This window comes from Serratia sp. C2(1), assembly GCF_036352655.1.
Classification (GTDB): domain Bacteria; phylum Pseudomonadota; class Gammaproteobacteria; order Enterobacterales; family Enterobacteriaceae; genus Serratia; species Serratia inhibens.
The window spans coordinates 3,154,039-3,269,381 of the sequence record NZ_JAZFBA010000001.1; the positions used below are offsets into that span (position 1 = coordinate 3,154,039).

General features: G+C 56.2%; 97 protein-coding genes and 1 pseudogene (2 of these 98 only partly in view). 34 read left to right on the forward strand and 64 right to left on the reverse strand.

Annotated elements, in window-relative coordinates:
- Positions 1-444, reverse strand: the 5' portion of a protein-coding gene (locus V2S86_RS14870) for a hypothetical protein (RefSeq protein ID WP_330763020.1). Its footprint begins 1,407 nt before the window's first position; 444 of the gene's 1,851 nt are visible here — the first part of the coding sequence; its start codon is at positions 442-444; its stop codon lies off the left edge, out of view.
- Positions 445-619: 175 nt separating this feature from the next.
- Positions 620-1,258 (reverse strand): DsbA family protein, encoded by a 639-nt coding sequence (locus tag V2S86_RS14875; protein ID WP_330763021.1) that lies wholly within the window; start codon positions 1,256-1,258, stop codon positions 620-622.
- Between the two features lie 574 nt (positions 1,259-1,832).
- On the opposite strand from V2S86_RS14875, the gene V2S86_RS14880 reads away from it, so the two are divergent.
- Positions 1,833-2,081: a hypothetical protein gene (locus V2S86_RS14880; RefSeq protein ID WP_330763022.1), complete on the forward strand. Its 249-nt coding sequence runs from the start codon at positions 1,833-1,835 to the stop codon at positions 2,079-2,081.
- A gap of 36 nt (positions 2,082-2,117) precedes the next feature.
- Here the strand turns inward: V2S86_RS14880 and V2S86_RS14885 are convergent, their stop codons facing one another.
- The 3 genes from V2S86_RS14885 to V2S86_RS14895 all read right to left on the reverse strand — a co-directional run bounded on the left by V2S86_RS14885 (position 2,118) and on the right by V2S86_RS14895 (position 8,544).
- On the reverse strand, positions 2,118-3,350 hold the full coding sequence (locus V2S86_RS14885) for a YncE family protein (protein WP_330763023.1): 1,233 nt from the start codon (positions 3,348-3,350) through the stop codon (positions 2,118-2,120).
- Between the two features lie 45 nt (positions 3,351-3,395).
- The gene (locus tag V2S86_RS14890) at positions 3,396-6,320 is read right to left on the reverse strand and encodes a condensation domain-containing protein (RefSeq protein WP_330763024.1); all 2,925 of its coding nucleotides are present in this window, start codon (positions 6,318-6,320) and stop codon (positions 3,396-3,398) included.
- A 100-nt stretch (positions 6,321-6,420) separates the two neighbouring features.
- A complete protein-coding gene (locus V2S86_RS14895) occupies positions 6,421-8,544 on the reverse strand; it encodes a TonB-dependent receptor (RefSeq protein WP_330763025.1) in 2,124 nt (707 codons plus the stop codon).
- Positions 8,545-9,047: 503 nt separating this feature from the next.
- On the opposite strand from V2S86_RS14895, the gene V2S86_RS14900 reads away from it, so the two are divergent.
- Both V2S86_RS14900 and V2S86_RS14905 read left to right on the forward strand, forming a co-directional pair.
- A complete protein-coding gene (locus tag V2S86_RS14900; protein ID WP_330763026.1) occupies positions 9,048-10,640 on the forward strand; it encodes a condensation domain-containing protein in 1,593 nt (530 codons plus the stop codon).
- Positions 10,641-10,712: 72 nt separating this feature from the next.
- Complete coding sequence (locus tag V2S86_RS14905; RefSeq protein WP_330763027.1) at positions 10,713-13,805, forward strand: amino acid adenylation domain-containing protein; 3,093 nt, start codon at positions 10,713-10,715, stop codon at positions 13,803-13,805.
- A gap of 43 nt (positions 13,806-13,848) precedes the next feature.
- Here the strand turns inward: V2S86_RS14905 and V2S86_RS14910 are convergent, their stop codons facing one another.
- The gene (locus V2S86_RS14910) at positions 13,849-15,192 is read right to left on the reverse strand and encodes a condensation domain-containing protein (protein ID WP_330763028.1); all 1,344 of its coding nucleotides are present in this window, start codon (positions 15,190-15,192) and stop codon (positions 13,849-13,851) included.
- Positions 15,193-15,532: 340 nt separating this feature from the next.
- Here V2S86_RS14910 and V2S86_RS14915 point away from each other — a divergent pair, with 340 nt between their 5' ends.
- The 3 genes from V2S86_RS14915 to V2S86_RS14925 all read left to right on the forward strand — a co-directional run bounded on the left by V2S86_RS14915 (position 15,533) and on the right by V2S86_RS14925 (position 18,684).
- Positions 15,533-17,131 carry an ABC transporter substrate-binding protein gene (locus V2S86_RS14915; protein ID WP_330763029.1) on the forward strand — a complete coding sequence of 533 codons (1,599 nt, stop codon included), beginning with the start codon at positions 15,533-15,535 and terminating at the stop codon, positions 17,129-17,131.
- A 115-nt stretch (positions 17,132-17,246) separates the two neighbouring features.
- Complete coding sequence (cybB, locus tag V2S86_RS14920) at positions 17,247-17,771, forward strand: cytochrome b561 (protein WP_081304059.1); 525 nt, start codon at positions 17,247-17,249, stop codon at positions 17,769-17,771.
- 373 nt (positions 17,772-18,144) lie between these two features.
- Entirely contained in the window at positions 18,145-18,684 is a 540-nt protein-coding gene (locus V2S86_RS14925) for a hypothetical protein (RefSeq protein ID WP_330763030.1), read from the forward strand.
- 113 nt (positions 18,685-18,797) lie between these two features.
- Here V2S86_RS14925 and V2S86_RS25475 read toward each other — a convergent pair whose 3' ends face one another.
- Entirely contained in the window at positions 18,798-18,902 is a 105-nt protein-coding gene (locus V2S86_RS25475; protein WP_442995981.1) for a helix-turn-helix domain-containing protein, read from the reverse strand.
- A gap of 57 nt (positions 18,903-18,959) precedes the next feature.
- Here V2S86_RS25475 and V2S86_RS14930 point away from each other — a divergent pair, with 57 nt between their 5' ends.
- Positions 18,960-19,205: a helix-turn-helix domain-containing protein gene (locus V2S86_RS14930; RefSeq protein ID WP_330763031.1), complete on the forward strand. Its 246-nt coding sequence runs from the start codon at positions 18,960-18,962 to the stop codon at positions 19,203-19,205.
- A gap of 266 nt (positions 19,206-19,471) precedes the next feature.
- Here V2S86_RS14930 and V2S86_RS14935 read toward each other — a convergent pair whose 3' ends face one another.
- The 6 genes from V2S86_RS14935 to gpt all read right to left on the reverse strand — a co-directional run bounded on the left by V2S86_RS14935 (position 19,472) and on the right by gpt (position 25,354).
- Positions 19,472-20,284 (reverse strand): oxidoreductase, encoded by an 813-nt coding sequence (locus V2S86_RS14935; protein ID WP_330763032.1) that lies wholly within the window; start codon positions 20,282-20,284, stop codon positions 19,472-19,474.
- 279 nt (positions 20,285-20,563) lie between these two features.
- A complete protein-coding gene (gene proA / locus V2S86_RS14940; protein WP_330763033.1) occupies positions 20,564-21,817 on the reverse strand; it encodes a glutamate-5-semialdehyde dehydrogenase in 1,254 nt (417 codons plus the stop codon).
- 9 nt (positions 21,818-21,826) lie between these two features.
- A complete protein-coding gene (gene proB, locus V2S86_RS14945) occupies positions 21,827-22,930 on the reverse strand; it encodes a glutamate 5-kinase (protein WP_330763034.1) in 1,104 nt (367 codons plus the stop codon).
- Between the two features lie 114 nt (positions 22,931-23,044).
- The gene (gene crl, locus V2S86_RS14950; protein WP_330763035.1) at positions 23,045-23,446 is read right to left on the reverse strand and encodes a sigma factor-binding protein Crl; all 402 of its coding nucleotides are present in this window, start codon (positions 23,444-23,446) and stop codon (positions 23,045-23,047) included.
- A 60-nt stretch (positions 23,447-23,506) separates the two neighbouring features.
- Complete coding sequence (frsA, locus tag V2S86_RS14955; RefSeq protein ID WP_330763036.1) at positions 23,507-24,754, reverse strand: esterase FrsA; 1,248 nt, start codon at positions 24,752-24,754, stop codon at positions 23,507-23,509.
- A 141-nt stretch (positions 24,755-24,895) separates the two neighbouring features.
- A complete protein-coding gene (gpt, locus tag V2S86_RS14960; protein WP_004949082.1) occupies positions 24,896-25,354 on the reverse strand; it encodes a xanthine phosphoribosyltransferase in 459 nt (152 codons plus the stop codon).
- Between the two features lie 324 nt (positions 25,355-25,678).
- Here gpt and pepD point away from each other — a divergent pair, with 324 nt between their 5' ends.
- The gene (gene pepD, locus V2S86_RS14965; protein ID WP_330763037.1) at positions 25,679-27,139 is read left to right on the forward strand and encodes a beta-Ala-His dipeptidase; all 1,461 of its coding nucleotides are present in this window, start codon (positions 25,679-25,681) and stop codon (positions 27,137-27,139) included.
- A gap of 702 nt (positions 27,140-27,841) precedes the next feature.
- On the opposite strand, the gene V2S86_RS14970 is transcribed toward pepD, so the two are convergent.
- From V2S86_RS14970 to tssH, 21 genes are all read right to left on the reverse strand, one after another.
- A complete protein-coding gene (locus tag V2S86_RS14970; protein ID WP_330763038.1) occupies positions 27,842-28,624 on the reverse strand; it encodes a hypothetical protein in 783 nt (260 codons plus the stop codon).
- A gap of 613 nt (positions 28,625-29,237) precedes the next feature.
- On the reverse strand, positions 29,238-32,165 hold the full coding sequence (locus tag V2S86_RS14975) for an autotransporter outer membrane beta-barrel domain-containing protein (RefSeq protein WP_330763039.1): 2,928 nt from the start codon (positions 32,163-32,165) through the stop codon (positions 29,238-29,240).
- A gap of 27 nt (positions 32,166-32,192) precedes the next feature.
- Entirely contained in the window at positions 32,193-32,798 is a 606-nt protein-coding gene (locus tag V2S86_RS14980) for a helix-turn-helix transcriptional regulator (protein ID WP_330763040.1), read from the reverse strand.
- 878 nt (positions 32,799-33,676) lie between these two features.
- Entirely contained in the window at positions 33,677-34,180 is a 504-nt protein-coding gene (locus V2S86_RS14985; RefSeq protein ID WP_330763041.1) for a type VI secretion system baseplate subunit TssE, read from the reverse strand.
- Positions 34,167-34,964 (reverse strand): type VI secretion system accessory protein TagJ, encoded by a 798-nt coding sequence (locus V2S86_RS14990; RefSeq protein WP_330763042.1) that lies wholly within the window; start codon positions 34,962-34,964, stop codon positions 34,167-34,169. Before V2S86_RS14990 ends, V2S86_RS14985 begins: the two co-directional genes overlap by 14 nt.
- A gap of 17 nt (positions 34,965-34,981) precedes the next feature.
- Positions 34,982-35,821 (reverse strand): TagK domain-containing protein, encoded by an 840-nt coding sequence (locus tag V2S86_RS14995; protein ID WP_330763043.1) that lies wholly within the window; start codon positions 35,819-35,821, stop codon positions 34,982-34,984.
- 4 nt (positions 35,822-35,825) lie between these two features.
- Positions 35,826-36,089 (reverse strand): PAAR domain-containing protein, encoded by a 264-nt coding sequence (locus V2S86_RS15000; RefSeq protein ID WP_330763044.1) that lies wholly within the window; start codon positions 36,087-36,089, stop codon positions 35,826-35,828.
- 69 nt (positions 36,090-36,158) lie between these two features.
- Complete coding sequence (locus V2S86_RS15005) at positions 36,159-38,525, reverse strand: type VI secretion system Vgr family protein (protein ID WP_330763209.1); 2,367 nt, start codon at positions 38,523-38,525, stop codon at positions 36,159-36,161.
- Positions 38,526-38,585: 60 nt separating this feature from the next.
- Entirely contained in the window at positions 38,586-39,278 is a 693-nt protein-coding gene (locus tag V2S86_RS15010) for a T6SS protein Cts1T (RefSeq protein WP_330763045.1), read from the reverse strand.
- Positions 39,279-39,307: 29 nt separating this feature from the next.
- On the reverse strand, positions 39,308-43,135 hold the full coding sequence (tssM, locus tag V2S86_RS15015) for a type VI secretion system membrane subunit TssM (protein WP_330763046.1): 3,828 nt from the start codon (positions 43,133-43,135) through the stop codon (positions 39,308-39,310).
- A gap of 11 nt (positions 43,136-43,146) precedes the next feature.
- Positions 43,147-44,514, reverse strand: a complete 1,368-nt coding sequence (tssL, locus tag V2S86_RS15020; protein ID WP_330763047.1) for a type VI secretion system protein TssL, long form — start codon at positions 44,512-44,514, stop codon at positions 43,147-43,149.
- Positions 44,514-45,860 (reverse strand): type VI secretion system baseplate subunit TssK, encoded by a 1,347-nt coding sequence (gene tssK / locus V2S86_RS15025; RefSeq protein WP_330763048.1) that lies wholly within the window; start codon positions 45,858-45,860, stop codon positions 44,514-44,516. The genes tssL and tssK overlap by 1 nt, the downstream gene beginning before the upstream one ends.
- A gap of 3 nt (positions 45,861-45,863) precedes the next feature.
- Positions 45,864-46,397, reverse strand: a complete 534-nt coding sequence (tssJ, locus tag V2S86_RS15030) for a type VI secretion system lipoprotein TssJ (protein ID WP_330763049.1) — start codon at positions 46,395-46,397, stop codon at positions 45,864-45,866.
- A 154-nt stretch (positions 46,398-46,551) separates the two neighbouring features.
- Entirely contained in the window at positions 46,552-47,037 is a 486-nt protein-coding gene (locus tag V2S86_RS15035) for an Hcp family type VI secretion system effector (protein WP_330763050.1), read from the reverse strand.
- 182 nt (positions 47,038-47,219) lie between these two features.
- Complete coding sequence (tssC, locus tag V2S86_RS15040; RefSeq protein WP_330763051.1) at positions 47,220-48,719, reverse strand: type VI secretion system contractile sheath large subunit; 1,500 nt, start codon at positions 48,717-48,719, stop codon at positions 47,220-47,222.
- A gap of 15 nt (positions 48,720-48,734) precedes the next feature.
- The gene (tssB, locus tag V2S86_RS15045) at positions 48,735-49,259 is read right to left on the reverse strand and encodes a type VI secretion system contractile sheath small subunit (protein WP_330763052.1); all 525 of its coding nucleotides are present in this window, start codon (positions 49,257-49,259) and stop codon (positions 48,735-48,737) included.
- 91 nt (positions 49,260-49,350) lie between these two features.
- Complete coding sequence (locus tag V2S86_RS15050; protein WP_442996147.1) at positions 49,351-49,908, reverse strand: fimbrial protein; 558 nt, start codon at positions 49,906-49,908, stop codon at positions 49,351-49,353.
- Between the two features lie 20 nt (positions 49,909-49,928).
- The gene (locus tag V2S86_RS15055) at positions 49,929-52,571 is read right to left on the reverse strand and encodes a fimbria/pilus outer membrane usher protein (RefSeq protein ID WP_330763054.1); all 2,643 of its coding nucleotides are present in this window, start codon (positions 52,569-52,571) and stop codon (positions 49,929-49,931) included.
- 84 nt (positions 52,572-52,655) lie between these two features.
- Positions 52,656-53,402: a fimbria/pilus periplasmic chaperone gene (locus tag V2S86_RS15060; protein ID WP_442996148.1), complete on the reverse strand. Its 747-nt coding sequence runs from the start codon at positions 53,400-53,402 to the stop codon at positions 52,656-52,658.
- A 124-nt stretch (positions 53,403-53,526) separates the two neighbouring features.
- Positions 53,527-54,069, reverse strand: coding sequence for a fimbrial protein (locus tag V2S86_RS15065; protein ID WP_330763056.1), 543 nt, complete (start codon positions 54,067-54,069; stop codon positions 53,527-53,529).
- Positions 54,070-54,174: 105 nt separating this feature from the next.
- Positions 54,175-56,847 (reverse strand): type VI secretion system ATPase TssH, encoded by a 2,673-nt coding sequence (tssH, locus tag V2S86_RS15070; protein ID WP_330763057.1) that lies wholly within the window; start codon positions 56,845-56,847, stop codon positions 54,175-54,177.
- Positions 56,848-57,274: 427 nt separating this feature from the next.
- On the opposite strand from tssH, the gene tssF reads away from it, so the two are divergent.
- The 7 genes from tssF (at position 57,275) to V2S86_RS15105 (ending at position 66,008) form a co-directional block, all read left to right on the forward strand.
- Entirely contained in the window at positions 57,275-59,155 is a 1,881-nt protein-coding gene (gene tssF / locus V2S86_RS15075) for a type VI secretion system baseplate subunit TssF (protein WP_330763058.1), read from the forward strand.
- Positions 59,152-60,171 carry a type VI secretion system baseplate subunit TssG gene (gene tssG, locus V2S86_RS15080; RefSeq protein WP_330763059.1) on the forward strand — a complete coding sequence of 340 codons (1,020 nt, stop codon included), beginning with the start codon at positions 59,152-59,154 and terminating at the stop codon, positions 60,169-60,171. Before tssF ends, tssG begins: the two co-directional genes overlap by 4 nt.
- A 101-nt stretch (positions 60,172-60,272) precedes the next feature.
- Positions 60,273-61,310, forward strand: a complete 1,038-nt coding sequence (locus V2S86_RS15085; RefSeq protein WP_442996149.1) for an ImpA family type VI secretion system protein — start codon at positions 60,273-60,275, stop codon at positions 61,308-61,310.
- Positions 61,311-61,313: 3 nt separating this feature from the next.
- The gene (locus V2S86_RS15090) at positions 61,314-62,303 is read left to right on the forward strand and encodes a fimbrial protein (protein WP_330763060.1); all 990 of its coding nucleotides are present in this window, start codon (positions 61,314-61,316) and stop codon (positions 62,301-62,303) included.
- 12 nt (positions 62,304-62,315) lie between these two features.
- Positions 62,316-63,677, forward strand: a complete 1,362-nt coding sequence (locus tag V2S86_RS15095; protein ID WP_330763061.1) for a GlcNAc-transferase family protein — start codon at positions 62,316-62,318, stop codon at positions 63,675-63,677.
- Positions 63,671-65,503, forward strand: coding sequence for an OmpA family protein (locus V2S86_RS15100; RefSeq protein WP_330763062.1), 1,833 nt, complete (start codon positions 63,671-63,673; stop codon positions 65,501-65,503). Before V2S86_RS15095 ends, V2S86_RS15100 begins: the two co-directional genes overlap by 7 nt.
- Positions 65,504-65,516: 13 nt before the next feature.
- Complete coding sequence (locus tag V2S86_RS15105) at positions 65,517-66,008, forward strand: DcrB-related protein (protein WP_330763063.1); 492 nt, start codon at positions 65,517-65,519, stop codon at positions 66,006-66,008.
- A 129-nt stretch (positions 66,009-66,137) separates the two neighbouring features.
- Here V2S86_RS15105 and dinB read toward each other — a convergent pair whose 3' ends face one another.
- Entirely contained in the window at positions 66,138-67,199 is a 1,062-nt protein-coding gene (gene dinB, locus V2S86_RS15110) for a DNA polymerase IV (protein WP_330763064.1), read from the reverse strand.
- A 239-nt stretch (positions 67,200-67,438) separates the two neighbouring features.
- Between dinB and V2S86_RS15115 the strand changes: the two genes are divergently transcribed.
- Complete coding sequence (locus tag V2S86_RS15115; protein ID WP_330763065.1) at positions 67,439-68,335, forward strand: glycerophosphodiester phosphodiesterase family protein; 897 nt, start codon at positions 67,439-67,441, stop codon at positions 68,333-68,335.
- A gap of 37 nt (positions 68,336-68,372) precedes the next feature.
- Here V2S86_RS15115 and nqrM read toward each other — a convergent pair whose 3' ends face one another.
- Genes nqrM through V2S86_RS15155 form a run of 8 tightly spaced genes read right to left on the reverse strand, consistent with a single transcriptional unit; the run spans position 68,373 to position 75,482 of the window.
- Positions 68,373-68,600: a (Na+)-NQR maturation NqrM gene (nqrM, locus tag V2S86_RS15120; protein ID WP_330763066.1), complete on the reverse strand. Its 228-nt coding sequence runs from the start codon at positions 68,598-68,600 to the stop codon at positions 68,373-68,375.
- Positions 68,601-68,607: 7 nt separating this feature from the next.
- On the reverse strand, positions 68,608-69,639 hold the full coding sequence (locus V2S86_RS15125) for an FAD:protein FMN transferase (protein WP_330763067.1): 1,032 nt from the start codon (positions 69,637-69,639) through the stop codon (positions 68,608-68,610).
- The gene (gene nqrF, locus V2S86_RS15130; RefSeq protein WP_330763068.1) at positions 69,640-70,863 is read right to left on the reverse strand and encodes an NADH:ubiquinone reductase (Na(+)-transporting) subunit F; all 1,224 of its coding nucleotides are present in this window, start codon (positions 70,861-70,863) and stop codon (positions 69,640-69,642) included.
- Positions 70,864-70,878: 15 nt separating this feature from the next.
- Positions 70,879-71,475 (reverse strand): NADH:ubiquinone reductase (Na(+)-transporting) subunit E, encoded by a 597-nt coding sequence (gene nqrE, locus V2S86_RS15135; RefSeq protein ID WP_004949072.1) that lies wholly within the window; start codon positions 71,473-71,475, stop codon positions 70,879-70,881.
- A gap of 6 nt (positions 71,476-71,481) precedes the next feature.
- Positions 71,482-72,111, reverse strand: a complete 630-nt coding sequence (locus tag V2S86_RS15140; RefSeq protein ID WP_004949071.1) for an NADH:ubiquinone reductase (Na(+)-transporting) subunit D — start codon at positions 72,109-72,111, stop codon at positions 71,482-71,484.
- Positions 72,104-72,898, reverse strand: coding sequence for a Na(+)-translocating NADH-quinone reductase subunit C (locus tag V2S86_RS15145; protein ID WP_330763069.1), 795 nt, complete (start codon positions 72,896-72,898; stop codon positions 72,104-72,106). Before V2S86_RS15145 ends, V2S86_RS15140 begins: the two co-directional genes overlap by 8 nt.
- The gene (locus V2S86_RS15150; RefSeq protein ID WP_330763070.1) at positions 72,888-74,129 is read right to left on the reverse strand and encodes an NADH:ubiquinone reductase (Na(+)-transporting) subunit B; all 1,242 of its coding nucleotides are present in this window, start codon (positions 74,127-74,129) and stop codon (positions 72,888-72,890) included. The genes V2S86_RS15145 and V2S86_RS15150 overlap by 11 nt, the downstream gene beginning before the upstream one ends.
- A 3-nt stretch (positions 74,130-74,132) precedes the next feature.
- Positions 74,133-75,482 carry a Na(+)-translocating NADH-quinone reductase subunit A gene (locus tag V2S86_RS15155; protein WP_330763071.1) on the reverse strand — a complete coding sequence of 450 codons (1,350 nt, stop codon included), beginning with the start codon at positions 75,480-75,482 and terminating at the stop codon, positions 74,133-74,135.
- Between the two features lie 585 nt (positions 75,483-76,067).
- Between V2S86_RS15155 and dpaA the strand changes: the two genes are divergently transcribed.
- Positions 76,068-76,835, forward strand: coding sequence for a peptidoglycan meso-diaminopimelic acid protein amidase (gene dpaA / locus V2S86_RS15160; protein ID WP_330763072.1), 768 nt, complete (start codon positions 76,068-76,070; stop codon positions 76,833-76,835).
- On the opposite strand, the gene V2S86_RS15165 is transcribed toward dpaA, so the two are convergent.
- Both V2S86_RS15165 and lpcA read right to left on the reverse strand, forming a co-directional pair.
- Positions 76,770-77,573 carry a class II glutamine amidotransferase gene (locus tag V2S86_RS15165; RefSeq protein ID WP_330763073.1) on the reverse strand — a complete coding sequence of 268 codons (804 nt, stop codon included), beginning with the start codon at positions 77,571-77,573 and terminating at the stop codon, positions 76,770-76,772. The two genes, dpaA and V2S86_RS15165, sit on opposite strands and share 66 nt — an antisense overlap.
- Before the next feature lie 97 nt (positions 77,574-77,670).
- Positions 77,671-78,252, reverse strand: a complete 582-nt coding sequence (gene lpcA / locus V2S86_RS15170; RefSeq protein ID WP_004949058.1) for a D-sedoheptulose 7-phosphate isomerase — start codon at positions 78,250-78,252, stop codon at positions 77,671-77,673.
- Between the two features lie 245 nt (positions 78,253-78,497).
- On the opposite strand from lpcA, the gene fadE reads away from it, so the two are divergent.
- The gene (fadE, locus tag V2S86_RS15175; protein WP_330763074.1) at positions 78,498-80,954 is read left to right on the forward strand and encodes an acyl-CoA dehydrogenase FadE; all 2,457 of its coding nucleotides are present in this window, start codon (positions 78,498-78,500) and stop codon (positions 80,952-80,954) included.
- Between the two features lie 289 nt (positions 80,955-81,243).
- A pseudogene (locus V2S86_RS15180) lies at positions 81,244-81,378 on the forward strand (Hok/Gef family protein); the annotation flags it as partial.
- 232 nt (positions 81,379-81,610) lie between these two features.
- Here the strand turns inward: V2S86_RS15180 and mtnK are convergent.
- Positions 81,611-82,810, reverse strand: coding sequence for an S-methyl-5-thioribose kinase (mtnK, locus tag V2S86_RS15185; RefSeq protein WP_330763075.1), 1,200 nt, complete (start codon positions 82,808-82,810; stop codon positions 81,611-81,613).
- A gap of 143 nt (positions 82,811-82,953) precedes the next feature.
- Here mtnK and mtnA point away from each other — a divergent pair, with 143 nt between their 5' ends.
- Positions 82,954-83,982 carry an S-methyl-5-thioribose-1-phosphate isomerase gene (gene mtnA, locus V2S86_RS15190; RefSeq protein WP_330763076.1) on the forward strand — a complete coding sequence of 343 codons (1,029 nt, stop codon included), beginning with the start codon at positions 82,954-82,956 and terminating at the stop codon, positions 83,980-83,982.
- Positions 83,983-84,017: 35 nt separating this feature from the next.
- On the opposite strand, the gene V2S86_RS15195 is transcribed toward mtnA, so the two are convergent.
- The 3 genes from V2S86_RS15195 to V2S86_RS15205 are packed head-to-tail and all read right to left on the reverse strand — an operon-like array spanning position 84,018 to position 85,857.
- Positions 84,018-84,560 (reverse strand): 1,2-dihydroxy-3-keto-5-methylthiopentene dioxygenase, encoded by a 543-nt coding sequence (locus V2S86_RS15195; protein ID WP_330763077.1) that lies wholly within the window; start codon positions 84,558-84,560, stop codon positions 84,018-84,020.
- The gene (gene mtnC / locus V2S86_RS15200; protein WP_330763078.1) at positions 84,557-85,246 is read right to left on the reverse strand and encodes an acireductone synthase; all 690 of its coding nucleotides are present in this window, start codon (positions 85,244-85,246) and stop codon (positions 84,557-84,559) included. The genes V2S86_RS15195 and mtnC overlap by 4 nt, the downstream gene beginning before the upstream one ends.
- Positions 85,243-85,857 (reverse strand): methylthioribulose 1-phosphate dehydratase, encoded by a 615-nt coding sequence (locus V2S86_RS15205; RefSeq protein ID WP_330763079.1) that lies wholly within the window; start codon positions 85,855-85,857, stop codon positions 85,243-85,245. Before V2S86_RS15205 ends, mtnC begins: the two co-directional genes overlap by 4 nt.
- 162 nt (positions 85,858-86,019) lie before the next feature.
- Between V2S86_RS15205 and V2S86_RS15210 the strand changes: the two genes are divergently transcribed.
- Together V2S86_RS15210 and V2S86_RS15215 are read left to right on the forward strand one after the other, a co-directional pair.
- The gene (locus tag V2S86_RS15210) at positions 86,020-87,180 is read left to right on the forward strand and encodes a pyridoxal phosphate-dependent aminotransferase (RefSeq protein WP_330763080.1); all 1,161 of its coding nucleotides are present in this window, start codon (positions 86,020-86,022) and stop codon (positions 87,178-87,180) included.
- A complete protein-coding gene (locus V2S86_RS15215; RefSeq protein WP_330763081.1) occupies positions 87,168-87,941 on the forward strand; it encodes an amidohydrolase in 774 nt (257 codons plus the stop codon). Before V2S86_RS15210 ends, V2S86_RS15215 begins: the two co-directional genes overlap by 13 nt.
- A 34-nt stretch (positions 87,942-87,975) precedes the next feature.
- On the opposite strand, the gene V2S86_RS15220 is transcribed toward V2S86_RS15215, so the two are convergent.
- The 10 genes from V2S86_RS15220 to V2S86_RS15265 all read right to left on the reverse strand — a co-directional run bounded on the left by V2S86_RS15220 (position 87,976) and on the right by V2S86_RS15265 (position 96,683).
- Positions 87,976-89,328, reverse strand: a complete 1,353-nt coding sequence (locus V2S86_RS15220) for a nucleobase:cation symporter-2 family protein (protein ID WP_330763082.1) — start codon at positions 89,326-89,328, stop codon at positions 87,976-87,978.
- Positions 89,329-89,402: 74 nt separating this feature from the next.
- Positions 89,403-89,738: a hydroxyisourate hydrolase gene (gene uraH / locus V2S86_RS15225; RefSeq protein ID WP_330763083.1), complete on the reverse strand. Its 336-nt coding sequence runs from the start codon at positions 89,736-89,738 to the stop codon at positions 89,403-89,405.
- A complete protein-coding gene (uraD, locus tag V2S86_RS15230; protein WP_330763084.1) occupies positions 89,731-90,231 on the reverse strand; it encodes a 2-oxo-4-hydroxy-4-carboxy-5-ureidoimidazoline decarboxylase in 501 nt (166 codons plus the stop codon). The genes uraH and uraD overlap by 8 nt, the downstream gene beginning before the upstream one ends.
- The gene (hpxK, locus tag V2S86_RS15235) at positions 90,231-91,487 is read right to left on the reverse strand and encodes an allantoate amidohydrolase (protein ID WP_330763085.1); all 1,257 of its coding nucleotides are present in this window, start codon (positions 91,485-91,487) and stop codon (positions 90,231-90,233) included. The genes uraD and hpxK overlap by 1 nt, the downstream gene beginning before the upstream one ends.
- Positions 91,487-92,728: a pyridoxal-phosphate-dependent aminotransferase family protein gene (locus V2S86_RS15240; RefSeq protein WP_330763086.1), complete on the reverse strand. Its 1,242-nt coding sequence runs from the start codon at positions 92,726-92,728 to the stop codon at positions 91,487-91,489. Before V2S86_RS15240 ends, hpxK begins: the two co-directional genes overlap by 1 nt.
- Before the next feature lie 46 nt (positions 92,729-92,774).
- Positions 92,775-93,518, reverse strand: a complete 744-nt coding sequence (locus V2S86_RS15245; RefSeq protein ID WP_330763087.1) for an amino acid ABC transporter ATP-binding protein — start codon at positions 93,516-93,518, stop codon at positions 92,775-92,777.
- Entirely contained in the window at positions 93,499-94,155 is a 657-nt protein-coding gene (locus tag V2S86_RS15250; protein WP_330763088.1) for an amino acid ABC transporter permease, read from the reverse strand. Before V2S86_RS15250 ends, V2S86_RS15245 begins: the two co-directional genes overlap by 20 nt.
- Positions 94,155-94,820: an amino acid ABC transporter permease gene (locus V2S86_RS15255; protein WP_330763089.1), complete on the reverse strand. Its 666-nt coding sequence runs from the start codon at positions 94,818-94,820 to the stop codon at positions 94,155-94,157. Before V2S86_RS15255 ends, V2S86_RS15250 begins: the two co-directional genes overlap by 1 nt.
- 12 nt (positions 94,821-94,832) lie before the next feature.
- Positions 94,833-95,624, reverse strand: a complete 792-nt coding sequence (locus V2S86_RS15260) for a transporter substrate-binding domain-containing protein (protein WP_212558625.1) — start codon at positions 95,622-95,624, stop codon at positions 94,833-94,835.
- Positions 95,625-95,843: 219 nt separating this feature from the next.
- A complete protein-coding gene (locus tag V2S86_RS15265) occupies positions 95,844-96,683 on the reverse strand; it encodes a MurR/RpiR family transcriptional regulator (RefSeq protein WP_330763090.1) in 840 nt (279 codons plus the stop codon).
- 144 nt (positions 96,684-96,827) lie between these two features.
- Between V2S86_RS15265 and V2S86_RS15270 the strand changes: the two genes are divergently transcribed.
- The 6 genes from V2S86_RS15270 (at position 96,828) to V2S86_RS15295 (ending at position 101,059) form a co-directional block, all read left to right on the forward strand.
- Positions 96,828-98,414 (forward strand): gamma-glutamyltransferase family protein, encoded by a 1,587-nt coding sequence (locus V2S86_RS15270; protein ID WP_330763091.1) that lies wholly within the window; start codon positions 96,828-96,830, stop codon positions 98,412-98,414.
- 24 nt (positions 98,415-98,438) lie between these two features.
- A complete protein-coding gene (hpxX, locus tag V2S86_RS15275; protein WP_330763092.1) occupies positions 98,439-98,630 on the forward strand; it encodes an oxalurate catabolism protein HpxX in 192 nt (63 codons plus the stop codon).
- Positions 98,627-100,027, forward strand: a complete 1,401-nt coding sequence (locus tag V2S86_RS15280) for an AtzE family amidohydrolase (protein WP_330763093.1) — start codon at positions 98,627-98,629, stop codon at positions 100,025-100,027. Before hpxX ends, V2S86_RS15280 begins: the two co-directional genes overlap by 4 nt.
- Positions 100,028-100,030: 3 nt before the next feature.
- The gene (hpxZ, locus tag V2S86_RS15285; RefSeq protein ID WP_004949013.1) at positions 100,031-100,417 is read left to right on the forward strand and encodes an oxalurate catabolism protein HpxZ; all 387 of its coding nucleotides are present in this window, start codon (positions 100,031-100,033) and stop codon (positions 100,415-100,417) included.
- An 85-nt stretch (positions 100,418-100,502) separates the two neighbouring features.
- Positions 100,503-100,781, forward strand: a complete 279-nt coding sequence (locus V2S86_RS15290) for a CopG family ribbon-helix-helix protein (protein ID WP_166728990.1) — start codon at positions 100,503-100,505, stop codon at positions 100,779-100,781.
- Positions 100,769-101,059, forward strand: a complete 291-nt coding sequence (locus tag V2S86_RS15295; protein ID WP_330763094.1) for a type II toxin-antitoxin system RelE/ParE family toxin — start codon at positions 100,769-100,771, stop codon at positions 101,057-101,059. Before V2S86_RS15290 ends, V2S86_RS15295 begins: the two co-directional genes overlap by 13 nt.
- A 9-nt stretch (positions 101,060-101,068) precedes the next feature.
- Here V2S86_RS15295 and V2S86_RS15300 read toward each other — a convergent pair whose 3' ends face one another.
- Positions 101,069-101,953, reverse strand: a complete 885-nt coding sequence (locus tag V2S86_RS15300) for a siderophore-interacting protein (RefSeq protein ID WP_330763095.1) — start codon at positions 101,951-101,953, stop codon at positions 101,069-101,071.
- Positions 101,954-101,958: 5 nt separating this feature from the next.
- A complete protein-coding gene (locus tag V2S86_RS15305; RefSeq protein ID WP_330763096.1) occupies positions 101,959-103,182 on the reverse strand; it encodes an MFS transporter in 1,224 nt (407 codons plus the stop codon).
- Positions 103,183-103,319: 137 nt separating this feature from the next.
- Here V2S86_RS15305 and V2S86_RS15310 point away from each other — a divergent pair, with 137 nt between their 5' ends.
- The 5 genes from V2S86_RS15310 to V2S86_RS15330 are packed head-to-tail and all read left to right on the forward strand — an operon-like array spanning position 103,320 to position 111,313.
- Positions 103,320-105,065: an IucA/IucC family protein gene (locus tag V2S86_RS15310; protein WP_330763097.1), complete on the forward strand. Its 1,746-nt coding sequence runs from the start codon at positions 103,320-103,322 to the stop codon at positions 105,063-105,065.
- Positions 105,062-106,012, forward strand: a complete 951-nt coding sequence (locus tag V2S86_RS15315; protein WP_330763098.1) for a GNAT family N-acetyltransferase — start codon at positions 105,062-105,064, stop codon at positions 106,010-106,012. The genes V2S86_RS15310 and V2S86_RS15315 overlap by 4 nt, the downstream gene beginning before the upstream one ends.
- A complete protein-coding gene (gene iucC, locus V2S86_RS15320; protein ID WP_330763099.1) occupies positions 106,009-107,757 on the forward strand; it encodes an aerobactin synthase IucC in 1,749 nt (582 codons plus the stop codon). The genes V2S86_RS15315 and iucC overlap by 4 nt, the downstream gene beginning before the upstream one ends.
- A complete protein-coding gene (locus V2S86_RS15325) occupies positions 107,754-109,082 on the forward strand; it encodes a lysine N(6)-hydroxylase/L-ornithine N(5)-oxygenase family protein (protein WP_330763100.1) in 1,329 nt (442 codons plus the stop codon). Before iucC ends, V2S86_RS15325 begins: the two co-directional genes overlap by 4 nt.
- Before the next feature lie 35 nt (positions 109,083-109,117).
- The gene (locus V2S86_RS15330) at positions 109,118-111,313 is read left to right on the forward strand and encodes a TonB-dependent siderophore receptor (RefSeq protein ID WP_330763101.1); all 2,196 of its coding nucleotides are present in this window, start codon (positions 109,118-109,120) and stop codon (positions 111,311-111,313) included.
- Between the two features lie 55 nt (positions 111,314-111,368).
- Here the strand turns inward: V2S86_RS15330 and puuE are convergent, their stop codons facing one another.
- From puuE to V2S86_RS15345, 3 genes are read right to left on the reverse strand one after another with little or no spacing between them, the layout of a single operon-like run.
- Positions 111,369-112,307, reverse strand: a complete 939-nt coding sequence (gene puuE / locus V2S86_RS15335) for an allantoinase PuuE (protein WP_330763102.1) — start codon at positions 112,305-112,307, stop codon at positions 111,369-111,371.
- Between the two features lie 19 nt (positions 112,308-112,326).
- Positions 112,327-113,070: an allantoin racemase gene (gene hpxA / locus V2S86_RS15340; RefSeq protein WP_330763103.1), complete on the reverse strand. Its 744-nt coding sequence runs from the start codon at positions 113,068-113,070 to the stop codon at positions 112,327-112,329.
- Positions 113,067-113,816, reverse strand: a complete 750-nt coding sequence (locus tag V2S86_RS15345; RefSeq protein WP_330763104.1) for a GntR family transcriptional regulator — start codon at positions 113,814-113,816, stop codon at positions 113,067-113,069. The genes hpxA and V2S86_RS15345 overlap by 4 nt, the downstream gene beginning before the upstream one ends.
- Before the next feature lie 166 nt (positions 113,817-113,982).
- Here V2S86_RS15345 and V2S86_RS15350 point away from each other — a divergent pair, with 166 nt between their 5' ends.
- Positions 113,983-115,343: the 5' portion of an NCS1 family nucleobase:cation symporter-1 gene (locus V2S86_RS15350; RefSeq protein WP_330763105.1), read on the forward strand. It continues 100 nt past the right edge of the window; only the first 1,361 of its 1,461 coding nucleotides appear in the window; it begins with the start codon at positions 113,983-113,985; its stop codon lies beyond the right edge, outside the window.

The window sequence follows — 115,343 nt, forward strand, 5'->3', positions numbered from 1 at the left end:
AACGGTGGAGCTAAAACCATACTGCCGATTCCCTTTAAAACGCACCCCCGCCGGCTTGGGCGTCCAGTTAATATAGGTACCGCCCGTATTCGAAACAATCACCGTACCCACCAGCCAGGCCAGCATGCGGTTAAATGCCGGGGCGCTGTCATAACCATCGTTAACGAAATTACCCGATTTATTCCGGTAGAACGGGCGGGCTCCCCACCACTCCGGATCGACGCAGTCTTCAACAACCCGTTCCCAGATAACGTTATTGGCGTCTTTAATCAACATCACACCATCGATATCCCAGCGATCTACCGTCGGGCTGGTGGTTTGTTTGATAAACCGGCCCCCGGTGTAGCTGTCGGTCACGACAATTTCCTCCGTATTACTGCTGTTTAACGCAACGTCATTCAGCGTTGCGACATAGTAAATGGTACTCGATGAAGGTAATGACATAGATGACTCCTTGGCAAATAGGGCAAGAGTCAGCGGACTCCTGCCGGGAGTCACAACTATATCGATCGGGGAAAACAGAGGTTATCACTGTACGTCTGCTGACGGCTGGCAGAACAAGTGGGAAAACTAACTTCAGGTGCAGCGTGAATCCCCTGCACCAGAAGGTCGCTGAATGTCAGGGCTGCGTATCCAGCAAATACCGGACCACGGCCGCGTACTCCTGCGCATAGCCATCGATGCTGGTGCTCGCCATACCGGCGTTATCGATCTTGTATTTGCCGGAAACATAAAACGACGGCGTCGCACGCACGTCCAACGCCTTCACCGCCTCATTTTGCTTGGCGATCAAGCCTTTCACCAACAGACTGTGGCGCGCATTTTCATAAGCGGCCGCATCCACGCCGGCGGCGCTGAATACCCGCTGGATATCCTCAACGCTGTTGATGGCGCGCTTCTTTTGCAACTCGTCAAACAGCGGCCCTTCAATTTTATCCTCAATCCCCAGTGCCATCGCCACCGACCAGGCCTCGGTCAGTTCGTTGCCCAGTTTGCCCATCAGGCCAACGTGATATTTAGTCAGTTTACTGCCGGCAGGCAGCGCCTGGCTGACGGTGCTGCCCACGTGGTAGGTATCGGCAAACTGATAACAAGGGCCACAGTAGAAGGAGAAGAATTCCACCACCGCAGGGGCGGAGGCCACCGGCTTATCCAGGCGGGTATATTGTTCGCCTTCGCGATAATCCGCCGCAGTGGCGGCAGGAAGCAATAACATCAGTAGTACAGCGGCGATTAACCGATTCATTTTAGCCAACATAAACACTCCCGTTTCAGATTCGACTATTGTCCCTAACGGCGGTGTTTATAATAAAATTATCGGTTCAAGGCCAGTTTTTATTACCTTCTGTTTATAGAGGATTGACCTGCATCAAAAACGGAGGCCCGGCCTGTTTTCCGTATTTCCCGATTCAGACAAGGTACCTGAAAAAGTCGACGCTTATCGATGCCTTGCTGGAAGACATGTTTTGGCCGACGTATTAACCGGAGTTATCCCAGCCGAATGCCTTTTTCTCTGATTAGAATAATCTTACTTACGGAATCTTTTCGGTTTGCCTACTCTTTCCCTATTGCTAACCCCCGCAGCGGAAGATAATACTAGCCACCTCGATTTAGTTATAAAGGTTATATTATGCGTCGTATTCTGATGTTCATCAGCGCGGTGACTATTAGCGCAATGCTGTCCGGCTGTTTATTCCCACCTCCTGGTGGCGGTGGTGGCGGGCGCGGTGGCCCAGGCGGCCCCGGTTATCATTTTAACGCACCACGTTAAATAACGGCCCCTTTAATAGGGGGCTTAATAAAATATATTTATCAGAACTCAGGATGTAATAATGAAAAGACTGATGATTATCATCACCGCCGTGATGGCGTTAAATAGCGCACAGGTCTTCGCGGCGCAGCAGGTAAATGAACCTAATGAAAAACCGGTAATTCACCAAAATAATAAAAAACTGCATAGCGATAAAATACCGCAAAAGGCGCATCACAATAAAAAACCGATCAAGAAGACGCACGCCCCAGCGCCGGAAAAACGCGCACCAGAGGCACGCTTCGACCGCAACAAGCATTCCGATGATTAAATCTGCGTCAGCGGTCGCTGACGCAGTACGGGAGAGTTAGTTTTTATGCAGCTGAATGCGCACTACGCTTTCCGGTTTGCCGGCTTTGGTGCTTGCGCCATCATTTTTCACCGTTACGAACAGCACATTGTTGCGCGTATCCAGCGCCAGACTGTTAGGGTGCGGCGGCAGTGCCAGGGTTTGCAGGCGCTTGAGGGTGTTCGAATCAAACACCGTCAAGGTGCCGGCACCCTGCTCGACGCGGATCCCATTACGGTTGGCAACGTACACACGTTGGTTGCCGTCGTCCAACAACAGGCCGATCGGCACTTCATCCGTCAGTTCGCTGGCCAGCACCTTGCCGCTGTCCGCATCCAGAGCAAACACCCGGTGCCCGCTGCTGCGCTTGGCGTATTCGTGCTCCAGATGCGTGTTGCGGTAGTCGTCGCGATCGATCCCCTGATCCACCCCTAACAAACGGTTATTCTTGCCGTCATACACCAAATTCAGCAATTGATCCGCCTGGATCTCTTTCGTCGAGGTGATCGCCAGCGTATCGGCATTCAGGGTGATCAGCTGCCCCTGCATGTTGGAGACAAATACCCGTCGCCCTTTCTCATCGAGCGTGATGCCCACCGCGTTATAGCCAAAACCGGGAATGATTTTTTCCAGCTTGTTATTGCGGGTGTCGACCACAAACAGCACGCTATCCACGCCGAACCCCAGCCCCGGCAGGAACAGACGACCGGTCTGCGCGTCATATTTCACCTCGCGGATCCGGTACTGGTAATCCTCGGTGATCTTGAAGCGCTTAAGCTCCTTGAGCAGGAACTCGAGCCGTTTGCCGCTGATGCCCGCTTGTTTGTAGGTCTGCTCAAGCATCGTCTTTTCGGTCACCGGGATACTGCTCAGCGCACGGTTGGTCTGAGTATCCACCACCCCGACCGAGCCGTTGAAACCCTGCGTCAGATACAGCCGTTTACCGGTATCATCCAGCGCCACGCCAAACCCCTTAACCTGCAGTGGGATCTCCGCCTGCACCGCCAGCGTTGCCGGATCCAGGCGCAACACGCGGGAATGCGCCTCTTCCTTCCAGTCCGGCGCGCTGACGAACAGCGACTGCTGGCTCGGGCTGTAGGCCATCTCCACCAACGCAGACGACAGCGGTTGACGCTGGATATCCTCTGGTTTGATCCCGGCATCGCGGGCCTGGGCCGCACCGGCCACCACCAACGAGGTGGCGATCAACAGCGACAGTAAGGCGCGGGGTGTTCCTATTGTTCCAGACATCCGTTTATCTCCTTGAAATAATAAAGCCCGTTAGGGTGAACAACGTCATTCCTGCGGCGCCGGCGACAGGGCCGACAGCGGGATGTCCCCGCCGGCGTGCTGCGCAAAATGTGAGAACACGTGCCGAATGGTACCGGCGATCAGTTCCGCCTGTTGAGCGGTGTAGTGATCGGTGCGGTAGGTCATCATCACGCGCAGGGATTTCACGCCGTCGAGGTTTTCCTCCATCACCTCAAACTGCAGGCCAAGCAGCGATTCGGTTTTTTCCGGCTCTACCTGGCGGTACGCCACCGTACTGCCGTCTTGCAGAGTGAATTCCCCGTTCAGCTTGATGCGGCTGTGGATCTGAATGAACACTTCGAACATGTGATTCTTGCGATCGGCGTGCGCGCCAAACAGCCCCTCCTCCACCAGATCGATCGGGATATCGGTGTAGGGCATCGAGCCGTTGATGGTGTTTTTGACCTGGTCGATCAGCCCCGCCAGCGTCAGCGAGTCAGCGAAACGCACCCGGTGCACGACCACGGTGGTGAAGTAGCCGACGGTGTCGAAGAATTCGGCGTCGTTACGGCCGGAGGTAGAGGTGCCTACCAGCAGGTCCGCCGGGCCGCCAAGCAGGCGCAGGGCGGTAGTAATGCCGGCGTAGACCACGTTGAACAGCGAAGCGTTGTTCTTTCTGGCCTGCGCGAACAGCCCATCCGCCACCGCCGGATCGACGTCGAACTCCAGCCACCCGCCGTTGACATCGGCCTCTGCCGGTACCGCAGGATGGTGTGAAGGCTCCTGCTGGAACACAGGTTGGCCGACCGGTGCATCGCGCAGGTTATCGAGCCAGTAATCCAGGTGCTTTTGCCTGACGCCGCTCGCCTGTTGCTGCCGGGCGAAGGCATAAAACTGCGGCACCTCGGTTTTCCACATCGGCGACTGCCCCGCCACGCGATAGCGGTAGGCAATGCCCAGTTCTTCCATCATCAGGTTCAGCGACCACTCGTCCAGCACCACATGGTGGAACAGCAGCGAGAGCAACTGCCGGCCCGTTGCCGCGTCGCGCAGGAAGGTGGCGCGCAGCGGCAGCTCGGCGGCCAGATTAAAGCGGTGTTCACCGGCTTTGGCCAGCATTTCGCTCGCGTCGCCGGGCGGGGTTTCATGGGAGAAGCGGAACCAGGCATAGTCCGGCAGCTCAAGGACCGGCACCACCTGCTGGCGCACCTCGCCTTGTTGCTCGATAAACAGCGAGCGCAATACGCTGTGACGAACCATCACGTCAATAAACGCCTGGCGCAATGCCTCTTCATCCACAGGGTCGAGGAAGCTGATGGCGAACGGCAGGTTGAAGATTTCGTCGTGACCAAAGGCTTCGTAAACTTTCCACAAAGAGTGCTGCGCCAGTGACAGCGGCGCCTGTATCGCTTCGCCCCGATCCGGCGTGACCCGCTCCGCCACCGGGGCCGCAGCCGCCTGCCGTTTCGCGTAAACCGACAGCCCGCGGGCGGTGGCGTGGCTGAACAGATCGTTAATGTTAAGCTCGATGCGGTGCAGGCTAAGCAACCGACCGATAACGCGGGTCGCCACCAGCGAGTGCCCGCCACGATCGAAGAAATCTTCATCGAGGGTCATCTCCGGCGCAGCCAGCGCGTCGCGGAACTCCGCCAAAATCAGCTGCGCGATCTCTTCATCGACCCCGTCGTCCACCGCCGTACCGCCATCGTCCGACGCCATAGGCCATTCACTGGCGGGAAGCGGCGCTGCCGTTATCCTCTGCCCGGCAAGGGAAGCGACAAACTGTTCCAGCAGGAAAGGCGCGGCATGCGGGGTTAATCTTGGGTCTGCGACCAGCTCCAGCAGCACGGAGTCGGGATCCGGCAGGCTGAGTGCCAGCACCAGTTCAAAGGGGGTATGCAGCGGCGGCAACAACAGGCGCACGGCGCTCACGCCATCGAGCTGCAAAGCCACCGACGGATCCGCCAGCCAGGTCACCCGCAGTTGGGCCAGGGCGGGGTTCGGCTCTTCCGCCGTTTGTTGCGCCAACAGCCTGTTCAATGGCTCAGGGTCATGGTGTTGTAAAGTCAGGCGCTTCAAGCGGGCGGTGTCCGTCCAGCTTTCCAGGCCGATAGCCTCTTGCGCATCCCCCTGCGGCACGCACAGTTGCAGCGGCTGCCCGCCGGCCTGAGCGGAGATAAAGCCGGCGAAACGAACGGCGACCGCCGCCAGCAACTGCGCCGGGTTTTCGGCGGCGGGTAATATCCTGCGCGCAACGCGGGCCGCAATGCGAACACCGGCCTGCGCCAGAATGCCCTCCTGCTGCACGGCCGGACGATAATCCCGCAGCGCCGCCGCATGGCGCGGCCACGGCAGCACCAGATCGGTACTTTCCGGTAATCGCGCATTTACCCCCACCGGCGGCAGATCGGCATATATCGATGCCGGCTCCTGCCGATTATACAGCGCCGACAGGCGGGTCAATAAGTGCCGGCATGACAGCGTTTCAGCCAAAATATCGTGCGCAACCACGCCCAGCACGGCGTTTGCGCCCGTGAACACCAAAAAGCGCAGCGGCGCTTCCCGCGCCAGCTCAAGCGGTGTGGCCTGCGCCTGCAACAAACGGCTGACCGCCTGTTCTTCACTTGTCACCGGTTGAATGCTCACCGGGTTCAGCGGCGCATTGCCGCGCAGCTTGCGCAAACCCAGTTCGTCATCGAAATCATAGCGGACGTCCAGCTCCGGCATCTGCCGCGTAAGGGCCTCCAGCGCACTGACCAACCTGCCGATATCCGGCTCACCGCCCAACCGCCACGCCATCGCCTGTTGGCAGCTGCCGTCTCCCCGCTGCTGGTGGGTGAACCACGCCAGCTCTTCCGCCTCACTCAAAGGCTGCGAGGCATCCACCGCCCGCTCGCCCAGCGTCTTGAACGCCAGATCCAGACGCTGGGCCTCGTCGTCGCTCAGAATATTGTCAAAATAACCGCTCACTGCTCTATCTCCTTGTGTCCGGTCGTACCGGAACGTCGGGGAACGCTTGTCACGAAAAGGGGCGTTTGCACGCCCCACAGGCAACTGACAAAGCCCGTTATCAGAATGTCAGTTCCAATGCGGCGCCGATCATGCGCGGACGCTGCTGGGTCGCGGTATAAACGTCGTTGCCGCTGACCATGACGCGACGTTCCGAGTCAAACAGGTTCTGCGCATACAAGGTGGCGCGGCCATAGGCGAAGGTGTACGCCAGTTGGGTATTCGCCGACCAGTAAGAGCCGATGCGCCCGCGTGAGTCGTTGTCGTACTGCGAGTAGTAGGAGTCCGAGAACGCCACGTTGCCGCTCAGTTCCAAACCGGCCATCAACTGATACTTAGCACCCATGTTGGCGGTATACGCCGGCGCACGCGCCAGCTCGTGCCCATCGACGCCGCTGCCCGAGAACTTCTTGATCTTGGTCTTCAGCAGGCCGACATTACCGAACAGCTCGAAGTCCCAACGCGGCTGCCAGGTCGCCCCCATTTCCGCACCGTAGGTTTCCACCTTGTCGGCATTGCGGATCACGCTGGAGTTCTCACTCAACGAGTAAGGCAGCTGCATGTCCTTGTAGTCGTTGTAGAAAATATTGCTGGTCAGGATGACGTTGGCGTCTTTCAGGTGATGGCGGGAATACAGCTCATAGTTCCAGACATATTCGGAGCCGTAGGTGTAGCTGACCACCGGCGTGCCGATAGTGATGCCGGCGCCGCCGGCGTTATAACCGCGCGCCACTTTGGCACCGTAGGTCTGGGTGTCCGTCGGTTTCCAGGCCAGATCCAGCTTCGGCAGGAACACGTCGTAGGTTTCGTCGAAATCGATACGCACGGCATTGCTGCCACCGTTGCGCCGGCGATGTTCACGTTCCACGCGGCTGGCGGCGGTGATATCCACCTGCGGCGTGATGGCGTAAGTCAGCTCGGCAAAGGCCGAGTTGGTGTCGGTTTTATCCTTGAAGCTGGAACCGCCGAAAATATTAACGAACTCATCCTGCTTGGCGTGGAAATACCGCAACCCCGCCAACCCGCGCAGGCGGCTGTCTGGCCCGCCAAAGCGCGCCACCGGCTCCACATGCACCTCTTTACCGTCGATTTCTGCATACTGAATGTTGTAGGCCGTAGGACGGTTAATGTTGAAGTCGGTGTAAATAACGCGGTTTTCCAGCGTCAGGCTGTCGGATTGCTCCCAGGCCAGATCCCAGACACTGCTGTTGGTGTTGCTTTTAAACACCGCACGACGCGGATCGTGCCGCGGGTTGGTCGGGTGAACCAGCGGGTTAAGGCTCTCGTTTTGCGGTGAGGTGCTGCCAAAATGGTTAAAGGTCAGCTTGGTGGTCAACTCGCGCATACCTGCCGGGTTAAACAACAGTTTGGCGCGAGCGGTAGTGGCTTCAACCTCACGAGGATCGCCGACCGGTTCATAGGCGGGAAGGTCGACATCGCTGCGACGACGCTGGCGATCGACGCTGACGCGGAACGCCAGTTGGTCTTCCACCAGCGGGCCGGAGGCCATGGCGGACAGCTGTGAAGAATGCTGGTTGCCGGCTCCGCCCTTGAAGGCACTTTCCCAGTCGAAAGTCGGATCCTTACTGGTCATCACGATGGCACCGGCAATGGCGTTGCGCCCCTGAATGTAGCTCTGCGGGCCGAGGAACACTTCAACGCGATCCAGATCCCACAGCGACTGCGGACCAAATGCCTGCTCGTTATAGGTCAGAGAGCGGCCGTCCATTGACAGATTGAGGCGCGGGCGGGTGCCGCTGAGGAAAGCATTGGCGCCGACGTTCGGGCCGGAGCCGTCGATGCCGCGCACGGTCGGCAAATTGTTGCCAATACCCAAATCGACCACGTTGGGGGTCATACGCAGCAAATCGGTGACCTGCAACGCATTCGGCATGGCAGAAATCCGTTCGCTGTCGAACACTTGCACGCTGGAGCCGGTATCGAAAATGGTGCGTTTAATTTTTTCGCCGGTAACCAGCAGACTTTCAGAGTCCTGCCAATTATCTTTACGTTTGCCGTCGGCGGCTTCCTGCACCTTATCGTCCGACACTGCTGCGTTAACGTTACCCACAGACACAGAACAAAGCCCTAAAAAGAGTGAGGAAAATGCCCCCATGGCCCGTAAGCCTGCTTTTCCCTTGTTTCCTACGATTTTATGCCTTTGAGCCGCTGAATGCTTGCTCATAGATGTATTCTCCTTTCATCCCAGATGCACAAAAATTTGATTGTTTTCACATAGGTAACGACGTTGACACTCACACTAACACTGGCATTGCAGCCTTCCTGGCCTTGCTATTGCCTATCCCTGTAGCAGACGGCCTCCCCCCAGGCGCACAGCGGGCGGATGCAGTATTTTTGTCTGGAAACGTAAAGAAATGTTAATAATGATAATATTTTACATATTTTAATGCAAATCATTATCAATAAGGAGGGTGGGCATGCTCAAACAGAAACTGGAGGGATGAACAAAAAAACGTTTTTTCTGTCATTTAAAATCGCAATAATTTCTTTAAAAATTAATACAAAACATAATTATATCAAAATACCCCATTTGCCTTTCAGGGACGGTATTTGCCCTGACCTTAATGACGAGTTCGTTTTACAATAACAAATAAAAATAGTAATAATTTTCATTCCCATTAACATTGACATATATTCTTCCCGTCTCTAAATACTGATGGAAACCCAATGAAAGCGTTGACCACGATGCAGGCTGCCTACTGGGTGGGCCGGCAATCCGAAGCGCCGCTGGGGGGCGTCTCCGCCCACCTGTATGCGGAATTTAACGGCTGCGACCTGGATGTCGAACGACTGAGACAGGCCGTGACCGCCCTTTATTTGCACCACCCGATGCTGCGCCTGCGCATCACGCCGGACGGTCAACAGACCATTGATGCCTGTGGTCCGCACCATTGCCTGCATATCGACGACTTCCGCCACACTGGCGCCCCCGAGGCAGCCAACGCGCTGAGCGCCAAACGCCGGCAAAAAAGCAGTCAAAAGCTACCGTTGGAACAGGGCATTCCCTGTGATATCAGCCTCAGCCTGCTGCCGGAAGGCCACAGCCGACTGCATGTGGATTTGGACATGATCGCCGGCGATGCCATGGGGTTTCGCGTATTGATGGAAGATCTGGCGCGTTTTTATCACCACTGCCCGGCCGCCCCAGACAACGACGGCGTGCCCTATTTTGACTATCTGGATCGGCACCAAGCCGACGCGGAGTTGCAGCAGCGGCGGGCCCGCGCTCAGGCCTGGTGGCGCGAACGCCTGGCGCAGCTGCCACCTGCGCCCCACCTGCTGCGCGCACCGGAACGCTGCCAGAGCGATCGACTGGCGCTTCAACTGAGCGCAACAGAGGCTCAAGCGCTGGCCGATGCCGCCAAAGCGCACCGCGTCACGCTTTCCTCCCTGTTTCTGGCGCTGTTTGCCGTTACCGTCGGCCACGGTTGGAACCTGCGACGCTTCCGGCTCAACGTGCCGCTATTCCATCGGGACGCGGAAGGCGTAGAGGGCATCATTGGCGACTTCTCCAATTTGGTGCTGCTCGGCGTGGAACTTAATCCGGCGGAAAATTTGCCTGCCTTCTGCCGCCGCCTGATGGATCACCTGGCGGAATTGCTCGCCCATGCCGACTACCCGGGCGTGAGCGTGATGCGTGACCTGTCGCGCCTGCACGGCAGCATGCAACCTTCGCCGGTGGTGTTCACCGCCGGTTTCGGCATCCGTGGCAAAGCGCTGTTTTCCGACCAGGTCACCCGTACCTTCGGCCCGCTGGACTGGGTGATTTCCCAGGGCCCGCAGGTCGCGCTGGACGCCCAGGTGGCGCACGCCAACGGCGGTATTTTGATCAACTGGGATCTGCGGCTGGATGCCTTCCCGGACCGGTTGCCGCAGCAGCTGTTTGCCACCTACAGCGCTCTGTTGCAGCAGGCGGCGCGCCACCCCGACAGTTTCAGGCGGCCATTGGCGCAGTTGCTGTCACAGTGCTTACCGGAAACCCAGGCCCCGGTACGCCAGCTGCTGCACCGGTTGTTGGCGCGCGTAGCGCCGGGTGTCAGGCTGCGCGACGGTGACGACATCACCGCCCTGCCAGTGCCGGAAGCCGCGTTGTTCGCCCTGCTCGGGGTGCTCAATAAATACCTGCCGGTCGCCTTGACCCCGCAAGATCTCGCGGCCCACCCCACTCCGGCCACGCTGGCCGCGTTGATCTGCGAGCGTGACCTCAACGCCGCCGAAGGTGCGCAGATGCTGCTGAAGGTGCTGGCGCCTCAGGCCTGATATCGGTTTCGGGCGCGTAGCCTTACGCACCCTGCATTCTTTTTCATCGGTTAGCGACAATAGGGAAATACCATGGAGACACCATTAACCGCGCTGCAGCGGGCTTACCTCCTCGGCCGCAGCGAACAGTGGCCGCTCGGCGGCGTGGCGATGCACGATTTCCGCGAATACCGCGGCCAGCGGCTGGATCTGGTACGGCTGGAAAACCGGCTGGCCGAACTGGTGCAACACTATCCCGCGCTGCGTACCTGCCTCGATCCCCAACGCTTCACCCAGCGCGTACGGCCGGAAACCACGCTGAACCTGGATCGGCATGACCTGCGTTCGCTGGGCCAGGATGCAGCGCAGCAACGGCTGGCCACCCTGCGCGATCAATATTCGCACCAGCGCCACGATCCCGCGCAGCCGCTGTGGCGCATTGCCGCCATTCAACTGCCGGAGATGCAGGACGCCAGCGGGCGCTACGACACCCTGATTTTCACCAGCTTCGACGCGCTGATCCTCGATGGCCAGGGCATCGCCACCCTGATTGCCCGGCTGTTCGATGACGCGCCGTTGCCGCCAATCGTACCGGTCAACCCGCCGGCTGCCGCCCCAGCAGAACAACGCCAGGCCGACGCCGCCTATTGGCAGACCAAACTGCAGGACGTCACCACGCCGTCGGCGTTGCCGTGGCGCGCCCCGCTGGCCAACATCAAAAGCTCTCGCTACCGGCGCGCCAGCCTGGCCCTGCCGCGCGACGTGCTAAAAGCCTTCTCACGCCTGGGCTCTGCCCATTCGCTGCTGCGCAACAGCGCCCTTTCGGCGGTGATCCTCGATACGCTGGCGCAGTGGACCACCGACGGCGAGTTGTGCGTGGGCGTGCCGGTGGCGTTTCCTGCGGCAGGCGGCTCGCTCGGCAACGCCTCTAGCTTTGTGGCCGTGCGTTATTCGCGCGAGGGCGGTACCTTTGTCAGCCGTGCGCAGGCACTGCAAGACGACATACTGGGCGCGCTCGACCACCTGACGTTTTCCGGCGTCGATCTGGCGCGGCAGCTGCTGAACCGCAGCCAGGGCGCCCCGGCGCTGCCGGTCATTCTCACCAACTGCCTGAGCTGGGAGACGCTGCCGGCCGGCGCACCGGTACGCTACCACGACGGCCTGACCCAGACGCCGCAGGTCGCGATCGACATCCGTTTGACGCAGGACGCCGACAAAAATCTGCACCTGTGCGTCGATTACGCCGAACAGGCACTGGACGGCGAACAGGTGCAGGCAATGCTGGACGCCCTGCAACGCCGCGTGGTGCAAATGTGCCAGGACGGCGATCTGGAGATCCCCCCGGCGCGTTTTATCGATTATCGACACTATCGCCATAACCACGGCGAAACGGCATTCACCGCTTATCCCTACCTGGCGCAGTTGGCCGAACGGTTGTTCACCGATCCACAGCCGCGACCGGCGCTGATCTGCGATGAGCAGACCCTGTCTTACCCTGAGTTGGGTCGCCAGGTCGGGGCCGTGATCGCCAACCTGCAACGGCGCAATCTGGGGCGCGGCAGCGTGCTGGCGCTGTATCTGGCGCGCAGCCCGGAACAGGTGACGGTCTCCCTGGCCTGTGCGCTGCTGGGGATTATCTGGGTACCGATCGACATCAACTCACCGCCGGAACGCACCGCCTATCTGCTGAGCAACTGCCGGCCGGATCTGGTGGTGCATCAGGGCGAGCTGGATACCCCGCACGGGGTGACGCCGACAGCGTTGCTCGATCCGGCCGCGGGCACGCCTGAACTGCCGGGTGACCAGACGCTGACGGAACGCAGCGCAAGCACCGAAGCAAGCTATTACCTGTATACCTCCGGCACCACCGGCAAACCCAAATGCGTGGTGCTCAACAACCGCGCCACCGCCAACGTGGTTGGTCAGACGCTGCAACGCTGGGCGGTCACCGCCGATGATGTGTTTATCTCCGTGACGCCGCCGCACCACGATATGTCGATGTTTGACCTGTTCGGCTCGCTCAGCGCCGGCGCGACGCTGGTTTTGCCCGCGCCGCATCAGGAAAAAGACGCCATCAGTTGGAACCAGCTGGTGGAGCGCCACCGCGTCAGCCTGTGGTGTTCCGTGCCTGCCATCCTGGAAATGCTGCTCACCTGCAAAACGGCCGACAGCCTGCGCTCGCTGCGGCTGGTGGCTCAGGGTGGCGATTACATCAAACCGGCGACGGTACAGACGTTGCGTAGCCTGCGCCCGGACATTTGCCTGTTCTCACTCGGCGGCCCGACGGAAACCACCATCTGGAGCATCTGGCACCCGATTGCAGCGCAGGACACCGGCACCGTGCCCTACGGCCGGCCATTGCCGGGCAACCAATACTTTATTTGCCACGACGACGGCACGCACTGCCCGGCCGGCGTGGTGGGCCGCATTCATACGGCGGGGGTGAATCTGGCGTTAGGTTATCTGGAAGACGGCGAAGTGAAGCAACATGACTTCGTCCAACTGGATGGCCCCGACGGGCAACCGCTGCGGGCCTTCCGCACCGGCGATCAGGGCTACTATCGCCCGGACGGCAATATCCTGTTCGCCAGCCGGGTGAACGGCTATGTGAAAATCCGCGGCGTGCGCGTGTCACTGCCGGAGATTGAAGACGTGCTGCGTGGGCATGAAGCCATTCTGGACATCGTGGTAGTGGATTATCCGAGCGGGGAAAATGCCGAATCGACGCTGGGCGCGATGTACCTTACCCACGACGGCAAGCCGCTGTCGCTGGCCGAGATTCGCGCCTTTTCGACCGGCTATCTGCCTTGTACTCATATCCCGACGCGCTTTATCCACGCCGAAGCGCTGCCGCTCTCCGGCAATGGCAAAACCGACCGTCACGCGATCCGCACCGCGCTCGGTGCCGGGCGGGCGGCTCCCGGGTTGAACGCCTGTGCGGCACCGTTGCCGAGCGCACCGCCGGCGCAGAGCGGCAAAATTCTGGCCATCTATCTGCAGGCCATCGGCGCGGCGCCGCGTCCTGAGTGGGGGGAAGAAACGGCCTTTATCGCCATGGGGCTGAAACTGCCGCACATTCGCCAGGTGGCCGCACAGCTTAACGACGCCTTTGGTACCCAGCTGCCGCCAACGGTGCTGATCCCCTGCAAAAATGCGCGCGAGGTCGCAGCGCTGCTGGCGCGCTAAGCGCCATTCCCCTATGGGCAGGGTCATACCCTGCCCGCTTTCTTCAGGCGGGCACCACCAGCTCGCCGATCGCCCTCTCCAACGCCTCTTCCCGTAAAGCGCGCTGCAAAAAGCCCTGCAGGGCGCTACCGTAGCCGGCCGCGCCAGCTGCGGGGAACTGCTGCACAAAGACATCAATATCCAAATGCAGATCGCCGGCGTCAGTGCCGCCGCGGAAGATCAGATTAATCCCGTCGCCGGCACCGCCTGCCAGCACCCGGCGCGTACTGGCGCAGCCGCTGAAACCGGCCGGATCAAACGGCTGAACGTTGATAAACGGGGAAATAAACAAACGAGAGACGGGCGTCACGCCGCGATCGGTAGCCATCTGCCGCAGGCGATAACCGGCGTGGCTGCGCAATTCACGCAACGTCTGCGTCACGCCGGACAGGAAATGCCCCAGCGTCTCTTCCGCATGCAGTGAAACCAAAAACGGCAGCGTATTGACCGCCAAAGCCGGCGTATTGGTCGCTTTGCTGCTGCGACGATTCATCGCCGGCATCCACAGAGTGCGCGTATTCCCCTTATCATGCGGTAAAGGCGGCAACGTAAAAAACAGCCAGGCCGCGGACAGAGCCAGCAGCAGATCGGGCCAGCCGATGCCGCAGCGTTCGGACAACAGACGCAGCCGCCGTGAAATATCCTCCGGCAGCGGAGTACTGGTGCTCAGGCATTTCACGCCATATTCCCGGCCGCCTTTACGCACCGTCGGCAGCACCTGCGACAGCGGTAAATAACGCTGCCAGAACCGGCGATCCTTGTCGCAGCGTTCGGAAGACCCGTAGGCCAACTCATGCTGCTGGAAGGCGCTGAACGCGCCCAATGCTTGTCCCGCCGTGCCCTTGCCGAGAAAATGTGCGTACAACGTAGCGCAGCGATGCTCGACCAGCGCCATGCCGTAACCATCGATAATGATATGGTGAGCACGCAGGTACCAGATATAGCGCGCCGGCCCCAAAGTGAGCAGCCACACGGCCGCCATCGGTTGAGTATGCAGATCCATCGGCTGCGCGGCATCGGCCTGCATCAACCGCATCGCGGCCTGATAAGGGTCTGGATATTCCTGCAAATCAATACGCTTCAGGCGCGGGACCCGTTCGGGATCGTAGCGCTGCATCGGCCACCGATCTCCTCTGCGGGTATCAAACCGTAGCGCAAACGCCTGCGTTTCCGCGACAGTGAAGGTTATCGCCCGACACAACGCCGCCTCATCCACCGCTCCGCGCAATTCCGTAACGTGAGCGACGGTGGAAAAAGGCTGCCCGGGGTGCAAGATAAACTCCTCCCAGAAGTCTAACTGTGCCGGCGACAGCGGCAGCCATTCCGTAGCCAAAAGGGTTTCCGACATGTTACCTACCTTTGATATGCGACGTGGATACCAGAAAGACGGCAGCCGCAACGCGCTGAAAGTGTTTCAATACAGTTACAAATGAAAATGATAATAACACTTATTATCATTTTCATAAATATAGGGCAACAGGTTAATGCGCGTCGGGTAAGGAGGCTATCGAGGTAAAAAACGTTTGCCGACGACGGTGGGAATGTGGGCGATCAGCGTAATAACCGGAAAGGAATCCGCTACCACCCGTTCCCAGATCCGCAAAGCCTCATTATAGTTAAGCCGGGGGCTGCCTAAATGCCACTGCGGCGGCAGTGTCCCCCATCAACCTGAGGGAGCTACCACTTTTATGCTTTTAAAACAAACAACTGCAGGCCTGCTATTGGCGGGAACCAGCCTGTTGGCGGCGGGCAGCGCGCTGGCGGCTTCCGATACGCTGGTCTATTGCACGGTCGCCTCGCCGGAGTCTTTCAATCCGCAGCTCGCCAGCTCCGGGCCGACTTTTATCGCCACCTCGCAGGTGCTGTATAACCGCCTGCTGACGCTGCGCGAAAGTGATAAAACCCCTGCCCCCTCGCTGGCCACCGAGTGGACCATCAGCCCGGATGGCAAAACCTACACCTTTACGCTGCGCAAGGGCGTGAAATTCAACAGCAACAAATACTTCACGCCGACGCGCGACTTCAACGCCGAGGACGTGGTGTTCACCGTCATGCGCCAAAAAGACGCCAATCATCCGTACCACAAGGTGTCCGGTGGTAACTACGAGTACTTTACCGACACCGGGCTGGATAAGCTGATTACCAACGTCGAAGCGGTGGATAACGACCACGTGCGCTTTACGTTGAGCCAGCCCAACGCCGCGTTTTTGGCTGACTGGACGATGGATTTCGCCTCGATGCTTTCCGCAGAATACGCCGACGCCATGCTGAAGAAAGGCACGCCGGAGTACGTGGATAACTGGCCTATCGGCACCGGTCCGTTCGCGCTGCAGCAGTACAAGCAAGACTCGCTGATCCGTTACGTGGCCAATCCTCACTATTGGCAAGGCGAGGTAGCCAGCAAACACCTGATCTTCTCCATCACGCCGGATGCGCAGACCCGGGTGGCCAAGCTGAAAACCAATGAGTGCCAGATCATTCCCGCCCCGCTGCCGGAGCAGTTCGACGCCATCAAGAGCGACAAAAACCTGCAACTGCACAATATCAACGGCCTGAACGTCGGCTACCTGGCGTTCAACACCCAGAAGAAACCTTTTGATAATGTGCTGGTTCGCCAGGCGCTGAGCTATGCGGTGGACAAGAAGGCGATTGTCGCGGCGGTGTTCAAAGACAGCGGTACAACGGCCAATTCGGTGCTGCCACCGGCGATGCTCGGCTACAATCCGAAACTGCAAGACTATGCCTACGATCCGCAGAAGGCCCGTGATCTGCTGAAACAGGCCGGGCTGGAAAAAGGCTTTGAAACCGACATCTGGTCGATGCCGGTGGCGCGGCCATACAACCCTAATTCGCGGCGCATTGCCGAGATGATCCAGAGCGACTGGGCGAAAGTGGGCGTGAAGGCCAAAATCGTCACCTGGGAATGGGGCCAGTACCTGGCCGGGCTGCGCAAAGGGGAACAGCAGAGCGCGCTGTATGGCTGGATGTCGGATAACGGCGACCCGGACAATTTCGCCACGTTGCTCGGCTGCGCCGGCGTACAAACCGGTGCCAACATCGCCCGCTGGTGCGACAAGGGCTACGATCGGTTGATCCAAAAGGCGATTCAGGTGAGCGCCCCGGCAGAACGCGCCAAGCTTTATCAGCAGGCGCAGGTGATTTTTGCCGAACAGGCCCCGCTGCTGCCGCTGGCTAACGGCAAGGTGTTCTACGCCACCCGCAGCAACGTCAGCGGTTATGTGGTTGACGTGAACGGCAGTGATTTCGCCAAGGCGAAAGTGAATTAAAACGAAGCGCCGGGATAAATTCAAACCCGGCGCTTTCCTCTCCTGTGACATTTCGTTACCCTCAACGCCTATCGGATCTCAGGTAAACAAGGCAAATCCAGTGCAGAAAACATTTATGCCGATGCAGATCCGTCTGCACTGGCTGGTCGCTATCCTGTTGGTCATCACCTGCACCACGATTGAGCTGAGAGGCTTTGCCGAACCGGGCACGCCGCTGTGGTATCTGCTGGTGGTCACCCACTTCAGCTGCGGGGTGACGGTTTTCGTCTTGATGATCGCCCGCCTGATCCTGCGCTGGCGTCACGCCTCCCCCGCCATCAGCCCGATGCCGCCAAAATGGCAAACCGGCGCGGCGCATCTGGTGCATACCCTGATTTACCTGCTGCTGCTGACGCTGCCGGTTCTGGGCGTCTATTCCCGCTATCTGGGCGGCAAGGAGTGGTTTTTGTTTGGCCTGCCGATGCCGTTTGCCGAGATTGCCGACCGGCCGCAGGCGCGGACGATTATCGGCTGGCACAAGACGCTGGCCGCTTTCGGCTATTGGCTGATTGGCTTGCACGCCGCTGCAGCGCTGATTCATCATTATGCCTTTAAGGACAATACTTTGGTGAGAATGCTGCCGCTATTTAAAAAGCGTTAACCCAGGGGTAACAAGATAATAATAAGCATGTATATATAAGCCAATGGAAATAATCTACTGGCTTATTAATTCCACTATAACTTCGATAAAATAAAAATTTCACCCATCGAGTTGTATCTATCCCGGATATTGACTAAGGTTATCCATACAGTTCATATTCCCGAAAGTTAATAACAACAATCATAATCCAGTTTATTTAAAATTTATGCCCCCATCTTAAAAACGCCAGTTATTTTTCTGGGCAGCGATGTTATGCCATGTGTTCATACAAGGCGATTCAGTGCTGTCCATGATTTCAGTAATTAAATTTAATCGACTACACACACGGGAAATTCAATATGGATTTCCCATTCATAAAGGCTGGAGAAAAGTAATGAAAATAATGACTGGCATTATTCTACCCACGGTTGCGGCCCTCGTTTTTTCCGGTATGGCGCAAGCGGAAGACAGCGTAAAACCTATGACCGGCAAAGCGCAGGTGACGTTGGAACATGTGCACGCCGTGCAAGAAAATGGCAGCCCCGCGCCCCAGCACGATGCCGCCTGTATGAAACAGCTTTCGACACCCGAATCCAAATATGTCGGGATGAAAGTGAGCAGCGAATACACCATCGACACCGCTTCGTTAATGATGTCCGCAAAGTCCATGTTGCCCTCACCGAATACCTTGCAGCCGCTAGAACTTACGGTTGATTTATCCCCGTTAGGCATGGCGGGTGTTTATGCGTTTGGTGCATTCAAACCGAGCTCTTTGCCACAGGATTATGTTTACTTCACTGTCGACAAAGACTATAAAAACCCGGTCAGCACCTTTATGATCATTAATAAAGATGAGAAATATAACTGCGTAATTTCCAGTTCCAATCAGGCAATGAGCGAAGAGCAACGCAGCCATCTTGTGGTTAAGCAATAGCGTAATAATAATGGGGGCTGTGGATAGTTAACTGCCCTACCCCCATATTTTCATCTGCTGTTTTCGTCCGCGTTAAGTTAAATAGTACCGAATTCTCATGCAGAATGACCGCCCTACTCATCCTTATACACAGGTTCAGAGTATCTTGAAGGCCATATCTCCGCAGGAGGCAGATCCAAAGCTTCGGCTATCTGCTTGTTATCTGATGCGCCTACCATCCCATTTTGGAATAATGGCAGATATTCGATTTTGGGATATCACTCGCGGAAAACGCCATGACTTCAGTTTATTCAACCGAGTATCAATTAGTTATAAAAATACTTCGGGATGCTCGTATAGAAAAAGGCATAACTCAGGCCAAGCTGGCCGAAGCGCTGGGCCGCCCGCAGTCGTTTATCGCCAAGGTTGAGAACGGCGAGCGCAAGCTGGATGTGGTTGAATTTGCTGTGATGGCACGGCTGCTTGGGGTGGATGCTGGAGCTGTGCTGGGAATGATTGGTGGGCGGGTTCATTCATTGTAATAACGAAATCGAACCTACGACCTTCGCATTACGAATGTGTAAATAGATCCAATATTAATGCGTATCAAACGCCACGAGTAAATTAGGTACTTCCGAGTCGTTGGAGTGTTCCTGTATCGGTAGACGATCCTGCCCTATAGTTAAATCATCCGCAAGACTTCGGCGGCTACGAGCGGATAAGCGGACCGTCCCCCTGGCGTGCGGATACTAAATTCGTACACCGGCCCTTAGTAGGTTACGGATCCACAATTTAATAATTTACAGTTTCAAACCGTGAACTCATTAAATTTACGCATTATCTTGTCAAACACGGAGCCCGGCAGATAGCGGCGCAACGCGCGTACCTGACTGGACTGCTTACCCGCTGAATAGCGTAAGCTGGGCTTGGAAGCTGTCGCGGCCTTGATCACCGTGTCGGCGACGACCTGCGGGTCATCTCCTGTTTCCACCCATTTGCGCATGAGACCCTCACTCCGTGCACGATCTTCTGCATACACCGACATTGGCTGATCGGCACGTGTCAGGTTTTCTTCGAATGCGGTTCGTGTCACGCCAGGTTGCACCAACACTGCCCGGATGCCGAATCGACGCACTTCATGGTCTAACGATTCCGTATAGCCCTCAATTGCATGTTTGGTGGAGGCATAGTAGGCATTGAAAGGTGAAGGTATCAGGCCAAGGATGGAACTCATGTTTATGATCCTTCCGCTTTTCTGTTCACGCATGATCGGCAGCACCGCGTTGATAACGCGCACAACACCCAAAACATTCACGTCAAAAAGTCGTTCTACCTGTGCGATTGAAGATTCTTCTGCCCCGCCAAGCAGCCCCACGCCTGCATTGTTGACAACAAGGTCGATACGACCCGCTTGCCCGATGACTTCCTCTATCATGCTCTTCACGGACTCATCGTCTGTCACGTCGCACACCAACATCGTTATTCCGGCCGTGTTGGCAGTCGTCTTGCGACTGGTGCCAAAGACGCGATAACCACTTTGTGCCAATGACTTTGCGGTGACTAACCCGATACCTGATGACGCCCCCGTAACAAGAGCTATGCCTTGATTACTCGTATTCATTTGGTTTCCCTAGAGTGAGGCTGGATAGCCGATGAATGCAATGTTACTATCAAAATGATACCAAGTAACTACTAAAAAGATAGTTACAAATGAAAAAAATGAGCGAACATAAAAAATACGGTGAATGTTTCGCAGCCGGCGGCCTTGAATCTGTGGGTGATGCCTGGAATTTCCTGATGTTACGGAATGCGCATGTTGGGCTGACGCGGTCCGACCCCGTATGCAAAAAGGGCGCAGTTCAATGAACTGCGCCCTTAAATTTAAAACGCGAAATCTGACTCAGCTGCGAACCAAATCGTCGCCGTAGCCGATCCACTTGTAGGTAGTCAGTGCGTCCAGCCCCATCGGGCCGCGTGCATGCAGCTTCTGGGTGCTGACCGCCACTTCTGCGCCCAGGCCGAACTGGCCGCCGTCGGTGAAACGGGTGCTGGCGTTAACGTACACCGCCGAGGAATCCACCGCGCGCACGAAGTGCTCGGCGCTGCTCAGCGAACGGGTGAGGATCGCATCGGAGTGGTTGGTGCCGTGGGTGCGGATATGGTCGATGGCTTGATCGATGTCGTCCACCAGCGCCACGTTCAGATCCAGCGAAAGCCATTCGTCGTCGTAATCCCCTTCGGCCACGTCCACCACCGTCGCCGGGCCGTTTTTCAGCAGCGGCATGGCGTTCTCGGCCGCGTGCAGCGTCACGCCCGCCGCCGCCATCTTGGCGCTCAGCGCCGGCAGGAACTGTTCGGCGATGTTGCGGTTCACCAGCAGCGTCTCGAGCGAGTTACAGGCGCTTGGGCGCTGGATTTTGGCACTCTCGATGACCGTCAGCGCCTTGTCGAAATCAACGCTGTCGTCAACGTAGGTATGGCAAACGCCGATGCCGCCGGTGATCACCGGAATCGTCGACTGTTCGCGGCACAGTTTGTGCAAACCGGCACCGCCGCGTGGGATCAGCATATCTACGTAGCGATCCAGACGCAGCAGCTCATTCACCAGCGCGCGATCGGGGCTGGCAATCGCCTGTACCGCTGCGGCCGGCAAGCCGCATTGTTCCAGCGCCTGCTGGATCACCTTCACCGTCGCCAGGTTGGTGTGGTGGGTTTCTTTACCACCGCGCAGGATCACCGCGTTGCCGGTTTTCAGGCACAGGCTGGCGACGTCGATGGTGACGTTCGGCCGCGCTTCATAAATCACGCCGATCACACCGAGCGGGACGCGGCGGCGTTCCAGCTTCAGCCCGCTGTCCAGCAGGCTGCCGTCCAAGACGTGGCCGACCGGATCGTTCAGACGGCACACCTGGCGCACATCGTTGGCGATGGCCGCCAGCCGCGCCGGGGTCAACAACAGGCGATCGAGCAACGCTTCGGTCATCCCGGTAGCGCGCGCCTGCGCCATGTCCTGCTCGTTGGCCTGCAAAATCACTTCGCTGTTGGCTTCCAGCATGTCGGCAATCACCGACAACACCTGGTTTTTCTTCGCCGTGCTCAGCACCGCCAGTTGCCAGGAGGCCTGTTTGGCGGCCTTCCCCATTTGCTCCAGCATGCTCACTCCTTAGCTCACAATCATGTCGTCGCGGTGCACTGCCACCGGGCCGTATTCGTAACCGAGAATTTCGTTGATTTCCTGCGAGTGGTGGCCGGCAATCATGCGCATCGCATCGCTGTTATAGCGGCTGACGCCGTGCGCCAAGTCGCGCCCCGCCAGATTGCGGATGCGGATCACTTCGCCACGGGAGAAATCGCCCTTCACTTCGCGCACGCCCTTCGGCAGCAACGAGCTGCCGCGCGCCATAATGGCGTCGACCGCGCCGTCGTCCACGGTGATTTCACCGGCCGGCGGTGCGCCGAAGATCCAGCGTTTGCGGTTTTCCAGCGGGGTTTCCAGCGCGTGGAAACGGGTGCCCACCGGTTTGCCTTCAATCACGTCGCCCACCACGCCCGGCTTGCTGCCTGCGGCGATGATCACGTCGATACCGGCGCGGCAGGCTACGTCGGCCGCCTGCAATTTGGTGCCCATGCCGCCGGTGCCCAGCCCGGAAACGCTGTCGCCGGCGATGGCGCGCAGCGCGTCGTCAATGCCATGCACTTCACGGATCAGCTCCGCCTGCGGATTGTTGCGCGGGTCGGCGGTATACAAGCCCTGTTGATCGGTCAGCAGCAGCAGTTTGTCGGCCCCGGCCAGGATCGCCGCCAACGCCGACAGGTTGTCGTTGTCGCCCACCTTGATCTCTGCGGTCGCGACCGCGTCATTCTCATTGATTACCGGCACGATACGGTTGTCCAGCAGCGCAGTCATGGTGTCACGCGCGTTGAGGAAGCGTTCGCGATCTTCCAGATCGGCGCGCGTCAGCAGCATCTGCCCGACGTGGATGCCGTAAATGGAAAACAGCTGTTCCCACAATTGGATCAACCGGCTCTGGCCGACCGCCGCAAGCAGCTGCTTGGAGGCGATGGTGGCGGGGAGTTCGGGGTAGCCCAAATGTTCGCGCCCGGCGGCAATCGCGCCGGAAGTGACGATAACGATGCGGTGACCCGCTGCATGCTGTTGTGCGCACTGGCGTACCAGTTCGACAATATGGGCACGGTTAAGACGCAGCGATCCGCCGGTCAACACGCTGGTGCCCAATTTCACAACCAATGTCTGGCTGCCGTTCATAGTGTTTCTGCCGTGTAAGATGAGAAGGATAATGCAAAGGACTTTGTAACAGGAGAGACGCGTTATGCCAACAGGCACAACGCGAAATCAGCACAATACTGTGGTCAAACGGGGTCAGGCGGAGAGTTTGATCGGTTTTTCTTTGAAATCATCGGCCGGTTCAAGCGCCAGCTCCATCGTCGCCAGCAACTCGCCCAAGCGGCGATGGAAATCACGCAGGGTGGTTTCCAGCTTGGTTTTTACTTCAGTATCTTTAATATTTTCCGGCTTCCAGTTCCCGTCCTTATCAAACAGACCGAACTGATAGGCATAGGTGAAACGCGCCTCTTCAGCGTGCAGCTCGATCCACCATCCCCAAAACTCACGCTTCTCTGGGGCCGGTTTGACATTGACGCAAACGGCTAAACAATCAAAGAAAAAACGGTCGTTCTCGCACTGCCCTTCACGCAGGTACGGCCCCAAGCTGGCGAAACGTTTCATTAGTCGGCTTTTAGGGTGACCACTCGGTAACGTCATTCTTTAACCTCCTCAATGTAGACCACTCTTTTTAACAAATTGTTAAAATTTAGCAACAAATTAACGCATTTTATCTTTCATCCAGTGGGCCATTTGCAGCAAGGCCTTGTGGAAACTGCTATACACCGGCGCACGTGGAATAGCAATCAACTTGCCGTCCATTGAGGAGGATGCGATCAGGTGCGCCTCCTCTTTCGGGCTGAGCGGATCCTGATCCCAGTAGCCCGCCAGCATCGGCGTCGGGCAGCGGCGGCCCAGCAACCCCTGAGTTTTCAGCGAATAGCTGTTCAGTTCCACCCTCAGTACATTATCCGAGGCGTTGGCCATCCCCATCCGGCTGGCGAGCACGTCCATATACATGTCCGGCACGTCTCGCTGGCGGCCCGCGTCGCATAACAGGCTGTGGACCACCGGCCCCAGGCAGGCTACGCCACGCAGCCTCTGCGGCGCCAGATAAGCCAGGCGCACCGCCACATTGGCACCGAAGCGGAAGCCAAATGCGGTAACGCGCTGATGGTCGATCCAGGGCACCGAAGGCAGTTGGGTCAGCACTTGCTGATGCAGGAAACTGGAATCCTGCGTCAACTTCCACTTATAAGAAGAACCGATGGAAGGCATATCGATGGTCAGCATCGCGATGCCGTGCGGTTCCAGATATTCGCGGAACAGGCGATGATAATCGGTTTGCAAAGTGTCCAGGCTGCCGCACATCAGCACCATCGGGAATGGCGCCTCCCCCTTCTCCGGCAGGTGCAGGAAGCCGTTAATGCTGCTTCCCCCCTCAATGCGGAACTCCAGCACTTTGAGCTGATACGGCAGCAGCCGCGCGGCCTCTTCGTAGGCACGCGTGGCCAGCGTCTCGGCCTGTTCGGCCAGTTCGTCGCCTTTCAGGTGCGGGTAGCCGGCGATGCTGTAAAAGTTGACGGCGTTGAGCCAGTATTGGCCGCCGATCAGCGGATCTTGCTGTTCCAATGCCCGTTGCTGCCAGAGCATCCCCTGATGCACCCACTCGTAGATCCAGTTGCCGTTGCGGTAACCGATCACGGTATCGAGCAGCTTTTCGTTGGTATGTTCCACATCGGCGACCGCGATGCGCGCCAGCACTTCGTTGATTTCGATCGGATCAACGCCGCGCCAGGCCCACAGAAGCGGGTTGAGCATCCGGTACCAGTTGCTGACGGTGTTGCCTTCCAGCGTGGAGTGCAGATCGGCGCCGGTTTTGTTGCGCGCACGCAGCACCAACGTCGAGGTCTCGGGGTGTTTAAATGAGGGTTTGAACAGGATTTCAGAAAGGTTGGCTTGTGCCATGGTAACAACAGCCTCCGTAAATCTGGCCGTAGGCCGCAAACAGCCTACTTAACTGGAGGTAGTGTACCTAACTCTGGGACGATAAACCAAAATAACGAAAACGCCCGGCATAACCGGGCGTTTTACTGGCGTGAGCGGGGATTAACGGCCGCCGATCGGTGGCACGAAGGTCACCGCCATGTCCCACGGCTGCTCGATCCAGGTATCCTGCGGGATATCGACCACATAGTCGTCCACCAGCGGGCGGCCTGCTGGTTTGGCGAAAATAGTGACGAAATGCGCTTTCGGGTACATGTCGCGGATCGCTTTCGCGGTGCCGCCGGTATCCACCAGATCGTCGACCACGATAAAGCCTTCACCGTCGCCCTCGGCGCGCTTGAGTACCTTCATTTCGCGTTGGTTGTCATGGTCATAGCTGGAAATGCAGACGGTATCCACGTGGCGGATGCCCAATTCGCGCGCCAGTAAGGCCGCCGGCACCAGGCCGCCGCGGCTTACGGCAATAATGCCCGTCCATTGGTCAGCAGGCAGCAGGCGGTGAGCCAGTTTGCGCGCTTGCATTTGCAGCATGTCCCAGGTAACAACGTATTTTTCGCTCATAAAATGGTATCCCAGCCAGCAATGGTGTGGCTTACTCGTGATCAGGGGAAAAAAGGTTGCGCGAGATTATAGAGACTGGTTGAGCCGAATACCAGTTGTACTGTGGAAATCATAAGTATTTCGTCTGGTGATTGATCCTGCATAAACCAACAATCACACGTCAAATATGTGCATTCCCTCCCTTAAACAGTGCAATAGGGTACGCGCGCGCCCCTGAATAAAGTGATATTCTCTGGAGATCGTGCCAAAAACGCACCGATGCCAACCAACCCTAACCGAGCGGCATTCACGCCATGCTGAGAATGCTGTCACAGGAGACCTATAGTGTCTGAATTGTCTCAACTTTCACCACAGCCGCTGTGGGATATTTTTGCCAAAATCTGCTCTATTCCGCATCCTTCTTATCATGAAGAAGCGCTGGCACAGCACATCCTCGCATGGGCCAAAGAGAAGAATCTGCATGCCGAACGCGATCAGGTGGGCAATATCCTGCTGCGCAAGCCGGCCACCAAAGGCATGGAAAACCGTAAACCGGTTGCCCTGCAAGCGCACCTGGATATGGTGCCGCAGAAAAATAACGACACCGTGCACGACTTCGCCAAGGATCCGATTCAGCCGTACATCGACGGCGAGTGGATCAAGGCGCGCGGCACCACGCTGGGCGCCGACAACGGCATCGGCATGGCTTCCGCGCTGGCGGTGCTGGCTGACGACAGCGTCGAACACGGCCCGCTGGAAGTGCTGCTGACCATGACCGAAGAAGCCGGCATGGATGGCGCATTCGGGCTACAGCCTAACTGGCTGCAGGCGGATATCCTGATCAACACCGACTCCGAAGAAGAAGGCGAGATCTACATGGGTTGCGCCGGCGGTATTGATTTCATCACTACCCTGCCGTTGCAGCGCGAAGCGGTACCGGCCGGCTATCAGACGCTGAAGCTGACCCTCAAGGGCCTGAAAGGCGGCCACTCCGGCGCCGAGATCCACGTGGGCCTGGGCAATGCCAACAAGCTGCTGACGCGCTTCCTGTTCGCTCATGCCGCAGAGCTGAACCTGCGCGTGCTGGATCTGAACGGCGGCACCCTGCGCAACGCTATCCCGCGTGAAGCCTCTGCGGTGGTTGCCGTACCTGCGGCAAAAGCCGACGCGTTGAAAGCGCTGAGCCAAGCGTTCCTGGCGACGCTGCAAAACGAGCTGTCCGCCAAAGAGAAGAACATCACCGTGCTGCTGGAACCGGTGACCAGCACCTCTCAGGCGTTGACCGCCGACAGCCAACAGCGTTTCCTGGCCCTGCTGAACGGCACGCCAAACGGCGTGATCCGCATGAGCGACGCGGTAAAAGGCGTGGTGGAAACCTCATTGAACGTTGGCGTGGTCACCACCAGCGAGAACGAAGCGGAAATCATCTGCCTGATCCGCTCGCTGATCGACAGCGGCAAAGATTACGTGGTCGAGATGCTGACGGCGCTGGGCCAACTGGCCAACGCCAAAGTGGCGCCGAAGGGCGGCTACCCAGGCTGGCAGCCGGACGCGGACTCTCCGGTCATGCATCTGGTGCGCGAGATTTATCAGGATCTGTTCAACAAAACGCCGAACATCATGGTGATCCACGCCGGCCTGGAATGCGGCCTGTTCAAAAAGCCGTACCCGAACATGGATATGGTGTCGATCGGGCCAACCATCACCGGGCCACACTCGCCGGATGAGCAGGTACATATCGAAAGCGTCGGCCTGTACTGGAAGCTGCTGACCGCGCTGTTGAAAGCGATTCCTGAACGAGCGTAACGCTAAAAGACCGGTAAGATCGCCCATGGCGATAGGCTAAGAAACCCACGACCGGCTTTTGTACTGTATAAAAATCCGGAAATATCTTTATTTCCGGATTTTTTATGGAACATGACTGGGCAATTCGATAGTGAAGCGGTTCATTGTCCTCCCCCCATCGATCGCACGCAGGCCTCCGCCGCGAGTCGCTTTGGCCAGCACACTCTACCCTAGGATGACAGCATCCACATAGCCAGCCCCAGAGCCGCCCCCCAAAACATCGCGCAAAACAACAGGGTGCCGATCCAGATGCTCTTGCGACTGAGCCACCAATCCTGGTGCAACCATCGGGCATTCAATGTACTCCAGCATCTACTCACACGAACCCATATCATTCTTCTCCTCCTGAGATATGTCATCTTGCATAATTGGCTTACACCGAATGCTCCGTAAATCCGGCAATAGGCTAATCTTTACGCCAACAAATTAAACAAACCATGCCCCGAAACCGACAACCATTTACCCACTTCTCTTGCGGGCCAAAACACGAGGGCGCCAAATACGCCTGCACTTAAGCAGCAGACCCACGCTATCCGTGCCTTCATCTGTGCGCTCTTGAAGAAAATGGTCGGAAAAAATACGGCGTGGCGCCGGTTTCGTCAGGGTATGTCTGATTCAGGGAGTTGCACTTTACGTCTCTCTCCCTGGGCGCTGAAAAAGGCGCTATGGTTTTTCATCGTCCCTCCTCACCGTCTCGGTAATAAAAGAGCGGGGCATCGGCGCAAACCACCGTAACAACGCCAACACGTTCTTGGCCTCTAGCTTAAATAGAGCGCCGGACCTATGGGTATAAATCGTTTTCGTACTGACGCGGTGAGCGTGCGCCTGCGTGTGAACGGATATTTCACGCAACGTTTGCGCCAACGCCCGTCGCTCGCCTCGGGTAAATACCCGTGCGGGCTTATAAGGCGATATCTCGTTAAACCATTCTTCCGTCGAAGACATAATGAGCCGACATAATTTCGATGGCGCCAGCCGGGCATCCACGACGCGTACAGCGCTGCTCGGCCCCACACTGCGCAGAATGCGGCGAACAACCTCCGGTTCAATATGCGATAACACCAGGATGCGAGGGTAACTCGCCACGGAAACCTCCCCCAATTGCAGCAACAAAACCAACGCGGCCTGAGGCACTATCGGTAAGCGCACGACCAGAAGATCCTGTGCAGATTCCCCCCTTTCGCGAGGGCTTGTCATCATGTATGGGGAAATGCTCGACAGCAGTCTCGACAACGAATCGACGGCCATGACGTTCCAGTTGCCTGAGCTTGAAAAATACTGCTGTAGTGCTGCCTTCAACCCTATTCGCCCGTAACAACAGCCATCGACAAGGGTCACCTGCCAGCGCATTTCTGTGAGATGCGCACCCGCCGGCGTATCAAGGTGCTCCGCCGCATCCGTCGGCAGACCGGCTCCCTTGCCCGTCTGTGGATAAAACGTATTCATGCAACCTCCTGTCCATTACAATGACCGGCGCCCCCTGAGACAATGACGTTCGCCCCCCTACACACGACAAGAAGGAAAACCGACGGTATCCTGCCTACTCTCTGCTACCCCAAATAACACACACGCCCCTATCTCCCGCACCAATCAGCCATGCCGCACTCTTGTTCGTTGGCCGTGCATGGGCAGCATTTTTTAACCGCTTTTGGGAAATAAATATGAGCAACGCCATTAACAACGCCTGCCGTTGTCGCCCATTATTTTCAATAGCGATTCTAAAATAAAAAAAACATGTACGGCTGATATTATTAAATCAATCTTGAATTTTAAGAATACATTCCGAGCTTAATTCTTAAATATTGCACCATCTATAAATTAATGCGCCATCACACATGACTTACATTGTAAAACGACATTATGATTAAAAATAATAACACCAGAAAATTCTGAATATAATTCCAAAATCCATTATCTCACCCCCCAGATAATTTAAGCTTTACCTTGTTTTCTTACCATATCGAATTGACCAGTGAGCACGCAGGAAATTTGCCATTTTGTCATGCCATAGGGTGCTATAAATATCAGGCAGGGTGCAGCCTGCCTGATAAAAGTTCGTTTAAAAGTTGTACTTCATCCCAAGCATCGCGGCGCTATCGTTATAGCCTGCATCGCCCATCTGCACGCCAACGTTACCCCAAAGATTAAGGCGCGGGTTAATTTGCCCTTCAAGCCCAACTTTAGCTTCAGCGAGATTGCTTGCCCCGTTTTGGCTAACGGTACTGTCATCCATTTTGGTCGCAAAATCGCGCGTATTGTGCAACCAGTTCAGTTCGAAATAAGGCTGGAAGTGGCGCTCCTTGCCGTTATCACGTGCATGATGACCTTTAAGGTAAGTTTTAATGCCGAGCCGAGTCATGATGTTCCCATCCCCCTCGCCGCTAACCTGAGTTCCATTGGCTTCCCGATGGCCATCCGCCCTTACGCCCATCCATACTACCTGGGCCTGCGGCTGAACGAACCACTGATTAAGCGTGCCCTGACTCCCCAGGAATTGCCCAAGTTTCCATGTGTAACCTCCTTCCAGCGAAGCGGTAATCCCGTGAGACTTATATCTTTCAGTCGTCAACTTATCGCCGCTCACCTCGTTATTGAACCAACTGTACTGCAGCCAGCTATCCAAATAGGCACCGATACGATTTTCATTATTGGCATACCAGGTGGCATAACTCCCTATGCTGTAACCCTCCACCGAGCCTTTCGAGCTATAACTGCTTACCTGATTCCGGGAAGTGCTGTGGTTGTTGCCATAACCCGCCATAAAACCGACGTGACCGCGATTCAGCCCATCCGTGCTCCAGCGCGCAACATCGCCGCCAATCTGAGCCACATACCGATTACTTTGGGTTTTCAGTTGCCCACTGCCATCACGCCAGGCATTATGCCCGCCGATCTGACGCAGCCACAGGCTGGTCACCTCCTGTTGCCCAGTCAGCGCATCGATATACCGGGTTTCCCCCAGGCGATCGTGCAAAGTCATCATAAACAGGTTGTTGGCCGCCGCCAGGTTAGCCGTGTAGCTTCCTCCTTCCGGGCGAATGACTGAAACTGTTTCCGGTTGCGGATCTGGCGTTGGTTGCGGATCTGGGGTTGGTTGTGGATCTGGCGTTGGCTCAGGGTCTGGGTCTGGCGTTGGCTCAGGACTGACCGAGTTGCTGCTCAGATACCAGCTTTCCCCTTTTTTGACGAGATCGTAATCGTAAGCGCCGGCAACGATACGATCCATTTTGACAAAACGCCCCCAAGAGGTACCGCCGACATCAACGATTTTTATTCCCTCAACAGTCTGTGCGCCATGACCGCCAAGATTATTGATGGAAACGTTAGTGGTTCCCTGCTGAACATCTCCGCCGACAATAAGTTTATTCGTCGATGAATCGTCGCTTCCCAGCACGCTGTTCATTACCAGCATCCCACCGTTGCCGGTGTAATTTCCCGTCACCGTCAGGGTGTCGAATGGGTTCGGCGCGGAAAAGGCAATAGTGCCGTTATTGCTGAGTTGCCCAACGATAGAATTGCTTGCCATATTCCAGTGACTGCTACTATCCAAAGTCAATGAGGTGGCGTTATTTACCGCACCATTCAGTACGGAACCTGAGGCAAGATTAATGACTGCGGTATTTCCCAGATCCGCCACCACAATATCGCCATTTAACCTACTGTTTGTCGCATTGAAAATGACGTTACTGTAAATGTTATTGGCCGGATTAAGAGCATCTTCATCGTTGCTGACGATCATAAGCTGACCCTTTCCGCCGCTAAGAACGGAATCTTTCACCTCCAGCGCCAAATCGGTCGTATCGACAGCTATTGCCTGCGCCAGCTCGCTTTTGAGCGTCACCTTATCGAGCGAGACTTTATTGCTGAGCGGAGAAGTTGAGGAGTAGCCATTGACATACAGCCCATATGCCCCCTCACCTGAAGTGGTAATGAGGCTGTCGCTGATGTTCAGCGATCCCGCGCGGCTCCACAGCCCAAATCCATCCTTGCCGGTGGTTTCGAGCTGCACGTTGCCTGCGGTTATTTGCGATCCAGGGTAGGCCAATAAACCCGGTGCAAGCTCGCCATGCGTAACAATGATGCTGTCAGCCAATGTTCCCACACCGCCACGTGCCGTGAAAAAGCCCGCGCTTCTTGCTCCCGAGGTAGTAATAGACAGGCCATCACCCCGTACCCGGTTTTCGGTATATATGCCGTAAGCATTGTCCCCCTGCGTTTGGAGGGTGCTGTTTGTGAGCTCGGCAGTTCCTATTTGCGCATTTACTGCGATAGCACGCTCACCCTCAGTAGTGATATTTGCGTTATTCATCATTACCGAAGAGTCTTCTGAGGCAATCCACACCGCATCGCTGTATGCACCTTGAGTGGTGAAGTACCCTCCCTCAACATTAACAACTGCGGCCATATTGGCATTCAACGCATAACTATGATTACCCGTAGTACTGGCGGCTACATTATCCAGCGCCAGCCTCCCCGCCATCACCCTGATGGCATCTCTTCCAGCGGCTGCAATAATACTGTCGGTAACCTGAGCTATTGCCATGCCCTGGGACGTGGACCAACCACCATCCAAAGCCAGCCCCAGCGCATTATTTTGAGCCTGAATATTCATATTGCTCAACATAGCTTCAGCGTTGTTCGCCAGATAAACCCCGGTGCCGGAACTCCCGCTAACGTTAATTTGTAAATCTCGGCCAATAAATTTACTGTCATCGATCCAGGCCCCACCGCCGCGAATCCCTGAGCTATTCAACTGTAGCCGGGTGCCGGTAAAATTAGCGCCATTTTTCGCCTGAATAATGAAGGTACCATTAGTCGCGTTTTCAAGTGTCAGATCATCCAGGGAGCGTACTGTACCATCAGCAATAATAGTGTCGTTGTTGGCCGCCCACACATAAGAACAGGGGGCAATGAATACGGGTAAAATATACAGCGGGTTGAATAATAACAAGCCAATATTCCATTTGTTATTGACATTACAATTCATCGTCAACTCCTTTTTCCAATTTAGTATTTATAAGCACAAGGTATTTCGTTCGCCACATCCACACTTCGCAATAAACGAAGCATATCTATAAAATTCAGCTTGATTTTCCGCTCCCATTTTTCGAAAGGCGTTTCTATAATGGGTACGTATCGTTTTGCGCGAACGATTAAGTATTCTTGATATTTCAGCACTATTGTACCCCTGCCCTATAAATATCATGACATCATTTTCAGTGTCAGAAAGTTGAGCGTATTTTTTCAGCCCAAACTTCCAGTAGACCTCTTCTTTATTGCTAAATTCGTTATAATCAGCATGGGCTATCTCCAGTATCTTGCATATTCTCATGGAAATATCATTTAGGGTTTTACTTTTTGGCAAGAAAGGTATGTGAACGGTTATTTTCTCTGCCCTTTTACGCCCAATCTCATTGTGGCTAACACGCATTTCGTTGAAAATATTGATCGTTACCAGATCGTCATGGAAGATAATGTTAGCGATATCCTTATTTTTTTCCTGCGATGGCAATAAGAAAAAGACCTCATCTAAACAATCATCTGGGAGATGTTTTAAGATTAAAAGACTCAATCCCGACATTTGGTAAAAATTAGAATCCATTAATAATATATTTAACATGCTTCACACCCATGTGTTATGTTCTCCATTCGATATGTAACGATCAGCTACATCCGCCTCCCTGTGGCATCCGGTTACACGCGGGTATGGCAGACCGCAACATAAGGCCGGATACGTTCCGATAACACTTTTCGGGCATAAAACACACTCAGGGTAAGCCCGATACAGCGGCAGCTTTGTTTCATTGGTGCGCCCTGTCTTCTCCGCATTACCATTATTTTCTGACGTTGTTCATTTCCAGAACGAATAAAGCAGACGATTTTTCAACAATTCATTGCCGCTTTTCAGTTGCCTGGTATTCTGTTCCCGCACCTGAATACGGCCTTGCTCAGATGTGATGGCGCTGTCTGATTCGCTCACGCTGGAGTGAGGGTAAGATAAGCCAATTCCCCATGCTGTCTACCGCGCCTTAAAGGCATATCCTCATTGATACGGGAGATCAACACATTTCTACTTAGATTTCCTTATTATCATAACTCTTTGTAAGCATGTCTCCCTTATTTGAGAGGATAAATGTATCTTCGTATCAAAAAATCCAATATTTTCACTCACTATAATAATGGGATCAGCATATTTATGACCATCCTTCCCCTCTTGTGATTTGCCTCATTCTATAGCCAACACCCAAAACGATCAAATATATCTAAAAATGCACTAACAATAGAATAATCAACCGTCACAGAATAAAATTCAGAATAAAAAACCAATATCAATGATTCACATGGTTAATAAGAAAATAATCACTGGGATTTTTCTGGAGTTTAAGCGGATGAGTTTTAGATTATGCTTATTTTAGGAAAAACGGCTAGGAAAAAAGCCCAGCCAAATATCCCAATTTGAAGAAAAAATCAAAAGGAAGAATGTCGATTTTTAAGGGCCTATAGCAGCTTTAAGTCTACTTTTTCCGACTCAAAGTCATAACGGCCACTCATGCATAAATCAACCGGATTGGGTTTCCAGTAAATCAAACCCCTAATTTCAAATAGAATGACAGCATGTCGAGGTACAGTATCCTTTTCCTGCAATGAGCGGACGAGTAGCGTTTCCGGGATGATCCGCGGTTCAAAACGTAAGATTGTGTTACGAATAATTTTTTCTATAACATTCCAGTTTGAGTGATTTTCCTGAGTACCAATCAGCGCAGGAACACCGTAATTAAGTACCGACTCTATTATGTTTTTATGTCGAACTTTATCCAGGGTATCTTCGATATTGGTATGATTGATAAGATCGACAATATCCTTCTGAACCAAACTGCGAATCCTTTTTATATCAATAGGCTTTTCACGGTCATTAGGAATTTTAGGGTCATCGTCCTGTAAACGTTCCAATAAGGTCGGAAGATATTGCCGGTTCTTTTCAAAAAAATTATCCGAATGCAATGTCGCCCACTTCCATAATTGATTGTTCACTGAGGTTAGTGGTCAGAACCTTGCGCCCACTGCCGGCGAAGAGAATATCGGACAACGTCGCCCATTCCGTTTTTAACCCCAGCTTACAATCTTGTGAATCACCTTGATTAACGGGATAACGCGCCGGAATAAACCCATAATAAACGTCCCCCGCGACTTTAATGGTTGAAGGTACCCACAGGAGATCGAGCAAATCTCCAGGTTTTGTGACGCTCAACTGCTGTAGGGAAGCAAAAGGCAACCAGCGATATCCCCCGGCACAAATAAACTCGCAAACCGGCCCAAGGCGACTGTCGCTGTCCGCGATCCAGGAAAATTCTCCCAATGTATCGCTTTTCCCGGCGCTTTCCGGCGCAAGTTCAAATGCGTCCTGGCGAGATATCCGCGCCTCTTCCGCTTTCCCCGCATAGTGTTCCGCATTTGCTTGCTGTAATTTCTCCATCCATTGCGGAGTATCCCCTTGCAAAGTGGCCGCCTGACGCTCTCCGGTTAGGACCTGCATGCGCTGCATTTCACTGAACACCAAGTTCTTATACAGCTCGATCCGCTTTTGTGCGCCTTCATCCAGCAGCGCCAGCGTCTGAAGCTGCAACAATGCCTTATCCCACTGTCCTTGAATGCCATATAATTTAAACAATACTTCCCTCGCTTTCAGATCCTGTGGACGCTCTTTTACCTGAGCCAGTACCTGTGCAAAAATGTCATCCAGCGAGGAGGTTTTTAATGCCTGGGTGAGAAAAGTTAAATCCTGCATAGTAATTTGTCCTTAGATTAGTAATGAGAATCCAAACCAACTTTGTAAAAGTCCTGAAATACCAGTTCAGGGACTTTATATTTTCCTTTGGCGACGATATGTTCAGGGGAAAGGGCTTTGAGTAGTTCCACTTTATCCTCTTCATTGAAGATATCATTCGAATGATCCCCCACCTCAAGTTCAGGCCATACTTTTTCCATCAGAAAATCCTTTGCGACAATACATTCGGTTAAGGTTTTTTCTTTAATTTTCTCCCTGATACTGTCAAAACGGTGATCCGTTTTGATTATATTCTCAGAATGACCGCTTACCCCATCGTAATGCCCGCCATCCAACTCCCTCCAGATAAGGAAACGTTTATATTCCACCTCCAATGTCTTCAGAACATCATTTCCTTTGTCCTGAGCCAGCACCACGTCGTTGAAATAACGCAGATCATTAATATAATTTCCCCCGTTGGGGAGAATTTCCTCAACGTCAGGGATCTTGTTTGCCGCCAGCCATGCGCCATTCGGATAAATAAGCTCATAGAATCCCGCTTCATCCACTTCGTCAGAGCCAGTGGTCATGACCAACTTAAAATGACCAACCTGTATTTTACTTTTCTCTCTTAGCGGGTGAACGCTTCCATACTGAAGTTCAAGGTCGTCCAGCCGACAAACGTGGTTAGCGCATAAATTCAGCATCACAGGCCGGGTCATATCCCAGTAAAAAGCGACGGCATCCTGCTCGTTGCCAGAGACGTGGGGACCGAAGCCCCCACTGGCGACATCTAAAACCGCGGCATTATTTACCGTCAGGTTTCCCGGCAACGCAACAGGGTGGCGCGATGGCGGCCACTCGAATTGAATGTTCACTGAATCAACCTATGTAAACATCGCCGGAGCCTGTTACCACGACAGCCCCACACCCCGTCACATCGCCAAGCCGTGCTGCGGGAAGATTGTTAATGAAAACCGAGCCAGAACCTGTCGCAACAGGCGCAGCACCGTGACCCAGAGCGCAAGGTGCAATGCTTGCACCGGCCATTGCAGCGGGAAGACCATTAATGTAGACATCCCCGGAACCCGTGCATAATGCGCCGCCGTGGGCAGTCGCATCGCCGACTCGTCCTGCGTTTTGCATAATTAACTCTCCTTGATGAAACACTAAGAACGACAACGGATATACGCCGTTGTCGGGTTAAATAAACCGTTAAGGTTCTGGTGTTGCACTACCGGTTGGCGTCTCTGTCGGCGTCGGCGTCTCCGTCTGAGTCGGCGTTGGCGTCTCCGTCTGAGTCGGCGTTGGCGTCTCCGTCTGGGTCGGCGTTGGCGTCTCCGTCTGGGTCGGCGTTGGCGTCTCCGTCTGGGTCGGCGTTGGCGTCTCCGTTTGGGTCGGCGTTGGCGTCTCCGTTTGGGTCGGCGTTGGCGTCTCCGTTTGGGTCACGGTTGGTGTTACCGTTGGTGGCGGTGTCGGTGTCGGCAATGGCGGCAGAGGAATAATCACGCCGAACAGAGCGCTAATCGACGGTAATCCCGGCAAGCCGATCATTCCGCCGCCGCCGCCACCACCACCGCCGCCCCCGCAATTGTTGCCGCAATCACCTGGGTTGATATCCACCTCCCCCCCCTGAATGACGACCTTACTGGAGCCAATGATTTTGATTTTACTCGCTGATATGATCAACTCACCGCCTGCGGTGAGGGTCATCGCGCCGCCCGCGACCATGGTGCTCGCCCCCCCGACGGCAAGAGAGTGGTAGCCCCCAACGTTGACCTGATGCGCACCGCCAACGGAAAGAGAGTGATATCCCCCGACTGCAGTCATAAACGCGCCGCCCACATTGATCCCTTTGGCACCTGCAACGTTGTCGCTCTGGCTTCCACCGACCTGGATAGCCAGTGCCGCCCCAATCATGGCGCTGCTGTTCCCAATCACCTCAGACATATAGTTCGCGCCGACAAACAGGTTTCGCGACACGCCCACATTAACGTCAGAGTTCAGACCAATGGTCTGAACTTCATTATGTTTGGTCAAACGGCTCATATTGCGCTCGGCCTGTTCCCAGTACTGCTCGAGGCCCGGCTTATCTTCAAAACGAATGCCGTTAAAATTACTGCGGCCGCCGCCGACAGTGCGGCTGATAAGCCCGCTCTGCGTCGCATTGACGGGCAGATCCCATGGCGGCATAGTGACGTTGTTGTAAAGGCTACCGGTAATCAACGGCCTGTCCGGATCGCCATTGATAAAATCAACGATAACTTCATGCCCGATACGCGGAATGTAAATCCCGCCAAAATTATTGCCCGCCCAGGCCTGACTAACGCGTAGCCAGCAGGAGTCAAACTCGCGATTTTGGCCATAGCGATCCCAGAGAAAACGCACTTTTACCCGACCATATTCATCCGTCCATATCTCCTCCCCCGGAGGCCCTACGACAATGGCCGTCTGCGGCCCGCTGGTTTTAGGCCTGCCCACGGTCATCGGATGACGGTAAATTTTGGTGGTTGGCTGAACGGTAAAATCGCAGCTGTAGCGGAATTCGTCCTTCGAGGCTAACTGGTCTATTTCCTCTATCAACAGGTGGCTGCGCAGGACCATGTATTCACGATTCGCTTTCTCGACGGGATAATTCGTCAGTTCGAAATCGCAACCACAGGCAATGCCGCGCAATTCACCGGAACCTTCACAACGCGAACCTAAAGCTCCCCGTTCTTCCATACGAACGCGCGCCAACTGCTCGCCGATATTCGGCTGTTCATAATCGCCGGGCCAGTGGAAGATCTCCATCTGGTTAAAGCTGGTCTTACGCGGCTTGCTATCCAGTGCCATAATATCCGCGCGTGACTTGGTAAAATCATAGTCATTGGTAACCCATTTCCCGGAGGTAATAGTTTCCTGGAAATGAAACTGCTTGATATATTCCTGATCCATCTTAGGACGATCGGGGGCATACTGAATAACGTGATAGGCTTCGCTGGGGAAGCGCTTATGTGCGCCGACGTTATCAACTAAAATCAGTTGATGATTTCTTCCGCTGTGCTCGAAAAACCAGTAAATACCCCACTCTTCCATCAGGCGTTCAATGAAGTCGAAATCTGTTTCTCCATATTGAACCTGGAAATCGAGCAGGGGGTAGCTCCCCGCCAAACGCTTTTCAACGGGAAAATTATAATCGCCCAGCACCTCGTCAATAATATTCACTACCGTTTTCTGTTGGAATATTTTGAAATCTTCGGTTAATTCCGCGAGGTGAAGCCAGGGCCGAATTATCAGCTCATAAAGCGCCTGATTACCGTCACGCCCCACATAGCGGGCTTTCTGTACTATGCCAGAAATTTCGCGTACGTCTTTGCCAATGCCGATAATCTCACCCAACCCGTTGCCGTCGAGTTCAATTTCAACGGTCATTTCTTTGCCGATCAACGATTTCAGATCGACATTCGATGCCGCCTGCCATGGAATAAGCGGATTAGCGGGCGTTTTAGCGGTAATCGCATAGGAATAGAGTGAAGAAAGCGACTCTTCACCATCCAGCTTTGAGATTACCAACGCCGGTTCTCCAAGCAAAAGCGGCATCGCCGAGCTGCTTAATTTAATAGTACGTGGCATATGATCACCTACTGCGTTGTGAATATCTTAGAATGATGCGTCAGGCGATTTAGCCTCAGCGCTTCGTAACGAAATTCTCTGCGAATCTAATATGTTGCCGTGCCGGCTTTGCCGCCAAATCCAGATGCTCGCCTCCTGCTGAATACAGTCGGGCCAGTTTTTCCACGGCATAACCTCAACACCATCAATACTTCGAATGTGATAGTCTTCCTGAGCCCCCTCCCTGAGTAACACCTGTGAATGATTTTTAAAGCGCCAGGCAGGCGTCAAAACAAAGGATTCCCAGAACGGGGAATAAGATCGTTTTAATGCTTTGACCCATTGCCATAGCGGCCGCCAGTTCTTTTCGGCAAAATCACTTTTCTGCACGTTATTTAAAATCCTTGCCGCCCAGAACGTCAGCGGAAATTCAGTGCACATATTTTTCTGCAACCACCGATAAGACACCACGCTATATACGACAACCAGTGAGGCGTCTCCCTGCTCACCACGAAGCACCATAAATGCGCCGGCGTAGTTATATTTCCCCTGCCGTGCGGTGGAAGAAATAACAAAACACCACGGATAGCTCTCCGATAAATACCCTTCCAGCATTGAGGAACCTATGTTTGGCAGAATCTGTTGGGTAATCAGGGAACGCACTTCCCGCTGTCGCTTACCCAACCTGCGAAATGGGCTCACACGCGATTCATCAACAAGTAAATACAGACGTAGCGACATAGATCCCTCTAGCGTATGGTTGCCACTTTTTAATAACCGCCGGGACAACGAAAGTCCTTCAGTAAATCCACGACAAGCCTGTCTTTATAAGTCAACCCGGAAACTTCAATATTCGCTCGTCGTGAATCCAGATCGTAAACCAGGACAGTTTCACCCGAATCGTTTTTGACAATATCGCTGGCCCCCTCCATCCAGCGGAATAATGACCATGGGCCACTAAACGTCAGTGATGAGGCCCCTAAAGCGACACGCGGGGCAGCATTAAGCATAATTCTCGATGCCATGCGCGATGCCGGCCAGGTGATCGGTACCGGCGACACCGGCCAGTGGGCATAATTCACCTGTTTCCCGTCGAAATTCATATTCAGTTGAGTGATCGCCGGATCGAGATAAGGCACCGAAATCTCGAAAGCGAGCGACATTTTCCGCCCCCCGTCTTCCTGGAAAAAAGCCTCGCGAATGTCTACCACGCGCTCGAAAACATCCAGTATGTCCGTAGAATCTCCATCCGCATCGCCCTTGTAGCGCCACGGATGAGAGGAGGTATCCACTTTGTCCGCCAGATTTTTCTTGAAGTATTCGTCTGCCAGTCCGCCCGCAGCAAAGAAACGTTCAAAGTCCGCCAGCTTCACCTCTCGCCGGCTATCTGCGAACGGATAACGTCCCGCAAGCGCAGAGCGGCACATCCGGCCAAGATTGTCTTCGATGCCTTCATTGCTGATGGCGATAGCTTCACGGCTGGCGCGCCGGTAGGCATCATGCAACAGTGGGCCAATCAGGTTGCGCAGCGGATCGGGCCAGGTTTGCGATTCCGCACTCATGTTCAGCGCCGTGTTGGAGAGCGCCATCGAGTTGCCGTTTTTCAGCGCATCATCATAGATGACGAACAACGTATACTGCTCGCTGAGCGCCCCCATCAGCTTACTCAGCTCCGAGCCCCCCGAAACGGGGCGCTCGTCCCCTGCCGCCTCATGGCTGCCGGTGACGAACTCGCGCAACGGAGCAAAATGATTATCTACCCGCTCTCTCAGCAACTTGTTTTCCACTGCGGCCCAGGCGAGATTCACTTTAGCTGCCGCATTTAAAATCTGTCCCTTATTACTGACGTTATCGAGCAGCGATTTGCCCTCCTTTCTCACCAGCGTGGTTTCCGTCACGGCGCGACGTACCAGATTAGCAAGCGGAGAGTCCGCCGAGCTCAGCGTCCGCAATATGTAAATATCCGCCGCCACGCCGGCCGTGCCGTAGTTCAGTTGCAGAACGTCCGTTTTAATGCGGATATTGCTCAGAAAATCCTGCCAATGCCGGGCGTATTCATCCAGATAGAGCGCCAGAATCTGCTGCTGTATCGGGTTAACCAACACGCCATTGTCCGCGACTTTCATGTGGGGCCGTGGGGCGCTGTTGCTCCCCTTTCCCATGACCCAGGCGTCCTCATGCTCCAGCCACATCAGGCCCGGATCCATTTTTTTTTTAAACAGGTCGTAATAGCCCGCACGGGTAAATAAGCCGGGAATGGCCGTCTCGCCGCTTTCGTCCGCCAATGAAAAAAACTCGCCGCCTCGCGATTTTGCCATTGCGCCAAGCGTTAAGTCGGCGGGTACATCCTGCGACAGCGAGTCTTTGATGCGTTCGTAAAGGCGGCTGGCCAGATCTTCACGCTCCAGCATCGCACGCGCATATTTGACCAGACCATCATCCATCCCCTGGCCATAGCGCCGCCATTCGGGCGAAGCGAAGAGATTGGTCAGATGAGAGACAAAAATACGCCGCTCTTCGTAAGGCTGGAGCTTGCCGCTCGTCTCCCACAGGCGGGTGATATCGTCAGTCATCGACTGCCGTTCGAATTTTCCCTGACCAAACACTTGCAGATAAAGCTTCAGCCGATCATAAATCTGTTCTGAATGACCTTTATCAATCGCCTCTTGCAGTGCCTGGGTAACCTGCTGCTCAATCTGCGGCAGCAGCAGTCGCTGAAGGAAGAATTGGTACAGCGAGTCCGAAGCGTTCGTCACGTCCGTACCGGTATACAGGCCGTAACGCCATTCCAGCCCCGGGTTGAAAATATCCAGCGCGCCATACTCCGGCAAATATTGTGAAAGCGTCAGCAGGCGGGGAAGCAGTTTGTCATTTGAGGTTTTGACAAAACGGTTAACTTCTGTGCGCAATCCGTCGACCTTTGTCTCAACGGTGTCCAGATACTCAGTATTGTGACGGTAGCTGTTATAAAAACCATTCAGCAGGATAAAGGCCATCAAGATACACAGCGAGTGCCCCAAAAAACGTTGCAGGCGATACTTCGATTCGTTAGCCAGATTATGACGCGCCAAATCGACATCTTTTACGATGACGTCACTGAACAGTTGCTTAAGAAAATACTGCCGCCCATAGGACACATCGTTGATGAGAAAATCACGTTCGCCAGGCTGCTCGGTCAGAGAGGCCGTTACCGTCGGGGCTTTATTCTCGACGTAATTGGACCATTTGCGCATGATGCTTTGATTATTCAACAGGCTAAAATCAACCGGCTGATGGCTACTGGAGAAATAGATGCCGCGCAACAGGGTAAAGCTCAGCGTTTCATCATAGCGAGAAGCAAAAAAGATGTTGTGCACCACTTCAGCCACCATGCCGGAAAGCAGATGGAAATCCTGAGGCAGCGCGTACATCTTCTTGCGATCGCGATTGTCATACTCTTCCTGCTGACGCACGATCATATCCCGTTCGATACGCTCCTCAAGCAGAGAGAACTCTTCTTTTATCTGATCGTGCAATTCCGATACGGAAGCGGTTCTGGCATCACCATACGGGAAAGTCACCCCCCAAACCTGTTCCCGCTCCTGCTCGGTCAGGATCCTGAAATACTCCGCAAACCCGGGCAGTTGGTCCAGCTTGGTGACCAATACATAAACCGGGAAACGCACGCCCAACGTCTGACGCAAATCGTCTACTCTGGCTCTCAAACCGGCCGCCAACTCAAATAACTCCGCTTTGCTCCGCCCCATGACATCGGCGGCGGAGAACGTGAGTACCGCGCCGTTCAGCGCTTTGACCGGGCGATACTTTTTAAGCGCTTTGAGCATTGCGCGCCATTCGCCGAGATACTTTTCCGGCTGGCTGACATATTTCCCGGCGGTATCGATATAAATGGCGTCATTGGCAAACCAGCATTCGCAATTACGCGTCAGCGGCGCAGGCTTGCCCACCTGGTTAAGCTGTTCCGGCAACGGAAAGTTCTGCCCGGAGGCCAGAATAGCGGAGGTCTTCCCTGCACCTTCGGTGCCGAGCATCATGTACCAGGGCAAAATATCCAGCGGTTTACGTGCCAGAATCACGCGCTGGAAAAAGGAGAGGTTGCTGCGATTCTTATTAACGTAATCGACTGCATTCCCGATCACGGAGACAACTTCGGAGGTATCATTTTCCTCCGCAGACACTTTATTACGGACAAATTTATCGAGCAGCGTCGGATTATCTTTCAATGCCAACAGCAGCAACCACAGACCATACAACAGTGTAATCAGCAAGATAGCCGCAATCATCGCCAATCTGACGCTGATCGGCGCTACCGGGTGTTTTTCCCCCACCAGCAGGAAGGGGCCCAGAACCCAGACCAGCACGCAAAGTACGGCGGCGACGACAATGAAGATAGGCCAGCGCAGCCAGAAACTCACCAGACAAAACGCCGCCAGCAGAATGAAAATAACGCGCGACTCGACACTAAGCAGTGGACGCGATTCGCCAAATCCGAAAAACGGCCCAAGAAACCAGATAGCGGCAACCAGCAGCGCGATGCAGCACACAATCAGCAGCGTCCTCAGAAACCGCGCCGCGAAGACTCTATTAAAATAAGACATTGTCGTTCTCGTTAATACGTGACAAAAAACTCTACGCGGCGATTCTTCGCGCGCCCCTGAGGAGTCGCATCGGAGGCCAACGGCTTGTTATTCCCAACCCCTTCCACTTTCACCTTGCTCTCAGGCAATCCTGCAGCAATGAAATAGCGAGCCACTTCCGCCGCGCGTTTTTCCGACAGCACTATGTTATTAGGCAATCCCGGCCGGTTAATGGGCATTGAGTCTGTGTGACCAACAATGACGATATCCCCGTTGACGCGGCGCACTTCGCGCGCCACGCGCTCGATGACCTTCACCATTTCAGGCTGAACCTGGGTCGATCCGGATAAAAACAGCGAATCGCCCTTCAGCACCACTTTGCTCTGCCTCTGCGTTTCATCAACGCTAAGCAACTGCTGCTGAATTTCGTTACGGAGTAAAACGGCCAATCTCAGGCGCATTTTCACTGGCATCGTGGCCACCTTAATATTTTGCATCGCGTAAATATCATGGGTAATGCGATCGCCGCGTACCGACAGCCAGTACTTGCACCAGATAAAGGCCGAAGCCACCAAGACACCTGCACACAGCGCGGTCAGCCTGACAGGAATGATCGTTTTCTCTCGCCGCGCCGCTCCCTGCGGCTGGAGTCCATGCGGCGACAGCGCTGGCTGGGTGGTATTGCGGGTACTTTGGATCAGGGTCAACAGACGTTGGCGGATTTTTGTCAGTTGGCGGTCGCCGTCTTCAATGATGCTGTAGCGCCCTTCAAAGCCCAGCCCAAGGATGAGCAGCAGCACTTCGAGCACATCGGCAAATTCATTGGGATTCATGGAGAGGCGGCCTATAAGCAGGAAGAATTTGTTCCCGCCATCGTTGTCCCCCTCAAAGTGGTTCAACAAATTGCTCTGCGACCAGCCGGACTCGAGCCCCCACGGCGCGGTATGCGCCGCCTCGTCAAGCGCGGTGCAGAGGCAATAACGAACTATCGCCATCTTTTTCCACGGAATGTTCACTTCGTCGCAAACAATGCTGAACAGATTGACCTCGCTTTTGAGCGTATTTTTCAGGATCTCGACATGGGCAATGTCGGCAATCCGCTCCGGCATATCGCTAAGCGCACGTAGCAAAGGTTGAGCCGCCTCCAGTAGCGGATTCTCGGCCTTGCTCACTTTCAGCATGCGCTGCTGCACGCTTTCGCTTTTCACCGCCCTTTCATTTCTGAACCCTTTATCGTCAGCGCCGGAAACGGCATGCTGGCCAGGCTGCGCAGTACCTGGCTCCTGAATCCAGTCGCCCTGCTCATCAAGAAGGAATTTCCCCTGTGCTTGCGCAGAGCTTTCCCCATCGAGAACAGGCTCGGAAGAAGCCGCTGTGTGCTGGCTAATATCGTCTTTCATCAGCCCCTGATTCCCCAGAGATCCATTTTCAAGCCGGGAAACTCGCCGGCAACGTGCAGCGCCAATGCGCCGGTGGCCGAGATCCTCTCCCAGAAGGGTCCATTTTTAAGCAATTCGAAATAGACGTAGCCTGTACTGTAAGGAATTTGACGCGGCGGAACCGGCAACCCTTGTAGTACCAACCCCGGCAAGTGCGAACGAACCAGCTCATGCAGCTGCTGCGGGGCGCTGATTTTGGCTTGCGCCTGGAATTGCTGCTGCAGAACATCCATTGGCAGTTGCGCGTGCACCGCCAGCACCAGGTTTGAGAACGAACGCAGCTCATTAGGCAGCATCGATGCCGACCAGACGCCGTTACCCTTAGCGTGCAATTCGATGAGTTGCCCTGCCCGCACCAGAATCTGATTAAGCAAGTCATGCACATCGTCCACCAGCGGACGAATTGAAGGGTAAAGCCTGGCATGGTCATACCCTGGCGCACTTTTCGGACGACGAGTTTTGGTGCGAACAAAGGTCGACAGCTCGCCCGCCAGTTTTGACAGCTCTTCATACAGCACAATCGGCGGCAGCTCGGGGATATGGCGCAGGTGATCGAGGATCGGCTCATATTTGTTGAAAATTTGCAGCAGCAGATAATCGACAATCTCCGCGCTGGCGCTGGCTTTGCCGTCCGAAGAAGACAGGCGGTTCGCCAACATTTCGGCACGCATCTTCACCAGGCCATTCAGGTGCGTCAGCCACTCGCTCAGCAGAGGGTTGGCCGCATAGCCGGTTACTGGCGGAATATAATCGTCCAGATGCAACAAAACGCTGCCGTCCGGCTGAATGGCCTTCACCTTGGTCAATTCCAGGCCGATCCACGATTCGGTCATCTCCGCCTGCGAAACCAGCTTCAGCCTGAGTTTGGCAAGTTGTACCGGCTTTGGCCCCTGGCGGATAGAATTGGTATCGCAAAGTTCGGCTTCCTGCGCGCGAAAACGCGCCAGCGAGCTGGCATCATGCGGGCTGAAAATGGTTTCATCGCTGTTATCAAGGCGCAGCGGCACAGCCAGATAGATGCTCTTGCCCAGATGCTCGGGCAAAATCGTTAGCGGTTCCGGCAGGTCCGCGTGATCGGGAATATCGAAAGGCGTGCCATCCGGCAATACGCCGCGCGCGGAGCGCAGGACCAGTTTCCCATAGCTCAACGCCTCACGGTCGATTTCGTATTGCGAGAACCCCCAGTAGAAGGGGCTCAGCGTCGATGCGCGTTTATGAGCGTAATATTCAAAATAACGCTCTTGCTGTTGAAAAAGTTGCGGGCGCAGAAACAACCCTTCACTCCAGACGACTTTATTCGTTCTCACGATTTAATCCATTTTTTTAATTGTAATTGCTGCTTTTTGGAAATGCGCATTCAATTCAAGCGAATCATTGCCAAAAAATCCCCGCCACCACGATTTTTTCTTTTTGGGTAAATCCCAGCTCACCAGCCAGATCGAATCGTTAAGATCGCGATATGCACCAATAAAACCCAGCGTTCGGGTATCGCTGTCCGGCTTGATGAACACAGCGCGCGACTCTCCAGGTTGGAGTATCGCTTCATAAATCTTTGACGCTGCGGCTTGCATAGGCTTACTGCCACCATCAACAATTTCAAAAAAATCGGCATTCACGAAAACGTCCGCTTCCTTTACGTTGAAGATAAAAATATTTAACGGCGCCGGCTCGCCCTTTCCATTGGGATTAATATCTTTATCCGCAATCAGATTGATTTTAATTTCACCGCTAACGGGTTCAGGCCGATTGCTGCTACAGGACGTCAAAACGACTGCCAGCAATATCGCCATCAGCCTCTTCAGCGGATCCAGCCGGTATTTTTTTATTTCTGTGCTGAAAAACATATCCCTAACCACGCAATCTATTTTTTCTGAACTGTACATTCTGTATTGACGGCTTGAGCAGAGGATGCGAAAACCTGCGACTTCCCTTCACTGACGGCCTGATGGAAGTTTTGCCGCCGAAGCGGCAAAACTCGTTTAGCTTGCCTGGCAATATTTAGCTGCGCAGGTTAGCTTTAACATCGTAGCTGGTAGAAATAACGCCAGATTTAGCGCCTTCAGCATTTTGCATCACATAATCTTGAGTCAGTTTAGTGAAGGCAAAGGTCACTCTTTCACGCGGACGGGTTTCATCCTCTCTGGAGCCGGCCGTTTCAACGCAAGTAATAATTACATCGGTGAATTTAATGGTCAGATATTCAAGAGGATCACCGCCCGCTTTACGTACCACAAACTGAATGTCCTTAATGTGTTTACCAGACAGACAGTAGCTCAGCAGGTTGGTACTGGCTTTATCGACATAGTGCTCGAAGCAAAAATCGTCTACCGTCGCTTTGCCGGAACCGCCACCGGAACCACTGTGCATATTTGAATGCTGGGCGCTCGCCCAACGCCATGAAAGCACCTCGATTTCATTTTTATGGGAAGCATCCAGAGATTCACCTTCGATACCATCGATTTTAATAAACATATCTTGAGACATAATATTTCCTTATTTACTTTCATTAAAAATGTCACACAGGGTGTAACACACTAAATTAAGACAGAGAAACTTTCCCATCATGGGAAATAACCTCTGGCCATTTTCGGCGCGCAGGAATCCCCGGCGCAGCCGTATCTATTAAGAAGAATAAAATGAATATTCTTCCGGTTTATTTATCGTAATCAGGCAACATCTTTGAGCGAAGGCAATTTGGCAACCATACGCAGAGAAACGGTCAACCCTTCCAGTTGGAAATGCGGGCGCAGGAAGAACTTCGCCTGGTAATACCCCGGGTTGCCCTCAACGTCTTCCACCACCACTTCTGCCGCCGCCAATGGACGACGAGCCTTGGTTTCCTGGGAAGAGTTCGCCGGGTCCCCGTCTACGTAATTCATCACCCAGTTATTCAACCAGCGCTGCATATCTTCACGCTCTTTGAAAGAACCGATCTTGTCACGCACAATGCACTTCAGATAATGCGCGAAGCGCGAGCAGGCAAACAGGTACGGTAAACGCGCGGAAAGATTGGCGTTTGCCGTCGCGTCCGGGTCGTAATACTCGGCAGGCTTTTGCAACGACTGGGCACCAATAAATGCCGCATAGTCTGTATTTTTACGATGGACCAGAGGAATAAAGCCATTCTTGGCCAGTTCCGCTTCACGACGGTCGGAAATCGCGATTTCAGTCGGGCACTTCATATCCACGCCGCCATCGTCGGTCGGGAAAGTATGGCAGGGAAGGTCTTCCACCACGCCGCCGCTCTCAACGCCGCGGATCATGGTGCACCAGCCGTAATTTTTGAATGAACGGTTGATGTTTACCGCCATCGCATAGGCGGCGTTAGACCAGACATATTTGCTGTGATCCGCACCGTCAGTCGTTTCTTCAAAGTTGAAGTTATCAACGGGATTGGTGTCGATCCCATAGGGCAGGCGAGCGAGGAAACGCGGCATCGCCAAACCGATATAACGCGAATCTTCAGACTGGCGCAGCGAATTCCATGCCGCGTACTCCAGGTTTTGAGTAAAGATTTTCGTCAAGTCACGCGGGTTGGCCAGCTCTTGCCAGGAATCCATCTGCATTACGGACGGCGCGGCACCGGTGATAAAGGGCATATGGGCAGAAGCCGCAACCTTACCCATCGAAGACAGCAGATCCACATCCTGCGCACTGTGATCGAAGTGATAATCCGCCACCAGGCAGCCATAAGGTTCTCCACCGAGCTGACCATACTCCTCTTCGTAGATTTGCTTGAAGAGCGGGCTTTGATCCCAGGCGATGCCTTTGTAACGCTTCATGTTGCGTCGCAGGTCATTTTTTGAGATGTCCATAAAACGCAGCTTCAGCTTTTCATCGGTTTCGGTGTTATAGACCAGATAGTGCAAACCACGCCACGCGCTTTCCAGACGCTGAAATTCTTCGTGATGAAGGATCAGGTTTATTTGTTCGGAAAGCTTGAGATCAATTTCCGCAATGATCGCCGCGATGTTTTTATAGGCGTCGTCGGCCATGGTGATCGAGGTGTTCAATGCCTGTTCGGCAAGGGTTTTCACCGCGATTTCAACCGCCGTTTTCGCCTGATCGGATTTAGGCTTAAACTCGCGGGTCAGCAAAGCATTAAAATCATTTTGCGTTCCGGCCTGAGTCATAGCCTGTTTATTTGATTCTGCTTGAGTTGCCATAGTTCTCTCTCTACATCACTTTTGGGACGCGGCTTCATCAGCCTGTTTTGGCTTGGGAGCCGAAGCCAGAGTATTCAGCAGCGACTTGTCGTTAAGCACTTTCATGACCAGACTTTCCGCACCTGCTTTGCCATCCATATAGGTTTGCAGGTTGGCAAGCTGGGTCCGTGCCTCAAGCAACTGCGATAATGAATCGACTTTGCGGGCAATGGCATCGGGAGCAAAATCATCCATGCTCTCGAAGGTCATATCGACCATCAGTTGCCCTTCCCCCGTCAAGGTGTTAGGCACTGCAAACGCCACGCGCGGCCGCATTGCTTTCATGCGTTCGTCGAAGTTATCGATATCGATGCTCAGGAACTTCCTGTCGGTAACCGGAGGCAATGGCTCCAACGGTTTACCGGACAAGTCGGCCAGAACGCCCATAACAAACGGCAGTTCTATTTTCTTTTCACTGCCATAAATCTCCACGTCATACTCAATCTGTACGCGTGGCGCACGGTTACGCGCGATAAATTTTTGCGAATTGCTTTTGCTCATAGTAGTCAACACTCTTTAATAACCGTTTATGGATAAACCGTCGTTCGCCTGATGGTTAACGTTCAGATAATTAGACAGCCTTGCCTCCCTGTTATTTATAAACAAGCTCAACCCCTGCCACTGCATGAACTTTCCCGGCAGTAACGGCTGAGTCCCCCTTTGCGTAATAGCTCGCTGTAAATCTGTGACTTAATGGTTCAGCAGCAGAAGAAATAATATAATCCTGCCCTGTCGCAGCATTATCGATAATAACCTGCGAACTATTTTCTTTTCGTAACCGGATTTGCACGTTGCGACTGAGCAGAGTACCTGCATCATTAATTAAATTTCCCGTTTCCGTATCTGAACCAGAAACGCTGCTGTTAAAAAATACCGTCACGGTTCGGCTGGCAGGACAATCTTTCAACGTAATATCAAAAGGCACGCTTCCCGCTTCACTGCCATTTTTTTTGAGAGACTCTACCGCCACACGGGGTAAGGTAACGACCTCGTTATTGCTGGCATTATTAATTACCACGTTACAAGTCTCGTCAGTATATTTACCGGTAAAGTAAACATCTATTGAGCAATCCGTCGAACAGGCCTTCGCCGTCAACATCGATTGACTCGCAATAAACACCGCATATAAAGCAATGCGGATAGACCTCATGCCCGGAGTGGTAATAACAGTTAATGACATAAAACCTCTACCTGGGTAATAGCGCCCGCAGCGCTCGTGATTTTATGGGAAATAGCGTTATCCGAATAAATGGTACAAAGGCGGACGCCGGATGAATTTTTCACGTACAGGTTATTTTTCTGTGCTTGCCAACCGCGAACAAATGCCATCCCCCCTTGCCCGATAATGCCGAGATTGTTGTTGCCTTCATCGACCATATTCGCGCCAATCGGCAATGGCTTGCCTTGCTTGTCACGTACAATCAGCACGACAGGATCGCCCACCATCGTTTTAACGTTGACTTTGACTGCCGCCCCCATGCGAGGAATAACGGTACTTTCGCTTTCCAATACATCAACCGTATCCGGCAATCCCTGCGTGTTCACCGCCACGGTATTCTCGCGATAAGGCGTCAGAGATGGCACTATGGCATAACCGTTGGCATCAATTCTTGAACCGTATCCGTTGAGCATTCTGGCACCTTCGGCACCCGGCGCATTTACCAGCGCAAACGGATAGTCGCCCAAACGCGGCCCCGCAGTTATGCCACCGCCATGTGCCACCAGGCTACCGTTTGCCGAGAACGAAAGCTGACGCGATTTATTCCCTACCGAAGCGGTAGAACCGAATTGCCCCAGCGGGGAGTTGTAGTTCACATTGCCGTTAAAGGCGGTTTGAGAAGAAGCATTCTTCGCACTGGAAACCGATGTTCCGATACCATAGTTCAGCTCGTTTTGATCGCCCTGACTGCCAATGGCGTTTGCCTGGAGCGAACTGGCGCCACTGTTGTCGTGAGAGACGGAAGAATATAGCGAGCTAAATACGGGTTTCTCCGTAATGCTGCTTTGCCCCAAAGGCACGCTAAAGGAAAGCATAACGCTATTCACATCTCGCCCTTCGCTGCTATAGGATCGCGAAGCCGAAACTCCCCAGGAAAAATAGCGCTCGGATTTGTTATACGAAATCATGTACTGGCTGGTAGATGAACGACCATCCCAGTAATTGTAAAAATTGCCGGATAAATTTAGCCTTCCACCATTCCACAGCGGCTGGCCGACGTTAATGGTGAAGCGCTGCCGGGTGCGATAATCCACCCTATAGCGATCGTTCTTTTCGCCATACCGGTCCAACGCCGCATCTCGCAGACTGTAAAATCCACTCGATGAATAACGGTAAGCCGCCAGAGTGACGTCCGTTGACGTTGAATCCACATATTTGCTAAACCCGACATTGAAACTGTTGCCGGCGGAGACTTTGCCATTTCCCAGTTCACTGCGCGCCCGGGTAACATCCATCGATACACCCCCCAGCGGCGTATTAAACGCATGCCCCAATCCCAACGCGACGTAATTGTCAGAAAGCTGGCCGCCGCCATACAGCGTATACATATTGCCGATGCCGTACTGATAAAAGCCCTGCGCCAGCCCCGGTTTTTCCAATAACGAATCATCCTGCAACTTGCCGACCGTAACGCCAAAACGGGCAACGCCGTCATGCAGTAGCATGGGTGGGGCCGAGAAAGGCACTACCTGAGTTTTCTGACGGCCATCAGCTTCCGTCACCGTTACCTGCAGATCGCCACCGTAACCCATCGCGCCAATATCGCTGATTTCAAAGGGACCTGGCGGCACCGTGGTTTCATACAAGGTTTGGCCGCGCTGAGTCACCTGCACTTTAGCGTTGCTTTCAGCCACGCCACGCACTAAAGGCGTGTAGTACCGCAATCCTTCCGGCAGCATTCGATCGTCAGACTGCAATTGAATGCCCCGTACGGTCAGGCTGTCGAACAGATCGCCGCTGGTCGTACTGTCGCCAAGCGTCAACTGGCTTTTCAATACCGGTACTTCTCGTTGAAGATAGGTGAACAAGGATTGAGTATGGGCCGAAGAATCGCTGCTCCAATTGGTGTTTATGCGCTTGCGCAGGCGCCAATCGGAAAAATTCAGCCCCGCCAACAGCCCTAAATTGCCGCTAACGGACTGCCCGTCATTACCGTTAAAGCGATCGGATGTCTGCTGAACGTAAAGGTTGGAGTTATAATCCAGCAGCCCTGCGGTAACGCCTGAATCCCAGGAATTCGGATCGGTATAACCGCGCGGATACTGCACCAGATAAGCTTGAGGGACCACCAGATCGAGATGAAAATCTCCGGATGCGTAATTGGCTTCAGCGCCGGCAATCCACTTCTCAATCATGGCGCACTGCGCTTTTTCCTCGGAGCCGCTTTTATCCGTTATCCTTGTCATCGGACCGGCCATAACCTTGATGCCCAGACTGGTCAGCTCCTGCCGATTAAAGCAGGGCTGTGCGCCAATTCGGCCCTCAACCGGCATGAATACCACTTTACGCTGCCCCCGGCTTTCGCCATTCACGGCAACGGATACCGCATACTCACCTGCGGGGCTTGGATTTCCCTGATAATATTGAGAAACGTCTACACTAAGACCGTGGATGAAAGCACCGTTAAACTTCACATCTTCAGAACGAGCGTCATGTTCGATTCTGCCCGGTACATTGCCGGAATTGCTCTGAGCAAACACAGAAAAACTGATCCCTAAAGAAGTAATAAGGATATGTCGGATCGCATACGTTATCTTAGATACGCATATTGCTTGTCGCGCATATTTCTTTATTTCTTTCGGTTGCACGTCCATGTCTCCTGAACACAATGTGTGAATTCCAGATCGGCAATAAATAACCGTTCCGAACTGAACGGATAATCATCACTACTTAGCACACTATTCCTTTATGATTAATCCCTTTCCGGATGCAGGAATCAATTTGTACTCAACCACACTGCCATAATCGCTAATCAGATTAATACTCGCGCCATTTGCAGCCACTGGTGCATTATTTTTATTTTCCAGTAAGAACTCTTTACTGCCAAAAGGCGGAATCATATCAACATTCAGGGGGTATTTAATATCACCGGAGGTCATTGAGGCCGAATCGAACGAGTAATAATACGGCGTAGGATTGGTGACTTTAATGCCTTTCGCCGGGCTGATAATTTCCCATTTTAATTTGTCAACCTCATTCGTACTGCTGCTTTTCAGCACGGTAGGTCGATAGAAAATTTTAATACGCGTTCTGAATGCCAATTCAAGGTGATCGGTTTCTTTTGCCGCATCCTTCATCGGCGGGATTTCCAGCAAATTAAACCAAAATACGGACTCCCGATCTTGTGGCAGGTTCATGCCGTTATAAATAAGGCGTATGCTTTGCCCCTTTCCCGGTTCAACACGATAAACGGGCGGCGTAACGGTAAAAGGCACTTTGACGCTATTAATATCATCATTAGCGCTGCCATCGTCAACCCAAACCTGCGCCAGCAAAGGCATATTTCCCTTATTGGTGGTTCTCACGGTTTTTTCGCGCTCAGCCCCCGGGAAAATAATGCGGGTTCCGGAAATGGTCATGCCGGCAAAAGCCATCTGCGTTGTTAATGCCAGAAAGATAAAAGCATTGGTTAATTTTGAAAATATTGCACGTTGATATTTCATAGCACTACCCTGCGCGTGTTACATCCCACCTTATAAAAGGTAAAACAGGAACGTTTCTTAATAAGGGGCGATAATTCGCCCCAGTTTCAACCTTGAGGCTGATTTATTACGGGTAAACCAGGGTATAACGCGCCTGTGCATAAACCAGACCGGCAGTAGTCTTCTCAGTCGCGTAGTAGCCGCCATAGTAACGCATGGTGGCTTTACCACCGGTAACAGTCGCCGCGGCGCCGGTATCACCCAGTTTCAGTTGTTGCTCGTCAGAGTTGTACAGACGAACCTGAACGTTGGTCGCTTTGGTACCTGCACCCTGATACTGGTTAGTCAGGTTACCCGTTGCGCTATCCACGCCAGAGCTGCCAATGGCTTCAAAATGCGCAGCAACCTTGGTAATGCCGGCCGGACATTTTTCAACATTCAGATCGAAACCTTTCGAACCTGCGCTGGTACCGGCAGCACTAAGGGTCTGAATGGCGACTTTTGGCAGTTGAACCTGACGGTCAACAGAGTCGCTGACAATAGAACAAGTACTAGCGGTCAGTTCGCCGTTAAAGGTTACCGTCCCTTGAGTGACTTCATCCGCAGCCAGGGCGGAAGTCGATGCTGCAGCCAGCGCCATTGCGCACAGCGTTAACGTTAATTTATGCATTAATAATTCCCTATATTTATGTAGTTAAATTAAATTCAACGATTAAAATATCGTTTCCATGTTTTCCTGGGTTCCTTTTAATCACTCTATCGGCAGTCCCTCCATTTACATAACAACCTCAATTCCTCTCTCTTGTGAGTAAATGACACGCATAGTTATTGTTTTATTCTTTTCTGCATCAGCGCCTGTCAGGTTTAAAACGGTAACGCCAATTTTTGGCAGAATATTTTTCTCGATAAAACGGATTAACATCCTGGCCCCGGTTTCAGCTACCGGACATTGCTCAACCACGTGCTGAACCAACTCTTCACCGAAGGTCAGCGCAATGCCATAATTCGCTTTTGCCCGCTCAGCGATACGGTTCAGGTGAATGTTGACAATCTGCCGCAACGAGGCGGTTTCCAACGGGAAATACGGTATGACAGTGACGCGCCCCAAGAAAGCGGCGGGGAATACTTTCAGCAATGCCGGCTGCAATAACGTTAATAAGCTGTCTTCATCCGGCATCGTTTCCGGGTCTGCGCACGCGCTGCTGATTATTTCGCTGCCTGTATTACTGGTAAGTAAAATAACGGTATTGCGAAAATCGATCTGACGGCCTTCACCGTCCTCCATAGAGCCTTTATCGAAGACCTGGAAGAACAGCTCGTGCACATCCGAATGCGCCTTTTCCACTTCATCGAGCAGAATAACGCTATAAGGTTTACGACGAACCGCTTCGGTTAATACGCCGCCTTCCCCGTAGCCCACATAGCCTGGCGGAGACCCCTTCAGCGAAGAAACGGTATGCGCTTCCTGATATTCGCTCATATTGATGGTGATAAGATTCTGCTCGCCGCCATAAAGCTGGCTGGCGATCGCCAACGCGGTTTCTGTTTTGCCGACGCCAGAAGGCCCCACCAGCATAAACACGCCAAAGGGTTTTTGCGGGTCGGCGAGGCCGGCGCGCGCAGTCTGAATGCTCTGGCTTAGGCAAGTCAGCGCATATTGCTGACCAATCACTCGTTCAGAGAGGCGCTGCGGTAACTCCATGACTGCGCTAACATCATCCTTCAGTACCTGCCCCACCGGGATTCCGGTCCAGTTCGCTACGATAGAGGCAACCACTCCGGCATTCACTTCAGCCTGAACCAGCGGTTGCTCGCCGCGAATTGTTCTCAGCGTTTCCTCAAGTTCATTCAAACGCGCCTGTAAATACTCGCATTTTCCCTCTTCGGGAACCCGGGGCTCTTCAACCGCAACGGCCAAAAGTTGCTGACGCGTATCGATGATACTGGCAACCAGCTCGCATTCCTGCGCCCAGCGGCGATCGAGAAGCTTCGCCCCTTCAGCATGTTCATCGATGGAATTCTGAATGGACGCGACACGTTCACCGTCTTCTTTGCCGAAACCGATCGCTTTTTCGAGCAAAGACAGTTCCGTCTGCGCCGACTGGCTGCGGAATTTCAGTATTTGCAATTCTTCCGGCGGCGCATGCTGCGCAACGGCAACCCTGGCGCAAGCGGTATCCAGCAGGCTAATAGCCTTATCAGGCAATTGGCGGGCAGGAATATAACGATGGGAAAGACGCACCGCCGCCCGTATCGCCTCGTCCATGATCCAGACGCCATGATGCTTCTCCAGCACCGGCAGCAGCCCGCGCAGCATGGCGATAGCCAGCTCTTCGGAAGGCTCTTCAACTTGAAGCACCTGGAAGCGACGCGTCAGAGCCGGATCTTTTTCAATGTGACGCTTGAATTCGCTCCACGTAGTGGCACCAATCGTACGCAACTGACCGCGCGCCAGCATGGGTTTCATCAGGTTGGCAGCATCGCCCGTACCGGCATTACCGCCCGCACCGACCAACGTATGTACTTCATCAATAAACAAAATCACCGGCTCGGCAGAATTGACTGCTTCTTCCAGTACCGCTTTTAGACGCGCTTCGAATTCGCCTTTCATGCTGGCACCCGCAGACAGCGCCACCACATCAAGCGCCAGTAAGCGGACGTTCTCAAGCGAAGGCGGCACTTCACCGGCGACGATAGCCAACGCCAGGCCTTCCACCACGGCAGTCTTACCTACGCCGGCCTCACCGGTCAGCAATGGATTGTTCTGCCGGCGGCGCAGCAAGATATCTACCATGGTATTTATCTCTTTATCGCGCCCCAAAACCGGATCAATTTTCCCCTCACGCGCCAGCGCCGTCAGATCCGTCGAATACTGCGACAGGCCGCCCCCCTGCGTTGATCCCAATGCATTGCTGGCTTCGCCAGGAACGCCAGCTTCGCCTGGAATAACCGCGCCGCCGGCCAAATCGCTTTCTTCGGCCGAATCGCGAGTGATATAACCGAGATCTTTGCTTAAATGTTCCAGCGGAATCTTTTCGAACGCCGGGGAAATGGCAAACAGCGCGCGGCGTAATTCCATGGTGGTGAGCAGCGCAATAAGCAAATGGCCGCTGCGAATGCAATTATTGTGGCATTCCAGACTGGCGAATACCCACGAGCGCTCGATGGCCAGCTCGATATGGTATGAGAAATCGGAGATAGAGCTTGCACCTGCAGGCAGACGCGTTAATGCCTGTGCGAAATCACGCTCCAGTATTTCGGCGTCAACTTCAAAGTGCCGAATGATATGCTTGATATCGCTATCTTGCTGTTGATATATCTGATTTAACCAGTGCACCAGCTCAACGTAAGGATTACCACGCAGTTTGCACAACGTAGTCGCACTCTCTACGCTTTTAAACAAACTAGTATTTAGCTTACCGAATAGGTTTTTTCTGGTTATCGCCACGATAAAACTCACCCTGTTTTAATTCGATTGTTGTCATCATTCAATCCACTTTTCCATAGTGGATCTGAGAACCGTTTTGCTATAGACATCTGGCGTAACGGTACGCTGCTTTACGATCATTCTAATTAACAAAAATTGAAATAAAACCCTTTAACACGGCAGGTAACGCTTTTGAGAATTAAGCCCGAAACACATTCTTAAGCCTGCTGTGTTAATCGATACCTTTTAAGAATAAAGCCCGAAACACATTCTTAAAATTGCAAATAGAATTAATAATGCCATCGTAAAAAAATTTTAACTTTATAGAATCGCTACCGTTAAAGAGAAAAGTTCGGCAGAAAGCCAGCGGGACACTCTTGATGCCGGGTATTGATCTCCTGACCGACAAGAAAAGTTCTTTTCGCCGTTATAATTGACAGGGTGCCAAGTGGAACACAACTTCCTAGACTACTACAATCGAGAGCTGACATTCGTCAGGGAAATGGCACAAGAATTTGCCGAACGACATCCTAAAATTGCCGGTCGTTTGGGGATGCACGGTATCGAGGTTGCCGACCCTTATGTGGAGCGTTTGATTGAGGCATTTTGCTTTTTATCTGCCAGAACGCAGATAAAGCTTGATGCTGAATTCCCTAAGTTCACCCAGCGGTTACTGGATCTTATCTATCCCAACTATAATTCACCCACGCCCTCTATGGGCGTCGTCCAGCTGAAACCTAATTTGAGCGAGGGGGATTTAACGCATGGTTATAAAATCCCCAAACAAAGCGCTTTTTATAGCAGGATCCTGCCTGGTGAAATGACCCGCTGTGAATTCAGGAATAACCAGGACGTTACCCTATGGCCGCTGGAGATAGCAGAAGTAAGACTGACGTCCGTACCGCCAGATATTCCTAATCTGGAAAGTTATCGTCTCAATCATCATCAATTGAAAGGCGCACTGCGGATAAAGTTAAAACTGCAGGGCGACCTGGTTTTTTCCGCGCTAAAAGGGTTGGATAACCTTCCTTTTTATATTCAGGGCGATGAGCGCGTTGTGTCCCATACCTTTGAACTCCTGCACGGCAGCCATGTAGCGACGGTGATCCGCAGCGGAAACAGAGAAAAACCCCAGCACCATGTCATCAACAATCAACCTCTTAAATTCGAAGGCATGGATCCGGACCAAAGCCTTTTACCCCTGCAATGGAATATGTTCCATGGTCACACTCTGATTCAGGAATATATTGCCTGCCGCGAAAGATTTTACTTCTTCTCCCTCACGCAGTTGGGCGCGGCATTGGAAGAGAATAATACGAATGAGGTGGAGATTATTATTCTCCTGAATAGATTGCCGCAGGATTTAATCGCTCATCTGGACAGCTCACGCTTTTTGCTGTTTTGCACGCCAGTGATCAATCTGTTCCCGAAACGGGTAGACCGAATCGAAGTCAATCGAGCGCTGAACAACTTCCATATTGTCCCGGACCGCAGCCGCCCGCTCGATTACGAGATTTTTTCCGTTAATAAGGTCCTTGGCTTACAGGCGGAAACCAGTGAGGAGCTGACATTTAATCCGCTTTATCAGACCCGGCACAGCGACACCGGCAATTTCGGACGCTACTTCTCGGTAAAGCGCGAAGTCAGAACAAAAGAAAGCATCAGTCGTAAGTACGATACCCGCACGCCTTACAGCGGCACCGAAATTTTTATCTCGCTGGTCGATCAACAAGAAGCGCCCTACGGGGAGCATATCCGCTATCTGCTGGTCGACGCGGTGGTCACCAATCGTGATTTACCCCGTTTGCTAACCAGCACGGGCAGCTTTGATCTCACCATGTCAGATTCCGTTCCCATTCATGGCGCCCGATTCGTAAGCTCGCCAAGCGCCCCACGTGCGCCGTTCGCCGTAGGCGAGTCGGCATGGCGGTTAATTCGCCAGCTTAGCTTTAACTACCTGCCATTATCTGACATGGACCATGCTCAGGGTGGCGAGTCGCTGCGCAATATGCTGCGGCTTTTCACTACCGCAGCCGATCTGGATTCCGTGGCGCAGATTAACAGCCTGGTAGGGTGCAAAACCGAGCCGGTGGTTCGCCGTCTGTCGGATGAAGGGCTGCTGGTTTACGGACGCGGAGTGTGCTGCAGCTTGACCGTCGACGAAGAGGGTTTTTCCGGGGTCAGTCCCTATCTCTTTGGCCTGATAATGGAAAACTATCTGGCGCGCCACGCCGCCATCAACATTTTTACCGAGACTGAACTGCATTCAATGCAGCGTGGTTTAATCGCGCGCTGGAAAGCGCGGCCAGGCAGGCGAGGTGCGCTATGAATCATCGCGACGCCTCCCGGCAGCCTGCTAATCTGGACAGCTGGTACGACACAGATAAACCCTGGGAAGCCGGTTTTATCAGCATAATGCGGGCTATTGCCGCCCGCACGCCAGACTCTCCTCCACCGGGCAAGGCAACGCTGCCGTCGCAAGAATGCTTCCGGCTTGGGCAGGTTGCCAGTATGGCGTTCTCGCCACGTGAGATCTCCGCTATTAGCCGGCAGGACGAAAAAATCAAGCTCCAACTGTTTGGTTTAGGGATCTGGGGCGCGCAAGGCGCCATGCCGCTTCATCTTTCCGAACTGGCCTACTCCCGCTACGAGCAGCACGATCGCACGCTGACCGATTTTGCGGATATTTTTCACCACCGGGCACTCAGCCTGTTTTATCGTGCGTGGTTTTTATCGCAGGACACCGCCTCGCTGGACCGCAAAGACGATGAACGTTTTTCGTTTTATGTCGGTAGCCTGATAGGGCTGGATCCTGCCGAACTGCCCCCAGCGCCACTGCCGATCCACACCCGGCTGGCCTCTTCTGCACACCTGATTCGCGAAGCCCGCAACCCGGACGGCTTACTGGGCGCTATGCAGTATTACTTCGAAGTGCCGGTTCGTATGGAAGAATTTGAGCTGCAATGGATTTTTCTGGAAGGCAAAGATCAAACCGCGCTGGGCGACGATCGCTACGCCACGCTGTTAGGCGACGGCGCCATTCTCGGTAACACCGTGCTGGACAGGCAATACAAATTCAAATTGCTGATGGGGCCGCTGACGCTGGCCCAGTACACCCGGTTTAGCCCGTGGGGCCGCGATTTGTCGGTGCTGCGCGAACTGGTGCGCAGTTTTATCGGTTTTGAATACGCATGGGATGTAGAGCTGGTGCTGGCCGCCGATCAGGTACCGCAGGCCACGCTGGATGGCAGTCATCAACTGGGCTACGCCAGTTGGCTGGAGCGAAATACCTGCGATTCCCCCGTCTCCGGCATGAGCTTCGAACCGGAAATGTATCACCGCTAGCGGCTCCCTACGGGCCGATTACGCAGCCACTCATGGATGAAAGTGAAGTCGCTATGAATCAGACGCACAACCTGAACTGCTCAGATTATTACCAGCCCCTTATGCACCCTATCGAGGGCGATGCACCTTGTGGTGAGAACCTCGATTACGATCCTGCCTTTATCATGCTGCAGTCCAGACTGCAGCCCAAACTTGGCGTTGAGTACGGCAATTTTTTTGAGGCGGCGGAGCCGATTAACTGGACGGAAACCGAGCGTGAATGCCAGGCCTTGCTGCAAAAAAGCAAGGACATCAGGCTGATTATCATCCTGATGCGCTGTCGATTGCGCAAGATTGGCCTCCCCGCTCTGGCGGAAGGGACCGAGGCTCTGCATGCCTTGCTTCACGCCTGGCCGGACGATCTCCATCCGCAGCTTTTGGACGAGGGCGAATTTACCCCCGCTCTGCGCGCCAATGCCTTGGCCGAGCTGGATGACGCCAATGGCTTACTGGCGGACTTGCGTAACCAGCTGCTGCCAAAAGCTGCCGGTCTGCAAATCACCGTCAAAGAATTCGAGAAAGCGCATCAGATTCCGCGTGAAGAAGGAGCGCTTTCGGATACTGCCGTCGCCGCACTGATCCATGAATGGCACATCAGCGCCCGCGAGGGGATTCGTCCTTTGAGCCAGGCATATCATTTCATACGGGAGATGAAAAAAGCGCTCTCGGAGACGCTGGCGCAGGAAGCGCCGGAGTTTGACGCTTTGGTCAGTATTCTGAAGTTGTTCTCCGGCGAGTTCGGCAGCGAACCGCCTGCGGCGGCGGCTCCCTGCCCGGACCCCATTCCCGCCGCGGTTGGCGGACAAGACGACTTGCCGGCACTCGCCGTTGAAACGCCCGCCGCTGCTGTAACGACCGAGCCTCCCCAGGCTGAGGCAGCGATACGCGCCGCGCCAGAAGTACAACGCGGCATTGGCAGCCGCATCGATGCGCTGCATCGCCTACAGGAAGTTCGCAGCTGGTTTGCCATGACCGAACCCAGCAGCCCGCTGATTCAGGTGTTGAAGTACGCCGAGGATAGCATCGGTAAAAACTTTGCCGACCTCTTAAAAATGTACCCTCCTGAAATCGTTGCCATGCTGAATCAAGAAAAGGAATAAATGATGTTAAAGATCTCTATCATTATGCTCTCTGCCCTTATTCTGTCGCCCGGTGCCGAGGCCGTCTGTACGCTTGCCCGCGGCGCGCCAACCCCGCTCGCCATTCCCTCGCAAATCATTCGCATTGCCGCCGATGCGCCAGTAGATACCTCAGTGCCTATTGCTCAGTTCGATAGCCCGACACCGGGACAGAGCATTGGCTACGATGATTGCCTGGCCGGTACAGAATACGGTAAACGTGCGCTCAACCTCATCGGCCAGAACGCCGCAACAAAAATCTTCCAAACCAATATTCCCGGCATCGGCATTAAAGTGCTCGCAAGCAACGGTTCAGCTTTCGGTAACTTTCCCTCTACCGCTAACCTTGTATTTCCGGGTGGCCAATCGACGGGTACGTTCGATTACTCTGGACAATCTTTTTATCGTATCCAATTTTTTAAAACCGGCGATAACCTTCGTCTGAGCAACCCGCTGGGGGACACCGTCCTGCCACCCGGCCAAATTGCTTACAGCTACCTTATGACGGCGGATCCGGCTTCTTTCGTCATGAATCTGACCATCGGTGAAATGAAAATTATCAGCACGCCGGCCTGCACTGCGGATAGCGCGAAAACCGTCGATTTTAACGATGTCACCCCGTCGCTGTTAAAAAACGGCGTTACGCGCAATCTGAATTTCGCCATTGTCTGTAAAAGCGACTATGGCTCCTATTCGGCCAAAGCATCGATTATTACAGCGACCCCCTCCTCTGATGCCTCGTATATCCGTGCCAAAGATGCGGCAGGCAATCAGGACCGACTGGGAATAAAAATCACCGATAGTGCCGGCAAGGCAATGAAAGTCGACGGTAGCACGTCGGAACAAAAAACCAGCATCACCAGCCGAGGCCCCGCCGAGTTTGCCTGGAACGCCACACTGGTCGCCAGCAGTCAATCCGCCCCAACAGGGGGAACTCTCTCCGCCAAAGCGGAAATCGTTTTTGATATTCAGTAACAGGGACTTTTTATGGTTCGGGAAAACAGGGATACCCCAGCAACAATTTTTATCAGCATAGCCAGCTACCGTGACCCGGAATTGCTGCCCACGCTGCAGGATATGCTGCGGCACGCCGCGCATCCTGAAAATCTGCATATCGCCATTTGCTGGCAGGATAACGAAGAGCGGAAGGTTTTCGAACAGGCCGGGCTCGAACCGGCCGGCAGTCGAACCGTCGCAGGCAATGAGGTCTTTGCTTATCGCTATCGCCAGGCTCGAATCGACGTCGTAAGCGTCCATTATTACGCCAGTCGGGGTGCCTGTTGGGCGCGCAGCCTGGCGGAAACGCTGTTTGATAACGAAAGCTATTTTCTGCAGGTAGACTCCCACTGCCGCTTCGTTCCACACTGGGACGAAGAAATGATCGCTATGCTGCATCAGCTACGCGCAACCTCGTCTCTTCCCATTATTTCGTCTTATCCCCCGGCTTATACCCCGGGAGAAAACGAAGAGGCGAGCAAGAATACTTACGTCAGCCGCTTAATTTTCCGTGAATACAACACGGAAGGCATTCCGATGTTAAGCTCCACGCCTTTTGAAGCAACCGCACCGATTCGCGGTAGCTACCTCGCCGGCGGATTCATCTTTACCGACGGTGGCTATGTTAAGAGCATCCCTAACGATCCGCAGATTTTCTTCGCCGGTGAAGAAATTGCCATGGCCGTGCGTGCATTCACCCACGGATACGATATCTACCACCCGCATAAACCGCTGCTCTGGCACTACTACCAACGCAAGGAACACCACAAGATCTGGGGCGATCACACCAATCAGGCCAAGGATGACGGAGTGGTTGAGAAAGCGTGGTGGGAATGGGACCGCGTCTCGAAAAAACGCGTCAGAATCTTGCTGGGCCTGGAAAGCGAGAATGCCGCCAGTCTTGCTCCCTACATGCTGGGCAGCAAGCGTACGCTAAGGCAATTTGAGTATCAGGCAGGCATTTACCTGAAAAAGGGTACGGTTCTGCCTGAAGTGATGGGCCCGGCATTGACGAGTTTTTTCCCCGCCCCTCCCACCGACGAAAAAGCCTGGCTTGACCGCCAGTACGCCTACCACAAGAAAGCCATCACGCTGAATGCGTCGGAATATCGCCCCCTTGAACCGGACATGAGCGACCTGCACCTGAACGTTTATAACGGGCAAAATGTCCTGCTGTATAAGCGCACGCTGGGCATCGAGGAACTTGAGACGTTACGGAAAAAATCGCCCAATGACGAGCTAACCCTATCAATCGAATTCAAAACCGCCAGCACGGTTCACCCCGCCGTCATACGGCTATGCCCGTGGTCTACGGCGTCCGGCTGGGGTGCTATCACGGAGAAAGCATGGTGAAAAGCGAAACCTTTTTTTGCAGGCTGATTGGGATCGATACCCTGTTCTCTTTCGACGGAATCATTCCCTCCGCCGCAGATTTCCAGCTCAAGCTAACCTCGTTGATAGAGCAGCTCAATAAAGCCCTACTGGCGGAAAACCAGCTGCAGACAGAGAGCGAAGCGCTCTGCCAAGCCTTGTGCGGTTATTTCGACAAACGTCTCACCAACGACCCGCAGAATAACTCCTTATCCTGGCAACGTTATTCGCTGATGCACTACTTTTACGGCTACAACGAAAGTAAAGAGGCCCTTTCATTACCCGCTCAGTTGGAGGTCTTATTGAAGACCGACAGCGACGTGATGTTCCGCTACGCCTGGAAACTACTGACGCTCCTGATTCAGGTAGAAGGGCAAACTGAAACCTTGGTTTCGCTACGCTCAGCTTCCCGTGCCCGTTACTTTTCCCGCGTTCGCCCCAGCTTCGCGCCACCGGAATCAGAAACCACCCTCTGGGGAACACCAAGCGATACGCTCCCGGCTTCGCCGCGCCTGATGGTGTGTGTTATTGGGCCGTTTGCCGGTAAATGGTTTAGCCAATCTGACCTTTCCACAAGCAACGACAGCGGGATTGTTTGGGTTGTCGCTGAGCACGCGACTTCACTTGTTAAACGACTCGAGCATTTGAAGGAAAGCCACAGCTCGATGGCTACCCTCGCCTTTTTCCCGCTGCTTGCCGACGGATTTCAAAACAACGGGATCATGATTGAACAAATTACTGCGTGGCAATATGCCTTTGCTTCTACGCGACTTCCCGAGCACTTGCCGTGCATGCTGGGGTTGTATACGCGCCTGAGCCAACAGCGTTATCCACACGATCCCGATGGAGCAATCTGGACCGGCGGTTTAGCAGCTCCTCCCTACGGGGATCTGAAGCTGGAGCCCCGCCTTGTTGGGCTTATTGACGAGCTTGATGCCGGCGATGATGGCAACGATATTTACGCCATACAGCGACACGCGCTGGGCTCTACATTCGTAGCCTGGCTTGCCGAAAGTCGGATAATGAATGTTCTGCAAACGATGTTTGACAGTACACAGCTCGATCTCGCCGGCGTTACGTTGGCCGACCACGGGCAAGGATTCATCCGCCACGGTGCATGGTCCCTTTGGCTTGCGGAGAAGTACAGTATTCTGCCGGGCCTTTCCGCTTCAATTGCCCTGCCTCCGTTGCCTGTTATTCCCCTCCCGCCGATTGTGGAAACACCGCCTCCTCCGCCCCCCGGAGCGGTTCCGACGATCATTGCATTAAAGCCCTCCCGTCGACGCTGGCCGAAAATCACCGCACTCCTGGTTCTGTTCGCTTGCCTGGCTGGCGGATTGATTTATTACAACGGGCCACATTGGGGGGGAATACGTGACCAGTTGACCCAGCTAAACCCTTTTCGAACACGTTTCAAGGAGCCCACTCCGGCCTCTGACGTCACCCAGTACACATTGAGTGGCAGCGCACCGCTGTTTGAAAATGGCAGCAGCAACCTGATGCCCGATAGCGAAAAGATACTCGCTGAAATAGTGCCAAAGATGGTTCGCGCCCCAGAACAAATGTTCCTCATCATCGGCCATTCAGACAATACGGGATCCGCCGCCGTCAATCTGGCGCTTTCAACCGAGCGAGCCCGGGTCATTCGGGACTGGTTGGTTGAACATGGCAACCTGTCAGCCAGTCAGTTCATCGTTGAAGGCGCAGGAAACTCCCGCCCGGTAGCCAGTAACGACACCCAAAAAGGACGTGCGCAAAACCGCCGCGTCGAGATCATTCCGTTATCTACACAGCCCTATAAGGATTAAGAGAAACTCACTTATGAGCAAGAAATCAATGACCTACCCCATTAATGAAGGCACTTTCGTGACGCTGGATCATCTTGAGGATCAGTCGATTAATATTCTTCGTTATATGGACGACGACCATAACCCCTACAACATTCTGATTAACCGCGCCAGGCTGGAAACCGATCAGACCGTAGATGACTTTTGCGAAAAACAGTGGGAGAAAATGAAACGTTCGGTCCCGGGATTCGAAGTGGAAGGAAAAAACCTGCAACATGAAATTGGCCCGGCTAAACTGCCCGTGCTGCAGACCGCCAATAAATTTCTGGAGGACGGCGGCTGGGTTCGGCAGGTCTCGTCCATCATTACGCTGCCTTGGCACCCACAGCTCAACCCGGACTCTCGCAAACTGTTGGTGTTTACGTTGGCGGCAAACAATGATTTTACCGAAGCACAGCGCAAGCATTATGTACGTATTATCAACAGCTTTATCCCTGTAGAAGCCCCAATCAGCGCCGAAAGTTGAGTCTTCCCCCCGCTCTGCTCCAAGCCCAAAAAAGGCCTGGAGCAGTCATTATGAATATCTCAATAGCCGACAGCTTAGCCTCGTCATTCTCCCTGGCTTATCAAAGAAGAATGTACGATTTGCCCATTGTTATTCCCACGGCAGTAACAGTTGCCGCTCAAGCTGCGGATCCAGCAGCGTTACGTGCAAGCCGACCAACCGCACGCCACGGCCTTCTCGCCGTTCACGCCATGCCTGCCGCGCCACGTTGAGCAAATCTTCTTTATTCAGCACCGGCCAAACGTGTTCCTGAGTGGTCTGCTGAAAATCCTGAAACTTCAGCTTCACGCCCTGCCGCGCGATATGCAGATCCGGTTTCACCTTGCGCAGCCGCATTTCCAGCTCGGGATAGAGCTTGTCGACGATCAGCGCCTCGCAGTCTTCCCAATCATGAATGTCTTCCGCCAACGTGCGTTCCACCCCCACCGATTTACGCAGCCTTTCCGACGAGACTTCACGCTGATCTATTCCCTGGCAGCGCTCCCACAGCACCCGGCCAAATTTGCCGAAACGCTTGAGCAACAGCGCCAGATCGTACTGCTGCACGTCGGCGCAGGTGATCAGCCCCACTTCTTCCAACCGTTTAGCGGTCACTTTGCCCACGCCGGGGATTTTACTCAGAGGCAGTTGCCGCAAAAAAGCCGGCACCTGCGCCGGCGTGATGACGTATTGTCCGTTCGGTTTGTTCAGCTCCGAGGCAATTTTGGCGAGGAACTTGATCGGCGCGATGCCCGCAGAGGCCGTGAGGTTAAGCTCTTCGGCAATCGCCTGGCGGATTTCCTGGGCAATCAGCGTCGCCGAGCCATTGCACTGGGTGCAGTCGGTCACATCCAGATAGGCTTCGTCCAACGACAGCGGTTCAATCAGCGGGGTGTAGCGGGCAAAGATTTCGCGAATGTGCAACGAGGCTTCCTTGTACGCCGCCATGCGGCCTGGCAACAGCTTGAGGTGCGGGCACAGTTTAAAGGCCATCGCCGTCGACATGGCGCTGTGCACGCCATAGCGGCGTGCGGGATAATTGGCGGTGCTGATCACCCCGCGCCGGTCGGCACTGCCGCCGATCGCCAACGGAATATCGCGCAGGCTGGGATCGTCGCGCATTTCTACCGCCGCGAAGAAGCAGTCCATATCGACATGAATGATTTTACGCATCGCGCCTCCAATAACACTGTATAAGTATACAGCCAATAATTGAAAGCTCAAGACTCGGCAGACATGGAGAAAACGGCGTTTGCGCCAGATATTTCCGCGTTGTTAAAAAAGCTTAATTTTTCAATAGTATGATTTCCGCTGACTCAGGCTCTCTCATCCTTATACCCTATGGATTCCATGTGGCGGCTCACAAGGCTGCGGCTCGAAAGACGGCGGGTATAGCATAAAAGGTATCTCGCATGATCAGGTTTTCCCATTTGCTGTTGGTTTCCACGCTGTCGCTGGTTTCGCTGGCGGCGGGCGCCGCTGTCGGCCATGCTCCAGCCATTATCGCCCACCGCGGCGGCACCGCAGACGCGCCGGAAAACACCCGCATCGCCATTGAAACCGCACTGAAAAATGGCGCCGACGCCATTTGGGTCACGCTACAGCAATCTAAAGACGGCGCGATCGTGCTGTACCGCCCTTCCGATCTCAAAACATTGACCCACGAGCAGGGGCCGGTCTCCGCCCATACTGCCGATCAACTGGCCAAAGTGGATGCCGGCTGGTCATTCGCAAAAGGTGAAACGCATCCGTTTCGCGGCAAAGGCATAGGTATCCCGCGTCTGGACGAGATCCTGGAGGCTTTCCCCAAGGTAACCTTCTATCTGGATATCAAATCGCCGGACGCCGATCCGACGCAATTTGGCAAAGCGCTGCTGGCAACGCTGGAGAAGACCGACAGCCTGAACCGCACCCGCGTATATTCTACCGATGCCAAATACCTGCAAGCGCTGCCGCCGCAGATCAAACGCTTTGAAAGCCGCGACGACACCCGCACCCTGCTGGCCAATGTCACCATGGCGCACCAGTGCGAATTGAAAGCGGATAATCAGCAACCGCGCTGGTACGGGCTGGAGCTGAAACGTGAAGTGGAAGTGGTGGAGAAATACACGTTGGGCGAAGGGCGCTCGAAAGCGTTTCTGACCTGGGATAAAGAGTCGATCGACTGTTTCCGTTCGCAAGGCCCGGCGCATATCATTTTGTTCGGCGTCAATTCAGCGGCGGAATACCGGCAGGCACTGGTGCTGGGGGCCGATGGAGTGATGGTCAACTCACCGGCCGAAGCGAAAGACTTCCGCAAGGCCAAGTGACCGATAGAGAAAGGGGCGCCACTTGCGCCCCTCGTCTTCAGATGATCCGGTGTTTTTCCAACTGTTGCCGCCGCAACGCCGCTTTGGCTTCGCGCTTCTTGCGCGCATCACAAGGCTCCGGGCAGTCACAGACCTTTTCCATCCCCAACGCAGTGATGCCGCCGCAACTGCCCTGCAGGCTTTTGCGTTTGAACACATAGCCCAGCGACATACCGCCGATAACCAACAGAAACAGCACGAAGGTGGCGATAAATACCGTCAACATAGCGGCCTCACAAGATCTTTTTCAGATAGGGTTTAAACGCCTCAGAGTAGCGCTCTTCAAATCCGTTGGCGGTTTTCACAATCATGAACACCGGGATCCCCATCAGGTTGGCCAACGCCATACCGCGCTCCGGCCCCAGCACGTTCAACCCGGTCGACAGGCCGTCGGCGGCCATGCAGGTCGGGCTCAGTACGGTGACCGAAACCAGATGATGATGGATCGGCCGGCCGGTGATCGGATCTATGGTGTGCGAGTAGCGCACGCCATCTTGCTCAAAGTAGTTGCGATAATCCCCAGAAGTGGCGATCGACATCTCCCCCGGCTGGATCACCAACTGCGCTTTTTGCTCCACGCCGGCCGTCGGCCGTTCAATGGCGATACGCCAGGGTTTCTGCTCGCCGTTGTGGCCACGGGTGCGCACCTCACCGCCGATATCCACCATGTAGTTTTTCACCTGCTGCGATTGCAGGTACTGGGCAATCACATCCACGCCATAGCCTTTGGCGATGGACGAGAGATCGACATACAGCTCCGGGATGTGTTTCACCAGCGCATTACCCTGCACCGACAGTTTGTCGATGCCGGTCCAGGCGCGGCGTTGTGCCAATGCGGCAGCGCTCGGCACCTTGTCCGGTCGCCCTTCCGGGCCAAAGCCCCATAGATTGACCAATGGCCCGACGGTCACGTCCAGCGCACCGTCGGTCACGCGGTTGATGCGCAGCGCCTCCAGCACCACCTCGGTGGTCGCGGCCGATACCGGGAAGGGTTTGCCCACCTCGCGGCTGGCGTTGAAGCGGCTCAGCTCCGAGCCTGGCCGGTAGGTGGACATTTGATCGTTCACCAACTCCAGGCGTTTGTCGATCTCCGCCTGTATTCTGGCCGCCGACGGCGTGTCGTCACCGGTGACATAACGGATCGAATAAGACGTCCCCATGGTTTTGCCATCGAGATTCACCTGCTCCGGCCCGCAACCGGTCAATAACAACGTGGCACCCAGCGCCACCGCCGTCATCCAGCCCTTCATTGCCCCTATGCGCATTTAGCCACCAAAGTCATCCAGCATGATATTTTCATCTTCGACACCCAGCTCTTTCAGCATATTGATCACCGCCGCGTTCATCATCGGCGGGCCGCACATATAAAACTCGCAGTCTTCCGGTGCCGGGTGGTGCTTCAGATAGTTCTCCAGCAGAACATTATGGATAAAGCCAGTGTAGCCGGTCCAGTTATCCTCAGGCTGGGGATCGGAAAGCGCCACGTGCCAGGTGAAGTTTTCATTCTCCGCCTGCAGCCGATTGAAATCATCCTCATAGAACATTTCACGCAGCGAACGCGCACCGTACCAGAAGGTGATTTTGCGCTTCGAGTTCAGGCGATTGAGCTGATCGAAAATATGCGAGCGCATCGGCGCCATGCCGGCACCACCGCCGATAAAGATCATTTCGGCGTCGGTGTCTTTGGCGAAGAACTCGCCGAACGGCCCGGAGATGGTCACCTTGTCGCCAGCCTTCAGCGACCAGATATAGGAGGACATAATGCCCGGCGGCACGTCCGGCGCGCGCGGCGGCGGCGTGGCGATACGCACGTTGAGCATGATGATGCCCTTTTCATCCGGGTAGTTCGCCATTGAGTAAGCGCGTACCGTGGTGTCGTTCACCGTCGAGCGGTAGCGGAACAGGTTGAACTTGTCCCAGTCGCCGCGGTACTCCTCCGGCACGTCAAAATCGGCATAGCTGATGTCGTGGGCCGGCGCTTCGATCTGGATAAACCCGCCGGCGCGGAACGGCACGTCTTCGCCGTCGGGGATTTTCAGCTTCAGCTCTTTGATAAAGGTGGCTTTGTTATCGTTGGAGATAACCTCGCACTCCCACTTCTTCACGCCGAAAATTTCTTCCGGCAGCTCGATTTTCAGGTTCTGCTTCACGTTCACCTGGCAAGCCAGGCGGCAGCCTTCTTTCGCTTCACGCTTGTTGATGTGCGAAAGTTCGGTCGGCAGGATATCGCCGCCGCCCTCTTTAATCACCACCCGGCACTGGCCGCAGGAGCCGCCACCGCCGCAGGCCGAGGACACGAAGATCCCCTGGCTGGAGAGCATGTTCAACAGCTTGTCGCCCGCCGGCGCATTAAAACTCTTGCCCCGATCGCCGTTAACTTCCACCGCGATGTCACCGGTGTTCACCAGCTTTGATTTGGCGAACAGGATCAGCAGTACCAGCACCATAACGATGCCGGTAAACATCGCGACGCCTAAAATAATTTCCATAGATTCTTCCCGCCTTTACAACTGAACACCGGAGAAGGACATAAAGCCCAACGCCATCAGCCCGGTGGTGATAAAGGTAATGCCCAGACCGCGCAGCCCTGCGGGGACATTGGCATACTTGAGTTTTTCGCGGATCCCCGCCATCGCGACAATCGCCAGCATCCAGCCGGTGCCGGAGCCGAAGCCGTACACCACCGACTCTGCGAAGTTGTAGTCGCGTTGCACCATAAAGGACACGCCGCCGAAAATGGCGCAGTTCACGGTGATCAGCGGCAGGAAAATGCCGAGTGCGTTGTACAACGACGGGAAGAAGCGATCGAGGATCATCTCAAGAATCTGCACCAGTGCCGCGATCACGCCGATAAAGGTAATGAAGTTGAGGAAGCTCAGATCGACGCCTTCCATCAACGCGCCATCGCGCAGCACCAGGTTGTAGACCAGGTTGTTCGCCGGCACCGAGATGCCGAGCACGATGGTCACGGCGATGCCCAGACCAAAGGCGGTCGACACCTTCTTCGACACCGCCAGGAAGGTACACATCCCCAGGAAGAACGCCAATGCCATGTTCTCGACGAACACTGCGCGCACAAACAGGCTGATATAATGTTCCATCGGCCGTTACTCCTTTTCGATCTGTGCAGGCTTCAGGGTGCGCAGCACCCAAATCAGCAGGCCGATGATAAAGAACGCGCTCGGGGCCAGCAGGAACAGGCCGTTCGGCTGATACCAGCCGCCGTTCTGCACCGTATCCAGCACCGGAATGCCAAACAGCTTGCCCGAGCCAATCAGCTCGCGCAGGAAACCGACCAGCACCAGGATCACCCCATAACCCAGCCCGTTGCCGATACCGTCCATAAAGCTTTCAATCGGCGGCGACTTCATGGCGTAGGCTTCGGCGCGCCCCATCACGATACAGTTGGTGATGATCAGGCCGACAAACACCGACAGTTGCTTGGAAATCTCGAACGCATAGGCGCGCAACAGCTGATCGACCACAATCACCAGCGAGGCGATAATCGCCATCTGCACGATGATGCGCACGCTGTTCGGAATATGGTGACGGATCAGGGAAATAAAGAAGCTGGAGAACGCCGTGACCAGGGTCACCGCGATGGTCATCACCACCGCCGTTTCCAGCTTGGTGGTCACCGCCAGCGCGGAACACACCCCGAGCACCTGCAAGGCTATCGGGTTGTTGTCAAACAGCGGCCCGAGCAGGACCCGCTTAATCTCTTTGGAATCAGCCATTTTTCAGCGCTCCTTCACGAACTTTTTTCAGGAATGGGCCAAAACCTTGCTCGCCCAACCAGAAATCAAAAGTGTGCTGCACGCCGTTGGAGGTCAGCGTGGCGCCGGACAAACCGTCCACCCCGTGCTCATCCCCCTGGCGCGCCCCGCCTTTCACCACGCGGATCGCCGGCTTGCCGTCGTTATCAAACAGCTTTTTGCCAACCCACTGCCGGCGCCAACCGGCATTCTCAACTTCGCCGCCCAGGCCCGGGGTTTCCCCCTGATCGTAATAAGTGATGCCTTTCACCGTGTTGCCGTCGCTCCCCAGCGCCACAAAGGCGTACATCATCGACCACAGACCGGTGCCGTAGACCGGCAGCACGATTTGGTTCACCGCCCCGCCGCTATCGCGCACCAGATAGATCTCCGCCCGGTTGCTGCGGCGCTTGATGCCGGCCGGATCATCGGCCGCCGACAAGGCGACGCTTTTGGCATCGTCGCGCAGCGCAGCGGCCAGATCGAACGCCGCCGCATTGCCCGCCACGAACTCGCCGCTGTTCAAATCCAGCAGGCGCGGTTCGATACGCCGGGTGAACAGCGCCTTGACCTGATCGCCTTCCATCTTCGGTTGCAACAGGCCGGCCACGTCGAGGATATTGCGCTGCTTGTCGAGCAGCTTTTGCTCCTGCTGTTTGGACTTCAGGCCGACGGCGGAACCCGCCACCACCACCGAACACACCAGACACAGCAGCAGCACCACCAGCAGCGTTTTGCCGATAGTGTCGTTTTTAGATTCATTCGCCACGGGCTTTTCTCCGCTTGATGTTGGCCTGCACCACCAGATAATCGAACAGCGGCGCGAACAGGTTGGCGAACAGGATCGCCAGCATCATGCCTTCCGGGTAGGCCGGGTTGACCACCCGGATCAACACGCACATCACGCCAATCAGGATGCCGTACCACCACTTTCCCTTGTTGGTAAAAGCGGCGGAAACCGGGTCGGTGGCCATAAAGATCATGCCGAAGGCAAAACCGCCCAACACCAGATGCCAGTACCACGGCATGGCGAACAACGGGTTGGTGGCGGAGCCGATGCTGTTGAACAAGAAGGCGGTAGCCATCATGCCGAGCATCACGCCGGCGACGATGCGCCAGGAGGCCACGCGGCCAAACAGGATAATCGCACCGCCAATCAGGATCATCAGCGTGGAGACCTCGCCGACCGAACCTGGGATGTTGCCGAGGAAGGCGTCCATCCAACTGATCGACTGGCCGGTAGCTACGTTGCTCAGGCTGTGCGCTCCGCCCACGCTCCATTGCGCCAAGGGCGTCGCACCGGAGAAGCCGTCGGCGGCGGTCCACACCAGGTCACCGGAGATCTGCGCCGGATAGGCGAAGAACAAGAAAGCGCGCCCCGCCAGTGCCGGGTTGAGGAAATTGCGCCCGGTGCCGCCGAAAATCTCTTTCGCCACCACCACGCCGAAACTGATGCCAAGCGCCGCCTGCCACAACGGCAGCGTTGGCGGCACAATCAGCGCGAACAAAATCGAGGTGACGAAGAAACCTTCGTTAATCTCATGCTTGCGGATGACCGCGAACAGCACTTCCCAGAAACCGCCGACGATAAACACCACGGCGTAGATCGGCATAAAGTAGCAGGCGCCCAGCACCATCTTGCTGACCCAGCCGGCATCCGCCGTCAGCGACGCCCCCAGCCATTGCGCCAGCCGGTAATGCCAGTCGCCCGCCAGTACCTGCTGCAGTTGATCGCCGCTGTACAGATGGTGCAGCGCCGGAATGGCCTGCTGGCCGACGTTATACATGCCCCAGAACATCGCCGGAAATACCGCCAGCCATACCAGGATCATCATGCGTTTCAGATCGATGGCGTCGCGCACGTGCGAAGCGCCGCGCGTCACCAGACCGGGGGTGTAAAACACCGTGGTAGTCGCTTCAAACAGCGGGTACCACTTTTCCAGCTTGCCGCCCGGCGTGAAGTGATGCTCGATCTTGTCAAAAAAATTCTTCAGGCCCATCGGTTATCCTTCCTGCTCAATCTTGGTCAGCACGTCGCGCAGTACCGGCGCATATTCATACTTGCCCGGACAAACGAAAGTGCACAGCGCCAGATCTTCCTCATCCAGCTCCAGACAGCCCAGCGCCTGCGCGCTGTCGGTATCGCCCGCCAGCAGATCGCGCAGCAGCAGGGTCGGCAGAATGTCCAGCGGCATCACCCGTTCATAGTTGCCGATCGGGACCATTGCGCGCTCGCCGCCGTGGGTGGTGGTCGAGAAGGCGAACAGCTTATTTTTCAGGAAGTGACCCAGCGTGGTGCGGGTAATGGAGAATTTGTCCGGCGAAGGCGCGATCCAGCCGAACAGCTGTTTATCACGCCCTTCCTGCAGCACGCAAACCTGCGAGTGAAAACGGCCGAGATACGCATTCGGGCCGGCGACATGAGTGCCGCTCAGCACCGAACCGGAAATCACCCGGTTCTCGCCGCTTTTAAGGCGGCCGGCGGTCAGTTGTTCAATGCTGGCGCCCAACCGGGTGCGCAGCAGCACCGGCTGTTCCACCTGCGGCCCGGCCAGCGCCACCACCCGACGGGTGTCGAGATGGCCGGTGGTGAACAGCGTGCCGATGGCGATGACGTCCTGATAGCCGATATGCCAAACGGTTTTTTTCAAACTCACCGGTTCGAGGAAGTGAATGTGGGTGCCCACCAGCCCGGCGGGATGCGGGCCGGCGAATTCGTTGTAGGTTATCTGCGCGCCAGGCTGTTTGCCCAGATTCGCACCTGCGGCATGGCAAACGTGCAGCTTGCCGTCGGTCAGGCGCGCCAACACCGCCAGCCCGGCGTTAAAGGCCTCCCGTTGTTCGGCAATGATCACCAGGGGATCGGCGGCCAATGGCTGGCTGTCCATGGCGGTCACGAAGAGGGCGCGCGGGGTGCTGCCGGGACGCGGCGTTTTACTGAAAGGGCGGGTGCGCAGCGCGGTCCACAGGCCGCTGGCGATCAGCTCGCCTTCAACCTGCTCTCGCGGCAGCTCCGCCAGTTCGGCGACCGGATAATGAGCGAACTCAAGTTGCTCGTCACCACCGTTTTCTATCGCAATCACCACGGACTGCAACACGCGGCGCTCACCGCGGTTGATTGCCGCAATGCGCCCGCTGGCGGGCGCCGTGAAGAAAACCCCGGGGTTCTTTTTATCTTCGAACAGCGCCTGGCCTTTCTTAACGGTATCGCCTTCCTGCACTAACATGGAAGGGCGCATGCCGACGTAGTCTTCCCCAAGCAGGGCAACATGCTGAACTGGTGGGCCGTCCTGAATCGCCTGAACCGGAGCTCCGGCAATGGGCAGATCTAACCCTTTTCTGATTTTAATCATAGGATTTATACGATGTTGACTAGGTTTACACGTCTTACCGGCCCCAGAGGCGGGTGCTGACGATGCCTGGATGATGAGACTGCATCAGCAGCCTCCGGGTTAAGCGCAACGGCATCACGCTCAACATGAATTCTTTCGCGCTGACAAAATGGGATTACGCACATTCCCTTGATTGACTCCCGCCTGCCTTGTTTTGCACGACAAACCGTTTTACACCACGTTAATACTTTGTTGCCGCAGACCCCATGTTATCGCCATGGATATAAGAGCAAGGCCCGCTTCTGCATCAGCAACAACAGGTTAACCGGAGCCGGAATATTAACATTTTTCACCACTTTGTTCTGCGCTGAGCAGTGACCTGAGTCAAGCAAATGCAATTAAATGCCCGCTGTTTTACACCACCAATCGTTAAAATCTGCCTGTCGATTCACTTTTATCGAATTTTGTGGTTTTTTTATACACATCGCATATTGCTAAAAAAAAACACACTGGTAATCTGGCGGTGTTTTAAGGCAGTAAAACAATAATCAGTGGCATGTTGGCCAAGTTCATAGAGCCAGCAGATAAATATAAGCAGGAATAATAATGAGCAAAATCGCGCTGTTGTTTGCGATGCTTTTTTCTATGCCGATGATCACGGCCTGCAGCGCCAGCGAGCAGGTTCCCGAGGCACCGGTAGTTAAACAGCAATTAGTAGGTTCACCGGTCTATATTCAGATCTTCAAAGAAGAACGCACGCTGGAATTGTATGCCAAAATGGGCAACGAATTCCGTCTGGTGAACTCCTTCCGCATCTGTAATTTTTCCGGCGGACTCGGCCCGAAACGCCGTGAAGGTGACTTTAAAAGCCCGGAAGGTTTTTATAGCGTCGACTCACGCCATCTGAAACCCGACAGCAAATATTATCGCGCAATAAATATCGGTTTCCCGAACGATTACGACAAATCGCAGGGTTATTCCGGCGCTTATCTGATGATCCACGGTGAATGTAAATCGATTGGTTGTTACGCAATGACCAACACCTATATGGATGAGATTTACCGCTACGTGGAAGCCGCATTCGCTTATGGCCAGAACCGGATCGATATCAGCATCTACCCGTTCCGCATGACCGATCAGAACCTGAAACGTCACCGCTCCTCCAGCGATATCGCCTTCTGGAACCAGCTGAAACCCGGCTATGACTACTTCGTCAAGCATCACCAGCCGCCGGTGGTGAGCGTCGCCAATGGCCAGTACGTGCTGGGTCAGCCGGTCATGAGCAGCAGCCAGATGACGCAGTACGCATCAACGGCTCCCGCTGCCAGCACCAACCCCTTCGCTCAAACCAAGCCGCTCACCGAAGTGAAATAATGCGAACTCGCCTGGCGCAATCTTGTGCCAGGTTTCATTCGCCGTCAGCGGTTGGGTAGCAATCACCGTGACCACATCGTTTGGTGTGGTCTGCTGCTGAAAATCAATCTCCACATCCTGATCGAGCAACGTGGCTTTGCCAAACGGCGCGCGGCGGGTGATCCAATATAAGTTGGTGGAGCAGTAGGCCATGACAAAACGCCCATCCGACAGCAACATATTGAATACCCCTTTCTTGCGCAGTTGATCCGCCAGCAGTGCGATATAGCGGAATACCGGCGGCCAACGGCTCGGGGTGCGCGGGTATTTCAGGGAAAGTTGATGCAGCAGCCAGCAGAAAGCATATTCGCTGTCAGTTTGGCCCACCGGGCGGAAGTTGCCGGTTTCCAACTGACGATAGCCTTTCAACTGGCCATTGTGCGCGTAGGTCCAGTTACGGCCCCACAGCTCGCGGGTAAACGGGTGGGTATTTTCCAGCGCCACTTCGCCGCGATTGGCCTGGCGGATGTGCGATACCACCGCGCAGGATTTGATCGGGTATTCCTGCACCAGACGGGCGATCGGCGAATCGAAACTCGGTTGGGGATCCTTAAACGTACGACAGCCGTTCCCTTCGTAGAAGGTAATGCCCCAACCATCTTTATGTGGCCCGGTACGGCCACCGCGCTGAACCAGCCCGGTAAAGCTAAAGCAGATATCGGTCGGTACGTTTGCGCTCATCCCGAGCAGTTCACACATCGCTTGCCACTCCTTACCCACACTGACACTGTTCTATGTGGGCGCAGCATGCGGCGCCCTTACAAAATGTCTGGGGGCTTAATGCCCCCTGAAGCCATTAAGCCTTAACCATCTCTTTTTCAATCAACTGAATCAAGATGTGAATCGCTTTGATATGGATCTCTTGAATACGGTCGGCATACCCGAAGTGCGGTACGCGGATTTCCACATCGGCGGAGCCGGCCATTTTACCGCCGTCTTTGCCGGTCAGGGTGATCACTTTCATCCCTTTGGCGCGCGCCGCTTCGATAGCTTTAATGATGTTGCCCGAATTGCCCGACGTGGAAATGCCCAGCAACACGTCGCCTTCGCGGCCTACCGCTTCCACGTAACGTGAGAACACGTATTCGTAACCGAAATCGTTGCTGACGCAAGACAGGTGGCTGACATCGGAAATGGCAATTGCCGGATAGCCCGGGCGGTTTTCGCGGTAGCGACCGGTCAATTCTTCGGCAAAGTGCATGGCGTCACAGTGGGAGCCGCCGTTGCCACAGGAAATCACTTTCCCGCCGGCTTTAAAGGAATCGGCCAACAGCACTGCCGCGCGTTGAATGGCATCGATATTGGCATCGTCATTGATAAATTTCGCCAGGGTATCGGCCGCTTCGTTCAATTCACTGCGAATAAGGTCGTGGTACATGAGGAACCTCTTGTTATCGTCAATCTTCCGCTCCGCAGTGTACCGGATCGGGGAAAAACCGAGAAGCATTGTGAAGCAAACAGCGCGCCGGTTGAGGTACGGGTGAGGTTTTTGACTATTGATGCGCTCAGTTTGTGACTTAAGTTGTAATTAAACTGTAAATGCATTGATAAAAATATGGGGTTGTACTAAAACCTATTACATACATACAACAGGTCAGACCTCTTACTACTTCGGAGCTTCTTATGATGGTTCTTAGTATTGTTGTTTTACTCGCACTCATTGGTGTGGTGTTTTATCACCGAGTGAACCTCACCCTCAGTAGCCTTATTCTGTTGGCATATACCGCCGCCATGGGCGTTATCGGCCTGTGGACCTTCTGGATGCTGCTGCCGCTGGCGATCGTTCTGCTGCCGCTGAACCTGACGTCCCTGCGCCGTTCGATGTTGTCCGCTCCGGCGCTGCGCGCGTTCCGCAAAGTCATGCCGCCGATGTCCACCACCGAGAAGGAAGCGATCGAAGCCGGCACCACCTGGTGGGAAGGCGATCTGTTCCGCGGCCAACCGGACTGGAACAAGCTGCATAACTATCCGAAACCACAGCTGACCGCCGAAGAACAAGCGTTTATCGACGGTCCGGTGGAAGAAGCCTGCCGCATGGCGAACGATTTCCAGATTACCCATGAGCTGGCCGATTTGCCGCCGGAACTGTGGGCCTATCTGAAAGAACACCGCTTCTTTGCGATGATCATCAAGAAAGAATACGGCGGCCTGGAATTCTCTCCTTATGCCCAGGCGCGCGTGCTGCAAAAACTGTCCGGCGTTTCCGGTATTCTGGCGATCACCGTCGGCGTGCCAAACTCCCTCGGCCCTGGCGAGCTGCTGCAACACTACGGCACCGACGAGCAGAAAAACCACTACCTGCCGGGCCTGGCGCGCGGCGACGAGATCCCTTGTTTCGCCCTGACCAGCCCGGAAGCGGGTTCAGACGCCGGCGCTATTCCGGATGTCGGCACCGTCTGCATGGGCGAGTGGCAAGGCGAACAGGTATTGGGCATGCGCCTGACCTGGAACAAACGCTATATCACGCTGGCACCGGTCGCAACCGTGCTGGGTCTGGCGTTCAAACTGCATGACCCGAACCGTCTGCTGAGCGATAACGAATCACCCGGCATCACCTGTGCGTTGATCCCGACCAGCACCCCAGGCGTTGAAATCGGCAATCGCCACTTCCCGCTGAACGTGCCGTTCCAGAACGGGCCAACCCGCGGCAGCGACGTGTTCGTGCCTATCGATTACATCATCGGCGGGCCAAAAATGGCCGGCCAGGGCTGGCGCATGCTGGTTGAGTGCCTGTCGGTAGGCCGCGGCATCACCCTGCCTTCCAACTCCACCGGCAGCGTGAAGTCTATGGCGCTGGCCATTGGCGCTTACGCCCATATCCGCCGCCAGTTCAAGATCTCTATCGGCAAGATGGAAGGCATCGAAGAGCCGTTGGCGCGTATCGCCGGTAACACCTATGTGATGGATGCGGCGGCCACGCTGATCACCAGCGGCCTGATGCTGGGCGAGAAACCGGCGGTGCTGTCAGCCATCGTAAAATACCACTGTACCCACAGAGGCCAGCAGGCAATCATTGATGCAATGGATATCGCCGGCGGTAAAGGCATCATGTTGGGCAAATCCAACTTCCTGGCCCGCGCCTACCAGGGCGCACCGATCGCCATCACGGTTGAAGGCGCCAATATCCTGACCCGCACCATGATGATCTTCGGCCAGGGCGCCATCCGCTGCCATCCCTACGTACTGGACGAAATGGCGGCGGCGCAAAGCAATGATCTGAACGCCTTCGACAAATCGCTGTTCGGCCATCTGGGCCACGTGGGCAGCAGCAAGGTGCGTAGCTTCTGGCTGGGCCTGACCAATGGCCGCACCAGCAGCACGCCGACTAAAGATGCGACACGCCGTTACTACCAACAATTGAACCGCCTGAGCGCGAACCTGGCACTGCTGTCGGACGTCTCCATGGGCGTGCTGGGCGGCAGTCTGAAACGCCGCGAGCGTATCTCCGCGCGCCTGGGGGATATCCTCAGCCAGATGTACCTGGCTTCCGCAACGCTGAAACGTTTTGAAGATGAAGGCCGTCAGAAAGAAGATTTGCCGCTGGTGCATTGGGGTGTGCAGGACAGCTTGCATCAGGCAGAACAAGCGTTGGACGATCTGCTGCGCAACTTCCCGAACCGCTTTATCGCCGGCGTGATGCGCTTCGTAATCTTCCCGTTCGGCCGCGTGCATACCGCACCTTCCGATCGTCTGGACCACCAGTTGGCCAAGATCATCCAGCAACCGTCCGCAACCCGCAGCCGTTTGGGACGTGGCCAATACCTGACGCCAAGCGAACATAATCCGGTTGGCCTGCTGGAAGCCGCGCTGGCTGACGTCATTGCCGCCGAGCCGATTCACCTGCGCCTGTGCAAGGAAAGCGGCAAGAACCTGCCGTTTACCCGGTTGGATCGCCTGGCGCAGCGTGCGCTGGAAGAGGGCAAGATCAGCGCCGATGAAGCGAAGATCCTGGTGAAAGCCGAAGAGAGCCGTCTGCGCTCCATCAACGTAGATGACTTCGAGCCGGATGCGCTGGCGGCCAACAAGCCGGAAAAGCCGGTAGCGACGTCTAAGCGCCAACAGCATACCGAAGCGGCGTAACGACGTTACTCCCGTTCACCCAGGGGCGATGATTATCGCCCCTTTTTCTTTTTGTGGCGCAGCAAAATGCGCGGCGGCTCGCAGCCTTGCCAGAACGGCTAATTTAACCTCGGGAATAATCGGATAGACTGCGTAGCGGGTGCTCTGGATCTTTCTTTCCGGGGCATAAGCAACGGATAGAAAGAGAAAGGCCCCGAGTCGATATTATCAACCCGAGGCCACTCTGAATGTCCAAACAACATCAGGTTAGCCTCTTACCCGCCGGAAGGCAAGGATAAGGAGGTCAGAAATGCAGCAAGAACGGGTCGTTCTGAGGCTGATGATTATCTGCATGACGCTGATTGCACTCATGTGGATCACTCGCGGTTCGCTATGTGAACTGCGCATCAAACTGGGAGACACGGAGGTTGCGGCCATTTTGGCTTCCGGATTTATCCCCAAAATAATTGGCGTGGCATCAAGGCGGCGAGTAAAGGAATCCCGATGAGCTTACACCGGTAAGTGATTCGGGTGAGTGAACGTAGCTAACGCAGAGGCAACGTCAAGTATGCAGGGGGAAGGGTAAGGCAACCCAACGGCGGGGTTCGCCCCGCCCGTTGGTTGTTAGACAGAGATCCATGAGCACCCTCTTCCTGCCGGCGGTGCCCAAACAACGCCTAGCCGTTCTGGCGGATACGCGCCAGCAGTGCGTCGATATGCTCAATCTGCGCCGCGTTGACGATCAGCGCACGGCCCAGGCTCAGGGCGCTGCGCTGGCATTCGGCGCGCATTTCGGCATCGCTGATGCTGTCCAGATCGGCGACGTGTGCCAGGCCGATAGTGCGGCGGATCAACTCGCTGCCGCAGTAACCTATGGCATCAACCCACACCTGCTGCAGGAACTGTTCGGCATAGCCCGGTATCGCCAGCGCTATCTCGCGAGTCTGTTGGTGGCACAGCGCCAGGAAGCGATCGGCAAAAATCAGCCAGAGTTCACGTACATCCTGCAGGCGTTGCTCCCGCCCGGCGGCGGCATCGCGCGGCCCCAACAGGCCCGGTAAACCGCAGTAATTCAGCAACAGGTTACCCAACGCGCTGCCGACGTCAAAACCTATCGGGCCATAGAAACCAAACTCGGCATCTATCGCCTTCAGCTTGCCTTCTGCAACAAAAATCGAGCCGCTGTGAATATCGCCGTGCAGCAGCGCTTCCGCCTTGCTGAGGAAACGGTGCTTCAGCCCGGCCACCGCCAGCTTCAACGCGGTATCGTCACGCAGCGCTCGCACCTGCGGCAGCAACGCCTCGTCGAACTGGTTGCGTTCGTGATCGATATAGGGATCGGTAAAGAACAGATCTTCGGTGATCTGGCACAGCTCTGGGTTGGTGAAGCGGCTGACCTCGGCCTTTTTTTCTTGCGCCGTCTGGTAAAAATCGGAGGTATGGAACAGGGTTTGCGCCAGATATTCCGCCAGTTGCCCGGCCGCCAACGGGTAATAGTGACCTTTGATCAGCTCGTTGCGCCAGATGTGGTGATCGGAAAGATCCTCCTGCACCATCACCGCCAATTCAGGATCGTGATGCAGCACCTTCACCGTATGCCGCGGGCAAAACCCGCCGTGAATCAACAGGGTTTCCGCTTCAATCCGCGCCCGGTCCAGGGTCAGCGGCCAGGATTCGCCCACGCAGCGTACGTACGGCAACGCCTGTTTGACGATCACCCGACTTACGCCATCGCGATCGCGGATTTTGAACACCAGGTTCAGGTTGCCGTCACCAATCTCGTCAGCGCTCACCAGCGCCTGCGGATCGGCCAGTTGCCCGTATTGACGGGCATATTCAACGGCATCGGCTGCAGTAAAGGTACGATAAAGCGACATTCCCAACCCCTCTGATTTTTCTCACTGACGCAGCGATGTTATTTTTTAGACGTAAAAGCATTTGGACGTCTATACATCCGTATGGCATGTTGGCAGAATACCTTTTCAGATGCAATAACAACGCAACAAGGATTTAACTGCCGATGCAATCGCTTAACACCACCAGTTTGACCCTGAGTGACAACCGACTTTGGATCCTCGATCAGCAGGCTTTGCCGCAGGAAAAACAGTGGCGCCAGTGTGACACCGTAGAAGAGTTGGTCGATCACATCCTCACCTTGCGGGTACGGGGCGCGCCGCTGATCGGCCTGTCCGCCAGCCTGTTGCTGGCGCTGCTGGCGGAACGCGGTCTGCCGCGTGAAGAGCTGGAGCAAGCATTGGCCACCTTACGCGCCTCGCGCCCGACGGCGGTGAATCTGATGAACAATCTGGACCGCATGAAGCAGGCTCTGGCACAACCGCAGTGGGTGCCTGCGATGGTAGAGGAAGCGTTGCGACTGGTGGAAGAAGACCGCAAGTTATGCGATCGGATCGCCGATCACGGTGCGGAGCTGGTGCAGCCCGGCAGCCGGCTGCTGACCCATTGCAATACCGGTGGCCTGGCGACCGCCGGTATCGGCACCGCTATCGGCGTGCTGTTGCGCGCCCATCAGCAGGGGAAAGTACAACAGGTGTGGGTCGATGAAACCCGTCCGTTGCTGCAGGGCGGTCGCCTTACCGCCTGGGAACTGGGCGAGCTCGGCATTCCCTACCGGCTGATTTGCGATTCCATGGCCGCCAGCCTGATGGCGCAGGGCCAGGTAGATGCCGTGTGGGTTGGCGCAGACCGCATTGCCGCCAACGGCGACGTCGCCAACAAGATTGGTACCTACAGCCTGGCGGTATTGGCGCACTATCACCGTATTCCGTTCTACGTGGCCGCCCCGCACACCACCCAGGATCCGCACTGCCCGAACGGCGCGGCCATCCCGATTGAACAACGGGCCGCCACCGAAGTGACCGGCGTTTCCGGCAGTTTCGGATCATGCCAGTGGGCGCCTGCCGATGCCCCGGTTTATAACCCGGCTTTTGACGTGACGCCTGCGGCGCTGATTAGCGGTTGGGTATTCGACAGCGGCGTGATTACGCCGCAACAGGTCAAGGACGGGATCTTCCAGCGGGCGCTGGGGTAATCAATAATGGGGCGCGAAAGCCGCCCCGTTAAATGTTAATCCAGGCGCGGATAGGCATCGGCTATCCTGTCGCCGGTGAAATGCGCGACCCAACCTTCCGGATTATCGAAGACGCGGATCGCGGTAAAATTGGGTGCCGAGCCCATATCGAACCAATGGCGGGTATCGGCCGGTACCGAGATCAGATCGTTCTTTTCGCACAGGATCTGGAAGATCTTGCCATCCAGATGCAGGCAGAACAGCCCCGCCCCTTCAACAAAGAAACGCACCTCATCTTCGCCGTGCGTATGTTCGGAAAGAAATTTGCTGCGCAAGGCTTCGCGCTGCGCATTATCCGGACGCATGCTGATCACGTCCCAGCTCTGATAGCCCTTCTCCGCCACCAGCCGATCAATCTCGTGCTGATAGGCGGCGATCACCGCTGCCGGATCCGGATTTTCACCCAGTTCACGATCCGCCTGCCAGCGCTCGAAGCGCACGCCAATTCGCGCCAGTTGCCGTTGAATAGCCTCGGCATCCTGGCTCTGCCATAACGGTTGCTGCGGCTCTTTATCGCTGAAAATGGTCAATCCACTCATGAGGCAAACTCCTCTAAATCGATCTGATCAAAACGGTTAACCTGCGGGTGCCGGTTCTGCGCATCGGCGTCGTCGCGGATCAACTGGCAAGTACGCCAACCTGCGGCTCGTGCGGCATCCAGCTCTTGATGAATGTCGGAAAGGAACAACAACTCGTCGGGCGCAATGCCGATTGCAGCGGCGATATTTCGGTACGAAGCGGTTTCACGCTTGGCACCGACATGGGTATCGAAATAGCCGCTGAACAGCGGCTGCAAATCCCCGGCGTCGCTGTAGCCGAACAGCAACTTTTGCGCCTCGACCGAGCCGGAAGAGTAGACGTACAGTTTCAGCCCTTGCCGCTGCCAGGCGGCCAGTTGCCCGGCCACTTCCGGGTACAGATGACCGCGAAAATCACCGTTCCGGTAGCCGCTGCGCCAAATGATGCCCTGCAGCGCCTTCAGCGCGGTGGATTTGCGATCTTCATCCATAAAACGGTACAGCGCGGCAATCAGTTGCTCAATGTCCGCCTGTGGCTGGTCAATCTCCTGACGTAGCGCGGCCAACGGTGCAGCCACTTCGGCATCGCCGGCGTGCTGACGGAGAAACGCCGCCAGCCGCTCACGCGCATAGGGAAAAAGCACCTGGTGCACGAAGCGGATATCGCTGGTGGTGCCTTCAATATCGGTGACGATGGCGCGGATCATTTAGCCTCCAGTAAACGGCGTTGCAGTTCGCACTGGAACAGGAATTCCAGCCCTTCAAGGTGGCGACGGGCTTCCGCTACCTGGCGGCCCCAGCAATACAGGCCGTGTCCACGGACCAGAAAACCGTACTGCAGTGGCGTCACTTCGGCATAAGCCGCCACGCGCGCCGCAAGCCGTGGAATATCCTGATCGTTATCGAAAATGGGAATAATCACGCTGTCCAGATGGCTGCTCTGGCCGCCGAGTGATTTTTGCATTTCATAGCCCTGCAACACCAGCCCATCGCTGCGTTCAACGCGCGACAGCACGGTCGCATTCACCGAATGCGTATGCAGCACCGCACCAATCTGCGGGTACAGCCGGTAAATCAGGGTATGCAGGCCGGTTTCCGCCGAAGGCGTGCGGCCGCTCGGCACATGATTGGTCGCGGTTTCCACCAGCAGGAAGTCCGCTTCGGTCAGGCTGCCCTTATCCTTGCCGGACTCGGTGACCAGGCAGCGTTGATCGTCCAGACGCAGCGACATATTGCCGCCGGTCGCCGGGCACCAGCCCTTTTCGCCAATCCAGTGGCAGGCAGCCAATAGCGCTGTAAGTTGCGGATTTTCCGTCATTATCGTTTCCCGGTTTCTAAGGTTATCAGCATAGGGAGCTTAGAATGATTTGCTTATATAGTTAGATCTTTTCTTCATTTAGCCATCTAAGCGTCTTGATTGCCAAATACTAACATCGTGTTATATTGACGGCAACCTAAGCGCCAGGAGTATTAGCCTGCTATGAGCACGTCACCATTGATTCCCGACAGCAAATTGCCCGCTCTGGGCACCACCATTTTCACCCAGATGAGTGCGCTGGCGGCGCAGTATCAGGCGATCAACCTGTCGCAGGGCTTCCCCGATTTCGATGGCCCGGATTATCTGAAGGAGCGTCTGGCCTGGCACGTCAATCAAGGTGCCAACCAATATGCCCCCATGACCGGTGTTGCGCCATTGCGCGAAGCCATCGCCGAGAAAACCGCCGAGCTGTACGGCTGGCTGCCGGACGCCGCCAGCGAAGTCACGGTGACGGCAGGTGCCACAGAAGCGCTGTTCGCTGCCATCAGCGCCTTGGTCCGCCCCGGCGATGAAGTGATTTGTTTCGACCCGAGCTACGACAGCTATGCGCCGGCGGTAACGCTGTCCGGCGGCATATTGAAGCGCATTGCGCTACAGCCACCGGCGTTCGGCGTGGACTGGCAGCAGTTTGCCGAAGTGCTTTCGCCGCGTACCCGGCTGGTGATCCTCAATACGCCGCACAACCCGTCCGCCACCACCTGGCAAGCGGAAGATATGCAACAGCTGTGGCACGCGATTAGCGATCACGAAATCTATGTGCTGAGCGACGAAGTGTATGAGCATATTTGCTTCGCCCAGGGCGGCCATGCCAGCGTGCTGGCCCATCCGCAGCTGCGGCAACGTGCCGTCGCGGTATCCTCGTTCGGCAAAACCTTCCACATGACCGGCTGGAAAGTGGGTTACTGCGTGGCCCCCGCCGCGCTGAGCGCCGAAGTCCGCAAAGTGCATCAATACCTGACTTTCTCGGTCAATACCCCGGCACAGCTGGCGCTGGCGGATATGCTGCGCAGCGAGCCGGCGCATTGGCAGCAGTTGTCGGCATTTTACCGCGCCAAGCGCGATCGCTTCGTGCAGGCGCTGTCAAACAGCCGACTGGAAATTTTACCCTGTGAAGGTACATACTTCTTGCTGGCGGATTACAGCGCGGTCTCCGATTTGGATGACGTCGCTTTCTGTCATTGGTTAACCGAGCACGTGGGCGTGGCGGCAATTCCGCTGTCGGTCTTCTGTGCCGATCCTTTCCCTCATAAATTGATCCGGCTGTGCTTCGCTAAACAGGACGCCACGCTGGATGCGGCTGCGGAGCGGTTATGTCGACTTTAAAAATTACCCTGTTGCAGCAACCGCTGGTCTGGCGCGACGGCGAAGCTAACCTGCGCCATTTCGATGAGCTGCTGGCACCGCTGACCGGCCGTGATCTGATCGTGCTGCCGGAAATGTTCACCACCGGCTTCGCGATGGACGCCGGGGAAAGCGCGCTGCCGGAACAACAGGTGATCGCCTGGCTGCACGGCTGGGCCAGCAAAAGCAACGCTCTGGTCGGTGGCAGCGTGGCGCTGAAAACCACCGAGGGCGCGGTCAACCGTTTCTTGTTGGTCGAACCGAACGGCCGGGTACATGCTTACGATAAGCGCCACCTGTTCCGCATGGCCGGCGAGCACCTGCATTACCGCGCCGGTAAAAAACGCGAGATTTTCGAATGGCGCGGCTGGCGCATTCTGCCGCAGATCTGTTACGACCTGCGCTTCCCGGTGTGGTCCCGCTACCAGCAGGATTACGATCTGGCGCTGTACGTCGCCAACTGGCCAGCACCGCGCAGCAAACACTGGCAAACGCTGCTGGCCGCGCGCGCCATTGAGAATCAGGTCTATGTGGCCGGCTGCAACCGCGTTGGCGAAGACGGCAATGGGCTGAACTACAGCGGCGACAGCCTGATCCTCAGCCCGCAAGGCGAAACGCTGGCGCAGGCGGAACCGGGCGCCGCCGCACGGCTGGACGCCGAACTGTCGCTGGAAAACCTGCAGATCTACCGCAGCGCTTTCCCGGCCTGGCGCGATGCCGACAGCTTCCTGCGGCACGACTGATCCTACCGGGCGCAGCCCGCTGCGCCCACATTCCTCAGGAAAGCTCCTCCCCCGCCGTATTTTTCTCCGCCGCATCGATCCGGTTGAACAACAGATTCAGCAGCAACGCCACCAGACACGACGCGCTGATGCCCGAATGCAGCAAGGTGCGCACCCAATTCGGGAACTGATCGTAAAAAGTCGGCATCACAATCGGGATCATGCCGAAGGCAATCGCCGTCGCCACCACCACCAGATTCATGTTGTCCTTATACTCCACCTTCGCCAGAGTACGAATGCCGCTGGCGGCCACCGAACCGAACAGCACCACGCCGGCGCCGCCCAATACCGGCGGCGGAATGCAGGCCACCAGCCGGCCGAGAACCGGCAGCACGCCCAGCAGCACCAGAATGGCGCCCCCGGCACTGACCACAAAACGGCTCTTCACGCCGGTGATCGCCACCAGGCCGATATTCTGGGCAAACGAGCTCTGCGGGAATGAGTTAAATACCGGCGACAGCGCACTGGAGAGCATATCGGCGCGTAAACCCTTGGCGATACGACGCGAATTGACCGGCGACCCCACAATTTCCCCCACCGCCATCAGCCCGGCGGTGGTTTCCGTCAACAGCACCAGCACGATCAACAGCATGGACAGGATCGCGCTCAGCTCGAAGGTTGGCCAACCGTAGGCGAAAGGTTCGGGGAAGGCCAGCCACGGCCCGTTGCCCACGGCGGCAAGGCTCACTTTCCCTGCCAGCGCCGCCGCTACGCCGCCCACGGCCATCGCCAGCAGTACAGACAACCGCTTCAACGTCGGGGAACCGATCTTATTGAGCAACAAAATCACCGCCAACGTGAAAGCGGCCAGGCCAATATTCCCGGTCGCCCCCCAGTCCGCCGCCCTGGCGTTGCCGCCCATCGCCCAGCGTACCGCCACCGGCATCAACGACAGGCCGATCACCGTCACCACAGTGCCGGTCACCACCGGCGGGAAGAAGCGGATAATTTGCGAGAAAAACGGCGCGATCAACAGACCCGCCAGCGAGGCGGCGATCACTGCGCCGAATACCGCAGGCAGCCCGCCGTCCCCGGTCACGATGGTCACCATGGTCGCCACCCCGGCGAAGGAAACGCCCTGCACCAGCGGCAGACGCGAACCCAGACCGGGCAAGCCGAGGGTTTGCAGCAACGTCGCCAGCCCGCTGACAAACAGCGCCGCCGTCACCAGCATGCCAATCTGCGGTGCGCCTAAACCTGCCGCCGAACCGATGATCAAGGGTGGCGCGATAATGCCCCCGTACATGGTCAAAATATGCTGCAGGCCGAAGGCAAAGGTTTTTCCCAGCGGCAGTTTTTCATCTTCCGGGCAGCACGAAGCCGCGCCCTTATCCTGAGACAGAGCCATATTTCCCCCGTTGACTGGGTGATTGAATCCGGGCAAGCGGTACGCCGCGCCCGAGGGTACGTCAGTGGATCAGATCAACTGCCGCGGTAGGTCGAGTACGAGTAGGGGCTGATTAACAGCGGTAAATGGTAATGTTGTGCCGCATCGCCGACGACAAAATCGATAATCGCCGTGGCGTACAGCGTGTCGCGCCGGCCGGCGGCAAAATAGCCGCCGAGATCGGCATACAAACGATAATGTCCGGCGACCAGGCCATCCGGCGTCAGGTTGCGCGCGCGGCCGTCGGCATCGGTTTGGCTTTCGGCCTGCATCCGCCAGTGCCCGTCGTGCTCTCGTTCCAGCCACACCCGCACGTCTGCCGCAGGTTTGCCGAGTGAGGTGTCCAGAATATGGGTGCTGATATTACTCATCGCTCAATAACTCCTTAAAACGCAGCATCACGATTTCGCGCAGCTGTTCGGCGGTTTCCCGCTGCTCCTGCTCCGCACTGTTGCTCAACCGACGTTCCAGCTCACGCAATATGGCCTGGCCATCGCGGCCGGCCGCACGGATCAGAAACACCTGACCAAATTGCGCTTCATAACGCCGATTGCCTGCCAGCAGCGCCTCGGTCAGTGCGGCGTCCTCCGTATTGACCGCCGCCTGCTCTCGCCGGGAAAATTGCGCCTCGCGGCCTGGCCCGCCGGCGCGTTCGCCGATGCGTGGGTGCTGCGCCAGCGCCCGATTGACGTCCTCCGCCTGCCAGCGTTGTGACGCCTGCCGGGCAAACGCCAGTGCGGCATCAATGCCGGCGAACGGCCGGGCAGCAACCACCGCCGCGATCCAGGACGGAATATCCACGCAGGGGCGCAGCAACCACTCAGCCTCCAGCGGCGACAGCCGGTTAAACGTTTGCAAATCCATCAGGCTTCCTCCCAACTGACAACCGTCTGGCAATAGGCCTGAATCGCCATCGCCACATCGGCGTGGGTGACGGCTTCAGCCGGATGATGGCTGATGCCGCGATCGCAACGCACGAACAACATACCCACCGGCCAGCAGGCCGCCACGGCTATCGCATCGTGCCCGGCGCCGCTCGGCAGCGCCATGCTGCGCCCTTGCACCTGCATCACGCCGTCCTGCCAACGCCGTTGCAAATTTGCATCACAGGCTGTTGCATTTATGCGGTAAAACTCTTCGCTGGCAAAACTCAGCCCCCGGCGCGCGCAGATCGCCTCGGCCTGTGCCAGCAGTTGCCCCAGCAACGCCGCCAGCGGGCCATCCTCCGGGCCGCGCACGTCGAGCGACAGTTTTACCTCGCCGGGGATGACGTTGACCGCTCCCGGCAGGCTTTCGATTCGGCCAACGGTGGCCACCAGATGCGGATCGCAGGCCGTGGTGATCGTCTCGACGGCCACCATCCATTCTGCCGCCGCCGCCAGCGCGTCTTTGCGTTGCCCCATCGGCACGGTGCCCGCATGGCCCGCCTCGCCGCTAAAGGTGCAGTTGAGCCGACGAGCGCCGTTGATTGCCGTCACCACCCCCAGCGCCAAATCGGCCGCTTCCAGGCAAGGCCCCTGTTCGATATGCAGCTCCAGATAGCCGCAGATATCACTTTGCGCACGCTTAGCCTCCCCCACCGCCGCCGGATCCAGCCCAAACTCGCGCAGCGCCTGCGCCATGCTGATCCCCTCGGCGTCGGTCCGTTCCAACCACTCGGCCGGCCACTGCCCGGTAATGCCTCGGCTGCCCAATAAGGCAACGCCAAAGCGGGTGCCTTCTTCATCGGCGAAGCCAATCACTTCCACCGCCACCGGCAAACGCCGCTGCTGCCGGTGCAGATGCGCCACCACTTCCAGTGCGGTCAGTACGCCAAGCATGCCGTCGTAGCGGCCGGCATTGCGCACCGTATCCAGATGCGAACCGAGCAGCAGCGCCGGTGCACCTGGCGTTTGGCCTTCGTAACGGCCGCAGATATTGCCGACGCTGTCCTGATGAACAGTCATGCCAAGGGTGCGCATCCAGTCGCCCACCAGTTGGTTGGCGCGCCGATGTTCCGGCGACAGATAGACGCGCGTCAGTTGGCCCGGCGTGGCGCTGATCGCCGCCAACGCATCGCAGCGCGCCATCACTCTTGCAGCGGCCTGTTCCGCCTCCTGGGCGGTTAACAGCACCGTCATCAGCAGGCCCCGGTTTCGTAGGTATTCCAGGCCGCCTGCAAGGCTTCGCCCTGTTGGCTGGCGAAGCCCAGCCGATTCAGTACCGCCTCCAGCGCGGTCAGTGTCTGCAACACACAGTCTTTGCGCGCGTTATAACCCATGGTGCCGATACGCCAGATTTTGCCCTGCAGCGGGCCGAAAGAGGTCCCGATCTCGATGGCGAAATCATTCAGCATCATCTGACGCACCTGCTCGCCGTGAACCTGTTGCGGGATCACCACGCCCAGCACGTTGTTCATGCGGTTATCGAGATCGCCGAACACCTCCAGCCCCATGCCCTGAATGCCGGCCAGCATCGCCGCGCCGTTCAGTTTGTGGCGGGCGATGGTATTTTCCAGTCCTTCTTCCAGGATCACCCGGGCGCACTCGCGCGCGGCGAACAGCATGCTGGTGGCTTCGGTATGGTGGTTCAGCCGCTCCGGGCCCCAGTAATCCATGATCATGCCGAGATCGAAATAGTTGGAGTAGATCATTTCGTCGTCGCCGTCGGCATGGTCAGCCGTGCGAATGCCCTGCTCCACGCATTTACGGCGGCGGACGATCTCTTCAAACTGCGGGCTGAGAGTGATGGGCGAACTGCCGGACGGGCCGCCCAGGCATTTCTGCAGACCGGCGGATACCGCGTCCAGCCCCCAGGCATCGGTTTCCAGCGGGTTGCCGCCGAAGGAGGCGGTGGCGTCGGTATAGAACAGCACGCCGTGGCGGCGGCAGATGTCACCCAATTCTTCCAGCGGCTGCAACAGGGTGGTGGACGTATCGCCCTGCACCGTCAACAGCAGGCGCGGGCGCACCTTCTTGATCGCGTCTTCAATCTGATCGGCGCTGAACACCTCGCCCCAGGGCACCTCGATGGTGTGCACCTCGGCACGGCAACGGCGGGCAATCTCGCACAGCAGATGGCCGAAACGGCCAAACACCGGCACCAGCACCTTGTCGCCGGGGCGGATCGATGAGATCAGCATGGCTTCAATACCGGAACGCGAGGTGCCGTCCACCAGCATGGTCCAGCGGTTTTCGGTGCGGAACAGCGCACGGTACAGTTCCATCACCTGATTCATGTAGCCGGTCATCGCCGGATCGTACTGGCCGATCAGCTGGCTCGACATGGCGCGCAGCACGCGCGGATCGGCATTGATCGGCCCCGGCCCCATCAACAGGCGAGCCGGCGGATTAATCTGATCGAACTGGGTGATATCTAACATGTTCATTCCTTACCCACTTAATAAGTTATTATTCCACTCGCCCCGGTCAGGCCTCTGTCAGCCCACGGACCGAAGCGATAAACTGTTTTAATTCCTGCGTTTGCGGATTGGCGAACAGCGTGCGGCTGTCGCCCTGCTCCCAAACCTTGCCCTGGTGCATAAACACCACCCGGTCGCCGACCTCGCGGGCAAAATTCATTTCATGGGTCACCAGAATCAGCGTCATGCCCTCTTTGGCCAGTTGCTCCAGCACCTTCAGCACCTCGCCCACCAGCTCAGGATCCAGCGCCGAGGTGATTTCGTCGCACAGCAGCACCTTCGGGTTCATCGCCAACGCCCGGGCAATCGCCACGCGCTGCTGCTGGCCGCCGGAAAGGTTAGCCGGTGAATAGTGCATTCGCTCGCCCAGCCCGACCTTGTTCAACATCTCCTCCGCCAGTTCGCGGCATTCGGCGGGGCTTTTTTTCAGCACCCGGCGCGGCGCCAGCATCACGTTATCCAACGCAGTCATGTGCGGGAACAAATTAAAGTTCTGAAATACCATGCCGATGGAGCGGCTGATTTCACGCGCCTGCGAATCGCGGTCGGTAATGGTCATCCCGCCCAATTTGATGCTGCCTTCCTGATACCCTTCCAGCCCATTGATACAGCGCAACAGCGTGCTCTTGCCGGAACCGCTGCGGCCGATAATCGATATCACCTGGCCCATGTCGATATCCAGATCCACGCCCTTCAGCACATGGTTCTGGCCGTAATATTTCTGAACCTGATTAATTGTGATGAGCGGCATGGAATTTCTTCTCCAGATAATGGCTGTAACGCGACAGCGGGTAACACATCAGGAAATAGCCCAGCGCGACCAGGCCAAACACTTTAAACGGCTGATAAGTGACGTTGTTCAGCATGGTGCCGGCCTTGGTCAGCTCGATAAAACCGATGATCGACGCCAGCGCGGTGCCCTTGATCACCTGTACCGAAAACCCGACGGTGGGCGCGATGGCGATACGCACCGCCTGCGGCACAATCACCCGCATCAGGGTTTGGCCAAAACTCAGCCCCAGGCACCGCGACGCTTCCCACTGCCCTTTCGGCAGGGCGGCGATGCTGCCGGACCAGATATCCACCAGAAACGCGCTGGTAAACAGTGTCAACGCCAGCGCGGCAGCGGCCCAGGGGCTGACGTCGATGCCGAACAGCGCCAGGCCGAAGAACGCCAGGAACAGCTGCATCAGCAGCGGTGTGCCCTGAAACAGTTCGGAATAGAAACGGACAAAACGTATCGCCCACTTGCGTTTGCTCAGGCGCAGCAATAACAGCGGCAACGTCACCAGAGTGCCGCCGAAGAACGCCGTCAGCGACAGCAGCAACGTCCAGCGCGCCGCCAGCAGCAGGTTGCGCACAATGTCCCAGTCGGTAAAAGTCAGCATCAGCCCTGGCTCCCCAAAAAGCGCCGTCCGGCGGCCAGCAACAGCTGGCGCATCAATACCGATAACAGCAGATAAAACAGCGTCGTCACCAGATACACCTCAAAACTGAGGAAAGTGCGCGACTGGATCAGGTTGGCGGCGAAGGTCAATTCTTCGAACGACACCTGCGACACCACCGATGACCCCAGCATGACGATAATGCACTGACTGACCAGCGCCGGGTAAATCCGCTGCAACGACGGCGGCAACACAATGCGCAGAAACGTCTGGCTGCGGCTGAACCCCAGCACTCGCCCGGCTTCCCACTGGCCTTTCGGCGTCACCTGAATGCCGGCGCGAATGATTTCGGTGCTGTAAGCGCCCAGGTTAATCACCATCGCCAACAGCGCCGCCTGCCCGGCGGTCAGTTTCCAGCCCAGGCTCGGCAGGCCGAACACGATGAAGAACAGCTGCACCACAAACGGCGTATTGCGCACTACCTCGACGTAAATGCCCCAAATACGGCTAAGCAAGTTAGCCTTGCCGCTGCGGATCGCCGCGCCGCAAATCCCCAACGCGACGCCCATCAGGGTGGCCAACGCCGTCAACTCGATGGTGGTCAGCAGACCGGCCAGCAGTTCGGGCATATAGGGCCACAGAGCGGGAAAATTCAGCTGATAGGTCATCAGGCGCTCCCGTTATGCACCAAGGTTGGCAGGCAGCGGCGCTTTCAGCCATTTTTCCGACAGGCCGTTCAGGGTGTTGTCCTTCAGTGCCTGTTCAATCAGCTCATCCACTTTCGCTTTCAACGCCGGTTCACCCAGGCGCAGGCCAACGAAGCACGGCGAGTCTTTCAGCATAAACTTGGCGACCGGCGCTTTGGTCGGGTTCTGCCGCGCGATGGCGCTCACCACCAGGTTGCCGGTAGCGATGTACTGCACCTGGCCGGACAGGTAGGCCGACAGCGTGGTGTTGTTATCCTCATAGCGCTTGATCTGCGCGCCCTTCGGCGCGGTATCGCTCAGCACCATGTCTTCGACCGCACCGCGCGTCACGCCGACGGTTTTGCCGTCCAACTGTGCGGCATCGCCCAGTACTGCCTCTTTCGGCCCGAAGACCCCGAGGAAGAACGGCGCATAGGCGCGGCTAAAGGCAATGGTCTTCTCACGTTCCGGGTTTTTGCCCAGGCTGGAGATCACCAGATCGACCTTGTTGGTTTGCAGATAAGGCACGCGATTGGCGCTGGTGACCGGCACCAACTGCAACTTAAGTTTCATCTTGTCGGCCAGATAATGCGCCATGTCGATGTCATAGCCCTGCGGCTGCAGATCGGTGCCCACGGAGCCAAACGGCGGGAAGTCCTGCGGCACCGCCACCCGCAGCACACCGCGCTGCTGGATTTCCTGTAATTGATCCGCCATCGCCGAGGCGGCCTGCGCCATCAGCAAAACCGCACCCAATGTCGCTATCCCGATTTTCTTGAAGTTCATAGATTATCCCCGATGGTGAAGTGATGAAACAAAAGATTCTTTGATTATCACTTTGCAACTAATGTGCCAACCAGCCGCACGGGAAGCGTTCTGCTTTATTGCCCGTAAGTTAAGGCATCAGGAGGGGATTTTCCCTGCCGCGGCAGCGGCGGAGGAAAGGCACAACGTGGGGAAAAAATCGCACCGTCAGAGTGCAAAAGCACCAAAATAGCGCTGAGATCAGCGCTGTTCCAGCTCGTCCAAATCGTTATACAAGTCAGCGATCTGATGAATGCGCTGCCGCCCTTGCGCCAGCGTCTCATGCAGTAAAGCGTTACTGAGCAGGTTAGCCAGGCTCATGGCGGCGGAGTAGCTGTCGAAGGCGGAAACGCTGTCGAGCGGCGCCGCCAGATGCCAGTTCGCCAGCAGGATCAGCGCCTGCGCCTGCGGTTCGCACACCAGCAGTGTCGGCACCTGCTGAACCTGCAATTGCGTCAACAACGCCCGCAACTGGCGTGGACGACGGCGAAACGCCACCACCACCGCCACATCCTGCGCCCCCAGATCCACCAGTTCTTCGGCCAGCGTCTGCCCTGGCTGCGGCACCAGCAACACATTTTCACGCACCTGCATCAGTTGCTGGCGCAGGTGCATCGCCACCGGATAGCTGTTGCGAAATCCCATCAGCACCACCCGCCGCGCCTGGACCAAGGCGGCGATCACCGCGTTGAACTGATTTGCATCGATATGATTCACCCAGTGCGTGAGATTGGCCATTTCCTGCTTGTAGTGGCGCGCCAGCAGGGTGTTGCCCTGCACTGCATCGCGGTTATCGGTCAATGGCATGCCGCTCTGGCGCAGGGTGCGCAGTTCGTCACGCATTGTGCGATAGCTTTGGTAGCCCAGCCGCTTGAACAGACGGCTGACGGTCGCCTTGGAAACGCCGCTCAGGCGCGCCAATTCGGCGCTGTTGTAGCTGATCAGGTCATCGAAATGATCGAAGATAAAGTCGGCCACCCGCTGCTCCTGCGGCGTCAACTGCGGGTATTCACTGCGCAGGCGTTCATCAATCTGCTTCATCGCCACTCCGGCTGTAACGTTCGTTTCAGCGGAACATAACACGGCCAATCCACCCGCTGGCAAGCAATTATTGTCCCCCGGAAAAATATGGAACGCCTCTTGCTTGTATTGAATCAGATGCTGACCTCAAAAAAGGGCCAAGAAATGATTAACAGCAACACCGCGCCATTGGGCATGGCGGTCACGCCGCATCACCTCGCCAGCGAAAGCGCGCTGGCGGTCCTGCGCGAAGGCGGCAACGCCATCGAGGCGATGGTCGCCGCAGCCGCCACTATCGCGGTGGTTTACCCGCACATGAACGGCCTGGGCGGCGACGGTTTCTGGCTGATTGTTCCGCCGCAGGGCGATCCGGTCGCGATTGACGCCAGCGGTGCCGCCGGTTCCCTGGCTACGCTGGATTTCTACGCCGGCGAAAGCCATATTCCGCACCGCGGGCCAAAGGCGGCGCTGACCGTGGCCGGCACCGTCGGCGGCTGGCAAGCCGCGCTGGATTACTCTGCCGAATTGGGCGGAGAACAGTTGCCACTGCCACGCCTGTTGGCCGACGCCATTCGCTATGCAGCGGACGGCATTCCGGTCACCGCTTCGCAGGAAGCCGCCACCCGCAGCAAGTATCATGAGCTGGCGGACCTGGAACATTTTGCCCGCACTTACCTGCCGCACGGGGAAATCCCTCACGCCGGTCAACGTTTCTGCCAACCGCAGCTGGCGGATACCCTGATCGCGCTGACCGAAGACGGGTTGGACAGTTTCTATCGCGGCCCGCTGGCGCACAGCATGGCGACGGATATGGCCCGGCTGGGCATGCCGCTCACCGCGCAGGATCTGGCGGATTACCGACCGCGCCGCCGCACGCCGCTGCGGCTGGAGCATCAGAAAGGTGAAGTCTTCAACCTGACGCCGCCCACTCAGGGCCTGGTGTCGCTGGCAATTCTCGGGCTGACCGATCGGCTGCCGCTCGCCGGCCAAAGCGAAGGTGCCGTGGTGCACGGCATTGTGGAGGCCACCAAGCTGGCTTTCGGCCTGCGCGATCAATTCATCACCGATCCTCGCCATATGACGCAGGATCCGCAGGCGCTGCTGGAGGCCGAACATTTGGATGCGTTGGCCAAACGCATCGATCCCCACCAGGCCGCCGCCTGGGGGAAAGGCAAAGGCCCGGGCGACACCGTTTGGATGGGGGTGATGGACAGCAGCGGTCTGGCGGTATCCTTTATTCAGAGCATTTATCACGAATTCGGCAGCGGCGTCGTTCTGCCGCACAGCGGCGTGCTGTGGCAAAACCGCGGCGCGTCATTCAGCCTGGATGCCGCCCATTTGCTGGCCCTGGCACCGGGTAAACAGCCGTTCCACACCCTTAACCCGGCCGCCGCACGCCTGTATGACGGACGTACCCTGGTCTATGGATCGATGGGCGGTGATGGCCAGCCGCAAACCCAGGCCGCGGTATTTGTCCGCCATGTGGTGCAAGGGTTACCGCTGCAACAGGCCATCAGCGCACCGCGCTGGCTGCTCGGCCGCACCTGGGGCGAAAGCTCGGACTCTTTGAAGCTGGAAGGTCGTTTCAGCGCCGAAACCGTGGACTATCTGCGCCGGCGCGGCCATGAGGTGGAGTTGCTGCCCGATTTCAGCGAAGCGGTCGGCCATGCCGGCGCCATCGTTCGTCATACCAACGGCATGCTCGAAGGCGCTTTTGACCCGCGCAGCAACGGCAGCGCCGCCGGTTTTTAGCCACCATGTTAAAGGGGAATATCTATGAACAACCTGCCTGCTATCGACTGGGCGGCCTATATCAGCCAGATGGAGGCGATATTGGCCCTGGAAATGGATGACGCGCGCCGCCAGGAACTGCTGACTCAGTTCAACCGCATCGCCGCGATGGCGGAACCGCTGATGGCCTTCCCGCTCGATCAACGCCTGGAGATTGCCGGGGTGTATCGCGCATGAATCCGTTAAGCGCATTATCGATCGCCGAGATCCGCGCCGCCCTTAAACAGGGGGCGATTTCCGCGCGCGAAATCGCCCAGCAAACGCTGGAGAATATCGACAGGCTCAACCCTTCACTGAACGCCTATACCCACATCACCCGCGAGCGGATGCTGAGTGAAGCCGATCACCTCGATCGCATCCGCGTCAAGGGGCAAACCTTGCCGAGCCTGGCAGCCATCCCCTACGCGGTGAAAAACCTGTTCGACGTCACCGGCGAAACCACTCTGGCCGGTGCCAGCCTGTTCAGCGACCGCGCACCCGCCAAACAAGACGCCTGGGCAGTGAGCAAACTGGCGGCACAAGGCGCGCTGCTCTCCGGCATGCTGAACATGGATGCCTACGCCTACGGCTTTACCACCGAAAATAGCCACTACGGCGCAACCCGCAACCCGCACGACACCACGCGCATTGCCGGCGGATCTTCCGGCGGCTCGGCGGCCGCGGTCGCCGCCGGGCTGGTGACCTTCTCGCTCGGCAGCGACACCAACGGCTCGATCCGCGTACCCTCATCGCTGTGCGGCATTTACGGGCTGAAACCGACCTTCGGCCGCCTGTCGCGCAGCGGCAGCCACCCTTTTGTCGCCAGCCTGGATCATGTGGGACCTTTCGCCCGCCGGGTGCGCGATCTGGCGGCGGTGTACGACGTGATGCAGGGCACCGATATCGAAGACCGCTTTCAGGCGGAAAAACCGATCACGCAAACCGAATCGCTACTGCCGCGTGGCCAGCAGGGGTTGCGTTGTGCGGTGCTCGCAGGCTATTTCCAGCAGTGGTGCAATGACGACGCCAAAGCCGCAGTGCAACAGGTCGCGATGGCGCTGGAGGCCTGTGCCGAGGTTGAGCTGCCGCAGGCTGAACTGGCGCGTTCGGCGGCGTTTATCATCAGCGCCGCCGAGGGGGGCAATCACTATCTGCCGCAGTTGCGCAGCCAGCCGGAACGCTTTGAGCCGCTGTCGCGTGAGCGACTCTTGGCAGGCGCCATGCTGCCCGCTGCCTGGTATGTGCAGGCGCAGCGCTTCCGCGCCCATTTCCAACAGCAAGTACTGCCGCTGTTTGAACACTGGGATATTCTGATCGCCCCGGCAACGCCGTGCAGCGCTACCGGCCTTGGCCAGGAAACGATGCGCATCAACGGCGCCGATCTGCCGATCCGCGCCAGCATGGGCATGTTGACGCAGCCGATTTCGTTCCTTGGCCTGCCGGTGGTGACGGTGCCGCTGAAAACCGCCTCGGGGTTGCCCATCGGCCTGCAACTTATCGCCCCGCCGTGGCGTGAAGATCTGGCGCTGCGTGCCGCCTATGCGCTCGAGCAACGCGGCGTGGCGAACTGTTCTTTACCGGCAAAACAGGGTTAACGAATGAAAAGTGAATATATCGACCGGCCGGCGGTGCTGGCTGAGGTGAACGCCGCGTTTTATCGCTACGAACAGGCGCTGATCGGCAATGATATTGACGTGTTGGATGAGCTGTTCTGGCACGACGGGCGTACCGTTCGCTACGGGGCGACGGAAAACCTGTACGGCATCGATCAGATCCGCGATTTCCGTCGGCAACGGCCATCGCAAGGGTTGGATCGCCTCCTGGAGAACACCGTCATTACCACCTACGGCGATGATATGGCGGTTGCCAGCACCGAGTTTCGCCGCCCGGGCAGCGAACGCGTCGGCCGCCAGATGCAAACCTGGGTCAAGCTGGCCTGCGGCTGGCGCATCGTGGCCGCGCATGTGAGTGTGATGGCAGAATAAGTCACCGTGCGCAAAAATTGGACAACCTGACGCCATGAGCCGTATAGTAGTTAAAGGTATTACCTTTAACTAACTGAGGCTACTTATGGCTACTGCTACGTCGATAAAAATTGATGATGAGCTTAAGCAACGGGTGCAACACATTGCCGCTGCCCACCAGCGCAGCGCACACTGGATTATGCGTGAAGCTATTCGTGAATATGTCGAGCGTGAAGAAAAACGCGAGGCTGTTCGCAACGATGCATTGCAGGCATGGGAAACCTATCAGGCCAATGGTAAACATTTGACTCAGGACGAGGCCGACGGCTGGCTCTCCGATCTGGAAAAAGGTGACGATACGGAGATACCCGGGTGCCACAACTGATATGGACGCCAACGGCGCTGCTGGATGTACAGCGGCTTTATCGATTTTTGGCTGAGAAGGATCTCAATTCGGCAAAGCGCGCTGTCGCCACTATTCGTAACAGCATCAAAATAATAGCGCACCAACCCAATATTGGCCGTCCCGCTAAAGATATGGCGCCTGAATTCAGGGAGTGGCCTATCGATTTCGGCAATAGCGGTTATCTTGTTCTGTATCGGTTTAACGGTGTAACCGCCGTTATTTTGGCTATTCGCCACCAAAGCGCAACCGGGTCTTGATGCCGAGACTCAACACCAGTACGCCATAAAGTTAACGGTGGAACGGTCCAGATCGCGTTCGCCGATCAGGTAGCGGCGCAGCGCCTTCACCGCAGAAGACTCCGCTGCCACCCAGGCATAGAAGCCCTCCGCGCCCTCTGCGCGCTCCCAAAGCAGTTCGCCGCCCAGGCTGTTTTCCGTCAACGACTGCGCTTGCGCGCGCGCCGATTCAGGAATGCTCACCCGCTGGCGCACCGATTCCACCAGCAGCGTGCCGTGCATCTTCTGGTGCCCGACGTCACGCGGCAACCAATACACCTCGGCGAACGGGAAGCGGTCCATATTCAGGCAATCGCTCGCCAGCGGCACCTCGAAGAACGCCTGCACCTGCGGCGGATTGGCCTGCCGCGCCAGTTGTTCCAGAATCCCCATCGCCGCCGGCACCGCCGTTTCATCGGCAATCAACAGCGCCTGCCGCAGATGCGCCGGCGGCGCCCACTCGTAGCCACCGCTGTCGCCGTCAAAATCCGCATTGGGGGCGACCGCCTGAAGGGCATCCCCCGGTTTGGCATGCGTCGCCCAGGCGGAGGCCGGGCCGTTCACGCCATGCAGCACAAACTCGACGTCCATCTGGTTGTGTTCAGCGCGCAGCGCTCGCAGCGTGTAAGTACGCATAATCGGGCGCTGCTCTTTCGGTATCGCCATATAGCGGCTGTACCAGTCATCGCTGTTTTCCAGCCCTGTGATCTGGCCATTCTCGGCCGGGAACAGCAGTTTGATGCGCTGATCCGGCGCCTCCAGCTTCATGCGGTGGACGTCCGGGCCTTCGAAAACGCAACGCAGCAAGGAAGGCGATACGTTTTCTTTTACTTTCAGTGTGATATCAAAAATTCGGTAACTTGATGCGCCGGACATATCTGTTACTCTCCCGCAGAATGTAGCTGGATACGCTGCCGACACCATAGCCAGCCGCTGATGCCGCCCAGCAGGACGGCCATCATCAGAGCCGCTGCAATCAGCTGCGACTCACCATAAAACCTTGCCACCACCGGCACCATCAACGCGCTCAGACCGTAGCCCAGCGTATGGCTGGTGGCGATAGCCCCGGCACCTTTGCCGGTGGATAATTTATCGTTCAGCATCAGCTGATAACCTGGCGTCGCCATCGCCGCGCCGAAGGAAGCCAGCGCGCAGCCGAGGTAGAACAGCGCCAGCGGTTGGGTGCACATCAAGCCTAATCCCGCCACCATCAATACCGCCGCAATCAACAGCAATTGCGGCGCGCTGAATCGCTGCGGACGCACCACCAGGAACTGCGCCAGCAGCGTACAGGCCGCCGCGACGCTGAGCAACACGGCGACATGGTGGCTGACGGTCGTGGCAGAGTGGTTGAACAAACGGGTCAGATGCGGCGCCAGGCCGAGCTGCATCAGGCTGACCGATGCCGCCAGCAACAGCGCGCAAAGCAGATAAGGCACCATAGTGAGACGCAGGCGATTTTGCTGCTGCGCCACCGGCGGTAACGGCGGATCGTTCTGCTGGCGGCACACCACCAGCAAAGCGATCAATGGCGCGATGGCCATCAGCCACAGCGGTGCCATCGGATGGAGAGACAACGCCAGCGCGGCGCACAGCGGGCCCAGCAAGCGCCCGCAGCTCAGCCCGGAACTGATGGTCGCCAACGCCGACATGCGCTGTTCGTAGCCGGCGCGTTGCAATGCCCAGGTTTGGCTGGCGGGCACCATGCCGGATACCGTCAGCCCATAGATAACGCGCGCAACGATCAGGCCGCCCAACCCCACCATCGGCGAAAGCCAGCCGGCCGCCAGCCCCCAAACGGCCAATGCCAGTAAAGCGAAACTGAACAAATAACCGGCAAGTGCCATCGTCACGACAAACTTGCAGCCGCGAACTTCAGACTGTCGTCCCCACCAGGGGGAACCGACCAGAAACAGCATTGAGCCGAGCGTCAAGAGCCCGGCCCAGACGGAAAGTGACAAGTGGGTCATACTGACCAACACCGGTAACGCCACCAGCAGGCCATTTTGCCCGATGCCCAACAGACCGGCGCACAGCGCCAATGGCCAGTTTGAAGGAGACGTATTCCCAGGTGCGAGAGATTTAGCGGAAGGTGAAATACTCATCAAAAGTAAGGTTACCGTTAATGAAATTATATCGTTATGAAAAAATCATTGGAAAATTGTATCATAAGACGATTGATAATAATAAATACTATTGATATAAGAATCATTCTCAATTGATTCTTAGCGAAAATCGGATCATGACTCTCCAGTTTGAAACCGCGGCGACCGACGTGGCTGCCCAATGTTTTCTCAACGCACTGATGCGTGAAACCCGGGACTGGCAAATCGTTCCGGCCGCCGGCCACCAACAGTATCCGCAACTCAACATTCCGCTGTCATCTACCCAGGCTATTCGTATTGCCTTACGCCATACTTCTCCCACGCAACATCATCAGTATCTTTTCCCTGCCCGTCTGCATCAGCAAGACGATGGCGCGGGCGTGGCGCTGAGCCTGGAGCAACTGGTCACCCTGCTGCTGGAGAAACCGGCGATAAAAGGTGAGCTGTCCGATGAGGTCCTGGCACGTTTCCGCCAGCGGGTACTGGAAAGTCATGATAATACCCGCCAGGCCATTGAGGTCCGGTTGGACTGGCCTTCACTGCGCGACAAGCCGCTGAACTTTGCCCAAGCGGAGCAGGCTCTGCTGGTCGGCCACGCCTTCCACCCGGCGCCGAAATCCCATGAACCCTTCAACGAGCAGCAGGCGCGTCGCTATCTGCCGGACTTTGCCGCCAGCTTCCCGCTGCGCTGGTTTGCCGTCGATAAGCGCTACCTGTGCGGCGACAGCCTGAACCTGACGCTGCAACAACGCCTGCAGCGCTTTGCCGCCGAAAGCGCTCCGCAGCTGCTGGCGCATTTTACCGATGACGTCTGGCTGCTGCCGATGCATCCGTGGCAGGCCGATCATCTGCTGACGCAGACCTGGTGCCAGGATCTGGCGGCACAGGGATTGCTGAGCGACCTGGGCGAAGCCGGCGAGCGCTGGCTGCCGACCAGCTCCTCGCGCTCGCTGTACAGCGCCGGTAACCGCGACATGATCAAATTCTCCCTCAGCGTGCGCCTGACCAACTCGGTACGCACCCTGTCGGTTAAAGAAGTAAAACGCGGTATCCGTCTGGCCCGGCTGGCGCAAACGCCGCGCTGGCAAGAGCTTCAGGCGCGCTATCCGACCTTCCGCGTGATGCAGGAAGACGGCTGGGCCGGCCTGCGTTCGGCGGACGGCGCTGTCCAGGAAGAAAGCCTGATGGCACTGCGCGATAACCTGTTGTTCGACCAGCCGCACAGCCAAACCAACGTGCTGGTAACGCTCACGCAGGCGGCGCCGGATGGCGGTGACAGCCTGTTGGCCGCCGCAGTGCGCCGTCTGGCCGCCCGCCTGAATCTGCCGCTGAAACAGGCCGCCCATGCCTGGTTGGACGCTTACTGCCAACAGGTGTTGCTGCCGCTGTTCAGCACGGAAGCCGATTACGGGCTGGTGCTGTTGGCCCACCAGCAAAACATTCTGGTGGAGATGCAGCAGGATCTGCCGATCGGCATGCTATACCGCGACTGCCAGGGCAGCGGCTTTACCCGCGATGCCGCGCCGTGGCTGGAAGAGATCGGCGAAGCCGACGCGGAAAACCGCTTCAGCGAACAGCAGTTGCTGCGCTATTTCCCTTACTACCTGCTGGTGAACTCCAGCCTGGCGGTGACCGCCGCGCTGGCTGCCGCCGGTTTCGATACGGAAGAAAGCCTGATGGCTCGGGTGCGCGACGCACTGAGCGGCCTGCGCGACACGGCCAAAAATACCCTGTGCCTGGACTACGTGCTCGACAGCAGCCACTGGAACTGCAAAGGCAACTTCTTCTGTTATCTGCACGACCACAACGAAAACACCATCGTCGATCCGGCGGTGATCTACTTTGATTTCGTCAATCCGCTGCGCCAGGGAGCCGCCCAATGATGCCGCACGCCAAACTGATGCATGCCGGCAGCGGTTTCCGTTGTGAACGGCTGGAAAAGGAGCTGCAACTCGGTCTGGGTCTGGACGGCAGTGCGGTGTTGCACTATCCCGGTTCGCTGCCGCAAGGCTGGCTGGTGCAGGCGCTGGACCAATTGCTGATAGCCGCACCGCAGCTGAGCGGCGTCACGCTGCCCTATGCGCAATGGCGCGAAGAGCCGCAGGCGCAGGCGCTGTTCGCACTGGCAAGCGGCGACTATCTGGCACGCGAGACGTTTTATCAGTTGCCGCTGTGGCTGGGCGCTGAACGCAACCGTACCGCCGCCCAGATGCAGTATGACGCCGAACGCAGCCTGTGGTACCCGCAACGCCCGACGCGGCCCAATGGCGAGGTCTATCGCCGTTATGATCCGCAGCTTAAACAGACGTTGAGTTTCCGGCTGCCGGAAGTAGAACGCGATGCCGGGCAATTCACCCGCTGGATGAATTCACCGCGTGTCTATGCATTCTGGGAAATGAGCGGCCCGCTCGAGACACAGGCCGCCTACCTGCAACGCCAACTGGATTCCAGCTACTGCTATCCATTGCTGGGGTGCTTCGACGATCGCCCGTTCGGTTATTTCGAAGTCTATTGGGCGCCTGAAGACCGCATTGGCCGCCACTACCGCTGGCAGCCGTTCGATCGCGGGCTGCACATGCTGGTCGGCGAAGAAGATCGCCGTGGCGCGCACTATATCCGCAGCTGGTTGCGCGGCCTGACCCATTACCTGTATCTGGATGAACCGCGCACCACGCGGGTGGTCGCCGAGCCGCGCGCCGACAACCAGCGCCTGTTCCGCCATCTGCCGGCTGCCGGTTACCACACAGTGAAAGAGTTCGATTTTCCGCATAAGCGCTCGCGTCTGATCATGAATCAGCGCGATGAATTCTTCCGGGAGATTTGCTTATGAACGCCGCAGATTACGCCAACTGGCAACGGGTTAACCGCCAGATGATCGCCAAGATCCTGGCCGAGCTGGAGTACGAACGCGCGCTGCGCGCCGAACAACATGACGGCCAATGGCGCATCGCACTGGGCGACGCCAGTTATACCTTCAGCGCCGAGCGCGGCATCTGGGGTTGGCTACACATCGACGCCGCCAGCCTGGCCTGCGATCGCCAGCCGTTGGCGGCCGACCAAACGCTGCGCCAGCTGGCGCAGGTGCTGACAATGGACGACGCGCAGATCGCCGAACACCTGGAAGATCTGTACGCCACGCTGCGCGGTGATATGCAATTGCTGTCCGCCCGCCACGGCATGAGCGCACAAGATCTGATTGCGCTCGACGCCGACGCGCTGCAATGCCTGCTGGCCGGTCACCCCAAGTTTATCTTCAACAAAGGCCGTCGCGGCTGGGGTCTGACCGCGTTGCAGCAGTATGCCCCCGAATATCAGGGCCAGTTCCGGCTGCACTGGGTCGCGGCCAAACGCGGCAGCTTTGTGTGGTGTGCCGACGATAACTACCCGCTGGAAAACCTGCTCGACAGCGCCATGACAGGCGATGAACGCCAACGCTTTGACCGCCGCTGGCGTGAACTGAAGCTGAACGATGACTGGATCCCGGTGCCGTTGCACCCGTGGCAGTGGCAGCAAAAAATCGCGTTGCACTTCCTGCCGCAGCTGGCCGAAGGGGAATTGGTCGAACTGGGCGAGTTTGGCGACAGCTATCTGGCACAGCAATCATTGCGCACCCTGACCAACGTCAGCCGCCGTTCAGCGTTCGACATCAAGCTGCCGCTGACCATTTACAACACCTCGTGTTACCGCGGCATTCCGGGCAAATACATCAGCGCCGGGCCGGCCGCCTCCCGCTGGCTGCAGCAGGTGTTTGCCGAAGACAGTACGCTGCGCGCCAGCGGTGCCGAGATCCTCGGCGAGCCGGCCGCAGGCTATATGACGCACCGAACCTACGCGGCTCTGGCCAAGGCGCCCTATCGCTATCAGGAAATGCTGGGGGTTATTTGGCGCGAAAACCCGTCGTGCTATCTGCGGGACGACGAGCAGGCCATTCTGATGGCCACGCTGATGGAAACCGATAACCACGGCCAGCCGCTGATCGGTGCCTACATCGCCCGGTCCGGCCTGAGCGCCGAGGCCTGGCTGCAACAGATGTTCAGTGTGGTGGTGCTGCCGATGTACCACCTGATGTGCCGTTACGGCGTAGCCCTGATCGCCCACGGCCAAAACATCACGCTGGTGATGAAGGACCATGTGCCGCAACGGGTGCTGTTGAAAGACTTCCAGGGCGATATGCGCCTGGTGGATCAGGACTTCCCGGAAGCGGCCTCGCTGCCGAAGGTGGTGAAGGACGTTACCGTACGCCTGTCCGCCGACTATCTGATCCATGATTTGCAAACCGGGCATTTCGTCACCGTGCTGCGTTTTATCTCGCCGCTGATGCAGGCCTGCGGGGTCAGTGAATCCCGTTTCTATCAACTGCTGGCGCAGGTGCTGGAGCGCTACATGGCGCAGCACCCGGACATGGCAGAACGCTTTGCCCTCTTTGATTTATTCAAACCACAAATTATTCGCGTGGTGCTCAACCCGGTGAAACTCACCTATTCGGAGCAGGATGGCGGCAGCCGCATGTTGCCAAACTATCTGCAAGATCTGGATAACCCTCTTTATTTGGTCACCAAGGAGTTTGCCCAATGAATCAGCCTCTGGATTTCATCGGCATCGGCATCGGCCCCTTCAACCTCAGCATCGCCGCACTCGGCAGTGAAGTCGCCGGCTTTAACGGCAAATTCCTGGAGCGCAAACCGCACTTTTCCTGGCACCCCGGCATGATGGTACCGGACTGCCATATGCAGACCAGCTTCCTGAAAGATTTGGTCAGCGCGGTGTCGCCCACCAATCCGTACAGCTTTCTTAACTACCTGGTGAAAAGGAAGAAATTCTACCGTTTCCTGACCACCGAGCTGCGTACGGTGTCGCGCGAAGAGTTCGCCGATTATCTCGACTGGGCCGCCAACGGGCTGAGTTCGCTCGAGTTTAGCCAGGATATTCAGAGCGTGGATTTTGACGATCGGCAGCGCCAGTTTGTCGTCACCACCCAGCGCGCTACCTACCGGGCGCGCCATGTCTGCCTGGGCATCGGCAAACGCATCAAACTGCCGGACTGCGTTACCGAGCAAAACGACCGCTGCTTCCACGCCAGCGAGATGACCTTGCGCAACCCGGATTTGACCGGCAAACGCGTCACCATCGTCGGCGGCGGCCAGAGCGGCGCCGATCTGTTCCTGAACATTTTCCGCGCCGAGTGGGGCCAACCGGCGCAACTGAACTGGATCTCGCGCCGCAATAACTACAATGCGCTGGATGAAGCGGCGTTCGCCAACGAGTACTTCACGCCGGACTACGTCGACAGCTTTTATGGCCTGAACGACAGCGCCAAGCAACGCATGTTGACCGAGCAGAAAATGACCTCCGACGGCATCACCAGCGATTCGCTGCTGGCCATCTACCGCGCGATGTATCACCAGTTTGAAGTGCTGCGTGAAAAACCCTGGGCACGCCTGCTGCCAAGCCGTTCGCTGGCGGCGATCCACGCTCAGGGTAACGGCTATCGGTTGGTGACCCATCACCACCTCGATCAGGGCAAAGAAACGTTCGATACCGATGTGGTGATCTTCGCCACCGGTTATCAGCAGGATCGTCCGGCGTTCCTCGCCCCGCTGGCGGAGCGTCTGCTGACCACGGCCGATGAGCAATACCGCGTTGCCCCCGATTTCACCCTCGAGTGGCAAGGCCCGCAGGAAAATTGCCTGTTTGCCGTCAACGCCGGCATGCACAGCCACGGCATCGCCGAACCCCAGCTCAGCCTGATGGCCTGGCGGTCGGCACGCATTCTCAACCGGGCTTTAGGACGCGACCAGTTCGATTTAACGTCCACCCCGGCTGTGATCCAATGGCGCAGTCAGCAACCGGCCACCCCGGCCCACGCTGAACACGTCATGCTCAATTACACCGAGTTTTAATTGCACACCAACATGGGAACACTGGAAAAATAACGATGAAACGCAGACACCTTTGGGTATTGAACCCTTGCCTGCTGGCGATGCTTGCGCCGGCGGCCTGGGCAGAAGAACAAAAAAGCGAAGATCAAATGGTGGTATCCGCCAGCCGTTCGCACCGCAGCGTGGCGGAGATGGCACAAACCACCTGGGTGATTGAAAGCCAGGAAATTGAGCAACAGGTTCAGGGCGGCAAGGAGATCAAAGATATCCTGGCGCAACTGATCCCGGGCATGGATGTCAGCAGCCAGGGCCGCACCAACTACGGCATGAACATGCGCGGCCGTTCGATGATGGTGATGATCGACGGCGTGCGTTTGAATTCTTCGCGCAGCGACAGCCGCCAATTGGACTCCATCGATCCGTTCAACATCGAACACATTGAGGTGATTTCCGGCGCTACCTCGCTGTATGGCGGCGGCAGCACCGGCGGCCTGATCAATATCGTCACCAAGAAAGGGCAAAAAGAGAAACAGGTTGAGCTGCAGGTGGGCGGAAAAACCGGTTTCGGCGGCCATAACGATCACGACGAGAATGTGTCGGCGGCGGTCAGCGGCGGCAACGACAACGCTTCGGGCCGTCTGTCGCTCTCTTATCAGCGTTACGGCGGTTGGTACGACGGCAAAGGCAATGAGGTGTTGATTGATAACACCCAGACCGGGCTGCAATATTCCGATCGTATCGACGTGATGGGTACCGGCACCATTAACATTGACGATCACCAGCAGTTGCAGGTGACGACGCAGTATTTCAACAGCGAGTCAGACGGCAAGCACGGTCTGTATCTGGGGAAAGATTTCTCGGCCGTGACCGGTGCAGGCCAGGCCTCCAATGGCAGCAACCTGAATTCGGATCGCATACCTGGCACCGAACGCCATCTGATTAACCTGCAGTATTCCAACACCGATTTCTGGGGCCAGGATTTGGTGGCGCAGGTCTATTATCGCGACGAGTCGCTGACCTTCTATCCGTTCCCGACGCTGGCCGGCGGCAAGGTCACCAGCATCGGTGCTTCACAGCAAAAAACCGATTTTTACGGCGGCAAACTGACACTGAACAGCAAACCGATTGACGCCCTGACGCTGACTTACGGCGTCGACGCCGAGCACGAGAGCTTCAACGCCAACCAGCAGTTCTTTAATCTGGCCAAGGCACAGCAGTCCGGCGGTATGACTCTGGAAAATGCCTATAACGTCGGTCGCTACCCTGGCTATACCACCACCAACCTGGCGCCGTTCCTGCAAGCCAGCTACGACATCGACCCGATGTTTACCCTCAGCGGCGGCGTACGTTATCAATACACCGAGAACAAGGTGGACGACTTTGTCGGCTATGCGCAGCAACAAGGGATCGCCAACGGTCTGGCGAACTCCGCCGATGCGGTGCCGGGCGGCAAAACCGACTACAACAACGTTTTGTTCAACGCCGGTTTACTGGCACACCTGACCGAACGTCAGCAGGCGTGGTTCAACTTCTCGCAAGGCTTTGAGATCCCGGATCTGGCGAAGTATTACGGTTCGGGCACCTATAAGCTGGTCGACGGGCATTATCAGTTGCAAAAGAGCGTCAACGTTAATGACTCCAAACTGGAAGGCATCAAGGTTAACTCCTACGAGTTGGGCTGGCGTTATACCGGCGATAACTTGCGTACCCAGGTCGCTGCCTACTACTCGCTGTCGGATAAAACCATCTCGATCAACAAAACCGACATGACCATCAACCTGGATTCGGATAAACGCCGGATTTACGGGGTGGAAGGTGCGGTGGATTACTTCTTCGATAACAGCGAATGGAGCACCGGTACCACCTTTAACGTGATCAAATCGGAAACCAAAACCGACGGCAAGTGGGAGAAGCTGACCGTCGACACCGCCAGCCCGTCGAAAGCCACCGCCTACGTCAATTGGGCTCCGGGCGACTGGAATCTTCGCATGCAGTCGCAGCAAACGTTCGATGTATCGGATGCCGATGGCAATAAAATCAACGGTTACAACACCCTCGATTTCCTCGGCAGCTACGCGTTGCCGGTGGGGAAAGTCAGCTTCAGCGTGGAAAACCTGCTGGACAAGAATTACACCACCGTCTGGGGCCAGCGTGCGCCGATCCTTTACAGCCCAACCTACGGCTCGCCAGAGCTGTACAGCTATAAAGGCCGTGGCCGCACCTTTGGTCTGAACTACTCCGTGCTGTTCTGATCCTGATGAGGGCGCCTCTACGGCGCCCTCATCAATCGACCCGTGCCGGCACGGGTTATTTTTTGAAAGGGTGCTGCGCCACCCAATGTTCGGCGATATCCTGCCGCCGGCATACCCAGACCCGATCGTGCTGCTCGACATAATCCAGGAACCGCTGCAACGCGCGGAACTTGCCCGGACGCCCCAGTAAGCGGCAGTGCATGCCGATCGACAGCATCTTCGGCGACGCTTCCCCTTCGGCATACAACACGTCAAAGCTGTCTTTCAGGTAGGTATAGAACTGCTCGCCGGTATTAAAACCCTGCGGCGAAGCAAAACGCATGTCGTTGGCCTCAAGCGTGTAAGGCACGATCAGATGCGGTTTTTTCTCGCCATTGGCGCACTGCACTTCGGTCCAGAACGGCAAATCGTCGCCATAATAGTCGCTGTCGTACAGCAAACCGCCCTGTTCCACCACCAGCCTACGGGTATTCGGGCTGTCGCGGCCGGTATACCAGCCGAGCGGCGCCTTGCCGAACAGATCGCTCAGTACCGAGATCGCCCGCTGCATATGCTGCCGTTCGGTCGCTTCGTCCATATTCTGATAGTGGATCCAGCGCCAGCCGTGGCTGACCACATCATAATTGGCGTTTTTTATCGCCTCAACCACCAGCGGATTGCGCGCCAGCGCCATCGCCACGCCAAACACCGTCAACGGCAGACCGCGGCGTTGGAATTCATTATGGATACGCCAGAACCCGGCGCGTGACCCGTACTCGTACAGCGACTCCATCGACATATGCCGTTCGGGGTAGCTGGCCGCGCCAATGATATCGGACAGGAACTGTTCGGAACCGGCGTCGCCATGCAATACGTTGTTTTCCGCGCCTTCTTCGTAGTTGAGTACAAACTGGACTGCGATACGCGCCTGCCCCGGCCAGCGGGCATGCGGCGGCCGGCCGCCATAGCCCATCAAATCACGGGGATACTTTTTATTGAAGTCATACTCTTTCATCGCTGCTTCTCTCTGCCGATTACCCGTTAAAACTGCCAAACATGCCGGACAAGGGTTTGACCAGCGGGAAATCCAGATCGCCGTGCTTGCTGGTGCTCAGGCCCAGCGCATGCAGCGACTCGATCATTTTCACCGCAGCGCTGACGCCGTCGATCACCGGGATCCCCAGCTCCTGCGTCAGTTCACGAGCCAAATCGGCCATGCCGCCACAGCCGAGCACGATCGCCCCGCTGCCGTCGTGTTGCTTTGCTTTAATGCACTGTTCGCGTACTTTCTGCTGAGCCAGACCGCTGCCATCTTCCAGCGTCAACACCGGCAGATCGATAGCGTGCAGCGCGGCGCAATGGCGCTCAAACCCATATTGATGCAGTAAGTGGCGCGCAATGATCAGCGTGCGCGGCAGCGTGGTGACGATAGAAAAGCACGTCGCTACCAGCGTCGCCATATGCATCGCCGCCTCGGCGATGCCCACCACCGGCCGGTTTGCCAGCTCACGCGCCGCCAGCAGGCCCGGATCGCCAAAACAGGCAATGATATGGCCGCTGACGCCGGCTTCGCGGCCGAGTTTGACCTGTTGCAGCACACCGATCGCGGCAATCGCTTCGTCGAAATGGCCTTCTATCGACGGCGCCCCCTCTTGCGGACAAACCGCCAGGATCTTGGTGCCCGGCGCGGCCACGGCGCGGGCAGCGCCGGCAATGGTCGCCGTCATGGCCCGGCTGGTATTCGGGTTGATAACCTGGATGATGCAATCGGCGGTCATAAAGGCTCCTGCAAACCGGTTTTGGCAAAAATACGGGCAAAATCAGGGGTTTCATCCGCACTGTCATGAAATCTCAGGTTCGCCACAATATCGTCAAAATGGCGGGCCATGTGCTCTACCAACGCCGTGCAGTCCTTGCGGCGCAACAGCGCCAGCAGATCGTTGTGATCATGGCAACGGCAACCCTGCTGCCAGGGTGCACCGTAAACGGCAATCACCAGTGATGAGCGCAGCGTGAGCTGCGAAACCATTTCGGTCAGTACGTGATTGCCGGCAATCGCCTGTAATTGAACGTGAAAGGCGGCAGACAGACGAATGGCCGCCGCGCCGTCCTGATCGCGGTGCGCCTGCTGTTCCTGCGCCACTATGCCTTCCATCGACAGCAGATGTTCTTCGCGACAGGCGGCAACCACTGACGGCAAATTGGCGCACTCCAGCATTTTGCGCGTCTGGAAAACGTTCGCCGCCTCATCCTGCCCCGGCGTTGTCACCTGTGCACCACGCTTGGGCAGGTGGGTAACCAGCTGCACTGCGGCAAGGCGCTGCAGCACCCGCCGGATCCCGGTGCGACTGACGCCAAAGGTCTCCGCCAACGCCTCTTCCGGCAATTTGCTGCCGGGCAGCAGCCGGTGTTCGACAATCGCCTTCACCAGCTCGTTGTAAATATGATCGTCTTTATCTTCAGTGAAATAAGTGGCTTGTTGCCCGCGCCACGCGGCGTTGGCGCCGATCGTCGTGCCGATCATTTTGCTGCTCCCTGTACCGTTAGAGAATCAAATCGTATACAAGATGCAGATATTTTGTATACAAAAAAGAACAATATGGCCTGAATCCTGCAAAAGCCTTCTCAGCAATCTTTGCCAAAAAACAGATAACCACATCCGGGTGATGTTCTTGAGAGGAGCACGATTTATGCCAAACCCTAATGAAAATTACAGCCCAAAGCTGTGTAACGACGATCTGGCGCCAACGCGCGATCAGAACTGGAGCTGGTACAACATCTTTTCCTTCTGGATGTCGGATGTACACAGCATGGGTGGCTATGTGGTAGCCGCCAGCTTCTTCGCTCTCGGTCTGTCTAGCTGGCAGGTACTGATTTGCCTGCTGGTGGGGATCTGTATCGTGCAGTTTTGCGCCAACCTGGTCGCCAAACCCAGCCAGCTTGGCGGCGTGCCTTACGCCGTGCTGAGCCGCCAGGCGTTTGGCGTGTTCGGCGCCAATATTCCGGCGGTGATCCGCGGGATGATCGCCTTCGCCTGGTACGGTATACAAACCTATCTGGCTTCCAATGCGCTGATGCTGACGTTGCTGAAATTCTTCCCGTCGCTGGAGCCGATGACCCAACCGCATTTCCTCGGGCTGTCGCAGCTTGGCTGGGTTTGCTACATCACCATGTGGCTATTGCAGGCAATGGTGTTCTGGCACGGCATGGCGGCGATTAAGCGCTTTATCGATATCGCCGGGCCGGCGGTGTATGTGGTGATGTTCGCTTTAGCCGGCTGGATTGTATACCGCGTCGGTTTCTCCAACCTTTCCCTCACCCTGGCGAGCAAAAACCTGAGCGCCGGCGAGCAGGGTTGGCTGATGCTGACCGCCATTGCGCTGGTAGTGTCTTACTTCTCCGGCCCGCTGCTGAATTTCGGCGACTTTACCCGTTACGGCAAAAGCTTTGCCGAGGTGCAGCGCGGCAATCGCTGGGGCCTGCCGTTCAACTATCTGCTGTTCTCTCTGGTCACCGTGGTGATCGTTTCCGGCACCCTGCCGCTGTTCGGTCAGCTGATCACCGATCCGATCGAAACCGTCACCCGTCTCGACAGCGATATCGCCGTGGCTCTAGGCCTGCTGACCATGATTGTCGCCACCATCGGCATCAATATCGTGGCCAACTTTGTGTCGCCTGCGTTTGATTTCTCCAACTGTTCGCCGCAGAAAATCAGTTTCCGCACCGGCGGGATGATCGCCGCCGTAGGTTCTTTCCTGCTGACGCCCTGGAATCTGTTCCAGTCACCTGAGTTGATCCACTACACGCTGGACGTGCTGGCGGCCTTTATCGGCCCGTTATTCGGCATTTTGCTGGTGGATTTTTACATCATCAAACGCGGCAAGCTGCACGTCGACGATTTGTACAACGCTACGCCAGGAGGGCGTTATTGGTATAAGAACGGTTTTAACCCGAACGCCATCTGGGCGCTGGTTCCGTCGGTGATTATCGGGCTGGCGATCAGCTTTACGCCCAGCCTGCATGAGGTGGCTAACTTTAGCTGGTTTATCGG

Bases quoted from the DNA above. Each gene is read 5' to 3' on its own strand.
- V2S86_RS14875 (WP_330763021.1), bottom strand. From the start codon at position 1,258: ATGTTGGCTAAAATGAATCGGTTAATCGCCGCTGTACTACTGATGTTA.
- V2S86_RS14880 (WP_330763022.1), top strand. From the start codon at position 1,833: ATGAAAAGACTGATGATTATCATCACCGCCGTGATGGCGTTAAATAGC.
- V2S86_RS14885 (WP_330763023.1), bottom strand. From the start codon at position 3,350: ATGTCTGGAACAATAGGAACACCCCGCGCCTTACTGTCGCTGTTGATC.
- V2S86_RS14895 (WP_330763025.1), bottom strand. From the start codon at position 8,544: ATGAGCAAGCATTCAGCGGCTCAAAGGCATAAAATCGTAGGAAACAAG.
- V2S86_RS14900 (WP_330763026.1), top strand. From the start codon at position 9,048: ATGAAAGCGTTGACCACGATGCAGGCTGCCTACTGGGTGGGCCGGCAA.
- V2S86_RS14905 (WP_330763027.1), top strand. From the start codon at position 10,713: ATGGAGACACCATTAACCGCGCTGCAGCGGGCTTACCTCCTCGGCCGC.
- V2S86_RS14910 (WP_330763028.1), bottom strand. From the start codon at position 15,192: ATGTCGGAAACCCTTTTGGCTACGGAATGGCTGCCGCTGTCGCCGGCA.
- V2S86_RS14915 (WP_330763029.1), top strand. From the start codon at position 15,533: ATGCTTTTAAAACAAACAACTGCAGGCCTGCTATTGGCGGGAACCAGC.
- cybB (WP_081304059.1), top strand. From the start codon at position 17,247: ATGCCGATGCAGATCCGTCTGCACTGGCTGGTCGCTATCCTGTTGGTC.
- V2S86_RS14925 (WP_330763030.1), top strand. From the start codon at position 18,145: ATGAAAATAATGACTGGCATTATTCTACCCACGGTTGCGGCCCTCGTT.
- V2S86_RS25475 (WP_442995981.1), bottom strand. From the start codon at position 18,902: ATGGTAGGCGCATCAGATAACAAGCAGATAGCCGAAGCTTTGGATCTG.
- V2S86_RS14930 (WP_330763031.1), top strand. From the start codon at position 18,960: ATGACTTCAGTTTATTCAACCGAGTATCAATTAGTTATAAAAATACTT.
- V2S86_RS14935 (WP_330763032.1), bottom strand. From the start codon at position 20,284: ATGAATACGAGTAATCAAGGCATAGCTCTTGTTACGGGGGCGTCATCA.
- proA (WP_330763033.1), bottom strand. From the start codon at position 21,817: ATGCTGGAGCAAATGGGGAAGGCCGCCAAACAGGCCTCCTGGCAACTG.
- proB (WP_330763034.1), bottom strand. From the start codon at position 22,930: ATGAACGGCAGCCAGACATTGGTTGTGAAATTGGGCACCAGCGTGTTG.
- crl (WP_330763035.1), bottom strand. From the start codon at position 23,446: ATGACGTTACCGAGTGGTCACCCTAAAAGCCGACTAATGAAACGTTTC.
- frsA (WP_330763036.1), bottom strand. From the start codon at position 24,754: ATGGCACAAGCCAACCTTTCTGAAATCCTGTTCAAACCCTCATTTAAA.
- gpt (WP_004949082.1), bottom strand. From the start codon at position 25,354: ATGAGCGAAAAATACGTTGTTACCTGGGACATGCTGCAAATGCAAGCG.
- V2S86_RS14970 (WP_330763038.1), bottom strand. From the start codon at position 28,624: ATGAATACGTTTTATCCACAGACGGGCAAGGGAGCCGGTCTGCCGACG.
- V2S86_RS14975 (WP_330763039.1), bottom strand. From the start codon at position 32,165: ATGAATTGTAATGTCAATAACAAATGGAATATTGGCTTGTTATTATTC.
- V2S86_RS14980 (WP_330763040.1), bottom strand. From the start codon at position 32,798: ATGTTAAATATATTATTAATGGATTCTAATTTTTACCAAATGTCGGGA.
- V2S86_RS14990 (WP_330763042.1), bottom strand. From the start codon at position 34,964: ATGCAGGATTTAACTTTTCTCACCCAGGCATTAAAAACCTCCTCGCTG.
- V2S86_RS15000 (WP_330763044.1), bottom strand. From the start codon at position 36,089: ATGCAAAACGCAGGACGAGTCGGCGATGCGACTGCCCACGGCGGCGCA.
- V2S86_RS15005 (WP_330763209.1), bottom strand. From the start codon at position 38,525: ATGCCGCTTTTGCTTGGAGAACCGGCGTTGGTAATCTCAAAGCTGGAT.
- V2S86_RS15010 (WP_330763045.1), bottom strand. From the start codon at position 39,278: ATGTCGCTACGTCTGTATTTACTTGTTGATGAATCGCGTGTGAGCCCA.
- tssM (WP_330763046.1), bottom strand. From the start codon at position 43,135: ATGTCTTATTTTAATAGAGTCTTCGCGGCGCGGTTTCTGAGGACGCTG.
- tssL (WP_330763047.1), bottom strand. From the start codon at position 44,514: ATGAAAGACGATATTAGCCAGCACACAGCGGCTTCTTCCGAGCCTGTT.
- tssJ (WP_330763049.1), bottom strand. From the start codon at position 46,397: ATGTTTTTCAGCACAGAAATAAAAAAATACCGGCTGGATCCGCTGAAG.
- V2S86_RS15035 (WP_330763050.1), bottom strand. From the start codon at position 47,037: ATGTCTCAAGATATGTTTATTAAAATCGATGGTATCGAAGGTGAATCT.
- tssC (WP_330763051.1), bottom strand. From the start codon at position 48,719: ATGGCAACTCAAGCAGAATCAAATAAACAGGCTATGACTCAGGCCGGA.
- tssB (WP_330763052.1), bottom strand. From the start codon at position 49,259: ATGAGCAAAAGCAATTCGCAAAAATTTATCGCGCGTAACCGTGCGCCA.
- V2S86_RS15050 (WP_442996147.1), bottom strand. From the start codon at position 49,908: ATGAGGTCTATCCGCATTGCTTTATATGCGGTGTTTATTGCGAGTCAA.
- V2S86_RS15055 (WP_330763054.1), bottom strand. From the start codon at position 52,571: ATGGACGTGCAACCGAAAGAAATAAAGAAATATGCGCGACAAGCAATA.
- V2S86_RS15065 (WP_330763056.1), bottom strand. From the start codon at position 54,069: ATGCATAAATTAACGTTAACGCTGTGCGCAATGGCGCTGGCTGCAGCA.
- tssG (WP_330763059.1), top strand. From the start codon at position 59,152: ATGAATCATCGCGACGCCTCCCGGCAGCCTGCTAATCTGGACAGCTGG.
- V2S86_RS15085 (WP_442996149.1), top strand. From the start codon at position 60,273: ATGCACCCTATCGAGGGCGATGCACCTTGTGGTGAGAACCTCGATTAC.
- V2S86_RS15090 (WP_330763060.1), top strand. From the start codon at position 61,314: ATGTTAAAGATCTCTATCATTATGCTCTCTGCCCTTATTCTGTCGCCC.
- V2S86_RS15095 (WP_330763061.1), top strand. From the start codon at position 62,316: ATGGTTCGGGAAAACAGGGATACCCCAGCAACAATTTTTATCAGCATA.
- V2S86_RS15100 (WP_330763062.1), top strand. From the start codon at position 63,671: ATGGTGAAAAGCGAAACCTTTTTTTGCAGGCTGATTGGGATCGATACC.
- V2S86_RS15105 (WP_330763063.1), top strand. From the start codon at position 65,517: ATGAGCAAGAAATCAATGACCTACCCCATTAATGAAGGCACTTTCGTG.
- dinB (WP_330763064.1), bottom strand. From the start codon at position 67,199: ATGCGTAAAATCATTCATGTCGATATGGACTGCTTCTTCGCGGCGGTA.
- V2S86_RS15115 (WP_330763065.1), top strand. From the start codon at position 67,439: ATGATCAGGTTTTCCCATTTGCTGTTGGTTTCCACGCTGTCGCTGGTT.
- nqrM (WP_330763066.1), bottom strand. From the start codon at position 68,600: ATGTTGACGGTATTTATCGCCACCTTCGTGCTGTTTCTGTTGGTTATC.
- V2S86_RS15125 (WP_330763067.1), bottom strand. From the start codon at position 69,639: ATGCGCATAGGGGCAATGAAGGGCTGGATGACGGCGGTGGCGCTGGGT.
- nqrF (WP_330763068.1), bottom strand. From the start codon at position 70,863: ATGGAAATTATTTTAGGCGTCGCGATGTTTACCGGCATCGTTATGGTG.
- nqrE (WP_004949072.1), bottom strand. From the start codon at position 71,475: ATGGAACATTATATCAGCCTGTTTGTGCGCGCAGTGTTCGTCGAGAAC.
- V2S86_RS15140 (WP_004949071.1), bottom strand. From the start codon at position 72,111: ATGGCTGATTCCAAAGAGATTAAGCGGGTCCTGCTCGGGCCGCTGTTT.
- V2S86_RS15150 (WP_330763070.1), bottom strand. From the start codon at position 74,129: ATGGGCCTGAAGAATTTTTTTGACAAGATCGAGCATCACTTCACGCCG.
- V2S86_RS15155 (WP_330763071.1), bottom strand. From the start codon at position 75,482: ATGATTAAAATCAGAAAAGGGTTAGATCTGCCCATTGCCGGAGCTCCG.
- dpaA (WP_330763072.1), top strand. From the start codon at position 76,068: ATGAGCAAAATCGCGCTGTTGTTTGCGATGCTTTTTTCTATGCCGATG.
- V2S86_RS15165 (WP_330763073.1), bottom strand. From the start codon at position 77,573: ATGTGTGAACTGCTCGGGATGAGCGCAAACGTACCGACCGATATCTGC.
- lpcA (WP_004949058.1), bottom strand. From the start codon at position 78,252: ATGTACCACGACCTTATTCGCAGTGAATTGAACGAAGCGGCCGATACC.
- fadE (WP_330763074.1), top strand. From the start codon at position 78,498: ATGATGGTTCTTAGTATTGTTGTTTTACTCGCACTCATTGGTGTGGTG.
- mtnK (WP_330763075.1), bottom strand. From the start codon at position 82,810: ATGTCGCTTTATCGTACCTTTACTGCAGCCGATGCCGTTGAATATGCC.
- mtnA (WP_330763076.1), top strand. From the start codon at position 82,954: ATGCAATCGCTTAACACCACCAGTTTGACCCTGAGTGACAACCGACTT.
- V2S86_RS15195 (WP_330763077.1), bottom strand. From the start codon at position 84,560: ATGAGTGGATTGACCATTTTCAGCGATAAAGAGCCGCAGCAACCGTTA.
- mtnC (WP_330763078.1), bottom strand. From the start codon at position 85,246: ATGATCCGCGCCATCGTCACCGATATTGAAGGCACCACCAGCGATATC.
- V2S86_RS15205 (WP_330763079.1), bottom strand. From the start codon at position 85,857: ATGACGGAAAATCCGCAACTTACAGCGCTATTGGCTGCCTGCCACTGG.
- V2S86_RS15210 (WP_330763080.1), top strand. From the start codon at position 86,020: ATGAGCACGTCACCATTGATTCCCGACAGCAAATTGCCCGCTCTGGGC.
- V2S86_RS15215 (WP_330763081.1), top strand. From the start codon at position 87,168: ATGTCGACTTTAAAAATTACCCTGTTGCAGCAACCGCTGGTCTGGCGC.
- V2S86_RS15220 (WP_330763082.1), bottom strand. From the start codon at position 89,328: ATGGCTCTGTCTCAGGATAAGGGCGCGGCTTCGTGCTGCCCGGAAGAT.
- uraH (WP_330763083.1), bottom strand. From the start codon at position 89,738: ATGAGTAATATCAGCACCCATATTCTGGACACCTCACTCGGCAAACCT.
- uraD (WP_330763084.1), bottom strand. From the start codon at position 90,231: ATGGATTTGCAAACGTTTAACCGGCTGTCGCCGCTGGAGGCTGAGTGG.
- hpxK (WP_330763085.1), bottom strand. From the start codon at position 91,487: ATGACGGTGCTGTTAACCGCCCAGGAGGCGGAACAGGCCGCTGCAAGA.
- V2S86_RS15240 (WP_330763086.1), bottom strand. From the start codon at position 92,728: ATGTTAGATATCACCCAGTTCGATCAGATTAATCCGCCGGCTCGCCTG.
- V2S86_RS15245 (WP_330763087.1), bottom strand. From the start codon at position 93,518: ATGCCGCTCATCACAATTAATCAGGTTCAGAAATATTACGGCCAGAAC.
- V2S86_RS15250 (WP_330763088.1), bottom strand. From the start codon at position 94,155: ATGCTGACTTTTACCGACTGGGACATTGTGCGCAACCTGCTGCTGGCG.
- V2S86_RS15255 (WP_330763089.1), bottom strand. From the start codon at position 94,820: ATGACCTATCAGCTGAATTTTCCCGCTCTGTGGCCCTATATGCCCGAA.
- V2S86_RS15260 (WP_212558625.1), bottom strand. From the start codon at position 95,624: ATGAACTTCAAGAAAATCGGGATAGCGACATTGGGTGCGGTTTTGCTG.
- V2S86_RS15265 (WP_330763090.1), bottom strand. From the start codon at position 96,683: ATGAAGCAGATTGATGAACGCCTGCGCAGTGAATACCCGCAGTTGACG.
- V2S86_RS15270 (WP_330763091.1), top strand. From the start codon at position 96,828: ATGATTAACAGCAACACCGCGCCATTGGGCATGGCGGTCACGCCGCAT.
- hpxX (WP_330763092.1), top strand. From the start codon at position 98,439: ATGAACAACCTGCCTGCTATCGACTGGGCGGCCTATATCAGCCAGATG.
- V2S86_RS15280 (WP_330763093.1), top strand. From the start codon at position 98,627: ATGAATCCGTTAAGCGCATTATCGATCGCCGAGATCCGCGCCGCCCTT.
- hpxZ (WP_004949013.1), top strand. From the start codon at position 100,031: ATGAAAAGTGAATATATCGACCGGCCGGCGGTGCTGGCTGAGGTGAAC.
- V2S86_RS15290 (WP_166728990.1), top strand. From the start codon at position 100,503: ATGGCTACTGCTACGTCGATAAAAATTGATGATGAGCTTAAGCAACGG.
- V2S86_RS15300 (WP_330763095.1), bottom strand. From the start codon at position 101,953: ATGTCCGGCGCATCAAGTTACCGAATTTTTGATATCACACTGAAAGTA.
- V2S86_RS15305 (WP_330763096.1), bottom strand. From the start codon at position 103,182: ATGAGTATTTCACCTTCCGCTAAATCTCTCGCACCTGGGAATACGTCT.
- V2S86_RS15310 (WP_330763097.1), top strand. From the start codon at position 103,320: ATGACTCTCCAGTTTGAAACCGCGGCGACCGACGTGGCTGCCCAATGT.
- V2S86_RS15315 (WP_330763098.1), top strand. From the start codon at position 105,062: ATGATGCCGCACGCCAAACTGATGCATGCCGGCAGCGGTTTCCGTTGT.
- iucC (WP_330763099.1), top strand. From the start codon at position 106,009: ATGAACGCCGCAGATTACGCCAACTGGCAACGGGTTAACCGCCAGATG.
- V2S86_RS15325 (WP_330763100.1), top strand. From the start codon at position 107,754: ATGAATCAGCCTCTGGATTTCATCGGCATCGGCATCGGCCCCTTCAAC.
- V2S86_RS15330 (WP_330763101.1), top strand. From the start codon at position 109,118: ATGAAACGCAGACACCTTTGGGTATTGAACCCTTGCCTGCTGGCGATG.
- puuE (WP_330763102.1), bottom strand. From the start codon at position 112,307: ATGAAAGAGTATGACTTCAATAAAAAGTATCCCCGTGATTTGATGGGC.
- hpxA (WP_330763103.1), bottom strand. From the start codon at position 113,070: ATGACCGCCGATTGCATCATCCAGGTTATCAACCCGAATACCAGCCGG.
- V2S86_RS15345 (WP_330763104.1), bottom strand. From the start codon at position 113,816: ATGATCGGCACGACGATCGGCGCCAACGCCGCGTGGCGCGGGCAACAA.